The organism is Rahnella victoriana (genome assembly GCF_021276285.1).
In the GTDB taxonomy this organism is placed as follows: Bacteria; Pseudomonadota; Gammaproteobacteria; order Enterobacterales; family Enterobacteriaceae; genus Rahnella; species Rahnella victoriana.
Window position 1 is genome coordinate 2,818,576 of the sequence record NZ_CP089919.1, and the last position, 114,203, is coordinate 2,932,778.

The 114,203-nt window shown below is 54.4% G+C and carries 104 protein-coding genes, 6 tRNA genes, 1 other RNA gene, 1 pseudogene and 1 riboswitch (2 of these 113 only partly in view); of the genes and pseudogenes, 46 read left to right on the top strand and 66 right to left on the bottom strand.

Annotated elements, in window-relative coordinates:
• Positions 1-1,230 carry the 5' portion of an exodeoxyribonuclease VII large subunit gene (gene xseA / locus J9880_RS13105; protein WP_133822847.1) on the bottom strand. It extends 144 nt beyond the left edge of the window, so the window shows 1,230 of its 1,374 coding nt (coding positions 1-1,230); the start codon lies at positions 1,228-1,230; its stop codon lies off the left edge, out of view.
• 168 nt (positions 1,231-1,398) lie between these two features.
• Between xseA and guaB the strand changes: the two genes are divergently transcribed.
• On the top strand, positions 1,399-2,865 hold the full coding sequence (guaB, locus tag J9880_RS13110; RefSeq protein WP_015689478.1) for an IMP dehydrogenase: 1,467 nt from the start codon (positions 1,399-1,401) through the stop codon (positions 2,863-2,865).
• A 104-nt stretch (positions 2,866-2,969) separates the two neighbouring features.
• Positions 2,970-4,547, top strand: coding sequence for a glutamine-hydrolyzing GMP synthase (guaA, locus tag J9880_RS13115; RefSeq protein ID WP_119822665.1), 1,578 nt, complete (start codon positions 2,970-2,972; stop codon positions 4,545-4,547).
• 114 nt (positions 4,548-4,661) lie between these two features.
• Here guaA and J9880_RS13120 read toward each other — a convergent pair whose 3' ends face one another.
• Entirely contained in the window at positions 4,662-5,324 is a 663-nt protein-coding gene (locus tag J9880_RS13120; protein WP_133822848.1) for a DUF3313 domain-containing protein, read from the bottom strand.
• Positions 5,325-5,463: 139 nt separating this feature from the next.
• The gene (locus J9880_RS13125) at positions 5,464-5,898 is read right to left on the bottom strand and encodes a GNAT family N-acetyltransferase (protein WP_119822664.1); all 435 of its coding nucleotides are present in this window, start codon (positions 5,896-5,898) and stop codon (positions 5,464-5,466) included.
• A 150-nt stretch (positions 5,899-6,048) separates the two neighbouring features.
• Positions 6,049-6,150: riboswitch (TPP riboswitch) on the top strand.
• A 34-nt stretch (positions 6,151-6,184) separates the two neighbouring features.
• Here J9880_RS13125 and thiM point away from each other — a divergent pair.
• Both thiM and thiD read left to right on the top strand, forming a co-directional pair.
• Entirely contained in the window at positions 6,185-6,991 is an 807-nt protein-coding gene (thiM, locus tag J9880_RS13130; RefSeq protein WP_131692910.1) for a hydroxyethylthiazole kinase, read from the top strand.
• Positions 6,991-7,791 (top strand): bifunctional hydroxymethylpyrimidine kinase/phosphomethylpyrimidine kinase, encoded by an 801-nt coding sequence (gene thiD / locus J9880_RS13135; RefSeq protein WP_131692911.1) that lies wholly within the window; start codon positions 6,991-6,993, stop codon positions 7,789-7,791. The genes thiM and thiD overlap by 1 nt, the downstream gene beginning before the upstream one ends.
• 7 nt (positions 7,792-7,798) lie before the next feature.
• Here the strand turns inward: thiD and J9880_RS13140 are convergent, their stop codons facing one another.
• Positions 7,799-8,647: a hypothetical protein gene (locus J9880_RS13140; protein WP_119822661.1), complete on the bottom strand. Its 849-nt coding sequence runs from the start codon at positions 8,645-8,647 to the stop codon at positions 7,799-7,801.
• A gap of 246 nt (positions 8,648-8,893) precedes the next feature.
• On the opposite strand from J9880_RS13140, the gene J9880_RS13145 reads away from it, so the two are divergent.
• Positions 8,894-9,505: a hypothetical protein gene (locus tag J9880_RS13145; RefSeq protein WP_232769447.1), complete on the top strand. Its 612-nt coding sequence runs from the start codon at positions 8,894-8,896 to the stop codon at positions 9,503-9,505.
• 66 nt (positions 9,506-9,571) lie between these two features.
• Positions 9,572-9,772: a hypothetical protein gene (locus tag J9880_RS13150; RefSeq protein ID WP_095923010.1), complete on the top strand. Its 201-nt coding sequence runs from the start codon at positions 9,572-9,574 to the stop codon at positions 9,770-9,772.
• Between the two features lie 54 nt (positions 9,773-9,826).
• Here the strand turns inward: J9880_RS13150 and J9880_RS13155 are convergent, their stop codons facing one another.
• Both J9880_RS13155 and J9880_RS13160 read right to left on the bottom strand, forming a co-directional pair.
• Positions 9,827-10,513, bottom strand: a complete 687-nt coding sequence (locus tag J9880_RS13155) for a GntR family transcriptional regulator (RefSeq protein WP_131692914.1) — start codon at positions 10,511-10,513, stop codon at positions 9,827-9,829.
• A gap of 90 nt (positions 10,514-10,603) precedes the next feature.
• The gene (locus J9880_RS13160) at positions 10,604-11,440 is read right to left on the bottom strand and encodes a helix-turn-helix domain-containing protein (protein WP_119822658.1); all 837 of its coding nucleotides are present in this window, start codon (positions 11,438-11,440) and stop codon (positions 10,604-10,606) included.
• Positions 11,441-11,713: 273 nt separating this feature from the next.
• Between J9880_RS13160 and J9880_RS13165 the strand changes: the two genes are divergently transcribed.
• Both J9880_RS13165 and J9880_RS13170 read left to right on the top strand, forming a co-directional pair.
• Positions 11,714-13,123, top strand: coding sequence for an MFS transporter (locus tag J9880_RS13165; RefSeq protein WP_095923007.1), 1,410 nt, complete (start codon positions 11,714-11,716; stop codon positions 13,121-13,123).
• Positions 13,124-13,146: 23 nt separating this feature from the next.
• Positions 13,147-15,120: a glycoside hydrolase family 127 protein gene (locus J9880_RS13170; protein ID WP_232769448.1), complete on the top strand. Its 1,974-nt coding sequence runs from the start codon at positions 13,147-13,149 to the stop codon at positions 15,118-15,120.
• Between the two features lie 65 nt (positions 15,121-15,185).
• Here J9880_RS13170 and J9880_RS13175 read toward each other — a convergent pair whose 3' ends face one another.
• From J9880_RS13175 to mdtD, 10 genes are all read right to left on the bottom strand, one after another.
• A complete protein-coding gene (locus J9880_RS13175) occupies positions 15,186-16,529 on the bottom strand; it encodes an MFS transporter (RefSeq protein ID WP_232769449.1) in 1,344 nt (447 codons plus the stop codon).
• Positions 16,530-16,608: 79 nt separating this feature from the next.
• Entirely contained in the window at positions 16,609-17,898 is a 1,290-nt protein-coding gene (locus tag J9880_RS13180) for an MFS transporter (RefSeq protein WP_095923005.1), read from the bottom strand.
• Between the two features lie 122 nt (positions 17,899-18,020).
• The gene (locus tag J9880_RS13185; RefSeq protein WP_232769450.1) at positions 18,021-19,034 is read right to left on the bottom strand and encodes a Zn-dependent oxidoreductase; all 1,014 of its coding nucleotides are present in this window, start codon (positions 19,032-19,034) and stop codon (positions 18,021-18,023) included.
• 11 nt (positions 19,035-19,045) lie between these two features.
• Positions 19,046-20,260 carry a D-mannonate dehydratase ManD gene (gene manD, locus J9880_RS13190; protein ID WP_095923003.1) on the bottom strand — a complete coding sequence of 405 codons (1,215 nt, stop codon included), beginning with the start codon at positions 20,258-20,260 and terminating at the stop codon, positions 19,046-19,048.
• A 302-nt stretch (positions 20,261-20,562) separates the two neighbouring features.
• Complete coding sequence (yegS, locus tag J9880_RS13195) at positions 20,563-21,450, bottom strand: lipid kinase YegS (RefSeq protein ID WP_195817441.1); 888 nt, start codon at positions 21,448-21,450, stop codon at positions 20,563-20,565.
• Between the two features lie 370 nt (positions 21,451-21,820).
• Positions 21,821-23,206 carry a prephenate-dependent tRNA uridine(34) hydroxylase TrhP gene (gene trhP / locus J9880_RS13200; protein WP_095923001.1) on the bottom strand — a complete coding sequence of 462 codons (1,386 nt, stop codon included), beginning with the start codon at positions 23,204-23,206 and terminating at the stop codon, positions 21,821-21,823.
• Between the two features lie 185 nt (positions 23,207-23,391).
• Positions 23,392-23,739: a YegP family protein gene (locus J9880_RS13205; protein ID WP_095925193.1), complete on the bottom strand. Its 348-nt coding sequence runs from the start codon at positions 23,737-23,739 to the stop codon at positions 23,392-23,394.
• A 154-nt stretch (positions 23,740-23,893) separates the two neighbouring features.
• Entirely contained in the window at positions 23,894-24,613 is a 720-nt protein-coding gene (gene baeR / locus J9880_RS13210; RefSeq protein WP_095923000.1) for an envelope stress response regulator BaeR, read from the bottom strand.
• Positions 24,614-25,999 (bottom strand): envelope stress sensor histidine kinase BaeS, encoded by a 1,386-nt coding sequence (gene baeS / locus J9880_RS13215; RefSeq protein WP_095922999.1) that lies wholly within the window; start codon positions 25,997-25,999, stop codon positions 24,614-24,616. It abuts the gene before it with no gap.
• Complete coding sequence (gene mdtD / locus J9880_RS13220) at positions 25,996-27,471, bottom strand: multidrug transporter subunit MdtD (protein WP_095922998.1); 1,476 nt, start codon at positions 27,469-27,471, stop codon at positions 25,996-25,998. Before mdtD ends, baeS begins: the two co-directional genes overlap by 4 nt.
• Positions 27,472-27,731: 260 nt before the next feature.
• Between mdtD and J9880_RS13225 the strand changes: the two genes are divergently transcribed.
• Entirely contained in the window at positions 27,732-28,685 is a 954-nt protein-coding gene (locus J9880_RS13225; protein ID WP_095922996.1) for an aldo/keto reductase, read from the top strand.
• Between the two features lie 71 nt (positions 28,686-28,756).
• Here J9880_RS13225 and yegD read toward each other — a convergent pair whose 3' ends face one another.
• From yegD to tal, 3 genes are all read right to left on the bottom strand, one after another.
• Positions 28,757-30,109 carry a molecular chaperone gene (gene yegD / locus J9880_RS13230; RefSeq protein WP_119822653.1) on the bottom strand — a complete coding sequence of 451 codons (1,353 nt, stop codon included), beginning with the start codon at positions 30,107-30,109 and terminating at the stop codon, positions 28,757-28,759.
• Positions 30,110-30,350: 241 nt separating this feature from the next.
• The gene (gene tkt / locus J9880_RS13235; protein WP_195817439.1) at positions 30,351-32,345 is read right to left on the bottom strand and encodes a transketolase; all 1,995 of its coding nucleotides are present in this window, start codon (positions 32,343-32,345) and stop codon (positions 30,351-30,353) included.
• Between the two features lie 30 nt (positions 32,346-32,375).
• A complete protein-coding gene (gene tal, locus J9880_RS13240) occupies positions 32,376-33,326 on the bottom strand; it encodes a transaldolase (RefSeq protein ID WP_095922993.1) in 951 nt (316 codons plus the stop codon).
• A 414-nt stretch (positions 33,327-33,740) separates the two neighbouring features.
• Between tal and maeB the strand changes: the two genes are divergently transcribed.
• Positions 33,741-36,020 (top strand): NADP-dependent oxaloacetate-decarboxylating malate dehydrogenase, encoded by a 2,280-nt coding sequence (gene maeB, locus J9880_RS13245; protein WP_119822651.1) that lies wholly within the window; start codon positions 33,741-33,743, stop codon positions 36,018-36,020.
• Positions 36,021-36,063: 43 nt separating this feature from the next.
• On the opposite strand, the gene uriH is transcribed toward maeB, so the two are convergent.
• The 4 genes from uriH to amiA form a co-directional block, all read right to left on the bottom strand.
• Entirely contained in the window at positions 36,064-37,011 is a 948-nt protein-coding gene (gene uriH, locus J9880_RS13250) for a uridine-preferring nucleoside hydrolase UriH (RefSeq protein WP_232769451.1), read from the bottom strand.
• 54 nt (positions 37,012-37,065) lie between these two features.
• The gene (locus J9880_RS13255; protein ID WP_095922990.1) at positions 37,066-37,515 is read right to left on the bottom strand and encodes a YaiI/YqxD family protein; all 450 of its coding nucleotides are present in this window, start codon (positions 37,513-37,515) and stop codon (positions 37,066-37,068) included.
• A complete protein-coding gene (gene hemF / locus J9880_RS13260) occupies positions 37,515-38,498 on the bottom strand; it encodes an oxygen-dependent coproporphyrinogen oxidase (protein ID WP_095922989.1) in 984 nt (327 codons plus the stop codon). The genes J9880_RS13255 and hemF overlap by 1 nt, the downstream gene beginning before the upstream one ends.
• A 73-nt stretch (positions 38,499-38,571) precedes the next feature.
• Positions 38,572-39,456, bottom strand: coding sequence for an N-acetylmuramoyl-L-alanine amidase AmiA (gene amiA / locus J9880_RS13265; RefSeq protein ID WP_119822648.1), 885 nt, complete (start codon positions 39,454-39,456; stop codon positions 38,572-38,574).
• Between the two features lie 277 nt (positions 39,457-39,733).
• Here amiA and J9880_RS13270 point away from each other — a divergent pair, with 277 nt between their 5' ends.
• Complete coding sequence (locus J9880_RS13270) at positions 39,734-40,159, top strand: GNAT family acetyltransferase (RefSeq protein ID WP_095922987.1); 426 nt, start codon at positions 39,734-39,736, stop codon at positions 40,157-40,159.
• Between the two features lie 123 nt (positions 40,160-40,282).
• On the opposite strand, the gene J9880_RS13275 is transcribed toward J9880_RS13270, so the two are convergent.
• Positions 40,283-40,681: a YgiW/YdeI family stress tolerance OB fold protein gene (locus J9880_RS13275; RefSeq protein ID WP_232770473.1), complete on the bottom strand. Its 399-nt coding sequence runs from the start codon at positions 40,679-40,681 to the stop codon at positions 40,283-40,285.
• 203 nt (positions 40,682-40,884) lie between these two features.
• Here J9880_RS13275 and J9880_RS13280 point away from each other — a divergent pair, with 203 nt between their 5' ends.
• The 10 genes from J9880_RS13280 to J9880_RS13325 all read left to right on the top strand — a co-directional run bounded on the left by J9880_RS13280 (position 40,885) and on the right by J9880_RS13325 (position 50,209).
• Positions 40,885-41,328, top strand: a complete 444-nt coding sequence (locus tag J9880_RS13280) for a DUF2919 domain-containing protein (protein WP_095922985.1) — start codon at positions 40,885-40,887, stop codon at positions 41,326-41,328.
• Positions 41,329-41,413: 85 nt separating this feature from the next.
• The gene (locus J9880_RS13285) at positions 41,414-42,043 is read left to right on the top strand and encodes an RpoE-regulated lipoprotein (RefSeq protein WP_095922984.1); all 630 of its coding nucleotides are present in this window, start codon (positions 41,414-41,416) and stop codon (positions 42,041-42,043) included.
• A 105-nt stretch (positions 42,044-42,148) separates the two neighbouring features.
• On the top strand, positions 42,149-43,048 hold the full coding sequence (locus tag J9880_RS13290; protein WP_232769452.1) for a Dyp-type peroxidase: 900 nt from the start codon (positions 42,149-42,151) through the stop codon (positions 43,046-43,048).
• A 210-nt stretch (positions 43,049-43,258) separates the two neighbouring features.
• On the top strand, positions 43,259-44,299 hold the full coding sequence (gene cysP, locus J9880_RS13295) for a thiosulfate ABC transporter substrate-binding protein CysP (RefSeq protein WP_232769453.1): 1,041 nt from the start codon (positions 43,259-43,261) through the stop codon (positions 44,297-44,299).
• The gene (gene cysT / locus J9880_RS13300) at positions 44,299-45,129 is read left to right on the top strand and encodes a sulfate/thiosulfate ABC transporter permease CysT (RefSeq protein WP_131692926.1); all 831 of its coding nucleotides are present in this window, start codon (positions 44,299-44,301) and stop codon (positions 45,127-45,129) included. Before cysP ends, cysT begins: the two co-directional genes overlap by 1 nt.
• On the top strand, positions 45,129-46,004 hold the full coding sequence (gene cysW, locus J9880_RS13305; protein ID WP_095922981.1) for a sulfate/thiosulfate ABC transporter permease CysW: 876 nt from the start codon (positions 45,129-45,131) through the stop codon (positions 46,002-46,004). Before cysT ends, cysW begins: the two co-directional genes overlap by 1 nt.
• Positions 45,994-47,088, top strand: a complete 1,095-nt coding sequence (gene cysA / locus J9880_RS13310) for a sulfate/thiosulfate ABC transporter ATP-binding protein CysA (RefSeq protein WP_232769454.1) — start codon at positions 45,994-45,996, stop codon at positions 47,086-47,088. Before cysW ends, cysA begins: the two co-directional genes overlap by 11 nt.
• Positions 47,089-47,203: 115 nt before the next feature.
• Positions 47,204-48,088 carry a cysteine synthase CysM gene (gene cysM / locus J9880_RS13315; RefSeq protein ID WP_095922979.1) on the top strand — a complete coding sequence of 295 codons (885 nt, stop codon included), beginning with the start codon at positions 47,204-47,206 and terminating at the stop codon, positions 48,086-48,088.
• A gap of 101 nt (positions 48,089-48,189) precedes the next feature.
• Complete coding sequence (locus tag J9880_RS13320) at positions 48,190-48,873, top strand: response regulator transcription factor (protein ID WP_095922978.1); 684 nt, start codon at positions 48,190-48,192, stop codon at positions 48,871-48,873.
• Positions 48,854-50,209 carry an ATP-binding protein gene (locus J9880_RS13325; RefSeq protein WP_095922977.1) on the top strand — a complete coding sequence of 452 codons (1,356 nt, stop codon included), beginning with the start codon at positions 48,854-48,856 and terminating at the stop codon, positions 50,207-50,209. The genes J9880_RS13320 and J9880_RS13325 overlap by 20 nt, the downstream gene beginning before the upstream one ends.
• A 192-nt stretch (positions 50,210-50,401) precedes the next feature.
• On the opposite strand, the gene crr is transcribed toward J9880_RS13325, so the two are convergent.
• The 5 genes and pseudogenes from crr to cysZ form a co-directional block, all read right to left on the bottom strand.
• Positions 50,402-50,911 (bottom strand): PTS glucose transporter subunit IIA, encoded by a 510-nt coding sequence (gene crr, locus J9880_RS13330; RefSeq protein WP_095922976.1) that lies wholly within the window; start codon positions 50,909-50,911, stop codon positions 50,402-50,404.
• Positions 50,890-52,687 (bottom strand): annotated as a pseudogene (gene ptsI / locus J9880_RS13335) (phosphoenolpyruvate-protein phosphotransferase PtsI). Before ptsI ends, crr begins: the two are co-directional and overlap by 22 nt.
• Positions 52,688-52,736: 49 nt before the next feature.
• Positions 52,737-52,994: a phosphocarrier protein Hpr gene (ptsH, locus tag J9880_RS13340; RefSeq protein WP_013574433.1), complete on the bottom strand. Its 258-nt coding sequence runs from the start codon at positions 52,992-52,994 to the stop codon at positions 52,737-52,739.
• 402 nt (positions 52,995-53,396) lie between these two features.
• Positions 53,397-54,362, bottom strand: a complete 966-nt coding sequence (cysK, locus tag J9880_RS13345; protein ID WP_095922974.1) for a cysteine synthase A — start codon at positions 54,360-54,362, stop codon at positions 53,397-53,399.
• 210 nt (positions 54,363-54,572) lie between these two features.
• Complete coding sequence (gene cysZ, locus J9880_RS13350; RefSeq protein ID WP_232769455.1) at positions 54,573-55,358, bottom strand: sulfate transporter CysZ; 786 nt, start codon at positions 55,356-55,358, stop codon at positions 54,573-54,575.
• Between the two features lie 223 nt (positions 55,359-55,581).
• On the opposite strand from cysZ, the gene zipA reads away from it, so the two are divergent.
• The 3 genes from zipA to J9880_RS13365 all read left to right on the top strand — a co-directional run bounded on the left by zipA (position 55,582) and on the right by J9880_RS13365 (position 58,919).
• The gene (gene zipA, locus J9880_RS13355; protein WP_232769456.1) at positions 55,582-56,580 is read left to right on the top strand and encodes a cell division protein ZipA; all 999 of its coding nucleotides are present in this window, start codon (positions 55,582-55,584) and stop codon (positions 56,578-56,580) included.
• Between the two features lie 71 nt (positions 56,581-56,651).
• Entirely contained in the window at positions 56,652-58,673 is a 2,022-nt protein-coding gene (ligA, locus tag J9880_RS13360) for an NAD-dependent DNA ligase LigA (protein ID WP_133822868.1), read from the top strand.
• A 3-nt stretch (positions 58,674-58,676) separates the two neighbouring features.
• Positions 58,677-58,919: a DUF3820 family protein gene (locus tag J9880_RS13365; protein ID WP_232769457.1), complete on the top strand. Its 243-nt coding sequence runs from the start codon at positions 58,677-58,679 to the stop codon at positions 58,917-58,919.
• Between the two features lie 68 nt (positions 58,920-58,987).
• On the opposite strand, the gene J9880_RS13370 is transcribed toward J9880_RS13365, so the two are convergent.
• Positions 58,988-59,977 carry a bile acid:sodium symporter family protein gene (locus J9880_RS13370; RefSeq protein WP_095922969.1) on the bottom strand — a complete coding sequence of 330 codons (990 nt, stop codon included), beginning with the start codon at positions 59,975-59,977 and terminating at the stop codon, positions 58,988-58,990.
• Positions 59,978-60,075: 98 nt separating this feature from the next.
• On the opposite strand from J9880_RS13370, the gene J9880_RS13375 reads away from it, so the two are divergent.
• Positions 60,076-61,002: a LysR family transcriptional regulator gene (locus tag J9880_RS13375; RefSeq protein WP_232769458.1), complete on the top strand. Its 927-nt coding sequence runs from the start codon at positions 60,076-60,078 to the stop codon at positions 61,000-61,002.
• A 31-nt stretch (positions 61,003-61,033) separates the two neighbouring features.
• On the opposite strand, the gene J9880_RS13380 is transcribed toward J9880_RS13375, so the two are convergent.
• Positions 61,034-61,375, bottom strand: coding sequence for a FlxA-like family protein (locus J9880_RS13380; protein ID WP_095922967.1), 342 nt, complete (start codon positions 61,373-61,375; stop codon positions 61,034-61,036).
• A gap of 95 nt (positions 61,376-61,470) precedes the next feature.
• Positions 61,471-62,049, bottom strand: coding sequence for a nucleotidyltransferase family protein (locus J9880_RS13385; RefSeq protein ID WP_095922966.1), 579 nt, complete (start codon positions 62,047-62,049; stop codon positions 61,471-61,473).
• A 220-nt stretch (positions 62,050-62,269) separates the two neighbouring features.
• Between J9880_RS13385 and eat the strand changes: the two genes are divergently transcribed.
• Genes eat through eutC form a run of 3 tightly spaced genes read left to right on the top strand, consistent with a single transcriptional unit; the run spans position 62,270 to position 65,904 of the window.
• Positions 62,270-63,679, top strand: a complete 1,410-nt coding sequence (gene eat, locus J9880_RS13390; protein ID WP_095922965.1) for an ethanolamine permease — start codon at positions 62,270-62,272, stop codon at positions 63,677-63,679.
• Positions 63,680-63,700: 21 nt separating this feature from the next.
• Entirely contained in the window at positions 63,701-65,083 is a 1,383-nt protein-coding gene (locus J9880_RS13395) for an ethanolamine ammonia-lyase subunit EutB (protein WP_195817434.1), read from the top strand.
• Positions 65,084-65,094: 11 nt separating this feature from the next.
• Entirely contained in the window at positions 65,095-65,904 is an 810-nt protein-coding gene (gene eutC, locus J9880_RS13400; RefSeq protein WP_119822638.1) for an ethanolamine ammonia-lyase subunit EutC, read from the top strand.
• Between the two features lie 102 nt (positions 65,905-66,006).
• Here the strand turns inward: eutC and J9880_RS13405 are convergent.
• From J9880_RS13405 to J9880_RS13425, 5 genes are all read right to left on the bottom strand, one after another.
• A non-coding RNA gene (locus J9880_RS13405) (RtT sRNA) lies at positions 66,007-66,132 on the bottom strand.
• Between the two features lie 43 nt (positions 66,133-66,175).
• Positions 66,176-66,251 (bottom strand) — tRNA-Lys (locus tag J9880_RS13410).
• 7 nt (positions 66,252-66,258) lie between these two features.
• Positions 66,259-66,334: transfer RNA gene (locus J9880_RS13415), tRNA-Val, on the bottom strand.
• A 43-nt stretch (positions 66,335-66,377) separates the two neighbouring features.
• Positions 66,378-66,453 (bottom strand) — tRNA-Val (locus J9880_RS13420).
• Positions 66,454-66,499: 46 nt separating this feature from the next.
• Positions 66,500-66,575: transfer RNA gene (locus J9880_RS13425), tRNA-Val, on the bottom strand.
• A gap of 263 nt (positions 66,576-66,838) precedes the next feature.
• Here J9880_RS13425 and gltX point away from each other — a divergent pair.
• A complete protein-coding gene (gene gltX, locus J9880_RS13430) occupies positions 66,839-68,257 on the top strand; it encodes a glutamate--tRNA ligase (RefSeq protein ID WP_095922962.1) in 1,419 nt (472 codons plus the stop codon).
• Between the two features lie 89 nt (positions 68,258-68,346).
• On the opposite strand, the gene J9880_RS13435 is transcribed toward gltX, so the two are convergent.
• Entirely contained in the window at positions 68,347-69,138 is a 792-nt protein-coding gene (locus J9880_RS13435; RefSeq protein WP_095922961.1) for a formate/nitrite transporter family protein, read from the bottom strand.
• Between the two features lie 353 nt (positions 69,139-69,491).
• On the opposite strand from J9880_RS13435, the gene J9880_RS13440 reads away from it, so the two are divergent.
• Both J9880_RS13440 and J9880_RS13445 read left to right on the top strand, forming a co-directional pair.
• Positions 69,492-69,567, top strand: a tRNA-Ala gene (locus tag J9880_RS13440).
• A 74-nt stretch (positions 69,568-69,641) separates the two neighbouring features.
• Positions 69,642-69,717: transfer RNA gene (locus tag J9880_RS13445), tRNA-Ala, on the top strand.
• A 138-nt stretch (positions 69,718-69,855) separates the two neighbouring features.
• Here J9880_RS13445 and J9880_RS13450 read toward each other — a convergent pair.
• Complete coding sequence (locus tag J9880_RS13450; RefSeq protein WP_013574449.1) at positions 69,856-71,043, bottom strand: NupC/NupG family nucleoside CNT transporter; 1,188 nt, start codon at positions 71,041-71,043, stop codon at positions 69,856-69,858.
• Between the two features lie 416 nt (positions 71,044-71,459).
• On the opposite strand from J9880_RS13450, the gene J9880_RS13455 reads away from it, so the two are divergent.
• Positions 71,460-72,689 carry an Nramp family divalent metal transporter gene (locus J9880_RS13455; protein ID WP_095922960.1) on the top strand — a complete coding sequence of 410 codons (1,230 nt, stop codon included), beginning with the start codon at positions 71,460-71,462 and terminating at the stop codon, positions 72,687-72,689.
• A gap of 75 nt (positions 72,690-72,764) precedes the next feature.
• Here J9880_RS13455 and J9880_RS13460 read toward each other — a convergent pair whose 3' ends face one another.
• Both J9880_RS13460 and mgrA read right to left on the bottom strand, forming a co-directional pair.
• Positions 72,765-73,202, bottom strand: a complete 438-nt coding sequence (locus J9880_RS13460) for a DUF2502 domain-containing protein (protein WP_095922959.1) — start codon at positions 73,200-73,202, stop codon at positions 72,765-72,767.
• A 159-nt stretch (positions 73,203-73,361) separates the two neighbouring features.
• The gene (gene mgrA / locus J9880_RS13465; RefSeq protein WP_095922958.1) at positions 73,362-74,351 is read right to left on the bottom strand and encodes an L-glyceraldehyde 3-phosphate reductase; all 990 of its coding nucleotides are present in this window, start codon (positions 74,349-74,351) and stop codon (positions 73,362-73,364) included.
• Between the two features lie 328 nt (positions 74,352-74,679).
• Between mgrA and J9880_RS13470 the strand changes: the two genes are divergently transcribed.
• Complete coding sequence (locus J9880_RS13470) at positions 74,680-76,338, top strand: alpha-keto acid decarboxylase family protein (RefSeq protein WP_133822873.1); 1,659 nt, start codon at positions 74,680-74,682, stop codon at positions 76,336-76,338.
• Here the strand turns inward: J9880_RS13470 and J9880_RS13475 are convergent.
• Positions 76,327-77,214, bottom strand: coding sequence for a LysR family transcriptional regulator (locus tag J9880_RS13475; RefSeq protein WP_119822635.1), 888 nt, complete (start codon positions 77,212-77,214; stop codon positions 76,327-76,329). The genes J9880_RS13470 and J9880_RS13475 overlap by 12 nt on opposite strands.
• Before the next feature lie 131 nt (positions 77,215-77,345).
• Here J9880_RS13475 and J9880_RS13480 point away from each other — a divergent pair, with 131 nt between their 5' ends.
• Entirely contained in the window at positions 77,346-77,819 is a 474-nt protein-coding gene (locus J9880_RS13480; protein ID WP_232769459.1) for a multidrug/biocide efflux PACE transporter, read from the top strand.
• 70 nt (positions 77,820-77,889) lie between these two features.
• Positions 77,890-78,588 carry an aspartate/glutamate racemase family protein gene (locus J9880_RS13485; protein WP_131692936.1) on the top strand — a complete coding sequence of 233 codons (699 nt, stop codon included), beginning with the start codon at positions 77,890-77,892 and terminating at the stop codon, positions 78,586-78,588.
• Here the strand turns inward: J9880_RS13485 and J9880_RS13490 are convergent.
• Positions 78,585-79,847, bottom strand: a complete 1,263-nt coding sequence (locus J9880_RS13490) for an ion channel protein (protein WP_095922953.1) — start codon at positions 79,845-79,847, stop codon at positions 78,585-78,587. The genes J9880_RS13485 and J9880_RS13490 overlap by 4 nt on opposite strands.
• A gap of 200 nt (positions 79,848-80,047) precedes the next feature.
• Here J9880_RS13490 and glk point away from each other — a divergent pair, with 200 nt between their 5' ends.
• Positions 80,048-81,013 carry a glucokinase gene (gene glk / locus J9880_RS13495; RefSeq protein ID WP_095922952.1) on the top strand — a complete coding sequence of 322 codons (966 nt, stop codon included), beginning with the start codon at positions 80,048-80,050 and terminating at the stop codon, positions 81,011-81,013.
• Positions 81,014-81,280: 267 nt separating this feature from the next.
• Here glk and uraH read toward each other — a convergent pair whose 3' ends face one another.
• The 3 genes from uraH to J9880_RS13510 all read right to left on the bottom strand — a co-directional run bounded on the left by uraH (position 81,281) and on the right by J9880_RS13510 (position 84,480).
• On the bottom strand, positions 81,281-81,688 hold the full coding sequence (gene uraH / locus J9880_RS13500) for a hydroxyisourate hydrolase (RefSeq protein WP_095922951.1): 408 nt from the start codon (positions 81,686-81,688) through the stop codon (positions 81,281-81,283).
• Between the two features lie 238 nt (positions 81,689-81,926).
• Complete coding sequence (locus tag J9880_RS13505) at positions 81,927-82,697, bottom strand: LytR/AlgR family response regulator transcription factor (RefSeq protein ID WP_095922950.1); 771 nt, start codon at positions 82,695-82,697, stop codon at positions 81,927-81,929.
• A 64-nt stretch (positions 82,698-82,761) separates the two neighbouring features.
• Complete coding sequence (locus tag J9880_RS13510) at positions 82,762-84,480, bottom strand: sensor histidine kinase (RefSeq protein WP_232769460.1); 1,719 nt, start codon at positions 84,478-84,480, stop codon at positions 82,762-82,764.
• Positions 84,481-84,594: 114 nt separating this feature from the next.
• Here J9880_RS13510 and J9880_RS13515 point away from each other — a divergent pair, with 114 nt between their 5' ends.
• From J9880_RS13515 to J9880_RS13525, 3 genes are all read left to right on the top strand, one after another.
• Complete coding sequence (locus J9880_RS13515) at positions 84,595-85,131, top strand: GNAT family N-acetyltransferase (protein WP_232769461.1); 537 nt, start codon at positions 84,595-84,597, stop codon at positions 85,129-85,131.
• A gap of 119 nt (positions 85,132-85,250) precedes the next feature.
• Positions 85,251-86,510, top strand: a complete 1,260-nt coding sequence (alaC, locus tag J9880_RS13520) for an alanine transaminase (RefSeq protein WP_119822630.1) — start codon at positions 85,251-85,253, stop codon at positions 86,508-86,510.
• A 167-nt stretch (positions 86,511-86,677) separates the two neighbouring features.
• Positions 86,678-87,202 carry a cytochrome b gene (locus tag J9880_RS13525; protein ID WP_095922946.1) on the top strand — a complete coding sequence of 175 codons (525 nt, stop codon included), beginning with the start codon at positions 86,678-86,680 and terminating at the stop codon, positions 87,200-87,202.
• Positions 87,203-87,247: 45 nt separating this feature from the next.
• On the opposite strand, the gene J9880_RS13530 is transcribed toward J9880_RS13525, so the two are convergent.
• Positions 87,248-89,053: a DUF4153 domain-containing protein gene (locus J9880_RS13530; RefSeq protein WP_232769462.1), complete on the bottom strand. Its 1,806-nt coding sequence runs from the start codon at positions 89,051-89,053 to the stop codon at positions 87,248-87,250.
• A gap of 187 nt (positions 89,054-89,240) precedes the next feature.
• Between J9880_RS13530 and J9880_RS13535 the strand changes: the two genes are divergently transcribed.
• Positions 89,241-89,699, top strand: coding sequence for a nuclear transport factor 2 family protein (locus J9880_RS13535; RefSeq protein WP_095925191.1), 459 nt, complete (start codon positions 89,241-89,243; stop codon positions 89,697-89,699).
• A gap of 67 nt (positions 89,700-89,766) precedes the next feature.
• On the opposite strand, the gene J9880_RS13540 is transcribed toward J9880_RS13535, so the two are convergent.
• Both J9880_RS13540 and J9880_RS13545 read right to left on the bottom strand, forming a co-directional pair.
• Positions 89,767-90,960 carry an MFS transporter gene (locus J9880_RS13540; protein WP_095925190.1) on the bottom strand — a complete coding sequence of 398 codons (1,194 nt, stop codon included), beginning with the start codon at positions 90,958-90,960 and terminating at the stop codon, positions 89,767-89,769.
• Between the two features lie 186 nt (positions 90,961-91,146).
• Positions 91,147-92,283 (bottom strand): alpha/beta hydrolase, encoded by a 1,137-nt coding sequence (locus tag J9880_RS13545; RefSeq protein WP_095922944.1) that lies wholly within the window; start codon positions 92,281-92,283, stop codon positions 91,147-91,149.
• A 169-nt stretch (positions 92,284-92,452) separates the two neighbouring features.
• Here J9880_RS13545 and J9880_RS13550 point away from each other — a divergent pair, with 169 nt between their 5' ends.
• Complete coding sequence (locus tag J9880_RS13550; protein WP_095922943.1) at positions 92,453-93,337, top strand: LysR family transcriptional regulator; 885 nt, start codon at positions 92,453-92,455, stop codon at positions 93,335-93,337.
• A gap of 133 nt (positions 93,338-93,470) precedes the next feature.
• Here the strand turns inward: J9880_RS13550 and csgG are convergent, their stop codons facing one another.
• The 4 genes from csgG to csgD are packed head-to-tail and all read right to left on the bottom strand — an operon-like array spanning position 93,471 to position 95,841.
• On the bottom strand, positions 93,471-94,304 hold the full coding sequence (gene csgG / locus J9880_RS13555; RefSeq protein ID WP_095922942.1) for a curli production assembly/transport protein CsgG: 834 nt from the start codon (positions 94,302-94,304) through the stop codon (positions 93,471-93,473).
• A 33-nt stretch (positions 94,305-94,337) separates the two neighbouring features.
• Positions 94,338-94,730 carry a curli production assembly/transport protein CsgF gene (gene csgF / locus J9880_RS13560; protein WP_095925188.1) on the bottom strand — a complete coding sequence of 131 codons (393 nt, stop codon included), beginning with the start codon at positions 94,728-94,730 and terminating at the stop codon, positions 94,338-94,340.
• 60 nt (positions 94,731-94,790) lie between these two features.
• The gene (gene csgE / locus J9880_RS13565; RefSeq protein ID WP_195817427.1) at positions 94,791-95,210 is read right to left on the bottom strand and encodes a curli production assembly/transport protein CsgE; all 420 of its coding nucleotides are present in this window, start codon (positions 95,208-95,210) and stop codon (positions 94,791-94,793) included.
• Complete coding sequence (gene csgD / locus J9880_RS13570) at positions 95,191-95,841, bottom strand: biofilm master transcriptional regulator CsgD (RefSeq protein ID WP_095925187.1); 651 nt, start codon at positions 95,839-95,841, stop codon at positions 95,191-95,193. Before csgD ends, csgE begins: the two co-directional genes overlap by 20 nt.
• An 877-nt stretch (positions 95,842-96,718) precedes the next feature.
• Here csgD and J9880_RS13575 point away from each other — a divergent pair.
• From J9880_RS13575 to csgC, 3 genes are all read left to right on the top strand, one after another.
• Complete coding sequence (locus tag J9880_RS13575) at positions 96,719-97,207, top strand: curlin (RefSeq protein WP_232769463.1); 489 nt, start codon at positions 96,719-96,721, stop codon at positions 97,205-97,207.
• Positions 97,208-97,256: 49 nt separating this feature from the next.
• Positions 97,257-97,736 carry a curli major subunit CsgA gene (gene csgA / locus J9880_RS13580; protein ID WP_232769464.1) on the top strand — a complete coding sequence of 160 codons (480 nt, stop codon included), beginning with the start codon at positions 97,257-97,259 and terminating at the stop codon, positions 97,734-97,736.
• Positions 97,737-97,948: 212 nt separating this feature from the next.
• Entirely contained in the window at positions 97,949-98,278 is a 330-nt protein-coding gene (gene csgC / locus J9880_RS13585; protein ID WP_131694051.1) for a curli assembly chaperone CsgC, read from the top strand.
• Positions 98,279-98,290: 12 nt separating this feature from the next.
• On the opposite strand, the gene J9880_RS13590 is transcribed toward csgC, so the two are convergent.
• From J9880_RS13590 to hycA, 13 genes are all read right to left on the bottom strand, one after another.
• Positions 98,291-99,316 (bottom strand): HoxN/HupN/NixA family nickel/cobalt transporter, encoded by a 1,026-nt coding sequence (locus tag J9880_RS13590; RefSeq protein ID WP_232769465.1) that lies wholly within the window; start codon positions 99,314-99,316, stop codon positions 98,291-98,293.
• Positions 99,309-101,645: a carbamoyltransferase HypF gene (hypF, locus tag J9880_RS13595; protein WP_232769466.1), complete on the bottom strand. Its 2,337-nt coding sequence runs from the start codon at positions 101,643-101,645 to the stop codon at positions 99,309-99,311. The genes J9880_RS13590 and hypF overlap by 8 nt, the downstream gene beginning before the upstream one ends.
• Positions 101,646-101,902: 257 nt before the next feature.
• The gene (gene fdhF / locus J9880_RS13600; RefSeq protein ID WP_232769467.1) at positions 101,903-104,074 is read right to left on the bottom strand and encodes a formate dehydrogenase subunit alpha; all 2,172 of its coding nucleotides are present in this window, start codon (positions 104,072-104,074) and stop codon (positions 101,903-101,905) included.
• A gap of 23 nt (positions 104,075-104,097) precedes the next feature.
• Complete coding sequence (hydN, locus tag J9880_RS13605; RefSeq protein WP_095922935.1) at positions 104,098-104,643, bottom strand: electron transport protein HydN; 546 nt, start codon at positions 104,641-104,643, stop codon at positions 104,098-104,100.
• Positions 104,644-104,810: 167 nt separating this feature from the next.
• Positions 104,811-105,293 carry a hydrogenase maturation peptidase HycI gene (gene hycI, locus J9880_RS13610; protein WP_119822623.1) on the bottom strand — a complete coding sequence of 161 codons (483 nt, stop codon included), beginning with the start codon at positions 105,291-105,293 and terminating at the stop codon, positions 104,811-104,813.
• Positions 105,286-105,765: a formate hydrogenlyase maturation HycH family protein gene (locus J9880_RS13615; protein ID WP_015689508.1), complete on the bottom strand. Its 480-nt coding sequence runs from the start codon at positions 105,763-105,765 to the stop codon at positions 105,286-105,288. Before J9880_RS13615 ends, hycI begins: the two co-directional genes overlap by 8 nt.
• The gene (locus J9880_RS13620) at positions 105,765-106,562 is read right to left on the bottom strand and encodes an NADH-quinone oxidoreductase subunit B family protein (protein WP_232769468.1); all 798 of its coding nucleotides are present in this window, start codon (positions 106,560-106,562) and stop codon (positions 105,765-105,767) included. Before J9880_RS13620 ends, J9880_RS13615 begins: the two co-directional genes overlap by 1 nt.
• Positions 106,562-107,116, bottom strand: a complete 555-nt coding sequence (locus tag J9880_RS13625) for a formate hydrogenlyase complex iron-sulfur subunit (RefSeq protein WP_131694046.1) — start codon at positions 107,114-107,116, stop codon at positions 106,562-106,564. Before J9880_RS13625 ends, J9880_RS13620 begins: the two co-directional genes overlap by 1 nt.
• A gap of 15 nt (positions 107,117-107,131) precedes the next feature.
• On the bottom strand, positions 107,132-108,856 hold the full coding sequence (locus tag J9880_RS13630; RefSeq protein ID WP_232769469.1) for a hydrogenase large subunit: 1,725 nt from the start codon (positions 108,854-108,856) through the stop codon (positions 107,132-107,134).
• 44 nt (positions 108,857-108,900) lie between these two features.
• Positions 108,901-109,854 (bottom strand): respiratory chain complex I subunit 1 family protein, encoded by a 954-nt coding sequence (locus J9880_RS13635; protein WP_095922930.1) that lies wholly within the window; start codon positions 109,852-109,854, stop codon positions 108,901-108,903.
• Positions 109,855-109,864: 10 nt separating this feature from the next.
• Complete coding sequence (locus J9880_RS13640; protein WP_232769470.1) at positions 109,865-111,766, bottom strand: proton-conducting transporter transmembrane domain-containing protein; 1,902 nt, start codon at positions 111,764-111,766, stop codon at positions 109,865-109,867.
• Positions 111,766-112,374: a 4Fe-4S dicluster domain-containing protein gene (locus J9880_RS13645; RefSeq protein WP_232770474.1), complete on the bottom strand. Its 609-nt coding sequence runs from the start codon at positions 112,372-112,374 to the stop codon at positions 111,766-111,768. Before J9880_RS13645 ends, J9880_RS13640 begins: the two co-directional genes overlap by 1 nt.
• A gap of 165 nt (positions 112,375-112,539) precedes the next feature.
• Positions 112,540-113,007 carry a formate hydrogenlyase regulator HycA gene (gene hycA, locus J9880_RS13650; protein WP_095922928.1) on the bottom strand — a complete coding sequence of 156 codons (468 nt, stop codon included), beginning with the start codon at positions 113,005-113,007 and terminating at the stop codon, positions 112,540-112,542.
• 331 nt (positions 113,008-113,338) lie between these two features.
• Here hycA and hypA point away from each other — a divergent pair, with 331 nt between their 5' ends.
• Both hypA and hypB read left to right on the top strand, forming a co-directional pair.
• A complete protein-coding gene (gene hypA / locus J9880_RS13655; RefSeq protein ID WP_131694042.1) occupies positions 113,339-113,683 on the top strand; it encodes a hydrogenase maturation nickel metallochaperone HypA in 345 nt (114 codons plus the stop codon).
• A gap of 30 nt (positions 113,684-113,713) precedes the next feature.
• Positions 113,714-114,203 carry the 5' portion of a hydrogenase nickel incorporation protein HypB gene (gene hypB / locus J9880_RS13660; protein ID WP_232769471.1) on the top strand. It continues 290 nt past the right edge of the window, so 490 of the gene's 780 nt are visible here — the first part of the coding sequence; it begins with the start codon at positions 113,714-113,716; the stop codon falls past the right edge of the window.

The following is a 114,203-nucleotide window of genomic DNA, read 5'->3' on the forward strand; positions in this document are numbered from 1 at the left end:
GGTCGTCACGCTGTAGCCGCGGGCGAGTGTCGCCAGCGGGCTGACGCCTTCCAGTTGCGTACAGGCGGTGCCGAAACGCTGACGGCTTTCCGCCAGTTGTGATGACATCGCCTGTTGCAGCCGGTATTGCAGTTGCTGAACCCGTTGCTGGGCACGGTGAATGCGCGGCTGCGGCTGTTGTTGCGTCAGGCGCTGCTGCAAACGGTCGGTGCGACGCAGCATCTGGCGCAGCTGATTTTGCATCGCCTCATCCAGACGACGACGCAATTTGAACAGCGCCGTTTGCTGGCGTGCCAGACGTAAATGCGGATGCTGTTGTTGCAGGCGATGATTCAGACGGGTAAAGCGTTGCGTCAGCTGTGCGAGGTAATAATCCATCGCCATTTCGAGGCGTTGCTGCTGCGACTGGATCTGGCGCAATAATTCCAGCTGATTTCGGCTGATCAGTTCGGCAGCGGCAGACGGTGTTGGCGCGCGTAAATCCGCGACAAAATCAGCAATCGTCACATCGGTTTCGTGGCCGACGGCGCTGACAATGGGAATGCGGCTGGCAAAAATCGCCCGTGCCACCCGCTCATCGTTAAAGCTCCACAAATCTTCCAGCGAACCGCCGCCGCGCCCGACAATCAGCACATCCACTTCTTCGCGGGCGTTCGCTAACTGAATGGCACGGACAATCTGGCCCGGCGCATCTGCGCCCTGAACGGACGTCGGATAAATAATGACGGGCAACGACGGGTCACGACGCTTTAAGACATTTAACACGTCATGCAGCGCAGCACCGCTGGCGGAAGTAATCACCCCCACGCATTTAGCGGGTGAGGGCAGCGGTTGTTTAAACTGCGCATCAAACAGACCTTCGGCGGCCAGTTGTTGTTTCAGTAAATCGAATTTCTGCTGTAACAGACCGTCGCCCGCTTCCTGCATGCTTTCTGCAATCAGCTGATAATCGCCACGTGGTTCGTACAACGTAATCGTAGCGCGAACTAAAACCTGCTGGCCATTTTGCGGGCGGAACGTGGTGCGGCGGTTGGAATTGCGGAACATGGCGCATTTGACCTGCGCCCGGTCATCTTTGAGCGTGAAATACCAGTGGCCGGAGGAAGGCTGAGAGAAGTTTGAAATCTCACCGGAGAGCCAGACCTGACCCATTTCGTTTTCCAGCAACTGTCGGACCGTCTGATTGAGGCGGCTTACGGTAAAAATAGGAGGCGAAGAAGGTAGCGACATGTGATCCAGATCAAATTCAAAAACAGAGACTTAATCGAACGATACTACATGCCCGCAAAAGGTAATCAAGAAGTTTTTGAAATAGTTCTGGTCGGAATGCCTACTCACCTGTATACTCCCGCTGCAATATTTTATCTTTTCCGCATCCACCTTGGTGAGATATTGCCCATGCTACGTATCGCAAAAGAAGCACTAACGTTCGACGACGTTCTCCTTGTTCCAGCCCACTCCACAGTTCTGCCTAACACTGCCGACCTCGGTACTCAACTGACCGCTAAAATCCGTCTGAATATCCCTATGCTGTCCGCAGCGATGGATACCGTGACTGAAGCGAATCTGGCGATTGCTCTGGCGCAGGAAGGCGGCCTCGGATTCATCCACAAGAACATGTCTATTGAGCGTCAGGCGGAAGAAGTCCGTCGCGTGAAGAAGCATGAAAGCGGCGTTGTTGCTGACCCTAAAACCGTCACACCTTCAACCACTCTGCGTCAGGTCAAAGAACTCACTGAAATCAACGGTTTTGCCGGTTATCCGGTCGTGACGGAAGAAAACGAACTGGTCGGTATTATTACCGGCCGTGACGTGCGCTTCGTGACCGATCTGGAACAGCCTGTCACTGCGGTCATGACGCCGAAAGAACGTCTGGTCACCGTGAAAGAAGGCGAAGCCCGTGAAGTCGTGCTGCAGAAAATGCACGAAAAACGCGTAGAGAAAGCGCTGGTGGTTGACGCGCAATTCCATCTGCTCGGTATGATCACCGTAAAAGACTTCCAGAAAGCCGAACGTAAACCGAACGCCTGTAAAGATGAGCAGGGCAGCCTGCGCGTCGGTGCAGCGGTTGGCGCAGGTGCGGGCAACGAAGAACGTATCGATGCGCTGGTGGCTGCCGGTGTTGACGTTCTGCTGATCGACTCCTCTCACGGCCACTCCGAAGGCGTTCTGGAACGTATCCGCGCCACCCGCGCAAAATACCCGGATCTGCAAATCATTGGCGGTAACGTGGCGACTGGCGCAGGTGCTCTGGCACTGGCCAAAGCAGGCGTGAGCGCAGTGAAAGTCGGTATCGGTCCTGGTTCAATCTGTACCACCCGTATCGTGACCGGCGTAGGCGTTCCGCAAATCACTGCCGTTTCTGACGCAGTTGAAGCGCTGGAAGGCACCGGTATTCCGGTTATCGCTGACGGCGGTATCCGCTTCTCCGGTGACATCGCAAAAGCTATCGCTGCTGGCGCAAGCTGTGTGATGGTCGGCGGGATGCTGGCAGGTACTGAAGAATCGCCGGGCGAAATCGAGTTGTACCAGGGCCGTTCGTACAAATCTTACCGTGGTATGGGTTCTCTGGGCGCAATGTCCAAAGGCTCTTCTGACCGTTACTTCCAGACTGACAACGCCGCTGACAAACTGGTACCGGAAGGTATCGAAGGTCGCGTGGCGTATAAAGGCCGTCTGAAAGAGATCATCCACCAGCAAATGGGCGGTCTGCGCTCCTGTATGGGGCTGACCGGTTGTGCTACCATCGACGACCTGCGCACCAAGGCTGAGTTTGTCCGTATCAGCGGTGCAGGGATCCAGGAAAGCCACGTGCATGACGTGACGATTACCAAAGAGTCACCGAACTACCGCATGGGGTCCTGATCCTAAAGACAGCGAGCTAAAGGCTCGCTGTCTGCTTTTAAGATTGTTAGAAAATTTAACCTGTCGTTTTAACGCTTTTATTGCTTTCTGGAAAACGCCCCCTCATGAGCGAAAATATTCACAAGCACCGTATCCTGATCCTCGATTTCGGCTCCCAGTACACCCAACTTGTTGCGCGCCGCGTGCGTGAACTGGGTGTCTATTGCGAACTCTGGGCCTGGGACGTAACCGAAGCCCAAATCCGCGAATTCAACCCGAACGGGATCATCCTGTCCGGCGGCCCGGAAAGTACCACCGAGCATGACAGCCCGCGTGCACCAGATTATGTTTTCGAAGCCGGTGTTCCGGTTCTCGGCGTCTGCTACGGCATGCAAACCATGGCAATGCAGTTAGGCGGCCATGTTGAAGGTTCTAACGAGCGCGAATTTGGTTATGCGCAGGTTGAAGTGCAGACGGAAAGCGCGCTGATCCGCGACATTCAGGATGCCCTGAGCGAGAACAACAAACCGCTGCTCGACGTCTGGATGAGCCACGGTGATAAAGTGACGGCCATCCCGTCTGATTTCGTGACCGTCGCCAGCACAGATTCCTGCCCGTTTGCCATTATGGCGAACGAAGAAAAACGCTTCTACGGTGTGCAGTTCCACCCGGAAGTGACGCATACCCGTCAGGGCCTGCGTATGCTCGAACGTTTCATCATGGACATCTGCGAGTGCGAAGCATTGTGGACGCCTGCGAAAATCATCGAAGACGCTGTTGAGCGTCTGCGTGTGCAGATTGGCGACGATCACGTGATCCTCGGCCTGTCCGGTGGCGTTGACTCTTCCGTCACCGCCATGCTGCTGCACCGCGCCATTGGCGACCGTCTGACCTGCGTATTCGTCGATAACGGCCTGCTGCGCCTGAATGAAGCCGATCAGGTGCTGGAAATGTTCGGTGACCGTTTCGGTCTGAACATTGTTCACGTCGCTGCGGAAGAGCGTTTCCTGTCTGCACTGGCGGGCGTTGATGAACCCGAAGCCAAACGTAAAATCATTGGCCGCGTCTTTGTTGAAGTGTTCGATGAAGAAGCCTGCAAACAAGACGAAGTGAAATGGCTGGCGCAGGGCACTATCTACCCTGACGTGATCGAATCCGCCGCGTCTGCCACCGGCAAAGCGCACGTGATCAAATCGCACCACAACGTGGGCGGTCTGCCAAAGGAAATGAAACTGGGTCTGGTTGAGCCGCTGAAAGAGCTGTTCAAAGACGAAGTGCGTAAAATCGGTCTGGAACTCGGCCTGCCGTACGACATGCTTTACCGTCACCCGTTCCCGGGTCCAGGTCTGGGCGTTCGTGTGCTGGGCGAAGTGAAGAAAGAATACTGCGACCTGTTGCGTCGCGCCGATGCAATCTTCATCGAAGAACTGCACAAAGCCGACCTGTACAACAAAGTCAGCCAGGCATTCACCGTCTTCCTGCCAGTGCGTTCCGTTGGCGTGATGGGCGATGGCCGCAAATATGACTGGGTGGTTTCCCTGCGTGCAGTAGAAACCATCGACTTTATGACCGCGCACTGGGCGCACCTGCCGTATGATTTCCTCGGCCGCTGCTCCAACCGCATCATCAACGAAGTCGACGGCATTTCCCGCGTGGTGTATGACATCTCCGGTAAGCCACCGGCGACGATCGAGTGGGAATAAGTTTTAGCGCAAGCTGAGGCGTAAATCCTGTAAAAACGCCAGTGTGATCGCAAGATCCACTGGCGTTTTTTATGTCTGAATTTTATTGCGGAATCACTCAGAACCGCACTGTTTTTAATCGCGCGGGAACAGTTTTGTGTCGTTCGCCATGCTGTCTACCACCACTCTCAGATCATTGGCGGTGACTTTCTGGCTGTCATTGGACACCTGTTTGCCGAACCCTTTACGCACGACTTTAATCACCGGTTTACCTGTGCTGGCGTCGATCAACTCACCTTCAAAGTAGACTTCGGTATCACGGGTACGGTGGCCTGTCGCCGTTTCAGTACCGGCAATCACCAGCGCAACCGGGATGACTTCATAGAACTGCAAACCTTCTGCCGCTGTATTCACACCGGTGATAGCACCTTTGAAAATCAGGGTGCGCGGGCCAGCCACGTCGGTCAGTTGCATACGTTCGGCCAGTGCCGGTTTCATACGGCTGTTGGCGTAATCCAGAACGCCCTGCAAGGTTTCCTTGCTGATTTGTTCCGTTGGCTGAGGTTCAGGATAGAATTTGATCGGCTCATATTTGATATAGGAATAATTTGAGCGTTTGTAAGAAGGATCAATCCAGCGCAGCACAGGGTTGCCGGACCCTGTTTTCACTTCCTTAAGTCCGGAGTAATCGCCGAGGAAACCGGAGAATTTTTCAGTCTGTGTCACATGGCTGGTACAGCCGGCCAGGAACAGCGCACCGGTCACTGCAGCAACCTGCATCAGTTTTATTGTTTTCATTCGTACCCTCGAAAATTTTTAAGGAAGACAAGGTATGTATAGCACCGCTGCAAAATTTAACCTCTTCACTACAAAGAAAAATTGATATTCGTCAGGATCGCGAAAATTCAGTTCTGTGGGGTAATCATTTCGTCTTTAATTATTTTTTTGATGAATGAAACAGATAGTATTCCCCCTTCGGACTTTCCCCCGTAGAGACGATGTTCCAGCCCTTTGACAGGTAAAAGCTGACCGAATTTTCACTCTTTACTAAACATTTCAGCGAGCCCTGACGGGTGAACGTTTCTTCGGCGGCGTGTAGCAAGGCCGTGCCTGCGCCGGTTCCCTGATATTGCGGATCGATAAACAGGTTATGCAGAAAATTTTCCTGCGTGAAGATCGAGGCAAAACCCAGTAAATGCCCGTCACGTTCGGCGACCAGTATTTTTTCACCGATCACGGCACGGTCAAAATCCTCCAGTTGAAAATCGTCTTCCAGCCAGGTCCAGGTATGTTTGCGTGACGCCAGATATAAGGTACGCAAGAAAGGGCGGTCTGCTTCCTGGTAGGGACGGATGTGAAGGGATGATGGCAAAGAGAACTCCTGAGAAAGGTTTAACATCAATGTCTGTTTTCATATTTGCCTTTTGATACTGCCAGCGAACAGGGGCAAGTTCAATGGGGTCGTCAGCCGGTTTTTATCGCATTTCCTGATTGATCTTCTGGCCTGCGCCACCAATAATGTCCCCTTGACTCGGGGTGCCCGCTTGCAAAAGTCAGGGCTGAGATTTTACCCGTATTACCTGATCTGGATTATGCCAGCGTAGGGAAGTCAGGTATCTCTCCCGATACCGCCTTCTTTAGCGCCGGTGGGGAGATTTATGAATACCCGACCTACCGTATTTTCCGGCGCTGTCGCCGCCGCTTCCTTGCAACAACTCCGCCTTTCCGCGCCGCTGGTTCATTGTCTGACCAACGACGTGGTGCAATCTTTTACGGCCAATGTCCTGCTCGCACTGGGCGCTTCACCCGCGATGGTGGTGGATCCTGCCGAGGCCGCGCAGTTCAGTGCTGTCGCCGACGCGTTACTGGTGAATGTCGGCACGCTGACACGCCCTCACAGCGACGCCATGCTGGCGGCCATTCACGCAGCCCGTCAGGCCGGAAAACCCTGGGTGCTGGATCCGGTGGCGGTGGGCGGTCTGAGCTGGCGTACCGAATTCTGTCTGGAACTTATCAAACTTAACCCGGCGGCGATCCGCGGAAATGCCTCGGAAATTCGTGCTCTCAGCGGGCTGAGTGCCGCCGGGCGTGGCGTCGACAGCGGTGACGACTCGCTTTCTGCCATTCCGTCTGCACAGCAGCTGGCGCGGGAAACCGGGGCGGTAGTGGCCGTGACCGGCGAAACGGATTACGTCACGGATGGCGAACGCTGTCTGGCGGTGGCGGGCGGCCATCCGATGATGACCCGCGTGGTCGGCACCGGTTGCGCCTTATCGGCAGTTGTCGCCGCCTTTGCGTGTTTGCCGGGCGATCGCCTGAATCATGTGGCTGCGGCCTGCCGGGTGATGTCCTGCGCCGGTGAGCGGGCCTGCGCGGCGGTGAAAGGGCCGGGCAGCTTCACGGCAGCGTTTCTGGACAATCTGTATCTGATGAACGAAGGCTGGCTGAACGGGGAGGGGCAGTAATGAAACGGATCAATGCCCTGACCATTGCCGGCACCGATCCCAGCGGAGGCGCGGGGATCCAGGCAGATTTAAAAACCTTCTCGGCGCTGGGCGCTTACGGCACCAGTGTCATCACCGCACTGGTGGCGCAAAACACCCGTGGCGTGCAGTCGGTTTATCACATCGAACCGGATTTCGTTGCCGCGCAGCTGGATTCCGTGCTGAGTGACGTCCGCATCGACAGCACGAAAATCGGCATGCTGGCGAACAGCCAGATCGTGGAGGCGGTGGCGGAGCGGCTCAGATATTACCGGCCCGCTTTTGTGGTGCTGGATACCGTCATGCTGGCGAAAAGCGGCGATCCGTTGCTGTTGCCGGAAGCCGTCGATGCTGTACGCCGTTTGCTGATCCCGCAGGTGTCGATCATTACGCCGAATCTGCCGGAGGCCGCCGCATTGCTGGAGTGTAGCGTGGCAGCCAGTGAAACCGAGATGCGCGAGCAGGGGGAGGCGTTGCTGGCGATGGGATGTGACGCGGTGCTGATGAAAGGCGGTCATCTGAGTGATGAGGAAAGCCCTGACTGGCTGTTTACCGCCGGTTCCCGCGAGCGTTTTACAGCGCCACGCGTCAACACCCGCCATACGCACGGCACAGGATGTACGCTTTCTGCGGCACTGGCCGCCTTGCGCCCGCGCCACAACAACTGGGCAGATACGCTGCGCGAGGCGAAAGCGTATTTACAGCAGGCGTTGATGCAGGCGGATTCACTGGAAGTCGGCCACGGCATCGGGCCGGTGCATCATTTCCACCGCTGGTGGTAAACAGATATCAGGCGCGGCGCAATGTCTCGCCAAGCACCTGTTCAGCCTGACGGAATTTCACCAACGCCTGCTGCAAATGCACGGCATCGAACGGGTTAAGCGGATAGAATTTTGCGTCTTTGCGCGGTCTGAGCATGACGCGGATTTTATTCGCCGAAACCCGTTCAAACAGGTAACTGGCAATATCGTCATTCTCTTCATCTTTCCATGACAGCAGCACTGAAGCATGTTCACCGCTACGGCGTCCGATAAACTGATCGTGTGTCCACAGACCTTCACATTCACCGTCTTTTTGCAGTTTCTTGCCGCTGAACCACGGTGATTCAGACAGCGTCCACAACGCCTGCGGTGAGATTTCCTCATGCACCTGACGCCACAGAGGACGGTTGTTGTCCATTTGCCAGCAGGCCATGCCCAGATAATCATTCAGTTCACGCCAGTCATTTTCCAGCGTGTCGCGAAGTTCAGGATCCTGAATATGCATGAACTGTTGCAGGCCGGTCGGTTGTTCGCCCAGCTTGTTATAGGCGATCACCGTCATCGTGCGGGGCTTGCGGCGGAAAGTGACCCACAGCAGCACTTTAGGAATACGAAAGGTAATGGCCTGCACGGTCAGTTTGTAGCGGTTGCCGCGTGACATCACCAGCCCGCTGGAGGTGCCGCGTTTGTCCTGATAATTTCTCACCAGCACCACGCTGTTCTGACCCATCCAGCCTGTGAGGTAATGTTCCTTTTCGCTTTCCGCCACATCCAGATCACGGGCGATCTGACTGATTTTTTCCTCATCGAGCTGGGAAAGGGACAGTGACTGTTCTGCGCTGTAGTAGCTTTTTTTCAGGAGGGTTGCGGCTGGCATAGAAAGTATCCACGATATTGATGTGGTTTACAGCTTACACTAAGTTGTCATACAGATTTCAGGGGTAACCCGCAAAATTTGAACCGCGTCGCAAACTGCCTGCGTGGCCGGTTTTTCGCTTACGGATATTTTCTCTGTTGAAATTTTACGAGACGTCTCGACAAAAATAGCTTTGGTGATTGTGATTACGGGCGGTCATATTATTCTTGCAGGATTGATTTTCACACTGCGGGAATATAATAAAAGATGACGTTACATGAAAAGGTTGTTGCCGAGACGATGACAACAATGAATGCGGCTTTTGTACAGTTAAACGTCCCGCTTATTATAAGGCGTATTCGCCGGAGTGATATTATCTGGCAACAACGCCGTGCGAGACGTAATTTACGGCAACCCGAAAAACATCTTCTTAACTGGAAATGGCTATTTAAGCAATACAGGAAAAACCAGCCACGGGAATCCGGTATGGAACAAACGGCTTATGTGTTTTGCCTCAACAATCCTCATCAGGAGCGCGCTGCGTTCCTGATGGAATCCTGCACGCCACCGACGGGGCCGCTTGAAATCAATGCCCTGGAAAATTTCTATCGTAAGACTGCCGGTCATCCGTTAAAAAGAAAAATGCTATATTACAGCCTCTGCGTCACCGTTATTTATGCCGATACTCTTAATGATTTTAAAATCTTAAATAAAGAAGATGCGAGATTTTTAATTAAAGATGTTGTCAATGATGATGTGATGAGGTTTTATATATCTTCAGCACCATTATCACGAGTTCCTGGAAAAATGGAATGTGAATCTACTTACCATCTGTTACGTGAATATATGACGTCAGGTGTATTAGGACGAGGGCTTTGACGAGTCAGGTCACCTTCAAATTGAGTGAGTATTCTGGTTATACAACTTACCTATCAGGAGCAATATATGAAGTCCAATAAGAAAAACATGGATCATTTAACGCCGCGACAAAAAGAACTCGTCGAACTCATCGTCGGTTTTCTAAGGTACTGTGATCAAAAAGACGCAGGTAAGGAAGATGTTGAGGGTTTTGAGGGTGGCGGTGTTTTGATTGGTCCTCCTGAAGCCTTTTATCGCCCGTCGAAGGAATGGAACAAACTGCCCTGAATCCCGCTTTCTTCCCGCGTTTAACGACAACTTCTGAACGCGGGAAGTACTCACTCATTCGTTATCAAACCAGTCACTGTTTTGTTCAGCGATCGGGGTGATGGTGGAGATCATTTCCTGTAGATGAACGCGGATCGCTTTTTCAGCGGCGTCGGGGTCATGAGCTTTCAGCCCGTCAAAAATCGCATAATGCTGCGCAATCAGATTTTCCGGAGGAGACACTTTACTGAGTGTTAAGAAGCGTACGCGATCCATTGTCGCCTTGATGTGCTCGACGGTTTCCCATGCCAGACGGCAGTCAATGATCTGTGTAATGGTGCGGTGGAAGTCATCATCGAGCAGCAGGAATTCCTGCGTTTGCTGACTTCTTGCCGCCAGCGTCTGACGTTCCAGGTTATGTTCCAGCAACGCCAGATCTTTGTCCGTGACCACCATTGCTGCGCGACGCACCACTGCCGTTTCGACCGCTTCACGAATGAAACGACCGTCAGCCACCCGCTTGGACGAGATTTTCATGACATAGGTGCCGCGCTGCGGTAAAACCTGAACCAGACCGGCTTCGGCCAGTTTGATAAAGGCTTCGCGAACCGGCTGGCGGGACACGTTGAAGCGCGTGGAAATCTCTTTCTCCGACAGGAATGCGCCCGGTGCGATTGCACAGGTGACGATGTCCTGACGCAAGGTACGGTAAATCTGCTGATTAACCGGCACGTTATTGAGAAATTCAAAGGCGTCTGTCATGGGCAAAAGTTGTCTTTAAAGTCGGGAGAGCCCAATACTACCATGAGTTTTCTGATGATTATGAGATTGTTAGCGCAAGGCTATCTCAAATTATTGAGAGTTAATGTGCTCGCGGCAATAAAGCTTTTTATAAGCGGCGGGCGTGATGCCCAGCAGTTTGCGAAATACCCGGCGAAAATAGGCAACATCATTAAACCCGGTCAGCCTTGCTACGTCCGCCACATTCCCGGTATTGGCCAGCAACAGTTTCTCTGCTGCCGACACCCGCTGTTTATGCAGGGCATCGGTCAGCGTCATCTGAAAAGTCAGACGGAAAACGCGGCCAAGATAATCGGCATTACAGTGAAGCCGTTCCGCCAGCTCAGATGCGCCAAGCGGCAGATGAAACTGTGTGGTAATCAGCTGACGGGCTTTGTACGCCAGCGCCACGCCGGGGCCGCCAGGTTCAACATTTTCCGGCCAGGCGCGCGCGACCTCCTTTAACAGCAACATCAGGAACAGTTCCAGCGAACTTCCGCCACGTTCCTGTTCATATAAAAATAATCTGAACAGGGTTAACAGGGTTTCGCTGTCCCTGACTTTACAATGCTGTGGAATATTTAACTGTATTGAGGGACTATTTAGCTGTGATGTTAATATTGCCGCTTCTTTCACAATATCGAAGTGCAGCCAGTAAAATTTCAGCTCAGCATCAAATGTCGTCACCCCTTTATGTTCCCTGCCGGGAAATAGCAATAAACTTTCCCCTTCATGTAAATCAAAACGCGTATTTTCTTCCTGTAAGGAGAGTGTGCCGCGAACGACATAAATGAGTTCATGGGAACTGAGTCTCCGGGTCGGATGTGTACCCATTCCGCGCGAAATAAACAGGCCGCCATTTTGCACCTTGACCGGGTGGCTGACAGAAAAGGTAAGCGTTTCAGACATTTTTAGGCGCTCATCAGGCAGATTTAGCCTGACAGTAGCACAACGCTAAGGGGCTGCCAGCGGGGTGGCAAGAGGTTATGATCTGCTTCACAGATTCTGAACGTGAGTCGGAATTGTCCCGTTTAACTACTTTATCCTCCTCTTGTTGGCGTGTTGTCCCTATGCCAGATTTACGGCGTACCTTATTTAATGTCCGGGCTGATATGAATAAACAGCCTTATTTATCGTGTTCCTGTTGCTTATAAATAACGATATAAAAGCGAGGAAAAAACAATGCCAACAGATTCTGTGAATACCGGTTCCGCGCCGGTAAGTGGCGAGGGTGGAATAATTTCGGCGAATGCAAAACTTTCGGTCAGTGAGAAAATTGGTTACGGATTAGGGGATGCCGGAGGCACCATTATTACCTGTCTGATCACCAGTTTTCTGACCTTCTTTTATACCGATGTGTTCGGGCTGACGCCGGCCATTGTCGGCACATTATTTATTTCCCTGCGGGTGATTGATGCGATTTCCGATCCGCTGATGGGGATCCTCGCCGACCGAACGCAAAGCCGCTGGGGGCGTTTTCGTCCGTGGCAGTTGTGGATTGCGCTGCCGATTGGCGTGGTGGGCTTTCTGACCTTCACCGTGCCCGGCCTGAGCGGCGATGCCAAAATCGCCTACGCCTTTTTCACCTATTTCCTGCTTTCCGTGTCGTATACCGCCATTAACGTGCCGTACTGCGCATTGATCAACACCATGACCACCGATCACCGTGAGGTCATTTCCTGTCAGTCGTGGCGTTTTGTTTTGTGCGGCGTCGCCGGTTTTATGGTGTCAGTCGGATTACCGTGGCTGGTACAGGTGCTGGGTAAAGGCAATGCGGCGGCAGGTTATCAGCAGGGCGTTGGCCTGCTGTGTGCGGTGGCTGTCGTGATGTTTCTGTGGTGCTTCTTCGCGGTGCGTGAGCGTTTGCCGCTGGCGCTGCTCGGCCAGTTCAGCATTAAGGAACATATCCGCGGGATGCTGAAGAATGACCAGTTGTTGCTGGTATTGCTGATGTCTTTCCTGCTGATCAATGTGTTCAACCTGCGCGGTGGCGGCTACATGTATTTCATCACCTATGTACTGAAAGGCGGCGCGGGTTATGCCTCGATGTTCTTCGGTATGGTGACGCTGGCATCCATTCTCGGCGCGGTGATTGTCAATCAGCTGACCAAATTCATCGACAGCGTGCGGCTGTACATGATCACTAATCTGGTACTGGCGGTGTTTTCCCTGCTGCTGTGGTTTGTGCCGGTCGGTGAACAATGGCAGACACTGTGGCTCGGCATCATCTTTGTGCATTGCGTGATCCTCGGTTTCACATTGCCGCTGCATTTTTCCCTCATGGCGTTCGCCGACGATTACGGACACTGGAAAAACGGTATCCGCTCCTCCGGCATGAATTTCGCCTTCAACCTGTTCTTTATCAAACTGGCCTGGGCATCCAGCGCCGGGATCATCAGCCTGGTCTTCATTCTGGTCTCCTATCAGGCCGGTGCTGAGCATCAGACAGCGGCATCGCTCGGCGGGATCACCCTGCTCGAAACCCTGCTACCGGCGGCGATGCATTTGCTGCTGGCCGGTACGCTGCTGTTCTGCAAGCTCGACAATACATTACTGACGCGGATGTCCCGCGATTTAGCAGCGAAAATTTAAATTACTGTTTTACAGGAGGTTGTATGTCGTTTTCTCCGGTTGATTCCTTAGAAGTCCCGTTGCAAAAAGTGAATGTTTCCGATGCGTTCTGGCTGGAATACCAGCGGCTGGTGAAAGAGGTGGTGGTGCCTTATCAGTGGAAGGCCCTGAATGATGACGTTGCAGACGCTGAACCGAGCCATGCGATTGAAAACTTCCGTATCGCCGCCGGACAAAGCGACGGCGAATTTTACGGGATGGTATTTCAGGACAGTGATGTGGCGAAATGGCTGGAGGCGGTCGGTTATTTGCTGGCAAAAACGCCGGATCCGGCGCTGGAAGAGACCGCCGATCAGGTGATCGAACTGGTCGGTGCGGTGCAGCAACCCGATGGGTATCTGAATACCTATTTCACGGTAAAAGAGCCGCAACAGCGCTGGACCAATCTGGCGGAATGCCATGAGCTTTACTGCGCCGGGCACCTGATCGAAGCCGGTGTGGCCTATGCACAGGCGACCGGAAAAACCCGTTTGCTGGAGATTGTCTGCAAACTGGCTGATCATATTGCGCAGGTGTTCGGGCCGGGTGAACAGCAACTGCATGGTTATCCCGGTCACCCGGAAATTGAACTGGCACTGATGCGGTTGTATGAACAAACCGCCGAAACACGTTACCTCGAACTGACCCGCTATTTTGTTGAGCAACGAGGGGCACAACCGCATTTCTACGATATCGAGTATGAAAAGCGTGGCAAGACTTCGCACTGGAATACCTACGGTCCGGCGTGGATGGTGAAAGATAAAGCCTACAGTCAGGCGCATGTGCCGGTGGCCTTGCAGACAACGGCCATCGGTCACGCAGTGCGTTTTGTCTATCTTTATGCCGGTGTCGCACATCTGGCGCGGCTGAGTCAGGATCAGGAAAAACGCGAGGTGTGTCAGCGGTTGTGGGAAAACATGACCCAGCGGCAGATGTACATCACCGGCTCTATCGGATCGCAAAGCAGCGGGGAAGCCTTCTCTTCCGATTATGATTTGCCGAATGACACGGCCTACACCGAAACCTGTGCCTCCATCGGTCTGATGATGTTTGCCAACCGCATGTTGCAGATGGATCCTGACAGCCGCTATGCCGATGTGATGGAACGCGCGCTCTACAACACCGTACTGGCTGGCATGGCGCTCGACGGCAAGCATTTCTTCTATGTGAATCCGCTGGAAGTGCATCCGAAAAGCATTCCGTTCAACCACATTTATGACCACGTCAAACCGGTGCGTCAGCGTTGGTTCGGCTGTGCCTGTTGCCCGCCGAACATTGCACGTTTGCTGGCGTCACTCGGCCATTACATTTACACCCAGCGTCCGGATGGCGTGGATATCAATCTGTATATCGGCAGCGATGTTGAGGCGACAATTGGCGGCAAAGCGTTGCGCCTGAAACAATCCGGCGGCTATCCATGGGCGGAACAGGTGCTGATTGAAGTGGATACCGATCAGCCGCTGGAAGCCACGCTGGCACTGCGTTTACCGGACTGGTGCGCCAGCCCGCAGGTCACTCTCAATGGCAATCCGCTGGAACTGACCAGCCTGACGCAGCGCGGATATCTGCGTCTGACGCAGGCGTGGCAGAAAGGTGACCGCATTGAATTGACGTTCCCGATGCCGGTGATGCGGGTGAAAGGCAACCCCTTGCTGCGCCATGTCGCCGGAAAAGTCGCGATACAGCGCGGTCCGCTGGTGTATTGCCTCGAACAGGCAGACAACGGCAGCGAACTGCATAACGTTCGCCTGCTGCAGGATGCGCCATTCCGTCTGATTTCCGGCAGCGGATTGTTCGCCGGTAAGACGCTGCTGCAAACGCAGGGTAAGCGGAGTACATCCGTGCAGGCCAGCCAGCAGCCGTTGTACCGCTACAATCCGCCAGCGGAAGAGGTGGTGCCGCAAACCCTGACTTTTGTGCCGTACTTTACCTGGGCGAACAGGGGAGAAGGAGAGATGCGGGTTTGGGTCGATGAATAATCTCGGGTTTTAGTGAGGATGTGAGCCCTAAACAACCCGGCCAGATAGCCGGGTTGTTTAGGGAGTTACTGTTTCCAGCTGTGGTATTCGTCTTCTCGTCTGCTCGGAGCCGTTTCCGGCAGCAGTGCCAGGCCAATGACGGAAACAATGCCCAGTACGATCATGTAGATCGCCAGACCATGATAATCGCCTCCGGTCATTTGCAGGATTTTTACCGCAACCAGCCCGAGGATCCCGCTGCCGATGAGTGATCCGATTTGCCAGATTAATGCGATGCCGCTGCATCGGATCCGCGTCGGGAAAAGTTCAGGAAAAAACGATGCCTGAGGGGCGTAACACATACTATGGCCGAACGTCAGCGCCAGTATCATGGCGATTTGCGTTATCCAGAATGTATCCAGTTTGAGTGCCAGAAAGAAGGGAATTATCCCGACAGCCAGCAGCACCGCACCAGCCATGTATACCGGTTTGCGGCCAATCCTGTCGGAAAGTTTACCCATCAGCGGGATAGAGAAAATCTCGAGGATCACCGCGACTATCATGGTTTGTAGCAGAACACTTTCACTCAGTTGATTGGCTTTGCCGAACGCCAGCACAATGACGGTGAACATCGCGAAGGCGCACGCTTCAATCAGCTTGGCGCATACCCCTTTGATGATGATCCCCGGATACAATTTGATGACTTCCACCACCGGACGGGACTCCACGGCTTTGGTTTTGCGGATTTCAGCAAACACGGGCGATTCATCAATCCGTAAGCGGATAAACAATCCGACGATCACCAGCAACAAACTCAGCAGGAAAGGAATACGCCAGCCCCAGTCGAGCATTTGTGCGGACGAAAGTTGTGACGTCAGTAATGCAAATAACGCAGAAGGCAAAAGGAAACCCAGCGGTGCGCCAATCTGAACCCAGCTGGCAAAGAAGCCGCGACGCTCCGGCGGGGAATATTCTGCAGTCATCAGCACGGCACCTGCCTGTTCTCCCCCTACGCCGAATCCTTGCAACACACGGATCAGAATAAGTAAAACGGGTGCCCAGAAGCCGATTTTTTCATAAGTCGGCAGCAGGCCAATACAAAACGTCCCCAGGCCGACAATCAGGATGGTGATCACCAGCGCTTTTTTGCGTCCAACCTTGTCGCCAATATGGCCAAAAACAATCCCACCTAAAGGACGGGCAAGAAAGCCGACAGCATAGGTGGCGAAAGCGGCAAGTGTGCTGATCAGCGGGTCATGGCTCGGGAAAAACAGTTGTCCGAAAAACAGCACCGCCGCCGTGCCATAGGCAAAGAAATCGTAATACTCAGCGGCGGTACCGATGGCTGATGCGCCAGCGACACGTCTTAATAATCCACGTTGTTCTTTTTTGGATGCGGCAGAAAGGTTCCGGGTAGAAATCTGTGACATGGTGAAAGGCTCCGCGATAACGGCAACAAGAGTGAAAATACCGCTCCACAAGTCAGGAACAGTATCTTCATCCAGAACATCAGTTATGAGAAAGCGTGGTGGCAGGCGTATGTTTCGGGGGTTTAATCACGAAGAACACCAGAATGGCACCCAATGCGGCGACGCCGCCCGCGAGAATAAAGGCGCTGTCGAAACGACCGGTATTTTGGACAATGAAGCCGGTGACCACCGGGCCGATGATGCCCGAGACGCTGCCGACCAGATGAATGAATCCGCTGGTGCCGCCGACGCGGGATTTATGCACCACGTCCTGAATAATGGCCCAGTAAATGGCCCCGGTGGTATACAGGAAGAAAATAGACACCGACATCAGAATAACCGCCGGAACTACGCTGGTGACCACACCGGCCAAGGCGACACAAATGGCGGCGGCTAACAGGCTGACCACTAATATAATTTTTCGCGACAGCAATAAACGGCCGGTAATATTGAAAATCTTATCGGAAATATAACCACCGAGTGCCAGGCCGACGAAACCGACAATCCACGGAATAACCGTCGTCAGGCTCATCTCTTTAATATTCAGACCATGTGCCTGCACCAGATAAGCCGGGAACCAGCTGAGGAAGAAGAATAAAATATAGTTGTAGCAGAAGAAGGCGAAAGCCGTCACCAGGATAATCGGCTGACGTAAATAATAGCCCAGACCGTGCGCTGCCTGCGCCAGATCTTCTTCTTCACTGATGTTTTCATTCTTCATCTGATCCACTAAACGTAATTCTTCCGGCGAGACACGTTTACTCTTCAGCGGATTATCTGCCACGGTGAAGAACCAGACGGCCATCCAGACAATCCCGATAGCGGCAATCACCATAAAGGCCGGACGCCAGCCAAAGGAAATCGCCAGATACCCGACAATCGGCCCGGCGACCGCACCGCCAAGGGGGGAACCGGCGCTCAGCAAGCCCATCGCAGTGGCCGCCTGTTTCTTCGGGAACCAGCCGTTGATCATCTTATTGGCCGAGGCGCAAATCGGGCCTTCGGCCATGCCGAATAATACCCGCAGGATCAGCATGGAATAAAAGCCGGTGGCGATGGCCGTCATGCCGCAAAATACTGACCATAAGCCGACGGCTAATCCCATGACCAGCGTCGGGCCGAATTTATCGACGGCCAGACCACCGATAAAGTTAAAGATCGCATAACCAAAGAAGAAGCTGCCAAATATCATGCCGAATTGTTCGGGATTAATGGTCAGTTCTTTTTCAATCATCGGAACAGTAATCGACAGCGCAACGCGGTCGAGGTAATTGATCATGTAAACCAGAAACAGCAGGAATACGATGATCCAGCGTAGGTTCTTAAACATAGATGAGTGCTCCACTTGTGGTGTCGTTTTAATAGTGTTGCGTTTTTATAGGTAGAATATGAGGTACGGCAGACGGGGAGATATTTGGAATCTTCCCGTCTTCTTTCAAAAATAACGATTCATCAGAATGTCAGTAAAACCTTGCAGCAGGAACGCTGATCTTTCTCAAACAGCGTTAACGCCGCTTCGACTTCGCTGGCGGGCATCCAGTGCGTCACCAGCTTTTCAGGTGCGATTTTCCCTTGTTCCATCCACTCAATCACCTGCGGGAACCGGTGGCTGTTGAGACGTGAAGAAAACAGTGAAATCTCTTTGCTGGTAATGCTTTGCTGCGTTACCTGGCTGGGTTCCCCCGAGAAACCCATCATACCAATCCGGGCTGCCGGTGAGGCCAGCAGAATGGCTTCCTGCAAAATTGCCGGATGGCAGGCGGCATCCACGATAAGCGTCGGACGCACGCCTTCTGCGGCCAGTTCATCCGCCACGCTGCGTTCGCTGTTGTTGATGATCCAGTCCGCGCCGCTGGCCTGTGCCATCTGCAACCGCTCGTCAATACGATCGGCGACAATCACTTTCTGTACGCCATACACGCCTTTCAGCACCTGAATCACCGTCAGCCCCATCGGGCCTGCGCCGTAAATCAGCGCGGTATCCTGCGGCGTCGGCTGAAGAAACGCCGTGATATTGGCGGCGATAGTAAAGGGTTCGACCATACTGGCGAGTTTGTCCGGTATCGCCGCAGGCACCACATAAGCGTTTGTCGCGGGCGCACAGGCATAATCGCTGAAACCGCCGTCACGGTGGACGCCGATCACCTGCAGTTCGGCGCAGACATTCGGCCGGCCAATCGAACACGGATAACAATGTCCGCAGCTGACCACCGGATCGACAACAACCCGCTCGCCAATCCTGCTGGCATTTACGCCTTCGCCGACGCTGTCGATGTGGCCGAAGAACTCATGGCCGATCACCCGCGGATATTTCGCAAACGGATTGTGGCCGTGATAGATATGAACATCTGAACCGCAGATGCCCGCATGACTCACCCGAACTCGTACCTCGCCGGCGGCAGGTTCCGGCAAAGCACGTTGCTCGATGACTAACTTTCCGGGTTCTTGTATTACAACGCTGTTCATGTTTCGCTCCCTTACCAGTTCCACAACGTACCGTCGTCCAGACGGGCCACCGGCAGATAGGCCGGTTCGTACGGATATTTCGCCGCCAGCTTTTCGTCGAACTCAATGCCCAGCCCCGGTTTTTCACCCGGATGCATGTAGCCGTTGTCGAACGTCCAGTTATGCGGAAAGACTTCCAGCATCTGCTCGGAATAACCCATGTATTCCTGCACGCCGAAGTTTGGCACCCACAGATCGAAGTGCAGGGCGGCGGCCATACAAACGGGTGAAAGGTCGGAAGGGCCGTGAGAGCCGGTGCGCACCTGATACAGCGAGGCGAAATCTGCAATCCGGCGCATGCCGGTGATGCCGCCTGCATGGGTGATCGTGGTGCGGATGTAATCGATCAGCTGTTCTTCAATCAGCTGTTTGCAATCCCAGATGCTGTTGAACACTTCGCCGACCGCAATTGGCGTTACCGTATGCTGGCGGATCAAACGGAAGCATTCCTGATTTTCCGCCGGAGTCGGATCCTCCATCCAGAACAGGCGATATTCTTCGATACTTTTGCCAAAACGCGCGGCTTCGATTGGCGTCAGGCGATGGTGCATGTCGTGCAGCAGGTGTTCATCAAAACCGAATTTATTGCGCACGGCTTCAAACAGTTTTGGCGTGAAATCGAGGTATTTTTCGGTCGACCATAACTGCTCTTCCGGCCAGTTACCTTTCGTCGCCGGTTCGTAAGCCAGGCCTTTGCCTTTCGCCATGCCGTAGGTGGTTTTCATGCCCGGAACCCCGCATTGCGCGCGGATCGCCTTGAAGCCCAGTTCTTTGTGTCTGGCGTAATCGTCCAGCACTTCGTCAATGGAATGGCCGGTGGTGTGACAGTACACCATGACGCCGGTACGGGATGCGCCGCCGAGCAATTGATAAAGCGGCATATTGGCGGCTTTGGCTTTGATGTCCCACAGCGCCGTGTCTACCGCCGAAATCGCAGACATCGTGACCGGGCCACGACGCCAGTACGCGCCTTTGTAGAAAAACTGCCAGATGTCTTCAATCTGATGTGCATCGCGGCCGATCAATTGCGGGCAGACATGATCTTTCAGGTATGACGCGACCGGCAATTCGCGGCCATTCAGCGTGGCATCACCAATGCCGGTCAGCCCGCTGTCGGTGGTGATTTTCAACGTGACAAAGTTGCGCCCCGGGCAAGTAACAAACACTTCAGCATTCACGATTTTCATCGGTTACGACCTTCTGCAGTAAAAGTAAGATGCATTTTCTTTGGTTATAAATACGCCATATGCCAACTACCATACAAGTATGCTTATCGTTTTTTGCCGGAGAAGATCACACTTTGTTGCGGGAAAGTGAACGTGGAAGGAAGAAATTAAGAGAGTAATAATGGGCAGAAGGTATCAATAAAAAGCCTCCGTAAGAGGAGGCTGCGGGAATTATACCGTTTTCTGATAATTTCCGATGAGTGTGAAACAAATCTCCGCAGAGGGATCACAGTACCGGGAATGAACGATAAGGCGGATGAATATCAGCCGAGCAGTTCGCAGTGCGGCGGTAAACGGCACTGAATCGCATCCGGCAACACTTCGATACGGAAATGTGTGCCGGTCAGCGGTTCGCCATCAAGGTTGAAGGTCATGTCGTGCGGCGCGGTAATTTCCAGCCACGGCAGACTGGCAGAAACGATATTTTTGTTTTCTTCGTTATTGATCAGACTGCGCAGGAAAGAGGGCAACAACTCTTCTGACGTCAGAAGACGCAACTGTAGCAGGCCATCGTTAATCAGGGCATCGGGGCAAATTTGTTGTCCGCCACCTGCCTGGCGGCCATTACCGATACCGATCACCAGCGCGTCACCTTCCCAGCTGAAATCCGGCCCGGTGATCTCGCAGCGGTCGGCTTTAAGCGTATCGAGGCGCAAAAGTCCGTGAATAAAATACGAAACGCCGCCCAGCGCGGCTTTCAGTTTTTCCGGCGTTTCCGTGGTGATACGCGTGCCAAAGCCGCCGGTCGCCATGTTGATGAAGAAATGCTGGTCGTTGACGCGCGCCAGATCGATATCAACCGCTTTGCCTTTTACCGCCAGCTGTAATGCCTGTTCAGGCACCGGAGGAATATTGCAGGCGGTGGCGAAATCATTAGCCGTCCCCAGCGGAACAATCCCCAGTACCGGCTTGATGCCGGGAAGTTGCGCCAGCGCACCGGCCACTTCGTTGATGGTGCCGTCGCCGCCCCCGGCGATCACGGTTTCACAGCCCAGTTCGACGGCTTCAGCAACGTATCGCGCGGCATCGCCATGTTCCCAGGTGACCCGCACACTCAGCGCCACGCCTTCGGCGCGCAGCGCGCTCACCGCTTCACGCAGTTCTTCGATGGCTGCGCCTTTTCCATTCAAAATCAGCAGTGCTGTGGTCATGTACGCTCCTTTTATCTATACATATCTACCATAGATGAAAAGTCCCATATTTGGCTATCAGATTAATCAGCGAATGATTTATTCATACGGAAAATAATTTCACTTAAATTAATTCAATATTTCGTTTATTTTTTGACGCGGTTTTTTATTAATACAGATAATCATTATCGTTATTAACAAACCGAAAGAAGAGGGTGTTAGCAGGCTGAAAACTAAAAGAAAAGCCAGCTCAAGGGAGATTGAGCTGGCCAAGGAGGTGGTTCCTAGTGTAGTCCGGTGCTTTATTTTGCATTCGAAGTAAATTGCGAATGCATATTAACCAGCCCCACCAGAAATAGATGTGATCGGCTCCTTATTTTCGAATAAATCCTTATTTCGCGTGCGGATCACGGGTGTCAGTATTTTCCAGATTACGCAACAAAATGGCGAACTCCAGGCTGACATCTTCCGGCAACGCGACATACACGATGTGCCCGTTGCCCGGTGCGACATCCACCGGCTGCCCTTTTTTATTGCGCAGGGCCTCCAGTTTGAACTGGACGTTGCCCTGTGGCGTCATCATTTCCACGCTGTCGCCGACGCTGAATTTATTCTTCACATCGATTTCAGCCCAGCCATCCACGCGGTTGCCGGTGAATTCACCGACAAACTGCTGGCGGTCGCTGACGGAGAAACCGTATTCGTAGTTTTGCTGCGCGTCATGGGTATGGCGGCGCAGGAAACCTTCGGTATAACCACGGTGTGCCAGCCCTTCCAGCGTGGAGAGCAGCGTCGGGTCAAAAGGCTTTCCGGCGACGGCGTCATCAATGGCGCGGCGGTAAACCTGCGCGGTGCGGGCGCAATAATAGAAGGATTTGGTACGGCCTTCGATTTTCAGTGAGTGCACGCCCATTTTCGTCAACGTTTCGACATGCTGAATGGCGCGCAGATCTTTGGAATTCATAATATAGGTGCCATGTTCGTCTTCAAAGGCACTCATGTATTCACCCGGACGCATCGCTTCTTCCAGCATAAAGACTTTGTCCGTCGGCTGGCCGATGCCTAATGTTGGCTCCGGCGCGTCAACCTGCTGAACGGGGATCGGCTCGTGCTGATGCACAATATTGCCGACAGCGTCTTCTTTACCTTCCTGAACTTTATATTCCCAGCGACAGGCGTTGGTACAGGTGCCCTGATTCGGGTCACGTTTATTGATGTAGCCGGAAAGCAGACAGCGGCCGGAATACGCCATGCACAGCGCACCGTGGACGAAGATCTCGATCTCCATATCCGGCACCTGAGCGCGGATCTCGGCGATCTCTTCCAGCGACAGTTCACGCGATAAAATCACCCGCGTCAGCCCCATTTGTTTCCAGAATTTCACCGTCGCCCAGTTAACGGCGTTAGCCTGCACCGACAGATGAATATCCATCTGCGGGAAGGCTTCACGCACCATCATGATCAGCCCCGGATCGGACATGATCAGGGCATCCGGCCCCATGTCGATCACGGGCTGTAAATCACGGATAAAGGTTTTCAGTTTGGCGTTGTGCGGCGCGATATTCACCACCACGTAGAATTTTTTACCTAAGGCATGGGCCTCGTTGATGCCGGTTTCCAGATTCTGGTGGTTAAATTCGTTATTACGTACGCGCAGGCTGTAGCGCGGCTGACCGGCATACACGGCATCGGCGCCATAGGCGAACGCATAACGCATATTTTTCAGGGAGCCGGCAGGGGAGAGCAGTTCCGGAACAAAAGAATCGCGGGTAAACATAGTCAATCTCAGTCTGATCACAGGTCAGGGCCGTCCCGGATGCGGGGCGACGAAAGGTCAGAATTGTAACGTCTGAGTTGACTGAAAGCAGCCGGTTTGTGTGGGTATTTGAGGTTTTAGCGGGTCAGATCAATTTTTGTATCCTGAGGCTGCAAACGGAAATATGCAGCCCCGGGATAAAGGGATCAGGCAATCTGCTGGGTAAGATCGCGGATCTCCGGGCTTAACCCGTTTTTGATGACGGACTGCACCCCTTTCTTAGCCGCGCTCAGCGTGGTGTACATCTCGCTGACGCCAATGACCTGATGGTTTTTTGCTTTCAAGACGAAATAAAACTGCCCGTCTTTTGAGGGCTTAACTTCATACTGCGATTCTTCGGCTGCATTGTTTTGTACCGATAAGATGCCGTTTTCAGCGGATGCTTTGCTGGCATACATTTCGCTGGTGAGAATAATCTCTCCATTACCGGCTTTAAGGATAAAGTGATATTGCCCGTTCCTCGCCTTAGTCAGATCGTAGTGACCATTAGCCATAAAGGTAATCTCCATAAGAGGGGTTATTTTCCAGAGATAAGTGTAGTTAATGGAAACTTTTTCGCGGCGATAGCGGAAATTTAAGGTATGAAATGTGAACTGGCCGACAGACTTTCAGCAACTTTACAAAACTCAATTGCCGGCCAGAATAACGTTAAACCAGATGGCAGGGTTCGGCTTCCCAGCGGTAGCCGACGCCATAGACGGCGCGGATAAAAGCTTTTTCGCCATCGAGGGATTCGAGTTTGCGGCGCAGATTTTTGATGTGGCTGTCGATGGTGCGGTCCGTCACCACGCGGTAATCATCATAGAGATTATTGAGCAGCACCTCGCGGGTGAAAACGTAGCCCGGTTTCACCGACAGGGTTTTCAGCAGGCGGAATTCCGCTGGCGTCAGCTCAAGCTCATGCCCCTGGAAGGTGGCGCGAAAGCGGGCTTCATCAATGTGCAGACCGGTTTCTTTTGCCACATGTTCATCGGGACGTACGCAACGGCGCAGGATCACTTTGACGCGCGCCACCACTTCCCGCGGGCTGTAAGGTTTGCAGATGTAATCATCGGCACCGATTTCCAGCCCGAGCAGACGGTCAATTTCTTCCGTTTTGGCGGTCACCATCATGACCGGCACATCGGAGAACTGGCGGATGTCGCGGCAGATCGATAAACCGCTGCTGCCCGGCAGCATCAGATCCAGCAGGATCAGCGCCGGAGGCTGGGTTTTCACCAGCGTAATCACATCGTGACCGTCGGGCAGCCATTGCGTGGCATAGCCCGCCGCTTCGAGATAGTCGATCAGCAACTGGGCGAGTTTCGGTTCGTCTTCCACGATCAGAATTTTCAACGGCGCAGGGCCGGACAGTACAGAGTCGTTCATTCAGTTTCTCGGGCCATGTGGAACAGAAAGTGGCAGGACGATCGTAATACGAACGCCCCCGGCGGGGGAGTGGCTGGCGCTAATCTGCCCGCCGTGCGCTTCAACGATATTCTGGCAAATCGCCAGACCTAAACCGGAACCGCCGCTGGCGCGGTTGCGCGAGCCTTCGGTGCGGTAGAAGCGTTCGAAAATTCGGATCAGCTGTTCATCGCTGATGCCCGGCGCGCTGTCCTGAAAAATCAGATGCAGCGATTTGTCGCGGATTTCGCCCAGAATTTCCAGGCCACCGTTCGGGTCAGTATAGCGCAGACTGTTTTCCAGCAGATTATTGAAAAGTTGCGACAACCGCTGCGGATCACCAAATACGTCTGCTTTTTCAGGCAACTGGCTGGTGAGCGTGAGCTGTTTACTGTGGAAGCGATCCCGTGAACCGGCTTCCGCCAGCTGGACAAGATGCACCACATCGGTGTCCACCTTGCGATAGGCCAGCGCACCCGCATCCGACAGCGAAAGCTGATGCAGGTCGTCCACCAGTTTGGTCAGAATCGCCACTTCAGATTGCAGAGACTCCAGCGAACCGACACTCATTTTGCGCACGCCGTCCTGCATGGCTTCCAGCTCACCGCGCAACACCGCCAGCGGCGTGCGCAGTTCATGGGAAATATCCGCCATAAACGCCCGGCGCATTTGCTCGTTTTTTTCCAGCGTCATCGCCAGCTGGTTGAAATCCTGCGCCAGTTTTCCCAGCTCATCTTCACTGTCGACTTTTACCCGGGTGCTGAAATCTCCGGCAGCCAGCTGATGGGTACCGTTCACCAGACGCTTAACCGGCGCGAGCATTCCCCGTGAGAGCACCCAGGTGACGGCGGCGGCCAGTAACGCGGTGAAAGCGACAATAATCCAGCTGGTCTGGCTTTGCTGGCGTTCGAAATTGATATCGGCATTGCGCGTCAGACGTTCGGCGGGAGTGGAGATCACCGAGCCTATCATCACGCCGTCAACGGTCATCACCCGACGCGGGCCTTGCAGATCGGGCGGTACCGGCTGGTCATAGCCGCCGATGCGGCGATCATGGCTGTCGAGGATCCAGAACTTTGTCCGCCAGCCTTGCGGCGGCATTTTCTCGCTGCTGGTCTGGTCAAACGAACGCATCAGCTGATAGATCAGCCGGTCATTTTTTTCCAGAAAATCCCAGCTGCCGTGTTGTTTGTACTGCTCCTGCAGGGTGTCGGCCAGCAAGGCAACGCGCTGTTCGTTACTCTGACGGATGTAGTCGATAAAGCCCCGTTCGAAGCTCATCCGCACGCCCCAGTTCATGGTGATTAACACCAGCGCGCAGGTACAAAAGATGGCCATAAACAGCTTGGCGGTAATACCAGGTTTCATGATTTTCTCATCGGGTCGGGAGAACCGGCCGCAGCACGACGACGGTCAATAAGGGCATTTTTTTGGGCGTCAGGCGGTACTTTGGAGAATACCCAGGCAGGCAGGGCAATCACCAGCGCCATCGACATGTAGCAATAGAGGAAAGCGGTATGCATGATACTGCTGTCCGGTGTGATCGCCTGCTGATGGGCAAACAGCCCGATCAGCAAACCGGCGACACTCACGCCGAGGCTCATCGATAACTGCATGATCATCGACAGCAAACTGTTGCCGCTGCTGGCAAGACGCGGCGGTAAATCCTTCAGCGTCAGCGTATTCATTGAAGAGAAGCGCAGTGAATTCACCATCCCCTGGAAAAACAGCACGATCGGGATCATCCACACGGCACCGTAAATGGCGACTACCGGGAAAATCAGCGTAATCAGTGCCAGCAGCAGGGTGGCGCTGACCAGCGCCTTGCGGTAGCCGAGCTGATTCACCAGCCGGACGACCACGCGCTTCATCCCCATACTGCCCAGCACCATCGGGATCATCATCAGTCCGGCGTGGAAGGGAGTAAAACCCATGCCGAGTTGCAGGAAGACCGGCGTCATAAAAGGTAACATGCCACTGCCGATACGCCCCAGCAGGCTGCCGATCAGCCCGATCTTAAACGTCGGGGTGTGGAACAGGCGCAGGGAAAACAGCGCCGACAGATTACCGCGCGCGTGCATCCAGTAAACACCCAGCGCGCCGCCACCGACCGCCACCAGCAATACGATTTCCAGCGGCGTCAGCCCCATACTGCGGCTGCCTTCCAGCGCCAGCGTCAGTGTGGCCATACACACAGCAAGCATCACAAACCCGCTGATATCAAAGCGGCGGGTCTGCATTTTATAGTTCGGCATGATCATTAACGTGGCGATACAACCGGCCAGCCCGACAGGCAGGTTGATGAGGAAAATCCAGTGCCAGCTGGCGTATTGCACCAGAAAACCGCCCAGCGCCGGGCCGAGTAACGGACCGACCTGACCGGGCAAGGTCACCATGGTCATCGCCGCCATGTATTCGCTGCGCGGAACGATTTTCAGCACCGTCAGCCGCCCGACCGGCACCATCATCGCCCCGCCAATCCCCTGAACAATGCGTGACAACACCAGCTCGCGCAGGCTTTCCGACTGTGCGCACAGCAGGGAGCCGAGGGTGAACAGCACGATGGCTGAAAAGAACACCCACTTCACCCCGACTTTATCCGCCAGCCAGCCGCTGGCGGGCAACATCACCGCGACCGTCAGCACGTAAGCGACAATCACCGAATGCATATGCAGCGGGTTTTCACCGAGGCTGCGGGCCATGGAGGGAAGCGCGGTATTGACGATGGTGGTGTCGAGAGCCTGCATAAAAAAGCCGAAGGCGACGATCCACAACTGCCAGCGCACCGAAGGCGGCAGCGGCGTGGAGGGCGGTAAGGTGTCAGTATTTTCAGATTTCATGAGTCATCGCATCAGCACAATCATTGTCGCGGCATTTCAGGAAGAAATTCACCTGCAGACCGGCTCACAGTGTAGCCAGAATGTTTCAACAGAAAATGGAGGAAATAAGGAGAGTCTTTCCCATTTTTTGACAATTCTTCTGACAATAAAGAATAGCGTTCAGCCTGACATTTTATATCAAAATGCTAAGGTTGACCTTTGACCATAAACCGTTCGCACGCAAACTAAGTGTAATCTGACCTTATGAAAGGGAGAGAATGATGAGCAAAAGAGAACTGGGTCGTTCAGGTATTCAGGTGCCGTTGTTAACCTTCGGTGGCAATGTGTTTGGCTGGACGGTGGATCAGGCCGCCTCGTTTAACCTGCTGGATGCCTTACTGGATCACAAACTGAATTTTATCGACACGGCAGATGTGTACTCGAGCTGGGTTGAAGGCAACAAAGGCGGAGAATCCGAAACCATCATCGGCAACTGGCTGAAAAAAACCGGTAAGCGTGACCAGGTCATTCTTGCCACCAAAGTCGGTAAGCCGATGGGGGAAGGCAAAGTCGGGCTGTCGCCCCGCTATATCAGAGAAGCCGTCGAAGCGTCACTGAAACGCCTGCAAACGGATTATATCGATTTGTATCAGTCACATGATGACGATGCCGATACGCCACTGGCTGAAACCATGGCGGCATTCGATGCGTTGATTAAAGAAGGCAAGGTGCGTGCCGTCGGCGCGTCAAACTACAGCGCACCGCGTCTGGCCGAAGCGTTGAAAGTCAGTCAGGAAAACGGGCTGGCGCGTTATGAAACCCTGCAACCGCAATACAATCTTTATGACCGCAAAGTGTATGAAGAGGCACTGGAGAAAGTGGTGCTCGATAACGGCTTAGGCGTGATCAACTTCTACGGGCTGGCCGCCGGATTCCTGACCGGCAAATACCGCACCAAAGCCGATGCCGCTAAGAGCAAACGCGGGGAAAACGTGGTTGCACGCTGTCTGAACGAACGCGGTCTTAAAGTGCTGGCTGGGTTGGATCAGGTGGCTGAGAAGCACGGCGCGCAACCCGGGCAGGTGGCGCTGGCCTGGCAGATTGCCCGTCCGGGCATTACCTCGCCGATCGTCAGTGCGACCTCCCTGCAACAGCTGAATGAACTGGCGCAGGCCGCGACCCTGAAACTGGATGACGCGGATATCAAAACGTTAAATGACGCCAGCGCCTGGTAAATCCGGTTCTGAGATATAAAAAAAACCGCCTTCAGTCTCAGGCGGTTTTCGTTTTTCTGCACCGTGACATCTTAACGGAACAGCGTTTGTGCCCAGCGCGCCAGACCGGCGGTGACGGAGCCAAAATCATTGCCCCCGACCAGCGGGATCCCCGGCAATTGTGCCTGCAAAGCCGCACGCAGCAGTGGCGAACGTGCGCTGCCACCCGTCAGATAAATGACGTCCGGTTTAATGTCGCTGCTGGCCAGTGCCAGACTGACCTGTTCCTGAATTCGTTCCAGCGGCTGAGAAATTGCTTCACTCAGTTGCTGCTGGCTGATGGTTTCGGCCAGACCGGATTCAATGAAGTCCATCGCCGCCGTCACGCTTTCACGTTCAGAAAGCGCAATCTTACTTTCTTCTGCCGCGCGGACCAGACGGTAGCTCAGACGCTGTTGATGCACTTTCAGCAGGCGTTTGATTAGATCCGGTTGCGCCGCATCGCGGATTAAATCACGCAACATGCGGCCATTCGCCACGCTGTAGAAATCCAGCTGCGCCGGTACGTCATTGGTTGCTACCGCATTCCAGTAAGGCAGCGCCGGGATGGCGATCCCTTTTTGGGTTTCGCTGCCCATCCCAAACTGGGGGGTGAGCTGTTTGAAGGCGGTCATGATATCCAGATCGTTACCGCCGACGCGGCAACCACTGTGGCCGAGCAGGCTGCTCTGACGCTCTGCTTTATCGCGCCATTGCGGACCCATCAGCAGCACCGAGCAGTCGGTGGTTCCACCGCCGATATCCACCACCAGCACGGTTTTCTCTTCCGTCAGCGTGGCTTCGAAATCCAGACCTGCCGCAACCGGCTCAAACTGGAAAGCGATATCGCGGAAACCTGCACGTTCAGCCGCACGCTGCAAAATACCCTGTGCCTGCGCATTCGCGTCTTCCCCGCCCATGCCCTGAAAGTTTATCGGGCGACCGATAACCGTCTGCTCAATGCTTTCCTGCAGGACGGATTCAGCCTGACGCCTGATGTGGTACATCATCGCGCAGACCAGATCTTCAAACAGGGCAATTTGCTGTGGTTTCAGGCCATTTGCGCCCAGGAAGGATTTCGGCGAGCGAACAAAGTACACCTCTTCCGGATCTTCCATGTAGGTCGCCAGCGCCTGCAAACCGAAGTTCACGCTGTTGGCATTAACCGGAATATCTTCCTCACGGTTAAAGCTGATACTGCGGCGCAGCAGCGCCAGATTTTCATCACTGCCCGTCGGAACCTGTCCGTGACGGTTCAGCCATTCGCTGACCGCTTCACGTGTCGGTGCACAAAGCATGGAGGGTAAGTAAGGATCGTTATTTTCGAGCGCCAGAAGATGAGCGTTATTATCACGCATCACCGCCACGGAGCAGTTCGCTGTACCGTAGTCAAATCCAATAAACATCATTGTTCCCCATGCCAAAGAAGGGACGGGACTTTACCGGAGAGACGCAGATTGAGCAAGATGAAAACCGGGGTTTTCCTGATGGCGTAAAGCAGTATTTTGTTCCTGTGTTTGCTGTGAAACTCACCCCTTCGCAGGGGTGAGAGCAGATCGAGTATTTACTTCTCCCCCTGCGAAGGGGGAGGCGGGGAGGGGGTTTTAAAGACCACTCCTTTACTTCACTTCTTTAATTTCACTTCTTTTACTTCAATAGCGCCTGCGCTTTCGCGACCACATTATCCGCTGTAAAACCGAACTCCCTGAACAGTTGCTCTGCGGGTGCAGATTCCCCGAAGGAGGTCATGCCGACAATGGCTCCGTTAAGGCCGACGTATTTGTACCAGTAATCGGCGATACCGGCCTCAACGGCGACACGCGCGGTCACGGCTTTTGGCAGCACGGCTTCACGGTATGCCGCATCCTGCTGATCGAAGACATCGGTAGACGGCATGGACACCACGCGCACTTTGGTGCCAGCAGCGGCCAGTTTATCTGCGGCCTCTACGGTAATGCCGACTTCCGAACCGGTGGCAATCAGGATCACCTCCGGCGTGCCGTCAGAATCTTTCAGCACATAACCGCCGCGCGCCACGTTTGCCAGTTGCTCAGGCGTACGCGGCTGCTGGGTTAAATTCTGACGCGAGAAGATCAGGGCAGAAGGGCCGTCAGTTCGCTCAATGGCATATTTCCACGCCACCGCTGATTCCACCTGATCACCCGGCCGCCAGGTGTTCATGTTTGGCGTCACGCGCAGGCTGGCCATTTGTTCCACCGGCTGATGCGTCGGGCCGTCTTCACCCAGACCGATGGAGTCGTGGGTATAGACGAACACGTTGCGGATTTTCATCAGTGCGGCCAGACGTACGGCGTTACGGGCATATTCGACGAACATCAGGAAGGTCGCGGAATATGGCAGGAAACCGCCATGCAGGGCGATACCGTTGGTGATGGCCGTCATGCCGAATTCACGTACGCCGTAGTGGATGTAGTTACCGGCCTGATCGTCCCCGATCGATTTCGAGCCAGACCACATGGTCAGGTTACTAGGCGCAAGGTCAGCGGAGCCGCCAAGGAATTCCGGCAGGATTTTACCAAAGGACTCCAGTGTATTTTGCGAGGCTTTACGGCTGGCAATATTGGCCGGTTTTGCCTGCAATTCTTCGATGTATTTCTGCGCTTCGCTTTGCCAGTTAGCAGGCAGTTCGCCACTCACACGACGATCAAATTCGGCGGCCAGTTGCGGATAGGCTTTGGCATAGGCGGCAAACTTGTCGTTCCAGGCTTTCTCTTTCGCTTTACCGGCTTCTTTGGCATCCCATTGGGCGTAAATATCCTGCGGTATTTCAAACGGAGGATAGTTCCAGCCAATGTGTTTGCGGGTGGCAGCGACTTCATCGTCACCCAGCGCAGCGCCATGCGCGCCGTGGGTACCGGCTTTGTTCGGTGAGCCGAACGCGATCACGGTTTTGCACAGCAACAGCGACGGTTTGTCTTTCACGTTGCGGGCTTCTTCGATGGCGGCTTTTACGGCGTCAGGATCATGACCGTCAATGCCACGGATCACATGCCAGTGGTAGGCTTCAAAGCGTTTGGCGGTGTCATCGGTGAACCAGCCTTCCACATGGCCGTCGATGGAGATCCCGTTGTCATCATAAAACGCAATCAGCTTGCCGAGTTTCATGGTGCCCGCGAGTGAACAGGCTTCGTGTGAGATGCCTTCCATCATGCAGCCATCACCGAGGAAAGCGTAGGTGTAGTGGTTCACGATATCGTGATTTTCACGGTTAAACTGAGCCGCCAGCGTGCGCTCGGCAATCGCGAAGCCCACGGCGTTAGCGATCCCCTGACCCAGCGGGCCGGTGGTGGTTTCAACGCCCGGCGTATAGCCGAATTCCGGGTGTCCCGGCGTTTTGGAATGCAGCTGGCGGAAATTCTCCAGCTCTTTCATTGGCAGGTCGTAACCGGTTAAATGCAGCAGGCTGTATTGCAGCATCGAGCCGTGTCCGTTGGACATCAGGAAGCGGTCACGATCGGCCCATTTCGGGTTGGTCGGGTTGTGATTCATATAATCACGCCACAGCACTTCAGCAATGTCAGCCATGCCCATCGGGGCGCCGGGGTGGCCGGAATTCGCTTTCTGAACGGCGTCCATGCTCAGGGCGCGGATCGCATTCGCTAGTTCTTTACGAGAAGGCATATTCACTCCATCTGGTTATTCAATACAAAACTACAGTTGTGCTGACAGCACATCTTCGAGTTTTTTCTGGTCGGTGGCGAACTGGCGAATACCTTCTGCGAGTTTATCCACGGCCATCGCATCCTGATGATGTTCCCAGAGGAATTCTGCCTGTGTCAGTGGTGCGGGTTTTTTGCCACCCTTATCCGATGGCTGCAATTTACGTTCAACCGGTGCGTCACTGGCTTTAAGTTCTTCCAGCAGGTTGGGTGAAAGGGTCAGGCGATCACAACCGGCCAGTGCCAGAACCTGTTCCACCTTGCGGAAACTGGCGCCCATGATGACCGTCTCGTAGCCGTGAGATTTGTAGTAATCGTAGATAGTACGGACAGATTTCACGCCCGGATCTTGTTCCACGTCGTAGGCGGCATTCGGTTCTTTGGCTTTGTACCAGTCATAGATACGGCCAACGAACGGGGAAATCAGGTAGACACCGGCTTCGGCGCAGGCGCGTGCCTGGGCAAAGGAGAACAGCAAGGTCAGGTTACAGTTGATGCCTTCTTTTTCCAGTGCTTCAGCGGCTTTGATGCCTTCCCATGTGGAGGCCAGCTTGATGAGAATGCGTGATTTGTCGATACCCTGATCCTGATACAAGCCAATCAGTTTGCGGGCTTTTTCGATACACAATTCGCGGTCAAACGACAGGCGGGCATCGACTTCTGTCGAGATGCGCCCCGGTACGCTTTTCAGGATTTCCACACCGATATTCACGGCCAGCTTGTCTGTGGCATTGACCACCTGAGTCTCTTTGCTGCCGCCCTGCTTACGGGCATAGTCCAGCGCGTCTTTAATCAGGTTTTGGTATTGCGGCAGGTCGGCTGCTTTGAGGATCAGCGAAGGATTGGTGGTCGCATCCTGAGGCTCGAAATGACGGATAGATTCAATGTCACCGCTGTCGGCAACGACGGTGGTGATTTTTTTTAGTGCGTCTAACTGGTTCATCTCTTAGCTCCTTGGCAAGAAAAAACGATACAGCAATAAGGTCGTCCGACTCTCTTTCGTAGGGCTCCTACCCTGCATCATTCGGTTAACAAACTGAATGCGCTTTTTCTGATTACTGCAATGGGTCTCAACAATGACGGCCCCTGTTGCCCCACAAACTGAGCGTCTGACGGGTAAAGCGCAAGGCCAAACTTTAAGCTTAGTTGATTTTTACGAGACGTCTTCCACGAATGAAAAGTAATCAATGTAACGGCGAAATTTTGGTCGTTATCCGCCTCTGGCCGTGGCAGGGTTATCTATACTGGTCAGCGGGAAAAGCCGATGGTGAGATTTCCCCGTGCCCTGTTGTCCCTACAAATGTCCCTACAAAAAGTTGTCTCTACAAAAAATAAGAAACAAGAAAAGGATCCTGCAATGGACGAACAACTCAAACAAAGTGCGCTTGATTTTCACGAGTTTCCGGTGCCCGGAAAAATACAGGTTTCGCCGACCAAACCCCTTGCCACGCAACGTGATCTGGCTTTGGCCTATTCGCCGGGCGTGGCCGCCCCTTGCCTGGAAATCGCCAAAGATCCGCTGGCGGCTTACAAGTACACCGCTCGCGGCAATCTGGTGGCGGTGATTTCCAACGGGACCGCCGTTCTCGGGCTGGGCAATATCGGTGCGCTGGCCGGTAAACCGGTGATGGAAGGCAAGGGCGTATTGTTCAAGAAATTCGCCGGTATCGACGTATTTGATATCGAAGTTGATGAGAACGATCCCGATAAGCTGATCGACGTGATCGCCGCGCTGGAACCGACATTCGGCGGTATCAACCTCGAAGACATCAAAGCGCCGGAGTGTTTTTACATCGAGAAAAAGCTGCGGGAACGGATGAAGATCCCGGTATTTCATGACGATCAGCACGGCACGGCCATTATTTGTACCGCAGCGGTGCTTAACGGATTGCGTGTGGTCGGGAAAAACATTTCAGATGTGCGGCTGGTGGTGTCAGGTGCCGGGGCTTCCGCTATTGCCTGCCTGAATCTGCTGGTGGCGCTGGGGCTGAAACGCCACAACATCACGGCCTGTGATTCCCGTGGCGTGATTTATCAGGGCCGCGAAGAGAACATGGCCGAAACCAAAGCGGCTTACGCCATTGCAGATAACGGTCAGCGCACGCTTGGCGATGCGATCCCGGAGGCGGACATTTTCCTCGGCTGTTCCGGCCCCGGCGTTCTGACGCAGGATATGGTGAAAACCATGGCGAAGGATCCGCTGATCCTGGCGCTGGCCAATCCTGAGCCGGAGATTTTACCGCCGCTGGCAAAAGCCGTACGGCCTGATGCCATTATCTGCACCGGCCGTTCGGATTATCCGAATCAGGTCAACAACGTCCTGTGCTTCCCGTTCATTTTTCGCGGGGCGCTGGATGTCGGCGCGACCACCATCAATGAAGAAATGAAACTGGCCTGCGTTCATGCCATCGCAGATCTGGCGATGGCGGAGCAAAGCGATGTGGTGGCTTCTGCTTATGGTGAAGAAGAGTTGTCTTTCGGACCGGAATACATCATTCCCAAGCCTTTTGATCCGCGCCTGATTGTGAAAATTGCGCCAGCGGTGGCGAAAGCGGCGATGGATTCTGGGGTCGCCATGCGCCCGATTGACGATCTGGACGCGTATACCGAAAAACTCACCGAGTTTGTCTACAAAACCAACCTGTTTATGAAGCCGATTTTCTCGCAGGCGAAGAAAGACGCCAAACGGGTGGTGATGGCGGAAGGGGAAGAAGAGCGCGTCCTGCATGCCACGCAGGAGCTGATTTCTCTCGGTCTGGCAAAACCGATTCTGGTCGGCAGGCCGAGCGTGATTGCCATGCGCATTAAGAAACTGGGTCTGCAACTGGAGGCGGGACGGGATTTCGAAGTGGTCAATAACGAATCCGACCCGCGTTTTAATGAATACTGGCGCGAATATTATCAGCTGATGAAACGGCGCGGTGTCTCGCAGGAGCAGGCGCGGCGGGCGGTGATCGGCAATCCGACGCTGATTTCCGCTATTATGCTGTTACGCGGCGAAGCGGATGCGATGATCTGCGGAACGGTCGGCACTTATCATGAGCACTATGACATCGTCGAAAAGGTGTTTGGTTTCCGCCGGGGTACGCATGTTGCCGGGGCGATGAATGCCCTGTTGCTGCCAAGTGGTAATACGTTTATTGCGGATACTTACGTCAATGATGACCCGACACCTGAGCAACTGACGGAAATCACGCTGATGGCGGCAGAAACGGTGAGACGATTTGGCATTGAGCCGAAAGTGGCGCTGCTGTCCCATTCCAGTTTCGGCACCTCCGACAGCCCGGCCGCGCTGAAAATGCGCCGTACGCTGCAACTGATTAATGAGCGTGATCCTGATCTGGAAATCGACGGTGAGATGCATGGTGACGCGGCACTGGTCGAAAGCATCCGTCAGGACATCATGCCGGACAGTCCGCTGAAAGGGTCGGCGAATATCCTGATCATGCCGAACATGGAATCGGCGCGCATCAGTTACAACCTGCTGCGGGTTTCCTGTTCAGAAGGGGTAACGGTGGGGCCGGTGCTGATGGGCGTTTCAAAACCGGTGCATATTCTCACGCCGATCGCCTCGGTCAGGAGGATTGTGAATATGGTGGCGTTAGCCGTGGTGGAAGCGCAAACCGAGCCGCTATAAATCAGCAAGGGCGCCGCAACAGACGCCCTTTAAAAAGAGTTACTCAGTATTTCACTTCGCCGATACGTTCCAGCGCATCGACGATCAGATCCCAGAAACGCTGATGATCGAGTTTTACCGCCACTTGCGTATGGCAATCCGGCGGCGGCGGGGCGCGGAAATCCGCGACGGTCATGCCGAGGGTTAAGGTGCCGGTCAGTTCGATATCCACCGGGACTTTTTGCACGGTCATGACATTCGGATCAATCACGTAAGCCACCGCGCACGGATCATGAACAGGCGGTGAATCAAAGCCCTGCCGGTCTTTGTAGCTCATACCAAAGAAATCGAGCAGCTCGCCGACAAATTTCGCAGGCTGTGTCCCCACGGCGGCGATGCGCGCGGCGACGTCCGGTGTAGCCAGTGCCTGATGGGTTAAATCCAGTCCGACCATGGTCAGCGGCCATTTTTCGTTGAACACGATATGGGCGGCTTCCGGGTCAATCTTGATGTTGAACTCGGCGACTGCGCTCCAGTTCCCCACATGATAACCGCCGCCCATCAGCACCACTTCTTTCACCCGTTCCGCAATGCGCGGTTCTTTGCGCACGGCCATGGCGATGTTGGTCAGCCCGCCGGTGGGCACCAGAGTGATGGTTTTCGGCGGATGAGACATGATCAGATCAATGATCAGGTCGATCGCATGAACAGGTTCAAGTGTGATGGCCGCTTCCGGCAATACCGGGCCGTCCAGACCGGACTCGCCGTGGATCTCGTCCGCCACTTCAATCTGACGCACCAGCGGACGCGTTGCCCCCGCCGCAAACGGCACACCGGTCAGGTTAATCACACGAGCAACGGCAAGTGCGTTGCGGGTGACTTTCTCCAGCGTCTGATTGCCAACCACCGTCGTGACGGCCAGCAGTTCGATATCGGGGTTACCGTGCGCCAGTAACATCGCGATAGCATCGTCGTGCCCCGGATCGCAATCAAGGATGATCTTTTTGACCATTTCTTATTCCTTTAATTAATGTAGTGGTACTTCGGTTTCGACAGCCAGACTGGATTATTTTTTGGCTTGTTGCAGCCACTTATCCAGTTCATTGGCAAATTGCTGGCGGTCGCGCTGATTAAGCGCAGGCGGCCCGCCGGTCTGCACGCCGCTGGCGCGCATGGTGTCCATAAAATCACGCATGTTCAGGCGTTCTTTGATGGTTTCCGTGGTGTAACGCTCGCCGCGCGGGTTCAGCGCCACGCCGCCTTTCTCAATGACTTCGGCGGCCAGCGGGATATCGGCGGTGATCACCAGATCGCCCGGTTCGGTGCGTTTCACAATTTCGTTATCGGCGACGTCAAAACCCGCTTCGACCCGCAGGGTGCGCAGATATTTTGACGGCGGCGTACGGATGATCTGGTTGGCTACCAGCGTCACCATCATGCCGGTGCGTTCGGCGGCACGGAACAGCACTTCTTTGATGACGTTCGGACATGCATCCGCATCAACCCAGATTTGCATCAGTTTGGCGCTCCGTTTTCAGATAAGCCATTTTCAGCCAGCCAGTCGCGTACCGGCAGAAAATCGCGGTACAGCGCGGCTTCCGGGCTGCCTTCTTCCGGCTGGTAACCGTATTCCCAGCGCACCAGGGGTGGCATCGACATTAAAATGGATTCCGTGCGACCGCCGGTTTGCAGGCCAAACAACGTGCCGCGATCCCACACCAGATTGAATTCAACGTAGCGGCCACGGCGGTAGAGCTGGAACTGGCGCTCACGTTCGCCCCACGGCAGTGTTTTGCGTTTTTCCACCACCGGCAGATAGGCGTCAGTAAAGCCGTTACCGACCGCCTGCATAAAGTTAAAGCAGGTGTCGAAATCCGGTGAATTCAGGTCATCAAAGAATAAGCCGCCGATCCCGCGTGCTTCGTTGCGGTGTTTGATAAAGAAGTAATCGTCGCACCATTTTTTGTATTTCGGATAGACATCGTCGCCGAACGGCTGGCAAAGCTGTTGTGCAGTGAGGTGCCAGTGGCGGGCGTCTTCTTCAAAACCGTAATAAGGCGTGAGATCGAAACCGCCGCCAAACCACCAGACCGGTGCTTCGCCGGGTTTTTCCGCAATGAAAAAGCGCACGTTGGCATGGCTGGTCGGCACATAGGGGTTCAGCGGATGAATAACCAGGGAGACGCCCATCGCCTGAAAGCTGCGTCCCGCCAGTTCGGGGCGATGCGCGGTGGCGGAAGCGGGCAGGGTGGCACCGGAAACGTGGGAGAAATTCACCCCGGCCTGTTCAAACACCGCGCCATTCGTCAGAACCCGGCTTTGACCGCCGCCGCCTTCCTCGCGCACCCATTGATCTTCAGCGAACTGGCCTTTGCCATCGGCGGCCGCCAGTTTCTGGCAAATGTGCTCCTGAAGTTTAAGCAGGAAGGTTTTGACTTGCTGGATGTCGGGAATGGATTGGCTCACGGGCAAACTCGCAGACGTTGACTGAAAGGACATTCAGCGCCGTGCGGGCGCTGAATGAGAAAAAAGTGGTCATCAGTATAGCGTGATTTGCTGTCAGTTTGGCAGCTCAGTGGGGTTTACGCTCGTTGGCGTCGAAATAGCTGAAGAAATTCACAATACCCTGTGAAATGGCCTGCGCAATTTCGCGGCGGAATGCCGTGGTGCTCAGTAACTGTTCTTCCTGATGGTTGGTGATAAAGGACGTTTCCACCAGAATCGACGGAATTGATGGCGATTTCAGTACGGCAAAGGCCGCCTGTTCGGTTTGCTGACTGTGAAGATGGTGGATCGGGCGGATCCTGTCGAGCACATGGTGACCCAGCGTCAGACTGTTTTTAATGGTGTCGGTCTGTACCAGATCAAACAGGACTTGCTGGAGATAATTGTTGTCTTCTTTGGCATATTTCGCACCCGCGACCAGATCGGCATCGTTTTCTTTTTTCGACATGTAACGCGCCATGGCGCTGCTGGCTCCCCGGTTGGAGAGCGCGAAAACCGACGCGCCGGAGGCTGTCGGGCTGGTGTAACCATCGGCATGAATCGAGACGAACAGATCGGCCTGATGCTGATGCGCCAGCTCAACACGCTGATAAAGCGGAATAAAGTGATCCGAATCACGGGTCAGTTTGACCTCAATATGGCTTTGTTCGCCCAGAAATTCCCGCACATAGTTGGCGATTTCCAGCACCACATGTTTTTCTTCCGAGCCTTCATGGCCGACAGCACCGGAATCTATACCGCCGTGGCCGGGGTCGATCATCACCAGTTTTTTTGCGCCCGGTGGTTTAGGGGCGGGGGCGGATTTGGTGATGTGCTCCTGCTGTGCGGCGCTGGCAGAACGTGAACCGAAAGCGGCAATGGCTAATCCAAGCCCGGACAGTAACAACTGGCGACGGGTGGCGGCGGCAGGGAGAGGCTGGAAATGCAGAAATTTATTCAGGGGGTTTAACATCAGTCCGTTACCGTCAGAAAAAATGCAGAATGCCCTATGTTATAGAGTATCTTTTTTATAGTTTCGATCTGAGAACTATTACTTTTTATGAATATTGTGTCGTGAATGAATCTGCCACCGAATAAATCTCCGTCTGCGGAGAGGCGGCCTGTTGTTTTATGTGAAGATTTTATCGCTGAAAACGGTTCATAAAGTACACAATCTGTGATTTTGATGTTGCGTATCAATCAGATCACGCGATAATCAGATAAACCCCTACTAACAGCGGCGAACAGTGATGGAAATTCGCGTATACCGTCAAGAAGATTTCGAAGAAGTACTGACCTTATGGGAACGTTGCGACCTGCTGCGTCCGTGGAATGATCCTGAGCTGGATATTGAACGTAAAATTAACCACAGCCCCGAGTTTTTCCTGGTGGCGGAAGTGGGCGGTGAAGTGGTGGCGACGCTGATGGGCGGCTACGACGGTCATCGCGGATCAGCCAATTATCTGGGTGTACATCCTGATTATCGCGGCCGTGGCATTGCCAATGCGCTGGTAAACCGTCTGGAGAAGAAGTTAATCGCCCGCGGTTGCCCGAAAATGAATTTAATGGTGCGTGCTGAAAACGATGCGGTAGTCAGCATGTATGAAAAACTGGGTTATGAGATTTCGGATACTTTGCTGCTCGGTAAACGACTGATCGAAGATCAGGAATACTGATATACCTGTGTCCTTCAGGTTGCAGATGCGTGGGCTACGCGCACCTGCCCGAATCACTTACTTAGGTAAGCTCATATAAAAAAGCCCCGGCAGGAGTGATCCGCCGGGGCTTCGTTTTCTGCGTTACTTGATCAGTTTTACGCTTTTGACATCCACTTCCACAGAGTTCCAGTCTTTATCGACTTTACCTTCAATGCGGATTTTGTCTTTCGGCGACACGTTCTGTCCCTGCCAGCGTTTGCCATCAATTTCGACATTGAGGGTGCCGGTGTTGTCGCGGAAAATGTATTTATCATGGTCGATGCGCTGATCGATGAACCCTTCCAGCATCACCCACTGATCATCCTTCATGGCTTGCGTGTCTTTCACCGTGCTCAGCGCCGTGGTGCCGGTGAAACCGCCCTGCGCGGCAGGCTGGGTTTGCGTTTCCTGCGCCGACGGGCCGTTAAAGCCACCGGTCTGCTGAGCAAACGCGGTTGCGGAACAAAGTGCAATGAGGGTTGCCAGCGTGATCTTCTTCATCATAATAGTCGTCCTTAAGTTAATGTTTCCAGAGCACCGGCAACTATGACATCGTTCAGGATGTGTTGCCGTGTTAGAAACCATTAAAGCAGACTGTTCTTAACAGTTTCTTAAGCGCCTGCCCGACAGACGTCGATTTATGTCGGGTATGTCCCTGAGCGAGGGTTAACTTTCACCTTATTTGCAGGAACGTTGTTCTTTTTATGAACCCGGATGATTATAACGACCACGGTATGTTGCGGTTGCCGCTGTGGTTCTGGACGATTTTGATTTTGCAGGCGCGGACCTGGATATTGTTTGTGATGGTCGGTGCGTCACGTCAGCAGGGCAGTGATCTGCTGGCGTTGTTTTATCCCGAATCGCAGAATTTCTGGTCCGGTATGTTGCTCGGTTTGCCCCCCGCGCTGGTGTTTTTGCTCAGCGGACGCCGTCATCTGTGGCCACGGGTCTGGCAGGCCGGTTACTGGCTGTTGCTGGCCGGTATGTTCATCACCTTTGCCTTGCAGGCGCTGGGTTTGTGGCAAAGTACCGACAGTATTTCAGGTGTGGACATTGTGCTGGCGTTGCTGGATGCCGCCGCGCTGGCTTACTGGTTAATGAGCCGTCGTCTGCGCGCCTGTTTTGATGCCGCGCGCCGTCTGGTCTGAAGCATATTCCATTTGGGGCTGAACTTTCTTACTGAGTAAGTACTCGAACTGGCGCTAAACAATAATGATTCAAGGAGTGTACCGAATGACTGTTCGCCTGCGGGTTCGCCCGCTGTTACTGGCGCTGCCGCTGATCCTGACCGGCTGTTCGTCGATGTCACATATGTCATGGCCAGACGTCTCCTGGTCAGCGATGAATCCGCTTAACTGGTTTGGCAGCAGTGCGACGGTCAGCGATAAAGGAGTCGGTGGGATCACCGCCAGCACGCCGCTGACGGAAACCGCGATCACTGACGCGCTCGACGGCGACTATACCCTGCGCAGTGGTATGTCGATGAGCAACGGCAAAATGCTCAGCTTCTTCCAGGCGATGGATGGCAAAGAGGTGAAAATGTCGATCAGCGGCGAGCCGAAAGGCACGGTGCAGCGCGTTGACGTGGTGGATCCGAAAGTCGAAAGCGAGTGGGGCGTCAAAATCGGTACGCCGTTCAGCGATCTCTACAGCAAGGCTTTTGATGTGTGCGTGAAGGGTGAAGGTGATGACGCCGAAAGCGTCGAGTGTAAAGCGCCGCAAAGTGCTCACGTGACCTATGTGTTCAGCGGTATCTGGCATGGCCCGGATTCGCTGATGCCTTCGGATGATGCCCTGAAAGACTGGAAGGTCAGCAAAATTATCTGGCGCGCCAATCCGGCACAGGCCGCTGCCGCGCAATAAAACGGTTTTCTCCGCTTAAAAAGCCCTCAATGCCTTGCCTTCGCGCAAGGCATTTTTATTGACATCCGGTATGATGACGCCGGTCAAATTAACGAGGATGAGAAGATGACTCAGGTTCAGAGCGGCATTTTACCCGAACATTGCCGTTTCGCGATTTACATTGAAGCGAAAGCTCAGGGTGACCTGGATGCGCTCCGGCAGGGCTGCCGTGCATTTGTGGCCGTACTGGAAGACATGCAGAAAAAATTTCCCACCGAACATCTTGGTGCGGTCGTGGCCTTTGGCAACGATGTGTGGCGTGATTTATCCGGCAACCAGGGCGCGGATGAACTGAAATCTTTCGTGCCGCTGGGCAAAGGTCTGGCGCCCGCGACGCAGCGCGATATGTTGCTGCACATTCAGTCCCTGCGTCATGACGTGAACTTTGCGCTGGCCCAGGCGGCACTGAAAGCCTTCGGCAGTGCGATCACCGTCGAGGAAGAAACCCACGGTTTCCGTGCGCTGGAAGAACGTGATCTGAGCGGCTTTGTCGATGGCACTGAAAACCCGAAAGCGGAAGCCCGCGCGCAGGTAGCGATTATTCCTGAAGGCAGCGTCGATGCTGGCGGCAGTTATGTGATGGTGCAACGCTGGAAACATAATCTGGTGCAATGGGAACGCTTCTCCGTGCAGCAGCAGGAAGAGGTGATCGGCCGTACCAAAGACACCGACGAAGAACTGGATTCAGAAACCCGTCCGGCGACGTCACACGTCAGCCGCGTGGATCTGAAAGAGGACGGCAAGGGCCTGAAAATCCTGCGTCAGAGCCTGCCTTATGGCACTGCCAGCGGTGAGCACGGATTGTATTTCATCAGCTATTGCGCCCGTTTGTGGAACATTGAGAAACAGCTGCTGAGCATGTTTGGCGATCTCGATGGTAAACGTGATGCCATGCTGCGCTTCACCCGTCCGGTAACCGGCAGCTATTATTTCGCGCCGTCCCTGACCCGCCTTCTCGCACTCTAAGTTCTCTCAGCGCGTTCCCCGTGGGCGCGCTGTTTCTTTCCTTCCTGTTATTTTCCCCTGCGGTTGTTAATGCCTTATAGCTTTTCATGCTTGAAAATCACCAAATGGTATATAAAACCGTTACAGCCTGACCCTCAGTTATAAATACACTGTGTGATATTGAGCGATTCATATTCGTGTCGCAAATCGATTCATCACCTAAGGCTGAGCATGAAAACAGAAACGGGGTTTGCTAAAACGTGGTTTACAGGCAACGTGCTGAAAGGTTCGGTGGCGGCACTCTTGCTGGCCAGCGTAGCCGCGTCGGCGACTGAATTGCTCAACAGCTCTTATGATGTCTCCCGTGAACTGTTTTCTGCCCTGAATCCGCCTTTCCAGAAACAATGGGCGGAGCAAAATAACGGCGACAAACTGGATATCAAACAGTCCCATGCCGGTTCGTCCAAGCAGGCGCTGGCGATTTTGCAGGGTCTTAAAGCCGATGTGGTCACTTACAATCAGGTGACGGATGTGCAGATTTTGCATGACCGCGGCAATCTGATCCCGGCCGACTGGCAAACACGTCTGCCGAACAACAGTTCGCCATTCTATTCCACCATGGCGTTTCTGGTGCGCAAGGGCAATCCAAAGAATATCCACAGCTGGGACGATTTAGCGCGTCCGGGCGTGAGTCTCGTGTTCCCGAATCCTAAAACCTCCGGCAATGGCCGTTATACCTATCTCGCGGCCTGGGGTGCGTTCAATCTGGAAGACAATAAAAACCAGACGCAGACCCGCGAGAAGATGGCGAGCTTCCTGAAAAACGTGCAGGTCTTTGATACCGGCGGCCGTGGCGCCACCACCACATTTGTCGAACGCGGGCTGGGCGATGTGCTGATCAGCTTTGAATCCGAAGTGAACAATATCCGCAAACAATACGGCGATGATAAATACGAAGTGATTGTCCCGAAGGTGGACATTCTGGCGGAATTCCCGGTCGCCTGGGTGGATAAAAATGTCGAGAAAAATGGCACTGAGAAAGCCGCGAAAGCGTATCTGAATTATTTGTGGAGCCCGCAGGCGCAGAAAATCATCACCAGTTTTAATTACCGCGTGTATGACAAAACGGCGATGGCGGCGGCGAAAGGGCAATTCCCGGACACCAGACTGTTCAAGGTTGAAGAACAGTTCGGAAGCTGGCCACAAGTGATGGAAACCCATTTCAGTACCGGCGGTGAGCTGGACAAACTGTTAGAGCAAGGTCACCAGTAATGTTGTTGTCGAGCAAACGCGTTTTACCCGGATTCACCCTGAGCCTCGGCAGCAGTTTGCTGTTCGTGTGCCTTGTCCTGTTGCTGCCGCTGAGCGCGCTGGTGATGCAGTTGTCGCAAATGACCCTGTCGCAATACTGGGATGTCATCACCAACGGTCAGGTGGTGGCGGCCTATAAAGTGACGCTGCTGGCAGCGGGCGTGGCGAGTCTTTTTAACTGTTTCTTCGGCATGCTGATGGCGTGGATCCTCACCCGTTACGAGTTTCCGGGCAAAAGCCTGATCGACGGGCTGATGGATTTGCCGTTTGCCCTGCCAACCGCCGTCGCCGGTTTAACGCTGGCCGGATTATTTTCTACCACCGGTTTTTACGGCCAGTGGCTGGCGCATTTTGATATCAAAGTGGCCTACACCTGGCTCGGTATTGCGGTGGCGATGGCGTTTACCAGCATCCCGTTCGTGGTGCGCACCGTGCAGCCGGTGCTGGAAGAGTTAGGCCCGGAATATGAAGAAGCGGCTGAAACCCTCGGCGCCTCGCGCTGGCAGAGTTTCCGTCGCGTGGTATTGCCGGAGGTGATGCCTTCGCTGCTGGCGGGCACCGCGTTGTCCTTCACCCGCAGTCTCGGGGAGTTCGGGGCGGTCATTTTCATCGCCGGGAACATTGCGTGGAAAACCGAAGTCACCTCGCTGATGATTTTCATCCGCTTGCAGGAATTTGATTACCCGGCGGCCAGCGCCATTGCTTCCGTGATCCTCGCGGCATCGCTGCTGCTGCTGTTTGCGATTAACACCTTACAGAGCCGTTATGGCCGTCGTCTGGGAGGCCAGTAATGTCTGATATTCCGGCTTTTGCAGGGGAAAAACGCCAGCGTATTGACTGGGTGAAATGGTCGCTGATTGGCACCGGTGTGCTGATCTGCGTGCTGCTGCTGGTGATCCCGATGATCAGCATTTTTGTGCTGGCATTTTCTGATGGCATTGCGGCGGTGTGGAAGAACCTGTCGGACTCCGACATGTTGCACTCCATCTGGCTGACCGTGCTGATGGCGCTGATCACCGTGCCGGTTAACCTGATTTTCGGCACGCTGCTGGCCTGGCTGGTGGCGCGCTTTAATTTTCCGGGACGTCAGCTGTTACTGACGCTGATCGACATTCCGTTCGCGGTGTCACCGGTGGTCGCCGGTCTGCTTTATCTGCTGTTTTACGGCACTAACGGCCCGATTGGCGGCTGGCTGGATGCCCACAACATTCAGTTTATGTTCGCCTGGCCGGGCATGGTGATGGTGACGGTATTTGTCACCTGTCCGTTTGTTATCCGTGAGCTGGTGCCGGTGATGCTCAGTCAGGGCAGCCATGAAGATGAAGCGGCGGTCTTACTCGGCGCCTCCGGCTGGCAGATGTTCCGCCGCGTGACTCTGCCGAACATCCGCTGGGCATTGCTGTACGGCGTGGTGCTGACCAATGCCCGCGCGATCGGTGAATTTGGCGCGGTGTCCGTGGTATCCGGTTCTATTCGCGGCGAAACGTACACGCTGCCTTTACAAGTTGAATTACTGCATCAGGACTACAACACCGCTGGCGCGTTTACTGCCGCAGCGCTGTTAACCCTGATGGCAATTGTCACACTGTTTCTGAAAAGCGGCCTGCAATGGCGTCTGAAGCGCCACAACGACCGTCTTGAGCGGGAGGAAAGTCATGAGCATTGAAATTAACGGTATCAACAAATATTTTGGCCGCACCAAGGTGCTCAATGATATCTCGCTCGATATTGCTTCCGGGGAGATGGTGGCGTTGCTCGGGCCTTCCGGTTCCGGTAAAACCACGCTGCTGCGTATTATCGCCGGGCTGGAAAATCAGAGCGCGGGGCATTTGAGTTTTCACGGCAAAGACGTGACGCGTCTGCACGCCCGCGATCGTCAGGTCGGCTTTGTGTTCCAGCATTATGCGCTGTTCCGTCATATGACCGTGTTCGACAATATTGCCTTCGGTCTGACGGTTCTGCCGCGCCGCGAGCGTCCGGACGCCGGGGCCATCAAACAGAAAGTCACTAAATTGCTGGAGATGGTGCAGTTAGCCCATCTGGCAAACCGTTATCCGGCACAGCTTTCCGGCGGTCAGAAACAGCGTGTGGCGCTGGCCCGTGCGCTGGCGGTCGAGCCGCAAATTCTGCTGCTGGATGAACCCTTCGGCGCGCTGGATGCCCAGGTGCGTAAAGAGCTGCGCCGCTGGCTGCGTCAGTTGCATGAAGAACTGAAATTCACCAGCGTATTCGTGACCCACGATCAGGAAGAAGCCATGGAAGTCGCCGACCGCGTGGTGGTGATGAGTCAGGGCAATATCGAACAGGTTGGCGCACCGGAAGAAATCTGGCGTGAACCGGCGACCCGTTTCGTGCTGGAATTCATGGGTGAAGTGAATAAAATCGGCGGCGAAATTCGTGGCTCGCAGTTGTATGTCGGCGCGCATCACTGGCCGCTGGAAAACCCGCCGCTGCATCAGGGCGCGGTCGACTTGTTCCTGCGTCCGTGGGAAATGGAAATCACCGCGCAAAGCACGGAGCGTTGTCCGTTACCGGTGAAAGTGCTGGAAGTCAGCCCGCGCGGTCACTTCTGGCAGCTTATCGTGCAGGCTGAGGGCTGGCATGATGAACCGCTTTCCGTGGTACTGTCAGAAACGCACGGCAACGGCGCACCTCAGCGCGGCGATCGTTTTTACGTCGGCGGGCTGAATGGTCGTCTGTATGCCGGTGATCAACCGCTACAACCCGTTGCGTTAGCGAAGAGCGCCTGATATTTTTTAATCAGAATGTGTCTCAGGGCGGTCATCAGGCCGCCCTTTTTATCGCCTGATATCTGTTTATGTATTTTTTATCAGTCAATATATCCTTTTAATATAAGGCAAGCCCGTGAGTACGCTTGAACATTACATCGGTAATACCCCTCTGGTGAGATTACAGCGCCTGACTCAGGATCTGGACAGCGAGATTTGGGTCAAACTGGAAGGCAATAATCCCGCCGGATCGGTAAAAGATCGTGCCGCACTGTTTATGATTGAGCAGGCAGAAAAGCGCGGTGAAATTCGCCCGGGTGATACGCTGATCGAGGCCACCAGCGGCAATACCGGTATTGCGCTGGCGATGATTGCCGCGCTGAAAGGCTACAAGCTGAAATTGCTGATGCCGGAAAATATGAGCCTTGAGCGTCAGGCGTCGATGCGCGCGTACGGCGCGGAGCTGTTACTGGTCAGCCGGGCACAGGGAATGGAAGGCGCGCGCGATCTGGCGCTGGACATGGAAAAGCAGGGGCAGGGGAAAGTGCTGGATCAGTTTAATAATCCCGATAATCCGCTCGCTCACTTCACCACCACCGGCCCCGAAATCTGGCAACAAACGCACGGGCGCATTACGCATTTTGTCTCCAGCATGGGCACCACCGGCACGATCACCGGTGTCAGCCGTTTTCTGCGCAGCCAGCACGCCGGGGTTAAAATCGTCGGGCTGCAACCTTCAGAAGGCAGCAGCATTCCGGGTATACGCCGCTGGCCGGTGGAATATCTGCCGGGGATTTTCAATCCTGAACTGGTTGATGAAGTGATGGATATGGGCCAGAAAGAAGCAGAAGACACCATGCGCGCACTGGCGCGGACAGAAGGTATCTTCTGTGGCGTGAGTTCCGGCGGAGCCGTGGCAGGGGCGTTACGCGTTGCCAGAAGCCATCCGGGCAGCGTGGTGGTGGCGATCATCTGCGATCGCGGAGACCGTTACTTATCCACTGGCGTTTTTAATGTTTAATTCTATATTCAGCTGTTGAATGTAAAATTAGAGTAAAAGCGGCTGCGAAGGGCAGGCTTAGTGGTAAAAATGACCAAAATTTTAGCCAGGCGGAAATAAGAATGAAAATTTTGTTAGTCGATGACGATCTTGAGTTAGGCACCATGCTCAGCGAATACCTGATCGCAGAAGGCTTTGACGCCTCTCTGGTGCTGACCGGCAGAGCCGGTGTGGAAGGCGCGATGTCTGGCGAATACACGGCGATGATCCTCGATATTATGCTGCCGGACATGAGCGGCATTGATGTTCTGCGTCAGGTGCGTAAAAACAGCCGTCTGCCGATCATTATGCTGACGGCGAAGGGCGACAATATCGACCGCGTGATTGGCCTGGAAATGGGGGCGGACGATTACATGCCGAAACCCTGTTATCCGCGTGAACTGGTGGCCCGTCTGCGTGCCGTGCTGCGCCGTGTGGAGGAACAGCAGGAATCGCATTCTGACTCTTCCTCAGTGATCTATGGCGACCTGACGCTGAATCCGGCGACCCGCAGCAGCGAATGGCGCGGTGTGCCTTTCGATCTGACGGCCTCTGAATTCAATCTGCTGGAGTTACTGCTGCGTTCACCGGAACGTGTGGTTTCAAAAGATGAGTTGTCGGAAAAAGGTCTGGGGCGTCCGCGTGAAGCCTATGACCGCAGTATTGATGTGCACATCAGTAACATCCGTCAGAAACTGGGGTCACTGGAAGGTGGCGATATTCTGACTATTGAAACGGTGCGCAGCATTGGCTATAGAATCCGCTAAACGACTGCGCGGAAGGCTGTTCTGGAAAATCCTGCTGGGATTCTGGTTTACCTTCGTGGCGATCACTCAGGGGCTCTGGGTGGTTTTCGCCTTTTATAATCCGCATGAACCGCCGGAAAGCGGCATTGCCCGCCGGTTTGTGAAACTGCAAATTACCTCTGCCGTCTCAACATTGCATTCGGGTGGCTTGCCTGCTCTCAACGCCATGATGGCCGACTGGCCAGCGGATGACCGGCAATTCTTCTCGGTATCGCCTTCCTTGCTGCCCGCCAAAGGCAACAGTATGCAGGATCTGGAACCCGGTAAAATTCCCCATGAAGTGGTGGAGTTTGTTCAGGGGCCGGACGGGCAGGGCTATCGTCTGCGCTATGACGTGAAAGGGCTGATGGAAGAATACCGGCCACGGAAACGTCGCGAACTGCTGAATATGCCACCGCCGCTGTTATGGCTGGGCGGGCTTGGCGGATTGCTGTTCAGCGCCGTGCTGGCCTGGAACCTGACGCGACCTATGCTGCAAATGCGTAAAGCTTTCGGACGTGTGGCGCAGGGCGATCTCTCTGTACGGTTGTATAGCAGCATGGGGAAACGTCACGACGAGTTGTCAGAAGTGGCGCGTGATTTCGACTCCATGGCCGAACGCTTACAGGTGCTGGTAAAAGCGCGCGAGGAGTTGCTGCACGACGTTTCGCATGAATTGCGTTCGCCGCTGGCACGCCTGCAACTGGCGATCGGACTGGCGCGGCAAAATCCGTCTAATGTCGATACCTCGCTGAGCCGTATTGAGCATGAAGCGGGGCGTCTGGATAAGATGATCGGCGAATTGCTGGCATTGTCGCGCACTGAAAACAGCGAAATTCCCGATGAGGAATATTTCGATCTCTACGGGCTGGTGGAAGCGGTGGTGAACGATGCCCGCTACGAAGCACAATTGCCGGGCGTTGAGATTGCCATGAACCCTGAATCACCGGATGAAACGGATTACACCGTGAAAGGCAATGCAGAACTGATGCGACGAGCCGTGGATAACGTGGTACGCAATGCGCTGCGTTTTTCTGCCCGCGGTCAGACCATCACTGTATCGCTGGCGCAGGTCGAGCAATATTTGCAGATTGAAGTGGCCGATCAGGGGCCGGGTGTGGAAGAAGATAAGCTGTCGAGTATCTTTGACCCGTTCGTGCGCGTGAAATCGCCACTGTCAGGCAAAGGCTACGGTCTGGGGCTGGCAATCACCCGCAAAGTGATGGTGGCGCATGAGGGGAAAGTGGATGCCCGTAATGCGCAGCCACATGGACTGATCATCAGCCTTCAAGTTCCTCACTGGAAATCCGCTTCATAATTCGAGCCGCAGATGCGTTGGCTACTCTCAGCCACCCGAATCACTTACTTCGTGTAAGCTCATCGGGATGGCTTCGTTTGCCGCCTTACTGCGACTCGAATTATTTTGCAGATTGCTGTTTTTACAGGCAATAAAAAACGGCGCTGATAAGGCGCCGTTTTTAACTTCTTGCTTTACATCTCGCTGAGCGAATTACTTCTTGATGCGGATGATTGGGGTTTCGCCCACAGTCACGCTACCCGTCAGTTTAATCAGCTCTTTGATCTCGTCCATGTTAGAGATGACAACCGGAGTCAGGGTAGACTTCGCTTTCTCTTCCAGCAGAGCCAGATCAAACTCGATAACCAAATCGCCTTTCTTAACACGTTGACCTTCTTCAGCGATGCGTTTGAAGCCTTCGCCTTTCAGTTCAACGGTGTCGATACCGAAGTGCACGAACAACTCGATGCCACTGTCGGATTCGATTGAGAAAGCATGGTTAGTTTCGAAGATTTTACCGATAGTACCATCAACCGGCGCAACCATTTTGTTGCCAGATGGTTTGATAGCAATACCGTCACCTACGATTTTCTCAGCGAAAACTACGTCAGGCACATCTTCAATGTTGACAATCTCACCAGAGATCGGCGCTACGATTTCAATAGTGCCAACGTCTTTTTTATCATCAGAAACCAATGATTTCAGTTTATCGAACAAACCCATGATCTTCTCCTAAGCATTAATTTGGGCAGCTTTACCAGCATCGCGCAATTAGCAGAGTGTTTTTTCTTCAATGAACTTGTTAACCAGGTTCATCAACTCTTGCGCCGTAGGTTGGGCCAGGGCCTGATCTGCCAGCGCTTTCACATCTTCGAAGTTTGTATTGCGAATAATTTTCTTGATGCGTGGGATAGAGATAGCGCTCATGCTGAACTCATCTAACCCCATGCCCAATAGAAGAAGTGTAGCACGTTCGTCACCGGCTAGCTCGCCGCACATCCCTGTCCATTTACCGGCAGCATGAGATGCGTCAATAACTTGCTTAATTAAACCAAGTACTGACGGAGACATTGGGTTGTACAGATGAGAAATCAGCTCGTTACCGCGATCCACTGCCAAAGTATACTGGGTAAGATCGTTTGTACCAATACTGAAGAAATCGACTTCTTTTGCCAGATGATGAGCAATCACTGCGGCAGCCGGTGTTTCCACCATTACGCCGACTTCGATGGTTTCATCGAACGCCTGACCTTTCTCGCGCAGCTGCGCTTTCAGCATTTCCAGTTCTGCTTTCAGTTCACGCACTTCTTCAACAGAAATGATCATCGGGAACATGATGCGCAGTTTACCGAACGCAGAAGCACGCAGAATGCCTTTCAGCTGGTCGTGAAGAATTTCTTTACGGTCCAGACAGATACGGATTGCACGCCAGCCCAGGAACGGGTTCTCTTCTTTTGGCAGGTTCATGTACGGCAGATCTTTATCACCGCCGATGTCCATGGTACGCACGATAACCGCCTGTGAACCCATCGCTTCAGCAACGGCTTTATACGCCTGGAATTGCTCTTCTTCGGTAGGCAGGCTGTCACGGTCCATGAACAGGAATTCTGTACGATACAGGCCGACACCTTCAGCGCCATTGCGCTCTGCACCGGCGACATCGCGCACGGTACCGATGTTGGCACAGACTTCAACCTGATGACCGTCCAGCGTGATCGCCGGCAGATCTTTCAATTTGGTCAGTTCGTCTTTTTCGGAAATGTACTGGTTCTGAACGGCTTTCAGCTCGTCAATAACGTCTGCTGTCGGGTTGACATAGATTTTATTGTTTACGGCGTCGAGGATCAGATAGTCATCATTTTTGACTTGTTTGGTCACGTCGCTGGTACCTACGATTGCAGGTAATTCCAGGGAACGCGCCATGATTGAGGTGTGAGAAGTACGGCCACCCAAATCAGTGATGAAGCCCAGAACCTTGTTCAGGTTCAGCTGTGCGGTTTCTGACGGGGTCAGATCGGTTGCCACCAGGATAACTTCGTCCTGAATGGAACTCAGATCAACGATGGTCATGTCGAGAATGTTGCGCAGCAGGCGTTTACCGATGTCACGCACGTCAGCCGCACGTTCTTTCAGGTATTCGTCATCAAGCTCTTCCAGGGCTTTCGCCTGGCCTTCAATGACAGAGAAAGCAGCAGCGTCAGCAGAAGCATGCTCGTCTTTGATGAGGGCTATGATTTCCTGTTCAAGCTCTTCGTCTTCCAACAACATGATGTGGCCTTCGAAGATGGCTTCTTTCTCTTCACCGAAGGTCTCACCGGCTTTGGTCTTGATCACTTCCAGCTGGGCAGAGGCTTTCGCACGGCCCGTCAGGAAACGCTCAACTTCCTGATCAACCTGATCAGGAGAGATTTTTTTCCGGTTGATGACAATTTCATCTTCTTTCAACAGAAGTGCTTTGCCGAAAGCGATACCGGGAGATACTAAAATGCCTGAAATCATAACCCTACCTTTCTCTTGACTGGTTTAAACTATATAAGAGCGGCTGTTGTTACTCGAGCTCTGCCATCAGTTTTACCAAGTGTTCAACGGCTTTCTGCTCGTCTTCACCTTCAGCTGAGAGGGTCACAACGGTGCCCTGAGTCAGGCCCAGAGTTTGCAGTTTGAACAGGCTTTTAGCGCTGGCGCTTTTACCGTTTGATGTCACGGTGATGTCAGACGCGAAACCTTTCGCTTCTTTCACGAACTGTGCAGCAGGGCGAGTGTGCAGACCATTAGGAGCGGTAATAGTAACTTCTTGCTGGAACATTGTTGTTTCCCCAACTTATTAAAGTAATGTTGTGGAGCTAAAGTTTAGCTTATGGCCTTCACTTTAGCCTGTAGAGATTAGCGCCTGACTATGGTTCAGGGGCAGGTTCTGATGCAACAGAAAAGAGAAAATAACGCACTCAGCGATAAAACTCTTTGCCCTGGATCCAGGCTTTTCTGTTATTCCTCCATTATGCCGTCTTTTTCCCTCATGTAACAAATCGGTAAATCGATTCAGCGGGAAGGCATCATGGAAGCGATTAATTTCGAGCATCGAAATAATTGTCCGGTTAAATACTAAACCTGGCGGGTAAAATCAATGACGGAGTGGTATAAACTTTGACGCAGGCCACAAAAAAGCACCCCTTGAGGTGCTTTTTTAGCCGCTTTTAAGGATGTGGCATTATTGTTGCAATTCTTTCTCGGTGAACAAATCGGCAAACAATGCGGTACTCAGATAGCGTTCGCCAGATGATGGCAGGATAACCACGATCGTTTTATCAGCAAATTCCGGTTCTTTGGATAATTTTACTGCCGCTTCGACGGCTGCACCGGAAGAAATCCCCGCCAGAATGCCTTCTTCTTCCATCAGGCGACGTGCCATCTGGATAGATTCGTCATTGGTGATCAGCGTGACACGATCCAGCAGTTCCAGATCCAGGTTGCCCGGAATAAAACCGGCACCGATACCCTGAATTTTGTGCGGGCCGGGTTTCACTTCTTCGCCGTTCAGCGTCTGGGTGATAACGGGTGAATCTGTTGGCTCCACGGCCACCAGCGTGACGCTGCTTTTTTTGCTTTTCAGATAACGGCCGGTCCCGGTGATCGTCCCGCCGGTGCCCACGCCCGCAATCAGCACATCCACTGCGCCATCGGTATCTTCCCAGATTTCCGGGCCGGTGGTTTGTTCGTGGATGGCCGGGTTGGCCGGATTGCTGAACTGCTGAAGAATAAGATAACGCTGCGGATCGCTGGCCTGGATTTCTTCAGCTTTGGCAATCGCCCCTTTCATGCCTTTCGCGCCTTCGGTCAGCACCAGATTGGCACCGAGGGCTTTCAGCAACTTGCGGCGTTCCACACTCATGGTTTCCGGCATGGTCAGCGTCAGTTTGTAACCGCGCGCGGCCGCGACGTAAGCCAGTGCGATACCGGTGTTGCCGCTGGTTGGTTCAACCAGTTCGATATCTTTGGTCAGAATGCCTTTCTTTTCAGCATCCCAAATCATGTTGGCACCGATACGGCATTTCACGCTGAAGCTCGGGTTACGTGACTCGACCTTAGCCAGAATACGACCATTACCGATACGGTTCAGGCGAACCAGTGGCGTATGGCCAATTGTTAATGAATTGTCTTCATAGATCTTGCTCATAACCCGTCCTTTAACTGTATGAAATATTCACGGTGTGAAGCTTTCAACACTATGAAATTAGTGGGAATCAGGAAAGCATACGCGAACCGCTTTCCCAGTGAAGTAAGGTTTTGGTATTTGGTATATCGATACGTTATTAAGAAATAAGTTTGGGGAAGAAAAGTCAAGCATAGCAGGCAGCCGCCCGCAGGCGGCTGTGAGAAAAACGCATTATTGTCGGGTGGAATTCACGTCGATATTGTTTTTAACGTAAACATGGCGATAGCGGTCACACCACATGGCGGTCGCGCCGCACACCGCCACTGGCAGGATCACCAGATTCAGCACCGGTATCATGGTGAACAGGCTGACCAGTGAGCCAAACTGCATATTGTCGATTTTGTTGCTACCGAGCGAACGGCGCATGTCCGCAAAACTCACTTTGTGGTTATCAAACGGATAGTCACAGTACTGAATCACCACCATCCAGGCGCTGAAGAAGAACCACAGTACCGGGGCGACGGTCTGGCCGATCACCGGAATAAAATAGAGCGCGAACAGCAGCAGGGCGCGCGGCAGGTAATACGCCAGCTTCTGCCATTCACGTTTCATGATGCGGGGCAGATCTTTCATGATGTCCCAGATACCGGTGTCGGGCAGCGTTTTGCCTGTCAGGCGTGCTTCGAGTTGTTCGGCGAGCAACCCGCTGAACGGCGCGGCAATCCAGTTGGCAAGGGTGCTGAAGAAATAGCTGAACACCAGCACCACAGACAGCACCGCCACCGGCCAGATCAGATAATCCAGCCAGCTCAGCCATGTTGGCACCTTGCTCATCATGGCCGGGATCCATTCTCCCAGTTTGCTAAACAGCCACCAGAACGCGCCGCCCATCAGCAGCACATTCACGGCCAGCGGTAAAATCACAAAACGTCGTATCCCGGGTAAGGAAATGAGCGTCCAGCCCTGTTTGAAATAATGCACGCCGTTTACTTGTCTGGCGCTTTGCGATGAGGTCATAAACGAAATTTTCTCTCTGAGTTGAATGACATGGGCTATCATATCGGTATGATTTTCCACTGGCTAGCAGTGGATTGGCTGAAAAAACAGCAAAAAAAGGTGCAACTGCCCTATTTATTAGCAGAAAGTAGAGTCCAGACTTGCACTTATCTACGTGGGCAAATAGAGTTAATATTGTGAATGTTTGCCGTGGTGGCAATGTATTAGAACAACAGAGATAGCAATGATGCAGGATTTGCGTCTGATATTAATCGTTGTTGGCGCGATCGCCATAATAGCGTTGTTGTTACACGGTTTGTGGACCAGCCGTAAAGAACGCTCTTCGCTGTTTCGCGATCGTCCAGCTAAACGTGTGAAAAAAGAACGGGAACAATCTCCGTCCGAAGATTTTGTCGATGGAGTGGGGGAAGTGCGCGTGCGTCCTGCTTATCCTCAGGATGAACCGACTTTAGGTCAGTATGATGAGCCAGAACAGACTGCACCGCCACGTCAGCCGCAGGTTTCCCCTGCGCAGCCAGCGCCAGCACCTGTTGCTCGTCCTCAACAACCGCCTCAGCCACAGCAACATGCTGTGCAGGACGATCCGTTGCTGAGTGGTTATTCAGCCGCTGAACCCGTCACTGCACCGCGTCGCGAACCTGTCGCTGATTTTGCGCCTCAGGAATATACCCCTGACGCTAAACAGCAGGCACCGGTACCGCCGCAGGAAATTCATGCGGATGCGGCACCGGCTGCGAAAGCAGAGCCTCAGGCCGCGCCTTTTGCGCCTGCAGAAGAATCCCCGGCTGAGAAAGCGAAACTGAAAGAGACGGTTCTGGTGCTGCACGTTGCAGCGCATCAGGGCGGCATCATCGGCGGTGAAGTGTTGCTTAACAGCGTGCTTCAGGCTGGTTTCCAGTTTGGTGCCATGAATATTTTCCATCGTCACGTCAGCCCTGCGGGCAGTGGTCCGGTGTTGTTCAGTCTGGCAAATATGGTCAAACCGGGTTCTTTCGACCCTGACACTATGTCTGACTTTTCCACGCCAGGCGTTACGTTGTTTATGATGGTGCCTTGCTACGGCGATGCGCATCAGAACTTCAAACTGCTGTTGCAGTCTGCCCAGCGTATTGCCGATGATGTCGGTGCGATGGTGCTTGACGATGAGCGTCGTATGATTACGCCGCAGAAGCTCGAAACGTACAAAGCGCGGATCCGCGAGGTCCTCGAGGCGAACGCCTGAGTCAGGCGTTCGTGAAACACCCATTCCCCTAACCCCCGCTTGCCGGGGGTTTTTTATCTCCACGGTGAGTCATGGCCACTATCGAACAACAGATCAATCAATTACGCACTCAGTTGCGCCATCACGAATACCAGTATCATGTTCTGGATGCACCGGAAGTGCCGGATGCGGAGTATGACCGCTTAATGCGTGAGTTGCGTGAGCTGGAAGCTGCGCACCCTGAACTGATTACTGCGGATTCTCCGACGCAACGCGTGGGCGCAGCACCGCTTTCTGCCTTTGAACAGGTCAAACATCAGGTACCGATGTTGTCGCTCGACAACGTGTTTGATGAAGAAAGCTACCTGGCGTTTTATAAGCGCGTGCAGGATCGCCTGAAAACGGCTGAGCCTCTGACATTCTGTTGCGAGCTGAAACTTGATGGTCTGGCGGTAAGCCTGCTGTATGAGAATGGCGAACTGGTGCAGGCAGCCACGCGTGGCGATGGCACCACCGGCGAGAACATTACCGCCAACGTACGGACAATCCGCGCCATTCCCCTGCGCCTGCATGGCGACAATATCCCTGCCCGTCTTGAGGTGCGTGGAGAAGTCTTTATGCCACAGCCGGGCTTTGAGGCGATGAATGACGAAGCGCGCCGCACCGGCGGGAAAGTGTTTGCCAACCCGCGTAATGCCGCCGCCGGTTCGTTGCGCCAGCTCGATCCGCGCATTACCGCCAAACGTCCGCTGACCTTTTTCTGCTACGGCGTGGGTCTGCTGGAAGGCGGTGAACTGCCACGCAGCCATATTGCCCGTCTGCAACAGTTTAAGGCCTGGGGTTTACCGGTCAGTGACCGCGTCCGTCTGTGTACCGGCAGCGATGAAGTGCTGGCATTTTATCGTCAGGTTGAAGCTGACCGCCCGTCGCTGGGTTTTGATATCGATGGCGTGGTGGTGAAAATTGACTCGCTGGATATTCAGGAAACGCTGGGTTTTGTCGCCCGTGCGCCGCGCTGGGCGACGGCATTTAAATTCCCGGCACAGGAGCAGATCACGCTGGTGAAAGATGTCGAGTTTCAGGTCGGACGTACCGGTGCTATCACGCCGGTTGCCCGTCTGGAGCCGGTGCTGGTCGCAGGCGTGATGGTCAGTAACGCGACGCTGCATAATGCGGATGAGATTGAGCGTCTTGGCCTGCGTATCGGCGATACCGTGATTGTCCGCCGTGCCGGTGACGTGATCCCGCAGGTTGTCGGTGTGGTGCTGGATGAACGTCCGGAAGATGCCCGCGAAGTGGTGTTCCCGACGCATTGCCCTGTCTGTCACTCTGATGTCGAACGTGTCGAAGGCGAGGCCGTGGCGCGATGTACGGCGGGTCTGATTTGTGGCGCACAGCGCAAAGAGGCGCTGAAGCATTTTGTTTCCCGACGCGCGCTGGACGTTGACGGCATGGGCGACAAAATCATCGATCAGCTGGTCGACAAAGAATATGTCAAAACGCCGGCTGACCTGTTCCGTCTGACTGCAGGCAAGCTCACCGGTCTGGATCGCATGGGGCCGAAATCGGCACAAAACGTGGTGAATGCGCTGGAAAAAGCCAAAGAAACCACGCTGGCGCGATTCCTGTACGCTTTAGGTATTCGTGAAGTGGGCGAAGCGACGGCGGCAAATCTCGCGGCTCATTACGGTTCAGTGGATGCACTGAGAGCGGCGGATATCGAATCACTGAAAACTGTGCAGGACGTCGGGGAAGTGGTCGCCAGACACGTGGTGAATTTCCTGTCGGAAGAACATAACCAGCAGGTGATTGACGAGCTGTTAAGCCCGGAAATCAACATTCACTGGCCGGAAGTGCAGGTCATAGTTCCGGAAGAAATCGACAGTCCGTTTGCCGGTAAAACCGTGGTACTGACCGGATCGCTGTCGATCCTGTCCCGCGACGAAGCCAAAGATCGTCTGACGGCGCTGGGCGCGAAAGTCTCCGGCAGCGTGTCGAAGAAAACTGATCTGGTGATTGCCGGTGAAGCGGCGGGTTCCAAGCTGGCGAAAGCGCAGGAACTGGGCATTGAGGTGATCGACGAAGCGGAAATGATCCGTCTGCTGGGTGAATAAACGATGGAAAAAGAAGATCTGTTCCAGATAGCCAATACGGTGATGCCGTTCGGTAAATATGCCGGACGCGTGCTGATCGACCTGCCGGAGGAATATTTGCTGTGGTTTGCCCGCAAGGACGAATTCCCGCAGGGAAAACTCGGTGAGCTGATGCAGCTGACGCTGACGATCAAAAGCGAAGGATTGCAGAGCCTGATCAACCCGCTGCGCCGCAACGGGCCGGGTCTGGGCGGCACTGACGAATAAAAATTTTCTTTTTCATAAAACAAAGGCGCTGAACGCAGCGCCTTTTTTCTGCCTGTTATTCGCCCGCATTATTCCGTGACTGGCGTCTGTTTCAGCGCCGCTTCCTGCTGCTTTTTCTGGTAACGTTTCGCCAGTACCGCACAGGTCATCAGCTGCACCTGATGGAAAATCATCAGCGGCAGCACCATCATGCCGATCGCGCTGACCGGGAACAGAATATTTGCCATCGGAATACCATTCGCCAGACTTTTCTTCGAGCCGCAGAACACGATGGTGATTTCATCGGGTTTGCTGAAGCCCATCCAGCGCGCCATATAGGTGTTGATCACCAGAATAAACGCCAGCAGCACCAGGCTGAACACCACGATAAACAGCAATGAGCCGATGCCCACCTGATGCCAGATCCCTTGTGTGACCGCTTCGCTGAACGCGGAATAGACCACCAGAAGAATCGACGTCTGGTCGGTTTTGCCGATCATTTTACGGTGACGTTCTACAAAGCCACCAATCAGCGGACGCAGCAAATGCCCGGCGACAAACGGCACCAGCAGTTGCAATACAATGTGCCAGACCTGTTCTAACCCGTTCCCCGTTTCGCCCTGCACATGCATCAGCACGCTGACCAGCAACGGCGACACAAAAATCCCCAGCAGACTGGACGCGGAAGCACTGCACACCGCTGCCGCCACATTGCCGCCCGCCAGTGAGGTGAAGGCAATGGCCGACTGCACGGTGGCAGGCAAAATACACAGATAAACAAATCCGCTGTAAATCTGCGGGCTGACATCCACCGGATGCCACCACTGGAACAGCAGGCCGAGGATCGGGAATAAAATGAAGGTGCTGAACATCACCCACAGGTGCAGTCGCCAGTTATTGCTGCCCTGAAAAATGGCTTCGCGCGACAGTTTTGCGCCATGCATGAAAAACAGCAGGCCGATGGCGAAAATGGTCAGATTATTGAAAAAAGCGACAAACATGCCGCTGGCCGGGAAAAAGGTCGCCAACAGGACGGTGGCGATCAGGGTCAGGGTGAAACGATCGGGTAAAAAGCGCATAGCAGGTCTCGGAAATGTTGTTCGGGAATGCGGCTATTTTGTGCCTTTGCGATACAATTAAAAAATTGATTTATTTAATCCATTAATGCAGAAAATTCATGAATTATTCTCTCCGTCAGCTTCGTGTATTTGTCGCCGTTTCCCGCTTCGGCAGCTTCAGCCGCGCCGGTGAAGCGATAGGGTTAAGCCAGTCGGCCATCAGCCACAGCCTGAAAGAGCTGGAGGCCGAAATGGGCGTGCGGTTGCTGGACAGAACCACGCGTGAAGTGGCGCTCACCGACGCCGGTTTACGGCTGGCAAACCGGGTCGAACCGCTGCTTGATGAGCTTCACGCCATGCTGCTCGATACCCGCAGTTTCGGGACGCAGCACAATGGCCGCGTACGTATCGCCTCCAGCCAGACCATATCCGCGCAACTGATGCCGCAATGTATCGCCAGCGGCGAGCTGCAGTATCCGGATATCCGTATTCTTCTGCGTGATCAGGCCCAGCAACTTGTGCTGAACAGTGTGAGAAATGCGGAAGTGGATTTCGGCATTGTGATTGATCCCGGTGAAAACACCGATCTCGATTGCGAGCCGATTTTGCATGAGCCTTTCTTGCTGCTGTGCCGCGAAGATCATCCGCTGGCGACGCGGCCGGTGGTGGAATGGCAGGCGCTTAATGGTCAGAAACTGGTGCTGCAGGATTATGCCTCCGGCAGCCGGATGCTGATCGACGGCGCGCTGAAAGCGCAGAAAGTGAAAGCGGAAATCGCGCAGGAGATCGGCCATCCGGCCACGTTATTTCCGATGGTGGAAGCGGGAATTGGCATCAGCGTTTTACCGGCGCTGGCGTTGCCGATGCCGGAAGGCAGTCGTCTGGTGATCCGCAATCTGACGCCGGAAATCAACCGTGTGCTGATGCTGGCGAAAAGGAAAAACCGCTCGTTGTCCCCGGCGGCACAGGCTATCTGGCAGGTGGTGAAAGAGCAGGCGGCACAACTGAGCGAGAAACGCAGCCAGCAGGGGATGTTCACTTACTGAATCCGTGCTGGCTGTTCCCTGCATTTAAAAATCAGACGTAGATATCGATCGCGTTGGTTTCAGACGGCTTGTTGACGCCTTCTTCTTTCTTCATTTCAGCGGCGGCTTCTTGCTTTTGCTGCTGCTGAAGGGCTTTCTGTGCCTGTTGTTGCTCGATTTGTGCAATCTGCTGTTGCAGCAATTCGATTTGCTGTTGCAGCATTTCCTGCTGTTCCTGCACGTCTTCAGAGCTGCCGCCGGAACTGCTCAGGTTTTTTACCTGCTCGGTCAGTTTTGCGATCTGTTTGGTCAGCTGTGCGATCTGACTGGAGCTGCCTGAATCACTGGTGGACGCCGAGCTCAGTGAGCTGCTGGTGGCGCTGATAGTAGTCATAAAGCCTCACTTAGTAAGAATCAAATTTTGCACGTAAGCGTGCTCAACAGGTATCGGCGGTGACAGGCGAAGGCTTTACCTGCTTTTCGTATTCCTTACAGAGTTAACGCATTCTTTTCGGTCTTCGCTTTTATTTGCAGTTTCGGCCACAACGTCAGCCAGCCCTTACGGCTGACGCGCTCTGCAAACACCGCCGGAATCGCATGACGGGGGTTTGGCGTGAGGGTGAAGGTAAACAGGGCGTCCAGCCCCAGCGGCGCATTCAGTTCAATCTGTCCGTCGGCATTAAGCCGCGCCCCGATGGCGGTTTCCACTTCCACCCAGTAGCTCATGGCCTGGGCGCTGGAGGTATAAGGTGCATGTCCGTGACGTTCGTGCATCCGGGCCTGATTTTTTACCGACCACGGCAGATCGGGGGAGGTCGCCAGCAGACGCCGCTCATAGTCTTCATCGGCCTGAACGGAAAAATCCTGAGGATTAAAATACACCACGTCGATGTCGTTAAGCGGCGTCACCTGCGTATACCCGTGCAGCCGGTCCCACACCAGATTGCGCACAAATCCCGCCGCCAGCCACGCATCATTCAATCCCAGTTCGCGGACTGCGGTCAGCGCGCGCCAGTGCAGCGGTTCGTCTCTGAGCCAGGTGATAATCTGTTGTTCCTGCTTATTCATCTGATTTTTCCTTTTCGGCGACGCAAGATAGTAACGCCATTTTGTGACCTTTTTGCAACGCACTGTTTCGGGCAAGCGGCTGTCGGGCAACGCGCCAAAATGAAGCAGGCCGCCTGCCAGAACCTCTGCAGCCCGCGCCGGGAGCGGGTTTATTAAGTGGTACAGCCTTTGCAACAGCCTCCATGACATTATTGCATTATCACCGGGCAGGGGATCTTCTATGCAAAATACTAAAGTGACACCCGTATTAAAACGAACACTGGGAAGCTTTAAACTCTGGGGCATCGCCGTCGGGCTGGTGATTTCCGGCGAATATTTTGGCTGGAGTTACGGCTGGGCGCAGGCAGGTACACTGGGCTTTCTGATCACCGCACTGGTGATCGCCGCCATGTACTGCGCGTTTATTTTCAGTTTCACCGAGCTCACCACCTCCATTCCGCACGCGGGCGGGCCTTTTGCCTATGCTTATCGCGCCTTCGGGCCGACAGGGGGATTCGTCGCCGGTTTTGCCACCCTGGTGGAATTTGTTTTCGCGCCGCCGGCCATAGCCATGGCGATTGGCGCGTACCTTAATGTGCAGTTTCCGTCGATTGAACCGAAATGGGTGGCCGTCGGCGCCTATCTGGTCTTTATGGTGCTCAATATTCTGGGCGTCAGCATCGCCGCTACCTTTGAACTGCTGGTCACGCTGCTGGCGATTTTCGAATTGCTGGTCTTTATGGGCGTGGTGGCACCGGGCTTTGAGATGTCGAACTTTGTTCACGGCGGCTGGGCGGGCAGCGACAGCTTCAGTCCGGCGGCATTCTCCGGCATTTTTGCCGCCATTCCGTTTGCCATCTGGTTCTTTCTGGCGATTGAAGGTGCATCAATGGCGGCTGAAGAAGCCAAAGATCCGCAGCGTACCATTCCGAAAGCCTTTATCGGCGGCATTCTGACCCTGACCGTTCTGGCGCTGGGCGTGATGCTGTTTGCCGGTGGCGTGGGCGACTGGACCAAATTGTCGAACATCAATGATCCGTTACCGCAGGCGATGAAACTGATTGTCGGCAGTGACAGCGGCTGGCTGCATATGCTGGTCTGGCTCGGGCTGTTTGGCCTGATCGCGTCGTTCCACGGCATTATCATGGGGTATTCCCGCCAGATTTTTGCGCTGGCGCGTGCGGGGTATCTGCCGAAAACGCTGGCCAGCGTCAATGCCCGTTTCCAGACCCCGCACCTGGGGATTATCGCCGGCGGCGTGGTCGGGATCGCTGCCATTTTCTCTGATTCGCTGATCGTGATTGGCGGTATGCCGCTGACCGCCAATATTGTCACCATGTCCGTGTTTGGTGCCATTGTGATGTATATCATTTCGATGGCCGCGCTGTTCAAACTGCGCCGCAGCGAACCCAATCTGATCCGCCCGTTCCGTGCGCCACTCTATCCTTTTGCTCCCGCACTGGCGCTGGTGCTGGCAGTCGTCTGTCTGATCGCTATGATTTACTACAACACCTTACTGTTTCTGATCTTCGCCGCCATGATGCTGCTGGCTTACGCCTGGTTCCGCATCACGCATCAGGCCCGTACTGATGCCGCAGAAGATCCGCAATTACGTGGTCTGCGACCGGTGCCTGCAAAAAGTGGCAAGTAATCCGGCGCGTTAAGGAGTGTTATGTTTCAGACGACATTACGTCACCGACGTTATCAGTTTAAGGATTTGCGCGAACTGATGGCAAAGGCGTCGCCCGCACGATCGGGCGACTATCTGGCCGAAGTGGCTGCCGCCAGCGCAGAGGAGCGTATGGCGGCAAAAATGGCGCTGGCCGATGTGCCGCTCAAAACCTTTCTGCAACAGTTGCTGGTGCCGTATGAAAAGGATGAAGTCACGCGGCTGATTGTCGATACCCATGATGTCGCGGCGTTTGCCGCGATTTCGCATCTGACCGTCGGGGATTTTCGTGACTGGCTGCTGAGTGAAAAAACCGACAGCGATACCCTGGCGGCAGTCGCCCGGGGCATCACGCCGGAAATGGCCGCCGCTGTCAGCAAACTGATGCGTAATCAGGATCTGATCCTGGTCGCCAAAAAATGCCGGGTGATCACCCGGTTCCGCAACACCATCGGGCTGCCGGGGCACATGAGTGTGCGCCTGCAACCGAATCATCCCACTGACAATTTGCAGGGCATTGCCGCCAGTATGCTCGACGGCTTGCTGTATGGCTCCGGCGACGCGGTGATCGGCATTAATCCCGCCAGCGACAGCTTACCGTTGCTGGAAAATCTCAATTACATGCTCGACGACATCATTACACGATTTGAAATCCCCACGCAGTCCTGCGTGCTGACGCATGTCACCAACACCATCAAACTGGTGGAACGCGGCGCGCCGGTCGATCTGGTGTTTCAGTCGATTGCCGGAACCGAAGCGGCGAACAGCGGTTTTGGTATCAACCTGGCGCTGCTGGCGGAAGCACAACAGGCGGCACTCAGCCTGAAACGCGGCACGCTCGGCGATAACGTAATGTATTTCGAAACCGGGCAGGGCAGTTGTTTATCCGCGAATGCGCACTTTGGTGTGGATCAGCAAACCTGCGAAGCGCGGGCGTACGCCATTGCGCGGCATTTTTCGCCGCTGCTGATCAACACCGTGGTCGGCTTTATCGGCCCGGAATACCTGTATGACGGCAAGCAAATCATCCGCGCCGGACTGGAGGACCATTTCTGCGGCAAACTGCTGGGCGTGCCGCTGGGTTGCGATGTGTGTTACACCAACCACGCCGAAGCCGATCAGGATGATATGGATACGTTGCTGACACTGCTTGGCACCGCCGGGCTGACATTCCTGATTGGCGTACCGGGCGCGGATGACATCATGCTCAATTATCAGAGCACGTCTTTCCATGACGCGTTGTACATCCGCGAATTACTCGGGCTGAAACACGCGCCGGAATTTGCCGTCTGGCTGGAGAAAATGAAAATTATTGATCCGCAGGGCGCCTTGCAGGATGCCCGTGCGTCGCATCCGTTACTGCGTCAGTTGCCGCAATTAAACTGAGGTCTGCGTTGATGAATAAAGAAAAAGGGCAGGGACTGTCGCCGCTGGTGCACAACAACCCGTGGGAAACGCTGCGTCAGTTTACCGCCGCGCGTATCGCGCTGGGGCGTACCGGATCCAGTTTACCGACGGAAGAGTTATTACGCTTCGGTCTGGCGCATGCTCAGGCGCGGGATGCGGTGCATCAGCCTTTCGACAGCCAGACGCTGGAGCCTGAACTTTTTGCGCTGGGGCTGGAAACGCTGACCGTGGCCAGTGCCGCGCCGGACAGAGCGACCTATCTGTGCCGCCCGGATCTCGGACGTAAGCTGTCGGAGAGCAGCCGTCAGGCATTGCAACGTCTGGCACCGGAGCCTGCCGATGTGGTACTGGTGATTGCCGACGGTTTGTCATCGAAAGCGGTACACCGGCAGGCGGTACCGCTGATTGCGGCGTTGTTGCCGTATCTGCGCACGCTGGAGCTGAACATCGGGCCGGTGGTGCTGGCGCATCAGTCGCGGGTCGCGCTGGGCGATGACATCGCGCAGGTAATGAAAGCCAAAGCGGTAGCGATTTTGATCGGCGAACGCCCCGGCTTGTCGTCTCCCGACAGTTTAGGGATTTACATGACCTGGGGGCCGCACACCAAAAGGCTGGAATCAGAACGAAATTGTATTTCGAATGTGCGTCCGGAAGGGCTTAACTATCCTCAGGCGGCGTTTAAGCTGGCGTGGCTGCTCGAACAATCTTTCCAGCGGAAATTATCGGGGGTGAATCTGAAGGATGAAAGCGATAACCCGGCGCTGCACAATAAAGTCGTGCCGATGTTTAAACTGGAGTAGAGGAGGGGGAAAGTAAGAACCAGCAGCTGGTTCGCCTCCATCACGGTTTTTCTTCGGAGTACAGATGCGAAAAAAGCGCCTATAAGGCGCTTCTTTCTGAATTGGTGGGCCGTGCTGGATTGATTCGGCCTCCGGCCTCACCCTGCGGGCAACGCTGACGCGTTGTCGTCTCGCTGCGCTCGGCTCGAACCAGCGGCTGGTTCGCCTCCATCACGGTTTTTCTTCGGAGTACAGATGCGAAAAAAGCGCCTAAAGGCGCTTTTCTCTGAATTGGTGGGCCGTGCTGGATTCGAACCAGCGACCAATTGATTAAAAGTCAACTGCTCTACCAACTGAGCTAACGGCCCGCAGAAGTGGTGGGCGATGACGGGCTCGAACCGCCGACCCCCTCCGTGTAAAGGAGATGCTCTACCAACTGAGCTAATCGCCCACTTCTGGGTACTTCCCCATGTAAGAAGAAACGTGCTGAGAAATGGTGGGCGATGACGGGCTCGAACCGCCGACCCCCTCCGTGTAAAGGAGATGCTCTACCAACTGAGCTAATCGCCCATTTCTCACTTCTTCCTACTTATCACAACGCGGCACTCTTAAAGAGTGGTGGGCGATGACGGGCTCGAACCGCCGACCCCCTCCGTGTAAAGGAGATGCTCTACCAACTGAGCTAATCGCCCCCGTCGTGATGGAGTCGCATTATAGGGATACTTGAAATTACGTCAACGCTTTTTAAAAACAAAAATGATCGTTCGGCTTATTTTTAGTCAACCTGACGCGTTTCTCGCCCGCGTAGCCGATTCTTTACGCATTCATGGCCTTAAACAATGCCTGTACCACGGGTTGTGCGTTGAGGAATCAGGGCAGAGTGGTAGAATGTCAGCCACTTTTTGTTAATTGATAGCAGCGTTTATTGGCGTTGCGTGATTAAGGTTGCACCCAGATGAAAATCAAAACCCGTTTTGCCCCAAGCCCGACCGGCTATCTGCACGTCGGTGGCGCCCGTACCGCGCTCTATTCCTGGCTCTTTGCCCGCAACCTTGGCGGTGAGTTTGTGCTGCGTATCGAAGATACCGATCTCGAGCGTTCCACTCAGGCAGCAATCGACGCGATTATGGATGGCATGAACTGGCTGAATCTGGACTGGGATGAAGGCCCGTATTTCCAGACCAAACGTTTTGACCGTTATAACGCAGTTATTGATGAGATGCTGGAAAACGGCACCGCGTATAAATGCTATTGCTCTAAAGAGCGTCTGGAAGCCCTGCGTGAACAACAAATGGCGAATAACGAGAAGCCTCGTTATGACGGCCGTTGCCGCGACAGCCATGAACATCACGCGGCAGATGAGCCATGTGTGGTGCGTTTCCGTAACCCGCAGGAAGGTTCGGTTATTTTTGACGACCAGATCCGCGGCCCGATCGAATTCAGCAATGACGAGCTCGATGATCTGATCATCCGCCGTACTGACGGTTCACCGACCTATAACTTCTGTGTCGTGGTCGATGACTGGGATATGGAAATCACCCACGTGATCCGTGGTGAAGACCATATCAACAACACCCCGCGTCAGATTAACATCCTGAAGGCTCTGGGCGCGCCTGTACCGGTTTATGCGCACGTTTCTATGATTCTGGGTGATGACGGTAAAAAACTGTCCAAACGCCACGGTGCGGTCGGCGTGATGCAATACCGTGATGACGGTTACCTGCCGGAAGCGCTGCTGAACTATCTGGTGCGTCTGGGCTGGTCTCATGGCGATCAGGAAATTTTCAGCCGCGACGAAATGAAAGCGCTGTTCTCACTGGAAAACGTCAGCAAATCCGCCAGTGCGTTTAACACTGAAAAACTGCAATGGCTGAACCATCACTACATTAATACGATGGATCCGCAGTATGTGGCGACACACCTTCTGTGGCATGTGGAGCAGGCGGGTATCGAAACCCGTAACGGTCCGCAGCTGTTTGAAATCGTGACCCTGCTGGGCGAGCGTTGCAAAACCCTGAAAGAAATGGCGGAGTCCTGCCGTTACTTCTACGAAGACTTTGCAGAGTTTGATGCCGATGCCGCGAAGAAACACTTACGTCCGGTTGCGCGTCAGCCGCTGGAAGTGGTGCGTGCGAAACTGGCTGCCATCACTGACTGGACCGCTGAGAACATTCACCACGCCATTCAGGGCACGGCGGATGAGCTGGAAGTGGGGATGGGTAAAGTCGGCATGCCACTGCGTGTTGCCGTGACCGGTGCAGGCCAGTCTCCGGGCGTTGACGTGACCGTTCACGCTATCGGCCAGCGTCGTGTGCTGGCGCGTATCGATATGGCATTAGCCTTTATTGCTGAGCGCGAAACACAAGCCCAGTAATCACAACGGCTTGCCATAAAAAAAGCCAGCGCGGGAAACCGGCTGGCTTTTTTACTTTCTGCAAAACGTCAGGGTGAAAAACGGCTTAATTAACGTTGTTCAGTAGCAGGGGTTTCAACGGTCGGGCGGTAAGCCAGGAAGTACATCAGGCCAACGAAGCCTGCGCCACCGACGGCATTACCGAGGAATACGGCCACGAAGTTAGGCAGGTATTCAGACCAGCTCAGCGCACCGGCAAAGATCGCCGCAGGCACGATGAACATATTGGCGACCACGTGCTGGAAGCCGATTGCCACGAACGCCATGACCGGGAACCACATGCCGATCACTTTGCCGCCGACTTCTTTACTGGCGAAGGCCAGCCAGATCGCCAGACACACCAGCCAGTTACAGCCGATACCGGAAATAAACGCATGCATGAAGTCTGCGTTCACTTTCGCGGTGGCGGTTGCCACGGTTTTACTCAGGAAGGCGCCTTCTGTCAGCCCCAGAACATGGCCGAAGAAATAGGCCACGGCCAGACTGCCCAGCAGGTTAGCGAGAGTGACCCAGAACCAGTTACGCAATACTGAGTACAAACTGATCTGACGCGCAAACCAGGCGATAGGTAAGGTCATCATGTTACCGGTCAGCAGTTCTCCCCCTGCTAAAACGGTCAGAATGATGCCTACCGGGAAGACTGCGGCGCCCAGCAAGTTACTGAATGAACCCCAGGATGCAGGTAACGTCCCTATTACATGCAGATCCAGAAGGAACCCGGTGGCAATGAATGCGCCAGCCAGGAAGCCCAAAATTAACAAATTCAACACGGTGGCGCGGCTTTTATTAACGCCCGCTGTGACGGCGATGGATGCGATTTCTTTAGGTGAATACAAGGACATGGGAGTGCTCGAAAGTAGTGAGTTATGATTATAGCGCGAGCAGTCTATTCTGAGATTTATCTCAAAACAAGACGATTTTCATAGTCTGCTAACATTCCATTAATCATTCAGACATAGATGTTAAGGAAATGCGTAGGCAGATCAGAAAGCTAGGTAAAATGCGGCCTGGCGGGCAAATTGTAAAACAAAGCGTCTGTCTGAAAATTTCCCTGAAGGCAGGGGATTTTTTCCTGTGAAATGGGGGATTTGGCGGCTTTTTCAGCGCTTGAATTGATAAACGGATTTAGCCGTTGACAGGGGTAGCGACGTTTCATATTATGCGCCCCGTTCACCCGTTTTTGCGGGCATGAATTGGGGGTATAGCTCAGCTGGGAGAGCGCTTGCATGGCATGCAAGAGGTCAGCGGTTCGATCCCGCTTATCTCCACCAACTTCCTTTCCAGAGTAAGTTGGCTGTTTCCTTACCAGAGGAAACAAAAGCAGTAAATGTGTACGACCTCGTGTGGGGGTATAGCTCAGCTGGGAGAGCGCTTGCATGGCATGCAAGAGGTCAGCGGTTCGATCCCGCTTATCTCCACCAAATATTAAAGAAACCCGCTTCGGCGGGTTTTTTGCTTTCTGCGTTCCGGTGATTTCATCACGTTTTGTTTAACCCTGAATTACCGACATAAAAAAACCCGCCGAAGCGGGTTTCTCTGTCTTTCAGTCGTTTGCTAACTTACGCCAGTACCAGCCCCGCGATAGAAGCAGACAACACGCTGACCAGCGTTGAGCCGTACAGCAGTTTCAGGCCGAAGCGGGAAACCACGTTGCCCTGATGCTCGTTCAGGCCCTTGATCGCGCCGGCAACGATACCGATGGAAGAGAAGTTCGCGAAAGACACCAGGAACACGGACAGGATGCCCACGCCGCGTGGTGACAGTTCGGTCGCGACTTTCTGCAGATCCAACATCGCAACAAATTCATTGGAAACCAGTTTGGTTGCCATGATGCTGCCTACCTGCAAGGCTTCGTGACTTGGTACGCCCATCATCCATGCAAATGGATAGAAGACATAACCCAGCACGCCCTGGAAGGTGATACCGAATACCACGTCGAACAACGCATTCAGGCAGGAAATCAGTGCGATGAAACCAATCAACATGGCTGCAACGATGATAGCCACTTTGAAACCGGCCAGGATGTATTCACCCAGCATTTCAAAGAAGCTCTGACCCTGATGCGTGTTACCGATTTGCAGGTCTTCTTCTGAATCAACTTTATAAGGGTTGATCAACGACAGTACGATGAAGGTACTGAACATGTTGAGCACCAGCGCAGCAACAACAAAGCGCGGTTCCAGCATGGTCATGTACGCACCCACAATCGACATAGACACGGTCGACATGGCGGTGGCTGCCATGGTGTACATACGTTTTTCAGACATTTTGCTCAGAATATCTTTATACGCGATAAAGTTTTCTGACTGACCCAAAATCAGGGAGCTGATGGCGTTGAAAGATTCCAGTTTTCCCATGCCATTGATTTTCGACAGTACCGTACCAATGATACGGATGACGAAAGGCAGAACACGAATGTGCTGTAAAATACCAATCAGTGCGGAAATAAACACGATCGGACACAAGACCTTCAAGAAGAAGAACGCTAATCCTTTATCGCTCATGCCTCCAAATACGAAGCCGGTCCCTTCCGCAGCGAATCCTAATAATTTCTCAAACAAGTCTGAGAAGCCTTTCACAAAACCTAAACCAACAGAGGAGTTCAGGAAGAAATAGGCTAACAAGACTTCGATGACCAACAGCTGAACGATGAAACGTAAACGGATATTTTTCCGGTCACGGCTCACCAGTAAAGCGAGTGCAGCGACAACGGCCAACGCTAATACAAAGTGCAATATTCGGGACATGGGTGCTCCAAATTAGAGGCAGGCTATATTTCGACGGACATTTTATGTAACGCGTACATTTAAAACGTGAAGTCGATTGCAAATATAGAAATTACAGACACGAATTGCAACAAATCGCGGCTCATCACACAAAAAATCAAGATGTTAATAAAACTAAGCACAATTAGCATTCCTGTGCTAGTTTTATCATGTGCCGTAATGCGTTCTGAATCTGGCCCGTTAATGTCTGTTTTAGGAAAGTGCCCTGCGTCTGGCTTTCTGAAGTCGGGTGAGCGAATCACCTCTCAGTTATTACCTTCTCGCTTACCGCTGCTGCCTATCAGAGTAATTACTCAGATCATTCTAAATGCACTTGATAATCATTATCAATTAGATATGATTGATGTAAGCGTAATAATTGTAAGGGTAAACTAACTATGCTGAACAGCCGGGCCGAATCCTCAGGCCGCGCGTCCAGAAAGATGAAGCTTTCACTGATGGGACCGGCCTTTATTGCCGCCATCGGTTATATCGATCCGGGCAACTTTGCGACTAACATTCAGGCCGGTGCCTCCTATGGCTATCAGTTGCTGTGGGTGGTGGTGTGGGCCAACGTCATGGCGATGTTGATCCAGCTACTGTCTGCCAAGCTCGGTATTGCCACCGGTAAAAACCTGGCTGAACATATCCGCGACCGTTTTCCGCGCCCGGCCGTCTGGGCCTACTGGGTGCAGGCGGAAATCATCGCGATGGCGACCGATCTCGCTGAGTTTATTGGCGCGGCGATCGGCTTCAAATTGCTTCTCGGGGTCTCGCTGCTGCAAGGCGCGGTGCTCACCGGGATTGCCACCTTTATTATCCTCGGGCTGCAAAAGCGCGGACAAAAGCCGCTGGAACTGGTGATCGCCGGTTTACTGCTGTTTGTCGCGGCGGCTTATATTGTCGAACTGTTTTTCTCGCAGCCAAGCATGCTGGCGCTGGGCAAAGGGATGTTGATCCCTGCGCTGCCTACCGCCGATTCAGTGTATCTGGCGGCCGGGGTTCTCGGCGCGACCATCATGCCGCACGTCATTTACCTGCACTCTTCGCTGACCCAGCGGGGCGGGAAGGCGTCGAAAGAGCAACGTTATTCTGCCACTAAACTGGATGTGGGCATTGCCATGACCATTGCCGGTTTCGTGAATCTGGCGATGATGGCGACGGCTGCGGCGGCGTTCCATTTCAGCGGACACAGCGGCATCAGCGAGCTGGATGAAGCCTATCTGACCCTGCAACCGTTACTCGGCCACGCGGCTGCGACCACTTTTGGTCTGAGTCTGGTGGCGGCGGGGCTATCGTCGACAGTGGTTGGCACGCTGGCCGGTCAGGTGGTGATGCAGGGCTTTGTGAAATTCTACATTCCGCTGTGGGTCCGCCGTACGGTGACCATGATGCCTTCCTTTATTGTGATCCTGATGGGGCTGGATGCCACGCGCATTCTGGTGATGAGTCAGGTGTTGCTGAGCTTCGGCATCGCCCTGGCATTGCTGCCGCTGCTGGCCTTCACAGGTAACCGCAGCCTGATGGGCGATATGGTGAATACCAAAACCGTTCAGTGGGCAGGGCGCATCATCGTGCTGATTGTCGTCAGCCTTAACCTTTATCTGTTGCTCGGCATGCTGAAATAGCGTCCGGATACACGTCAGGCAATAAAAAACGGGACAGCGCAAACTGTCCCGTTTTTGTTTCTGTTATTCCGTCTTTCAGTGGCGATGATCGCCGTGACCGCCACGGTGATCGTCGTGGCCGCGTCCTTTGTCGTGTCCGTGACCGCGATCCGGCCCGTGTCCGCGCCCGTGGTCATAATGCGGACGCCCGTGGTCGCCATGATAATAATGCGGCGGTGGCATCGGACGGCGTGGCGGATGGCGTTCATTCCACCAGCCATGGTCGCGCCAGCGATAACCATCCCAGTAATAGCCGCGCGGGCTGCGTGCGCCGTAATGATGGCCGCGGTAGCCGTTCCACCAGCTCGGGTTACGCCAGTCATAACCGTCCCAGTAATAACCGCGGTTATCCCGGTCACCGATATTGATAGAAAGGCCCGGCGTATTAAGGCTGAAGCTGCTGGCCTGCACGGCAGGCGCCGCCGCAGGGAGCAGGGCAAAGAACAATGTTGCGAACAGTACAGGCTTTAACATGAGTGGCCCCAGATTCCTTATAATTTATGCTGACAGTTATAAGGGGAAGAAGGGGGTTGTACTATTGCTTACAATCCTGTTTTGAATGATTTACGCGCCTTAACGGAAAGCTTACACAGTCTCCACAAAGGCGCGTTTTTTATACCGCAGGGTAACCGCTTACACTAAAATACCTTCAATTGACGCCAGTTCCTCCGCGCTGAAATGACGGTTAGCGACCATGCCCACGGCGTCATCAATCTGGCTGGTTTTACTGGCTCCGATCAGCACGGACGTCACGCGGTCGCCGCGCAATACCCAGGCCAGCGCCATCTGTGACAGCTTCTGACCGCGCGCCTGCGCAATCTCATTCAGCTTACGCACTTTCGCCAGTTTTTCTTCCGTCAGCTGGTCAGCGGTCAGGAATTTACTGCCGCTGGCCGCACGGGAATCTTCCGGAATACCCGCCAGATAACGATCCGTCAGCACGCCGCCCGCCAGCGGTGAGAAGGCAATCGAACCGACGCCATTATCCGCCAGCGTATCCAGCAGATCTGCTTCGACCCAGCGTTCGAACATGGAGTATTTCGGCTGATGGATCAGGCAGGGTGTGCCGAGCTGTTGCAAAATCTCGAACGCTTTCCGCGCACGTTCTGCCGGATAGTTCGACAGCCCGACGTACAGCGCTTTGCCCTGGCGCACAATCAGATCCAGCGCTGCCATGGTTTCTTCCAGTGGCGTGTCAGGATCAGGACGGTGATGATAGAAAATATCCACGTAATCCAGACCCATGCGTTTCAGGCTCTGATTCAGGCTGGCGACCAGATATTTTTTCGAGCCCCAGTCTCCGTAAGGGCCGTCCCACATGGTGTAACCGGCCTTGGAGGAGATGATCAGTTCATCGCGGTAAGGCAATAAATCTTCCTGCAGGATGCGGCCGAAATGCTGTTCCGCTGAACCCGGAGGCGGGCCGTAATTGTTGGCTAAATCGAAGTGAGTGATCCCGTGGTCGAAAGCATGGCGGATCAGTTTACGGCCATTATCAAAATGGGCGTTATCGCCGAAGTTATGCCACAGGCCAAGGGAAACGGCGGGCAGTTTCAGGCCGCTCTGACCACAGCGACGGTATTCCATATTCTCATAACGCGTTGGACTGGCTTGATACACCATGTGAGTCCTTATAATAATTTCAGAAGTGAACAGAAGGTTAACAATGTCATAAAAAAACGAATTTAGTGTATGCGCTTTCACAAGCATTTCCAGCTATTCAGATCACATCCGGAACAATCCTTAAGCTTATGGCGATTGATAACCGTGACTATTCTTCCTGCGTATTACCTTTACTACTCACTGTTCTTCCCTGCGTTAATGCAGTGCAGGGCTGTAACTCTGCGTTTCCATCACCTGTTTCGGATAATAAATACCTTAATTCCCGAAGTAGAGTAATACTTCAGTTAGTGGGATTAACTGTTTACTTTATTTTTAACAGAGGATCGTTATGGATAATGAATATACCGTAGGTGACTATCTCTTAGACCGCTTGTCATTCAGCGGTATCTCCGAGTTGTTTGGCGTGCCGGGCGACTACAATCTCAAATTCCTCGACAGTGTGATGAATCATCAGCAAATCACCTGGATCGGCTGCACCAATGAACTGAATGCTGCTTATGGCGCTGACGGCTATGCGCGCACGAAAGGCATTGCGGCATTATTGACGACCTTTGGTGTCGGCGAATTAAGTGCGCTGAACGGCATAGCAGGCAGTTATGCCGAATATGTCCCGGTGGTGCATATCGTCGGCGCGCCGCCGCTTTCGGCACAGCGCAAAGGCGAGTTGCTGCATCACACGCTGGGCGACGGCGACTTCAGCCATTTCATGCGCATGTCACAGCCGGTCAGCGTGGCGCAGGCGACACTGACGCCGGAAAACGCCCTCGCCGAAATTGACCGCGTCATTGAAGAGGTGATGTACCACTCGCGTCCCGGTTATCTGCTGTTACCCAGTGATGTCGCCGCGCTGCCGGTCAGCACCAGAGCGCATGCCTTGCCTGCCCGCCAGCCGCCGTTCTCGCCTTCCTCTCTTGAAGCTTTTGTGGCTGCCGCCGAAAACCTGCTGCGCGACGCAACGCGTGTTTCCGTGCTGGCGGATTTTCTGGCCGACCGGTTCAGGGTAAAAGACGCGCTGGAACAATGGATGGAAGCGGTACCGCTGGCGCATGCCACCCTGCTGATGGGTAAAGGCTTGTTCAACGAACAGCAGGCGCATTTTGCCGGGACTTACTCGGGCGCAGCCAGCGCAGCGTCGACCAGAGAGGCGATTGAAGGGGCGGATGTGGTGATAACCGTCGGGGTGAAATTCACCGACACCATTACCGCCGGTTTTACCCAGCAGCTTCCCGCCGGGAAATGCATCGACCTGCAGCCGTTTTTTGCCCGCGTGGGCGATCAGATTTTCCACCAGTTGCCGATGGAGAAAACCGTCAGCGTGCTGCATCGCCTGACTGCTGAACTGGCTTCCGGCCGGGTACCCTACAGGGTGAAACGCAACACCCTGCCGTTATCGCATGATCAACTGCTGGGACAGTACGCCTTCTGGCAGCAAATTCAGGATTTCCTGCAACCGGGCGATGTGCTGGTCGCCGAACAGGGCACGGCCTGTTTCGGGGCAGCGGCGCTGAATCTGCCGCAGGATTGTCAGTTTGTCGTACAGCCGCTCTGGGGATCGATCGGGTTTACGTTGCCTGCCGCCTTCGGGGTACAGATTGCCGTGCCGGATCGCCGCGTGGTGCTGCTGATCGGCGACGGCTCCGCACAGCTGACATTACAGGGGCTGGGTGCTGCGATCCGCTACGGTCTGCCACCGATTATTTTTGTGATCAATAACGACGGCTATACCGTTGAACGGGCGATCCACGGCGAAACCCAGCGCTATAACGACATTGCGCAGTGGAACTGGACGCAATTCCCGGCGGCGTTTGGCGGCAAGGAAGTGTTCAGCGCGCGGGCGGATTCCCCGCAGGGGCTGAAAGAGGCGATTGAAAAGGCCACCGCACAACGTCAGATGGCCTGGATAGAAGTGGTTTTGCCGAAGATGGATATTCCCGAGCTGCTCAGTTCCGTCACCAAATCGCTGGCGAAACGAAACTCAGGGCAATAAACCGGTTTCCGGTGACGGCGGGTCAAGCAGCTGGTCGAGGAACCAGCACCCCGCCGGACCCGGCTGATTATTTTTACTCCACACCGCATCCACCGAAATCTGCTTCGGCCAGCCGCGCAACGGCAGGCTGACCAGTATGTCATGGCCGAATTGCTGCACCAGCCAGTGCGGCAGCGTCGCCCAGCCAAACCCCTGTTCCGCCATTTCCAGCAACATCAGATAACTGGGCGCAGACCAGATCTGCCCCAACGCCCGTGGCATCTCGCGGCGGCTGTAAGGTTGCAGGCAAAGCTGGCGGAAGGTGTGTAACTGCTCCGGTTGCAGATTGCTGATGTTCGCCAGCGGATGCTCACGGCTGCAAAATACCGACATATCAGTTTGTTCGGGCAGCCGCGCCACGCCAATATCCGGCGGATAATGATCCTGCACTTCCACCAGGCCGATATGCGCGCGGCCGGACTGCAACAGGTCAATCACATCCTGATCTTCGGCGATCTGGCATTCGAATTCGATATCCGGATAACGTTGCTCAAAACGGCGCAGCAACGCCTCGTGGTGGGTCGGCTGATACGTATCGGAGAGCACGAACGTCAGACGGGTTTCCACCTGCGTGGAGAGCCGCACCGCCAGTTCATCGAGCCGTTCGCTGGCGGCCAGAATCGCCTGAACGTGGCTCAGCACGCGCTGCCCGGCAGGCGTCAGCACCGGCTGGCGGCTCTGGCGGTCAAACAACGTCACGCCTAAATCCACTTCCAGATTGGCGATGGCGGTGCTGACGGTGGACTGACTTTTGCGCAGCTTGCGCGCAGCGGCGGAAAACGACCCCGCATCGGCGGCTTCGACAAAGGCCATCAGGGCTTCGGGGGAATAGCGCATGTTAAGATCCTCAGACTTCAATCCATCTATTTTATCGATACTTTCTATCTTTTACCTATCTCATTTAGTGATGATAATGCCCGCCTGTGACAAACGTCACCTTTCACTTTTCAGGAATCAGGCAGGTTTTTATGTCTAAGCAAACCCGGAACAGCACTCAGAAAACATTCGGCGAACGCGTCTTTCATGCGGTAGGTTTTGAAACGATCGCCGTACTGATTTCAGCACCGGCAGCGGCATGGATGCTGAACAAACCGGTCTGGGAGATGGGCGCGCTGGCGATCATGCTCTCCACCACGGCGATGGTCTGGAACATTATCTACAACAGCCTGTTTGACAAATTCTGGCCGGTTTCCCGCGTGGTGCGGACGTTTAAAATCCGCGTGGCGCACGCACTGGGCTTCGAAGGAGGCTTTATCCTCATCGGCCTGCCGATTGCGGCACTCTGGCTGGGTATCAGCCTGCCGGACGCCTTTATGCTGGAAATTGGCTTCTTCCTGTTCTTCCTGCCGTATACCGTGGCGTACAACTGGGTGTATGACACCTTGCGTCATCGCTGGATGAACCGCCGTATGGCGGCCAGGGATTGCCCGTCCGGTCACTAATTAATTCTGCACGCGGCCGTGTTGTTGGGTATAACGGAAGCGTTTATTCAGAAAAACACAGGGTGTGCAGATGAAAACCTTAGGGCTGATTGGCGGCATGAGCTGGGAATCCACCGTGCCGTATTACCGCATGATCAACGAACACGTGAAACAGCAACTGGGCGGATTGCATTCGGCCAAACTGTTCCTCTATAGCGTTGATTTTTATGAGATCGAAAAGCTGCAAATGGCGGGCGACTGGCAGCAGGCCGGTGAAATCCTCGGCAATGCGGCGAATTCACTGGCGCGGGCGGGCGCGGACGTGATTGTGGTGTGCACCAACACCATGCATAAAGTGGCGGACGATATTGAGCGTATCGGCGGCCTGCCGTTGCTGCATATCGCCGATGCGACGGCAGAAAAAATCACCGGCCAGGGGCTGCGTAAAATCGGTCTGCTCGGCACACGTTTCACCATGGAACAGGATTTCTATCGCGGCCGTCTGCAGGAGAAACATCAGATTGATGTGGTGACGCCGGATGACGCCGACCGCGCGATTGTGCACCGCATTATTTACGACGAGCTGTGTCTGGGGATCATCAGAGACGCGTCACGCGACGAATATCGCCGGATCATTGGCACGCTGGAAGCGCAGGGCGTGGAAGGCATTATTCTGGGCTGTACCGAAATTACCCTGCTGGTGGGCGCAGAAGATGCGAAAGTGCCGGTCTTCGACACCACCGCCATTCATGCGCTGGCGGCGGCGGAATTTGCATTAACGCAGGATTAATCCTCTTCCGGATCCTGACGGACAAGCCGCTGTTTTGCGACCTGCATCAGCGGCTTACCGGCCAGCATTAACCACGCGGGCAGCATCACGATGCACAGCAGCGGCAATAATTTCAGCCCCGGCACCACGGCCGCAGCCATAAACAAACTGAGCCAGCCGTCGCGTGTGACCACCAGCACCATGCCCATCACCGCGCAGGAAACGGTCACCGCCGCCGGGACATCCGGCGCGTACTGATGCAGCATCAGACCGAGCGACACGCCGACAAACACCGCCGGGAAAATACGCCCGCCGCGAAAACCACAGGCTGCCGCCACCACTAACGCGCCGAGCTTGGTCAGGGTGATCGCCAGCAGCGGTCCCATGGCGAACAGCTGATTGGAATGCGCCAGTTCCTTCATTTCATCCAGCCCTTTAAACAGGGTGATTTCCCCACCTGTCAGCGCCAGCAAACCCAGCACAAAGCCGCCAATCCCCAGCCGCAGCATCGGGTTATGGATGCTGTTAAACAGCCGGTGAACATGCGGGAACAGCCAGACGGCAATCATCCCCAGCGCGATGGCAATCAGCACCACCACCGAGCCGCTGAAAATATCCATCAGGCTGGACGTGTCATAGGACGGAATGCTGAGCGAAAAATCCGGCTGGAAGAACTGATCAGTAGTAATGGCACCCGCGCCTGCCGCGAGCAGGGGGGCAAACAGACGATCCCATAACTGCACGTCTTTATTGGTGCCGAGGGTTTGTGAAAAAATCAGCGCCGCCGCCACCGGCGTACCGAACAACGCGCCGATAGTGCCAGCCGCCGCCAGAATCACCCAGTCCGTCGTGGGCACCGCCGGCAGCAGGCGGGATCCTATCGCCGCCACCAGCGCAATATTAATCACCGTAATCGGATGTTCCGGCCCGAGGCTGACCCCGCCTGCCAGCCCGAGCATCAGCGCCAGCGCCAGCCCCGGTAACGCATTGATGGCCACTGGCGCGCCAATCAGCGATTCCGTGGCAGGATCCGGTCCGGCGTGGCCTGGCATATACTTAATGACAGCGCCTACGGCGACACCGGTCAGCGTCAGCATAAACAGCGTCCAGCTGGCAGATTGCGTATCGACATGGAAAACGTCCGGGATGTGCTCCCAGAGAAGATTTTGCAGCGCACCGGAAAGCATCATGATCGTGACCAGAATCAGACTCGACATCACCCCGATAAGAATAGCGGGCAGGGCGAAAGCCAGCATGACTCTGGCGCGGGGATGAAACATGCAAGAATTCCTTATCGTTATACTTACGAATAGCTTAGATGATTCTTGTTGCGTGCCACCGACATTATTTTGCGCGACGCGCCGCATAAATGTGCGTTGGTTCAAAACTGCATTGCAGCGTATAGCAATTACCGCTATTTTGCCCACACGAATTTGGCGCGGGTGCGCACTATAACGAATTTACTTTTGCGGAGAATAACATGACCAAATACTCCCTGGTGGGCGATGTTGGCGGCACCAACTGCCGTCTGGCGCTATGCGCGCTGGAAAGCGGCGAGATTTCTCAGTCTAAGACTTTTTCCGGGCTGGATTACGACAGCCTTGAAGCGGTCGTTCGTGAATACCTCGCGCAGCAGCATCAGGATGTTGAGGATGCATGTATTGCCATTGCCTGCCCGATCACCGGCGACTGGGTGGCGATGACCAACCACACCTGGGCGTTTTCCATTGCCGAAATGAAGAAAAACCTCGGCCTGCAACATCTGGAAGTGATTAACGATTTCACTGCGGTATCGATGGCTATCCCGATGCTGAAAGAAGAAGATTTGTTGCAGTTCGGCGGCAAGAAAGCACAGGACGGCAAACCGGCGGTGATTTACGGCGCGGGTACCGGTCTGGGGGTGGCGCACTTAATCCATGCCAATAAGCAATGGATGAGCCTGCCGGGTGAAGGCGGTCATGTGGATTTCGCGCCAAACAGCGAAGAAGAAGACATCATTCTCGAGCAACTGCGTACCGAAATGGGCCACGTCTCCGCCGAGCGCATTCTCTCCGGTCCGGGGCTGGTGAATCTCTACCGTGCCATTGTGAAATCCGATAACCGCGAGCCGGAAAACTTCAAACCGAAAGATGTGACCGAACTGGCGCTGGCAGACGAAAACCTCGATTGCCGCCGCGCACTGTCACTGTTTTGCGTCATCATGGGCCGTTTCGGTGGCAATCTGGCGCTGAACATGGGCACCTTCGGCGGCGTCTATATCGCAGGCGGTATCGTTCCGCGTTTCCTCGAATTCTTCAAAGCCTCAGGCTTCCGCGCCGCGTTTGAAGACAAAGGGCGTTTTAAAGATTACCTGATGGATATTCCGGTATTCCTGATCACCCACGATCAGCCGGGATTACTCGGTGCAGGGGCTTACTTACGTCAGTCGATTGGTATGACAATCTAAAACTGCCCCTGAGAAGGTAACGCGATCGGCTCCCTCCCCTGCGAAGGGGAGGACTGGGGTGGGGTATTAAGTTCAAAAACAATAAGTTGAAGTAGGCTTTAGCAAGGTGTTAGCCCTTAAAACCCCCTCCCGACCTCCCCCTTCGCAGGGGGAGGAGCAATAAAACCCGCCCGAGATTTAGTATGGGAGGAGCAAGGAACCTCACCCGAGATTTAGCATGAAGCCGCACTCAGGTTCATCTTGCCCATCATGATTTCTTTTCTGACTTTAATTCCCGCGATAAGTCGAGAAACCGTAAGGGCTGACAAGCAGAGGGATGTGATAGTGAGGCACTGAGCCATCGGCTTTAAAAATAACCGGGATTTCCGGGAAAAATGAAGCGGTATGATGTTTTTCAAACCATTCGCCGGTTTTAAACGTTACCCGATAATTACCTTTCTCCATCACACTTTCATTGGGATACAGCGCCGGAATTCGTCCCTGCTCATTGGTCACTCCACTGCTCAGCTGCACCCATTTGTTACCTTCCTGCTTCTCAAGCGATACGCTTACCCCCTGTGATGGCAGTCCGTTTTGCAGGTTCAGAACGTGGACGCTAAGAGGGTTTGCTGCAAAGGCAGAGGTCAGACACAGCGCATTGATAATACCGGCGAGTAATAATTTCTTTTTAAACATATGTTCGTCCTTTTGAACTCAATGTTATTTGTTAATAACGCAGAATATTTGGCAGAGGTATATTTAGGTTTTTCTCATCACAGACATGAGAAAGTGCAAAATATCCTCTGTCCTGACGAAACAAAGTCTACTTATTACTGGCTAACCTGAGGATGACGGGTTAATGACATTTTTGTAATAATTCAGAGTCGGACGCCAAAAGATAACGCCCTCCGCCTCAAAACCCGTCAGCCCCACATCAAAACCGCATTAACTGTCTGAATTCCTTCACCTTGCTCCTGCTCACCGGCACTTCAAAATCCAGATCACTTAAGCGCAAAATATAGGTGTTATTAAACCACGGCACGATCTCGCGGATTTTCGACAGATTCACGCAATATGACCGGTGACAGCGAAAAAAATGCTCTTCCGGCAGGCGGTTGCATAATTCGGTGATATTCATCGGCATGGTGAATTCTTCTTTGCGGGTGTAGACCTGCGTGACTTTTTCCTGCGCGGCGGCGTAATAAATATCGTTGATGTCGGTGACGATTATCCGCTCATCTTTGATCAGATTGATGCTGTGACTGACGCGCGGTGTATTGCCCGCGACGGGCGTGATGCCTTCCTGTTTATCGCCCGGCTCCTTCACCGCCAGCTCTTTATCGCGACGAAAATGCATCTCCAGCTTTTGCAGCATGGTGACGATACGTGACTCGTGATAAGGCTTGAGAATGTAATCAAACGCCTCGATTTCAAAGGCTTCGGCGGCGTGTTCCTTATATGCCGTGATGAACACGATATACGGCTTATGCGCGAACTTACTGATGTTCTGCGCCAGTAAGACGCCATCAAGGGAAGGGATGCTGATATCGAGAAAAATCGCGTCCACTTCATGCGATTGCAGGTATTTGAGCACGTCCAGCCCGTCATCAAAGACAGCGTCGATGGTGATGCTGCTGTGCGTATTGATCAGATAACTCAGCTCTTCCTGAGCCGGTACTTCATCTTCGACGATAATTGCTTTCACTGAATTATCTCCCTGGTGCGATGGCCCGAAAGGCGGGCGGGTAAATCAAAAGGCGTTCTGCGGGTCAGGCGATTTTGCTCTCAGGGGCTTGTGTGACCTTCGCAGGCGCATGGGTAATCACAAACGAAATATCGGTGCCCGGCTCAAGACGGCGGATCGTCAGACCCTGGCCGTACAACAGCGAGACACGGTGGTGCACATTCAGCAGGCCGATTTTATTGCCCGGCATTTCATTGCGCGCCACGCGGTCAATGGTTTCCTGATTAATGCCGTGGCCGGTGTCTTTCACGGAAACCTTAATGCCTTCGGCCTGATGTTTCACCGAAATCGCCACCACGCCTTTGCCGCTGCATTTCTGGATGCCGTGCACGATGGCGTTTTCCACCAGCGGCTGGATCAGCAGGCTGGGGATTTTCACCGAAATATCATCATCAATGTCATAAATCACCGTCAGTTTGCTGCCAAACCGCGCCTGTTCGATGGCGATATAATCCTGTACCTGATGCAGCTCTTTGCGCAGATCAATCAGCTCGTCATTCAGTTCCAGGTTATAACGCAGATAACGGGAAAGGTTGATGATCAGCTGGCGCGCCACGTCAGGACGTACGCGGATTGAGGATGAAATGGCATTCAGCGCGTTAAACAGAAAATGCGGGTTTATCTTGCTCTGCAATGCCCGCATCTCGGCTTTGTTGGCCATCTCGCGCAACTGTTCCGTGCGCGACACTTCCATCTGCGTCGACATAATCTGCGACAGCCCGATCGCCATCACTTTCAGCGAATAGGTGATGCGGTGCGGGTCGCAATAATAAATTTTCAGCGAGCCGGTCACTTCGCCTTTTTCCCACAGCGGGATGATGATCAGCGAGTGGATCTGCGGCGTGCGGTGCATTTCGTCATTGTTTTTGACGGTGATCTGGCCGCTTTCCAGCGTGGCTTTGGTGATGTCGCTGAGGGTTTCATGGCCGATATTGTATTCTTCCGCGCCCACACCGACGTACGCCAGAATGTTTTTGGTGTCGGTAATGGCTACTGCATCGGCGTCGATATCCTCGCGGATAATCCGGCAAATGCTGGCCAGAGAGTCGGCGTTAATATTACGGCCCTCGATATTACGGAAATAGGGCAGCGTTTTATTGGCGATATCCAGTGCCAGCCGTGCCTGCCGGGCGGCGATCACCTCTTTTTCATCCTCGACACTTTGTACCAGCAGCACGATCAGACCGATGGAACTCGCCCCCAGGATCAGCGGGGCGGCGATATTCATCACGATATCCAGCCCGAGCGAAAACGGCCGCGCCATCAGCAAAATCAGGATCATGGTCAGCGTTTCACACAACATCCCGGCGATAATGCCGACTTTCCAGTGCAGCGTTTTTTTGACTTTTTTATTGATGTAGCCGGAGAGGAAACCTGCGGTAATACTGGTGATCAGACAGGGGATAGAGGTCGGCCCGTGAATGTCGATCAGGAAACGGTGGGTGCCTGAAATCACGCCGGTAATGATGCCGACCCACGGCCCGAACAGGATGCCGCCGGACATGATGGCGATGGTGCGCACGTTAATCAGCGACCCTTCGACGTTGATCCCGGACAGCGTACCGAAAATGGCGAACAGCGAGAAAATGGCGGTGACCGCCGTCAGTTCCAGCGGCGTGTGGGTCTCATTTTCTTTGTGCAGCAGTTTACGGAACAGCGGGGTCCGCGTGAGGAAAAACAGACAGATGAGCATCAGCGCCGCGCGGTCAAAGACCGCCAGCAGCATGTCGAACATGTGAGGCATGGCAGATTTAACTCTTTGCGCGCCGTAAAGATAAGCGTGCCAAATGGATTCAGCCGTTATTATATGTAAAAGGTCAGACTTTCACCATCGGCACACACAGGAGAGCCAACCGAGATGATTTCGTTATCCACGCCGCGGCTGATTATGCAGCCCATCCAGGCTGACGACTGGGCATTTTTCTTGCGGTTGTATCAGACGCCGGAGGTGATGCGTTTTATCGGCGATATCGAGATGCCCGCTCAGGTTCATACCCGTTTTGAACAGCGGCTGGGCAACTGGGACCGCTATTGCGACTTTTGGTTATGCCTGCTGATCCGCGAAAAAGAGACCGGCGCCGCCGTGGGGCTGACCGGATTCTTCCCGGACTGGCGGCCTTATAAACAGGGCGAAGTGGGGTTTATTCTCGCGCCCGAGCATCAGCGCAAAGGCTATGCGGTGGAATCCCTGCGCGAAGTGCTGAACTTTGCGTTTGACCACTGCGGCTTTCACCGTTTGCAGGCTAACGTGCTGGAAGGCAACGAGGCGTCGCGCCGCGTGCTGGAAAAGTGCGGGTTTCAGATGGAAGGCCGGTTGCGGGACAGCTACCGCATTGGCGATGAGTGGAAAAACGACTGGCTGCTCGGACTGCTGGCGACCGATCCGCGCCCGTAGAAAAAAAAGAGTGCTCACTCTCTCGACAGTGCTTTTCCCCTGCGTTATGTTCGTTGAAGGCCGTTCCGCGGCCAGCGTCGCTCGGACGGTCCGGGCGCTTACGTATCCCAGAGGAAATTATGGCTGATTCCAGTTCACCCCGTCGTTTTTCACGTATTGATCGTCTTCCCCCTTATGTTTTCAACATTACTGCTGAGCTGAAAATGGCCGCCCGTCATCGTGGCGAAGACATTATCGATTTCAGCATGGGTAACCCTGACGGCCCGACACCGCCACACATTGTGGAAAAACTGGTGCAGGTGGCGCAGCGTGAAGACACTCACGGTTACTCGACCTCACGCGGTATTCCGCGTCTGCGTCGCGCGATTTCCCGCTGGTATGCCGATCGTTATCAGGTGGATATCGACCCTGAAAGCGAAGCTATCGTCACCATCGGTTCGAAAGAAGGGCTGGCACACCTGATGCTGGCGACCCTCGACCACGGCGATACCGTGCTGGTGCCTAACCCAAGTTATCCGATCCACATTTATGGCGCGGTGATTGCCGGTGCGCAGGTGCGTTCCGTGCCGCTGGCCGAAGGGGTGGATTTCTTTGCTGAGCTGGAAAAAGCCATTCGCGAAACCATTCCGCGTCCGAAAATGATGATCCTCGGCTTCCCGTCCAACCCGACGGCACAATGCGTGGAACTGGATTTCTTCGAGCGCGTGGTGGCACTGGCCAAACAATATAACGTGCTGGTGATCCACGATCTGGCCTACGCCGATATTGTTTATGACGGCTGGAAAGCCCCGTCGATCATGCAGGTGCCGGGTGCAAAAGACATCGCAGTGGAATTCTTCACGCTGTCGAAAAGTTACAACATGGCGGGCTGGCGTATCGGCTTTATGGTCGGTAACCCGGAGCTGGTCAGCGCGCTGGCGCGCATCAAAAGTTATCACGATTACGGCACCTTCACGCCGTTGCAGGTGGCGGCGATTGCCGCGCTGGAAGGCGATCAGCAATGCGTGAAAGACATTGCCGAGCAATATCGTCAGCGCCGCAACGTGCTGGTGCGCGGTCTGCATGAGGCGGGCTGGATGGTGGAAAATCCGAAAGCTTCGATGTACGTCTGGGCTAAAATTCCGCCAGCTTATGCGCATTTAGGTTCGCTGGAATTTGCCAAACGCCTGCTGGCCGACGCCAAAGTGTGTGTGTCGCCGGGCATTGGTTTCGGTGATTACGGCGATACGCACGTGCGTTTCGCGCTGATCGAAAACCAGGACAGGATCCGTCAGGCCGTGCGTGGCATTAAAGCGATGTTCCGCGCCGACGGCTTGCTGCCACCGAAAAAAACGGCAGGCGAACCGCCGGTGGAACAGGATCCGGCCAGCCTCGCGTAATACGCCGTCAGACAACCAGACCGGGCACACGCCCGGTTTTTTTATAACATTAATTTAACTTCTTTACTTTCGCGGCCGCATTTATCCACAAAGTCTGCGCATTTCCTTCCTATACTCAGGGCAATATTCCTGTTTTTTCACGCAATTCTCCGGCCAGGGCATCACTCATGAAAACCCGTTATTCGCTGTCCCAGATCAGCCTGCACTGGGCGACGCTGCTGATGATTATTCTGACCTACACGGCGATGCTGACCCGCGATTATTTTCCGGAAGACAATCAGCCGCTGGTGCGTCTGCTGCATTTTAATTTCGGGATTTGCGTCTGGCTGCTGATGTTTGTGCGGGTGTATCTGCGCACCCGCCATACCACACCGGTTATCACGCCGCCGCTGCCGCGCTGGCAGATTGCTGCCTCGCACGCGGTGCATGGCGTGTTGTATCTGCTGTTTTTGTCATTGCCGGTGCTGGGCGTGCTGACGCTGGAATTCGGCGGGCGGGACTGGTATCTGTTCGGCTGGCACGTGCCGCAGTTTGTCACCCCCGATCCGGCGGTGCGCCGTACGGTGAGAACTGCCCATGAATTTCTGGCGAGCTGCGGGTATTACCTGATTGGCCTGCATGCGCTGGCGGCGATTTATCATCATTACGTGCGTAAAGATGACACCTTATTGCGCATGACGCCGGGAAAGTAAGGCGGGAATTCACCGGCAGAACGCCTGCCGGTGAAAGTTGAGAGATTATTCTTCGCTGAGATTGTAATGGATCACGCGACGTTTGCCGTTGATCTGGATATCCGCCCATTTGCGCGGCACCGGCTTCACCTCGCCATTGCGCAGGGCGGCGTTCAGCGCCGGTTTCTCCTTATCGTCATAGAGATAAAGTTCACCCGCCTGCGCCCATTTTGCGTCATGCCGGACATAAATACGGCAGTTCGCCGACGCGCTATCTAACGTATTACATAAGAAAATTTCTTTCTGTTTATCGCCGTTCAGATCCAGCGTATTGACGATACACGCGCCGTGCAGGCTGAGACAGTCGCGCAGCGTGTTGGTGTATTGCTCAAGCTGCGGCAGGGTGTTCCACCAGCCGTCATCCGGCGACGTGGCACCTTTCGCCAGCACTATCATCTTTTTGGCGTCTTCCACCCGATAACTCTTGGTCAGTGCGGCGGAGTCTTTATCGCTGTACGCCCCCCAGCGGGATGTCTGGCTGATCATGTTTTTCAGTATCACCAGCAGCCGGGGATCGCCGGTAAAGGCCGGATGCTGTTGCAGTTTCACCAGCGCCTCGTTGCCACGGCGTCCGGTGTCAAAACGCAGCATCTTCAGATCGACATCCTTCGCCAGCGTTTTGCCGCTGTCGAGGCGCGCGATCTGACTGTTCACACTGATCCGGTACGGATCGAGCAGCGGGCTGTTGGCCGCGATCAACAGAATGACCACCAGCAGCGACAACGGCTTATTGAACTGGGTAATTCGTGGCAGCCAGTCGGGGCGCTTATCGATCACCGAGAAGCTGTAGCAAAGCGCGGCGACCAGCGTGACGATGATAACCAGCCCGGCCCACAGACGTTGTGGCGTCCAGCCGTACTGCGACACGCGCAGGCCGGTGGCATACAGCGCCAGCGCGGCATACACCGGCAGCAGCAGAATTGCCGCATTGACCAGCAGACGGATCGCCCGCGGATACGGCTTTTCAGCGTGATCGGTTTCGCGCACCACGTTAACCAGCAGCAAAATGCTCAGCGCCATGGTGGTCAGCAAACTGGCCGCAGACCAGGCTTGCGACAGCACCGTCAGGCCGGTGAACGGCAGAGCGAACAGGAAAATCAGCGCCACAAATGCCACCAGCGGCAGCAGACCTTTGAGAATAAAACGGATCACATTGCGGGTGGTATTCATCAATGCCGGTTGCGTCCGGCAGGTGATGATACTGATGCCCAGCAGCACGCCGTACACCAGATTCATAAACAGCGGCGTATCGAAAAACAGCTCGTGGAAATATTCAATGCCGATCACCCGGAACAGCGCGGCACACAACGCCATCACGCCGATGGCCAGCAGCATCATCAGAAGTGTCAGCAAGGCGCACAGCGTATTCTGGCTGTAACAGGCGGAAAGATTGGCGTAACGGTAACGGCTTTCCGCAGGGAACGCCTGCACCTGTAGCCACGGCAGCACAAAAAAGACCAGCAACACCAGCGACAGGTTAAACGGCATCATCACCGAATCGGTCGTCGTCCCGCTGATATTGCTTTTCGCCCAGGCTGCCATCCCGGCCAGCAGCAGGGTGAGAAGCGCCATTCCGCCCCAGAACCGGCGATCATTGAGATGCGTGACAGACAACGAAATCAGCACCGGTAATGTTAATGCCATAGTCTGGCCGTAAATATTGTGGGAGAAACTGGCGAACCCCACCGGCGCGAGATCGGAAAAGAAGTAATGCAGCAGGAGCCCCTGGAGCAGGCAAATCGCAAAGATTACCCAACGTGCGGGAACGGGCAGGTGCGGCATGGCGCGACCCGCTCTGTTGAACTGAGACATCCGTGACTCTCCAAAAATGTAAGAGGACATGTTGTTAAAAACTCATGCCAGTGTAGTGGGTTCCGGCCTCCGGTGCAGAAAACTCTTCATCAGCGCGGTGTCCGTGTGATGTGAGCGTCTCCCATAACTGGCAAAATCAGCGGCAGTCACTAGGCTTAGTGATCAGATGGAGAAAGTCGAGGTGAAAATGGCAGAACACGAACTGAAAGAAAAACGCATTGAAATTGTTAAGAATTTCTACGCCAAACTGGATCAGGCTGACGCGTCATTACTGGATCTTTTTGCCGAAGATGTGGTGCTGTTTTTTCCGAAATTTGGCACCGCGCAGGGCAAGACTTCATTAGGAGAACTCGGTAAACGTTTTGCGCTCGAAATCGACAAAATCCAGCACATTCAGGATGCATTTCAGTTTCTGAGTGACGGAGATGTCATTGTACTGGAAGGGCAGATGCGCGGCGTGATGCAAAACGGCGACCGCTGGCCGACATCGGAAGCCGGCAGCCATCATTTCTGTAGCGTCTTTGTCTTTGACGATCTGCTGATCAAGCGGGTGAGCATTTATCTCGATCCTGACTTTAATCTCGAGGATAAAAAGCGGGTGAACAATTACCGTCAGGTGGTGAAAACGGAGGAAAACAAAACCTGAGGTTGCCGGAAAAAAAGAAGGGAAGCGGCGTCAACCCGCCACTTCCCTTCGCCAGTCACTTTCCTCTTTAACGAGGCGTGTGGTCCTGACGTGATGTGTAAAAGGTCAGTCCTGCAGCACTGAAGAGCAACATGACACTCAGCCCGAAAGCGCTCTGCCAGCCAAGGTTATCAAACATAATGCCTCCGGCTGTCGAACCCAACGCAATGGAAAGCTGGACGACGGCGACCATAAGTCCACCTCCTGCCTCGGCATTCTCCGGCAGCGTACGCGCGACCCATGTCCACCATCCGGTTGGAGCCGCTGTTGCAAGCATTCCCCAAACCCCCAAAAGCAGCGTAACAAACCAAACGTTATGTGCGGTTAGCATTAACGTCCCGGCGAGGGTAGCCATAAGAAAAGGGATGGCAACCAGCGTCTGGTAAAACCTTGCGTTCAGGAATGTGGCGACGATCAGCGTGCCAGCAAAACCCGCTACACCTATGGTGAGCAGAATCAGGGATAAGCCGGATGTATTGACCCGGGTGATGGTCTCCAGAAACGGGCGTACATAGGTAAATAACGCAAACTGCCCCATAAAAAATAATCCACAAGCCAGCATGCCAGTTGACACTACAGGGCGACGTAACAATCGAAAAACCCTGCCGCGTGTCTGATGTCCTTTGTTACCCGCCATGTCAGGCAGGCTAAACCATTGCCAGATGAAGGCAACTGTCGCAACAGGAACCAGGCACAAGAAGGCTCCGCGCCAGCCGATGGTTGCGCCAAGATAGCTGCCAAGCGGCGCCGCTACGACAGTCGCAAGTGCATTACCGCCATTAAAAATGGCCAACGCCCGGCCTACCTTGTGTGAAGGTACAAGGCGAATGGCCGTTGCTGCAGACATTGACCAGAATCCACCGATAGCAATACCAATCAGGGCGCGCCCTGACATATAAATCAGATAGTTTGGGGCCAGTGCAATGATGATCCCCGATATTGCCATCAGTACCGTCATCCCCAGCAAAAGATATTTACGGTTCACATTACCGGCAATGTTTGAAATGGTCAGACTGGTCAGGACCGCCAGAGCACCTGAGATAGCGATTCCCAGTCCGGCCTGCCCCTGCGTTACGTGTAAATCCCTGGCTATAGGTGTCAGCAGGCTGACCGGCAAAAATTCCGATGCAACCAGTACAAAAACGCACAAGGTCATGGCAAAAATTCCACTCCAGTGTGCGTGCACTTTATCATGTGGTGTTTTAAGGCTCAGTGTGGACATATTGTCAGCATCTCTACATATCATCCCGACCTGCTCAGGCAAACCAGTGAAGGCCGTTGTTCATGGAATAACGATTAAAAAAGGGAGGAAAAGAAGTGTTCTCTGTGGCAGCTGGCGGGGCTGAGGTCAGAATTAAAGCCACCTGTCTGGTACAGGCAGCTTTTTAAATGTTTATATCTTAATGAATTATTTTAAGCTGGTTTTGAAAAACTGCTCAAACCTGGCGAAAGGTATTTTACCGGCGACGTTGTCGTATAAATCAACATGATTGGCGCCCGGCACAATCACCAGTTCTTTCTCTTTACTGCCAACCGCTTTAAATGCATCTTCTGCAAAATAGCGCGAATGCGCATTTTCACCCGTAACGATCAGCGCAGGGATGGTGATTTCATTTGCATAGCTAAGCAGAGGCATATTCATAAACGATAAGGGGGTAGTCGCAGTCCATGCGCCAGTAGAGTTAACTGAGCGCGCATGGTAACCGCGCGGCATACGATAATAATCAAAGAATTCTTTCAGTATCGGGTTGGGATCCGCCGGTAAAGTTTCCGGTAAAATACGTTCAGAAGTACTGACCTTGCCGTGCTGATCAACATAAATATCATGGCCTGCATGGGCGGGAGTCCCGTTTTCTGCATCCTTCCAGCGTTGCTCGTTCAGATACTGCAATACGGCACGCCGATCGGCGGTTGAATACCGGTCTTTTCCGTCTCCAACGCCATGCCCCATTGCCCGGCTCATGTCGTACATAACGCTGGTCGCCACCGCTTTAACACGTGTATCCATTGCTGCTGCATTCAGCGCCATCCCGCCCCAGCCGCAGATGCCCAGCAGACCGATGCGGTTGCGATCCACCTCTTTTTGTAATCCAAGGAAATCTACCGCAGCACTGAAGTCCTCGGTATTGATATCCGGAGAGGCAACATTGCGCGGATAGCCGCCGCTTTCACCGGTATAAGAGGGATCGAATGCCAATGTCACGAACCCTTTTTCCGCCAGTGTTTGGGCATACAAACCGCTGGATTGCTCTTTGACCGCACCAAAGGGGCCACTTAATGCAATAGCAGCAAGTTTGCTGTCTCCACGTTTTTTAGGAATGTACAGATCACCGACCAGCGTAATTCCGTAACGGTTCTGGAATGTCACCTTCCGGTGATCAACTTTATTGCTCTCAGCAAAGGTTTTGTCCCATTTTTCTACCATCGAGACTGGGGCATTCGGGTTGATTGTATCCGCGTGACTCATTGTTGTGACTCCACTTAATGTCGTAAATAGCAGCATTGCAGGTATCGCGGCTGTCAGTTTTCTGGCGAAAACATTCATAAAAAAGTCCCCTGAAAAACGATGTGTAGGTACAGGCCTCATACGGACAACACTGCAGTGTCTGGTATCGATAGGGGGTATTATAGTCAGCATAAATAGTGCTGATTAGTAGGCGATCACTGCTAGAATTAATACCAAATTGTTATATATAGACGGCAAGGACACAGTGATGGCAAAACGGGAAAACTATAATGAGCTTTATCTGTTTATGCAGGTCGTGCGCGAAGGCAGTTTCACTGCTGCGGCGCACCGGCTTGGACTTGCGCAATCGGGGGTCAGTCGTTCTGTTCGCGAACTTGAGGAGAGGTTGGGTGTACAGCTTCTGGTTCGTACCACGCGCAGGTTATCGCTGACACAGGCTGGTGAGCAACTTTACCAGACGACAGAGTCTGGATTTGATGCGTTAAATACGGGGCTTGCCACACTCGCACATTATCGCCAGACCCCTTCCGGCACGGTTCGTATCAATGCCAGCCAGCATGCTATTGATAAAGTACTTCTGCCCAGGCTCGCGATATTTAAACAACGTTACCCGGACATCAGGCTGGAGCTGATCAGTGAAAGCCGGTTCGTCGACATTATTGCCCAGAGGTTCGATGCTGGCATACGCCTTGGACCCGAAGTAGGAAACGGCATGATAGCGGTACGCATTACACCCGATATGGAGATGGCTGTTGTTGCCACATCCGAACATTTTCGTCGTTACGGGTTTCCACAAACCCCGGCTGATTTAGTGGCACATCCCTGTATTGCCTATCAGTTTGCCGATGGCAGTTTGTACGCCTGGGAACTCAATCAGGATGAGAAAAAAGTGACGCACCAGCCGCAGGGGCAGTGGGTTTTTTCTGATAGCTATATGGAAGCAGAAGCCGCCAGGCTAGGTCTGGGGCTGGCTTATGTTCCTGAGGAGCTGGTTTGTGATGATTTAGAAAGTGGGAAACTTATCAGAGTATTGCCGCGTTACAGCCAACGTCTGGAAGGTTCATACCTCTATTATCCTCATCGCAATGTGTCACCCGCGTTGAGAATAGTGATCGATGCACTAAAAATCTGAAGATTGATTATGCCGCTAGCCTCTGAACTCCGGCATGATAAGTTGAGTCATATCTGCTTCTGACCAGGAGCAGCCTCATCGACAGGGTCTGGCAGGGACAGCACTATAAAAAGAGCGTTGTCCCTGCCTCTCATCAGGATTCGGCAGGGACAACACTGTTTTTGTAGCGTTGCAGGATCGGCGAGTTGATCTCCGACGGGTTCTGCAACTGCCACAGGTTACGTTCGATGCCATCATTCACCAGATAAATCACTCCGGATTCAATCGCCGACATCAGACACAACATCACAGGCTCATTGGTGGTGTAGCCCAGCTCGCCTTCCAGCAAACGCTGGTAGTCGATAAAGCGGAACACCCCGGCCTGCACTTCATAGGACAAAATCGTCTTGCTGGTATTCACAGACGACAGCACTTCCCCGGTATTGACGTCGACAGCACGCAGGTTCACGGCTATCTGGTCCAACTGGTATTGCGTACTGGCACCGATACCGAAGTAACGCGCCCCCACGCCGCCCGATTTCACATTACTTTCATAGCCAATGATCGAGCCTTCAATCAGGATATTTGCCGCCACCAGTGAAGAAAGCGGCCGCTGATTATTGATGGCCACGCTGCCATTCTCCTGCGCAGCACGGATGATTTTGCGTTCGTTCAGCAGGTTTTGCAGCCCCTGACGTTCCAGCGGAATAAACCACTTCGAATCTTTCAGGGCGGAAACCAGCATCGCCGTGGCGCTTTGCGGCACCGCCGTCGAGAAGTTACTGGCCGGGTACGGTTTAAACTGGCCCGTCTCGTCCTGGATGTTATAGACCGACACAAAAATCCTGCCCTGCGGCGAAGGCAGATGGGTCAGATCGCTATAGCTGGGCGCACGGGGTAATAAGGTCGGTCTTGCGGCTTCTTTCGGTGCTGCTGTGAGGCACCCGCTCAACACAAAAACTGCGATGAGAACTAAATAGCTGCGCATAATGTCGTTCCTGTTTTTTATTTGTCGTCGGAATCAGTTGGTCGTGGCAGACAAACCCTGAACCTGAATAGTGGAAACTTTGCCGGTTTTGCGGTCGGTGACGTTCATCACCAGTTGCCCGTCGGTATTCTGGATATCCACGATAAAGTCCTGTGTCACCAGCCGTCCCGGTTTCCCCTGATTGATGTTGCCCATCAGACTGCCCAGCAGCTGCGACTGAATCGACGCCGTGAAATTATCCAGCGCGGAGGTACTGGTCGTGCCGAAATCATAGGCGTCGGGATCTTTATAAGAGTTCTGCGCCTGAGCCTCGTTAAGCAGGAATGCGCCATTATTCGGGTTGCCGCCGAAATTCGGGTTGATGAACTGGTAAACCATGTTGCCGCCCCAGGAAACCGGGGACGCCGTCAGTAACGCCAGCAGCATGACTGAACGCGGAGCTGAGACTGGAATATTCACGATGCTCTCCTTAGAAGAGGCTGTGCATTAAAATTCGTCATGGGCAAGATCCCCGGTACCAAGTAACGCTTTGTCTAACTGCCGCCGTGATAACGCCTCGGTGACCCCGGCAATGGCGGTATCGACGTCCTTATCAAAATTGCGACGGTTCGGAAAAAGCAGGGTCTGATATAAGGTGTCCTGACCTATTTTTATGGTGATCCAACTGCCCCAGCGGGCGCTGGGTCTTTCTGAAATCGTGATGGTTTCCGGGTAGTTCTCTTCCCATTTAGCGGTAAAACCCCGGTAAAAATCGTGGCCTACCGACGTCACCGTGCGGTCGGTGATTAACCCGGGATCCCTTATATCCGCCGCCTGAACATGCAGGCAGGTGGCGCACAGCAGCGCCAGCCAGAGCCAGAAGCCCTTGATGCATATCGTCATGATGTCAGCGCTTGAGATTGTCATTAGCCCAGGACGCCGCCTGGGTGCGGTTTTTAACCGAGATTTTCCTAAATAAATTATAGAGATGCGTCTTCACGGTGTTCTCGCTGATAAACAGCAACCGTGCGATTTCCGTGTTTGAGGCACCCACACGTAACTTATTGAGGATCTCTTTTTCGCGATGGGTCAGGCCGGTATCTTCTGAATGCAGATGGCGGAAGGCACCGGACTGATTGATCAGGTAGCTGGCGAAGCCCTGTGAGAAATAGCACTCACCGCGGATCACGCTGCGGATGCCTTCCACCAGATGTTCTTCATCGGTGGAAAGATAAAACACCGCGCTGATCCCCGGCCAGGTTTCTATTTCCCGAAAATGATAATTATCAGGGGTGTTTAATAATAATAACTTCACGCTGTCGTGATAACGGGTAATAGCGGATTGCCATAACTCAATAGTCCGGCGATCGGCTTCCATCATATCGAAGAGAATTAATGTCTGATGAAGATATTGATCCTCCAGTGATTTATGGATGTTATGAAGTCGGGTATTGACACAAAGTTGCTGTTTTAATTGCTGCAATAAAGCGCTGGCCTGTAATGATGGTTTAGTCACTAATAAAAGAATATTATTATTGATTGCTGCTTCATTACTCATAATGAAACCCTGCCCTGATTTTTTATAGCCACAGTCTGCCATTGCCTGATAATAGAAAAGGCAGGAAATAGACCGTGATTTTATTTTGCTAAATCTATAGCTGTATGTTCGCTGTGCATATCTGAAAATAGCAAATAAACGCAGCATGAGGCACATAATATTTTCAGGTGGCTTATGTGCGGTACAGACTCAATTTAGCTTTTGGCTTCCCTTACGCAAGGCTTATTTATGTTTCAAAATGTAACTCAAAATGTATAAAGTTTTCCTTATGTATTGAGTAAAACTCAATACGCCCCTCTTAAACAGAACTTAAGTAACGGCTTTACACTATCTTAACGTTTAGCCTTGTTAAAACTGCACATTTGAACAATACCGGTGCTTAATAATTCTGATGAAACACCAGCCGGCTTCATGCTTCGTCTTTAATAACGCAAATCAGTACCGGTTTAATTATTGATTTCACTTAGGTGAGCATGCTCGCTGGCCCTTTTATGCAGGGTTAAAAGGCGTAATAACACCAGGGAATGGTGGTTTCAGGGCACTGTTAAGGGATGGAAATGTGCGGGAGATCTCTTTTACCCCTGATTTATATTTCACAGGGAATTAAGAATAGTTGCATTTGTGTGATTATTAACGCCTGCCGCGTCGTTAACTTTAGGATAAATGCCATGGGGTCTATTAGCCCTGCTGACCTTTTACTGTCACCCGGTGGTCACAATGTATGATAAAAGGCTTCTCATACTTTTTGCTGAAGCCGGAAATTAAAATACGACGTGCGGGTGAGTTCCTTATTTTTCGTAAACTCCATAATCAATTCGTCAACAGCAATAACCCGGTGAGCCAATAACCAGTTACCGGCGATATACAGGGTGACGAAATGAAAAAGACTTTATTGACCCTGGCGTTACTTTCAGTCTCCTGGGTCGTTCACGCTCAGCAGTTTGATATGGCTTATCCGGAGATAGGAACGGGTAATCCGGAGCAAGTGTTTGCTGGCGCGAGAAGTTCATCAGGGAATTCATCAATGATTTATCAAAACGGGAACAGCAATCTGGCCGCGAATCATCAGACGGGTTATGGCAATTCCAGCGTTATCCGTCAGTCAGGGTCAGAAAATACCGCGGTGATCAATCAGCGAGGTAATGGAAATAACGCGGATATATCCCAAAGCGGCAGCGATAACTTTGCTTATATATCGCAGCGCGGCGGTGGGGATGCATCCATCACGCAACAAAATTTTGGTAATACCGCTTACATTCTGCAAAAAGGCCGGAGTGTGACCGAGATTCGCCAGAATGGTACGAACCAGACCAGCGGCGTCGTACAAAACTCGTCAGGAATGGCGATTAGAGTGACACAGCATTAATAAACATACGTTCTTATGACATCCGATATTAAACCAATGGGGTAGCATCATGAAACTTTGGAAAATTGTGGCAGTCTCCGCTTTAGTCGTCAGTGGCAGTGCGTTTGCAGGTTACGGTGGTAATGGCGGTGGCGGTGGTGGCGATCATACGCCGACGCCTCCGGTATCCACAGTGCCGACATTCACAGCGACTCAGTGGAATTCTGAAATTCAGATTTACCAACAGGGGACATCAAACCTGGCGAATGCCACTCAGGCAGGCGCGCAAAAATCGCTGACCTCCATCGGTCAGGATGGGTACAGAAATACCGCGAGCACCAATCAGACCGGCGACGGCAGTCTGGTGAGCGTTTCTCAGAAGGGTGACTTCAACAATGCTAACGTTGCACAAACTGCAAACGGCAGCAAAGTGCTGGTTTCCCAAAATGGTTCTGGCAACTATGCTCAGGCTTCGCAAGGGGCTAACGGTGCTCTGACCAATATTGTTCAGTCTGGTACCGGCAACCTCGCGTACGCTTCACAAAACTGATTCAGCTCCCTCCCCTGCGAAGGGGAGGGTTGGGGTGGGGTATTAATCGCAACGTCGAATTTGATGTTGCCTGCGAAACCCCCTCCCGACCTCCCCCTTCGCAGGGGGAGGAGCAAAAAACAGGTTTAGCTTCTGCCATGAGTCATGGCAAAAGCTTCTCAGAACAGGGCACTAGCCCTGTTTTTTTTCGACCAAACCGGAGCATAAACGTTATGCATTTACTCCTGATTGCCGCCGTGATGTCTAACCAGCTCTGGTTCGATACACACAACGATGCGCAAACTTATGTGATTACCCCGATGGTCAGTCTCACTAAAGCCTGCGCCTGTCAGGTGGCGGTTTCTGTGTCACAGCAGGGCGCGGCGGGGAGCAGCACCAGCCGCCAGAGCCACAATATGAATCTTTCCGCCAACCAGCCGCAGCCTCTGGGACAGATGCGTTTTGCCGTCCAGCCCGGCGGAAAAACACAAATACTGATCACTGTGACCGATGGCGACAAACTGCGGCTGGAAAAACAGCTCACCCTGCCGAACGACGCCTGACAGCAGGCCGCGTTACACCGCCAGATTGTCATAGCCTTTGCGACGATAATGGATCGCAGAGCAGGCCCAGAACACCACGAAAATCGCCACGGCGGCGTACCCGACGCTGCCCATATTCTCATTCAGACGTCCGACAACTGCCCACAGGCCGCCCTGTAAATTCAGCTTATCCGCCATCAGTCCGAGTACTTCCAGCCCGCCGATAAACAGGGCGATCACCACACTGGTGGCCGTAATGGTCATATTGTAATAGAGCTTGCGCACCGGTTTATCGAACGCCCAGCCGTAGGCGCCGACCATAACAAAATTATCCAGCGAATCAATCAGTGCCATGCCGCTGGCAAACAGCGCCGGAAACACCAGAATGCTCCACACCGACATGCCGGAAGAGGCACCGGCAGCGGAAATCCCCAGCAGGCCGATTTCCGTGGCGGTATCAAAACCCAGCCCGAACAGAAAACCCACCAGATACATTTGCCAGCTTTTATTGACCATATTGAAGGCAAAGCTGAATAACCGGCTCATGACCCCGCCTTGTACTGCGTGCTGTTCTTCTTTGTCGCTGAATGTGTGGCCTTGTTTTACTTTCTGAAAACGGCGATACACGTCGCGCAGGATCAACGCATTCAGTAACGCCATCATCAGCAAAAACAGCGCCGAGACCAGGGTGCCGATCGTGCTGCCGTACTCATGCAGCCAGCCAATTTTATTACCAAACACCAGTGAAGTGGCGGCGATAGCCACGCAGGCCAGCACCACAATGCTCGAATGTCCGAGGGAGAAAAACGCCCCAACAGCCACCGGGCGCTGCCCCTGCTGCATCAGCTTACGGGTGACGTTATCAATGGCCGCAATATGATCCGCATCGACGGCATGACGCAACCCGTAACCGTAAGCCAGCAACGCCGCCGCCACCAGCGCAGCATTGTGGCGGAACACCACCAGTGCCCAGCCCCAGGCCAGTAAATTGACAGCCACCAGTCCGGTTAACAGCCAGAAGGCGCGGCGGTGAGTATGGAAAAATTCGCGGTTAATCATGACGATCCTTTTCTGCATTATTTGAATGGAGCACGGAAGGGGAACTCTGAAGGCGGGCGCAGGCAATCACCGCCTGACCCAGCGCCAGCCCGCCGTCACCGGCCGGAACCGCCAGCGGCATCAGAACGCGGAGGGGCGCTAAATAGTGGTGTAAAAGCTGGCGCAGCAGACGGTTATGCAACACGCCGCCGCCCAGTGCGACGGTGCGGGTGCCGGTTCTCACCGCGTGATAGCGGGCGAGGGCGGCAAAGCCCTGCGCAAGGGCATCATGAAAAGCAAAAGCCCGTGCGGCGGGCGCGGCCTGCCAGCCAAGCCATTGCTGCCAGAAGGTGGCGAGATCCAACAGGGTGCCCGCAGGCGTGTGGCGCAAAGGCAGCGACACCGGATGTGAGATGCCCTGCGCGTGATGCGCCAGCGCCTCCAGACGGCAGGCGGCTTCCCCTTCCCAGCTGAGGTGCGCGGGGGCGCAGCCGAGTGCGGCGGCAACCGCATCAAACAAACGCCCGCAGGAGGACGCCAGCGGTGCATTGATTCCGGCGGCGATGGCTTTTGACAACGGCTGCCACGGGTGTGAAAACAGAACCTGTGCCTCAGGCCGCAACTGCCAGTCCGGCACGAATGCCTGCCATTGCGCCAGTAAATTGCGCCATGGCTCGCGCGCGGCACGATCACCGCCCGGCAGCGCAACGGCAGGCAATCCCCCCAAATGTTCACAATGAAGATAATCCACCTGCAAACATTCGCCGCCCCACAGCGCGCCGGTTTTATCCTCAGCAATGCCATAACCCAGTCCGTCCAGCGCCAGCCCGATCACTTTGCTGCCATCCAGCGGCCAGCGGTGTTCGGCCAGACAGGCGGCGATATGGGCATGATGATGAAGGACATCCACTACCCGTATGCCGGGGCGTTCAGCCCCTTCATGACTGACATAACCGGGATGCGCATCCCGCGCCACCGCTACCGGCGTACAGTCATAAAGCTGCAGGAAATGGTGAATCGCCTGCCGCTGTTGTCCGGCGATATCGCTGCGGGTCAAAGAGCCAAAATGGGCGCTGAGAATGGCCTCGCCACCCCGCACCAGACAGAAGGTATTTTTGAGATCGCCGCCCAGCGCCAGAAGGGGCGGCTGGCTATCGAAACCCGCCGGAAGGGGCAGGGCATCGGGTACGTAACCGCGCGCACGGCGCAGCACTTCGGTGCCCTGAGGCGTCAGGCGCACCAGCGAATCATCGGCGCGCTGAACGATATCGCGGTTATGCAAAAGCCACAGATCGGCGATACCGCTGAGCTGCGTCAGCGCGGCTTCGTTGGTCAGCGCGGGGGCGCATCCGGCGGCATTCCCGGAGGTCATCACCAGCGGCACCCCGCACGCCTGCATCAGCAAATGATGCAGCGGGGTAAACGGCAGCATCACCCCGACTTCATCCAGCTCAGGCGCAACGGACGGACAGAGCGGTGACATCGCGCTTTTGCTGACCAGCACAATCGGCGCAGCGGGGGACGCCAGCAGTTCCCGCAGCGCAAACTGCGGGCTGTCATCACTGCATTGCGCCAGCCAGCCGGTATCCGGCAGCATCACCGCCAGCGGTTTTGACGGCCGTTGTTTGCGTTCACGCAGACGCATCACGGCGTTCTGCTGCGTGGCGTCACAGGCCAGATGAAAACCGCCCAGCCCTTTGACAGCAATGATTTTCCCCGCGCGTAATGCGGCGACGGCGCATGCCAGCGCGGCATCATCCTGCGCCTGTGTTTTGCCATCGCAGAATGTCGCACTGAGCCGGGGGCCGCAGTGCGGGCAGGCGACAGGTTGCGCGTGAAAACGCCGGTCGGCCGGATTCTGATATTCCTGCTGACATTGCGGGCACAGCGGGAATTCCGCCATGCTGGTGGACGGCCGGTCATACGGCATGGCGCGGATCAGCGTAAAGCGCGGGCCGCAATGGGTGCAGTTCGTAAAGGCATAGCCGAAGCGCCGGTCACCCGCACGGGTGATGTCTTTCAGGCATTCGGGGCAGGTCGCCGCATCGGGCACCACCTGGGTGTCCATCTGGCTGTGACGGCTGTCAGTGATGGTGAAATGCTGAGGCGACGCTCGCCAGTCGAAAGGGGTAAAACGGATGCTGTCGATGCGCGCCAGCGGCGGGCAATCGCGCTGTAACTGTTCGATAAAGGCTTCAATGTCTACCGGTTTAAGGAGCCTGATTTCCACACCCGCGCTGTCGTTGCACACTTCGCCGCGAAGCCGCAACCGGTCAGCCAGTTGCCAGACAAAAGGCCGGAAACCGACGCCCTGGACTTTGCCGCTGATGCGGATGAGTAAACCAGACATAAAAAACCTTTTAAAAACGTTTAAGAAGAGGGCTGCGAAAAGAGGGTTTTGCTGCCTCCCCAGCGAAGGGGAGGGTTGGGGTGGGGTATTAATGGCAACTCCGGATCTGGTGTTGCCTGCTAAACCCCCTCCCAGCCTCCCCCTTCGCAGGGGGAGGAGCTAAGAACCACCCCTTTAGTGAGGCGCTTAAAAGCTAAATCTCCCCCTTCGCAGGGGGAGGAGCTAAGAACCCACCCCTTTGGTGAGGCGCTTAAAAGCTAAATCTCAACCACCGGGATCACATCTTCAACGGCGCTGCGCAGGCGCGTTTTCATGTCGCTGTAGCTTTGCTGGGCATAGTTTTCGGCCCAGCGTTGATCGGCGATTTGTTCGACTTTCACTGCGCAGTATTTGGTTTCCGGCGTTTTGGAAATCGGATCGAGGTTGTCCTGTGTCAGTTCATTACAGGCACCAATCCACCACTGATAGGTCATGTACACCGCACCGAGGTTAATACGCTCGTTGTAGTTGGCGCGGGAAATGACCTTACCGCGACGCGACGCCACCCAGACCAGTTGCTGATCGCGAATGCCCAGCGCCTGTGCATCCACCGGATTCATCTGCACAAAGCCCGGTTCATCAGCCAGCGTTTGCAGGGCGGCGCAGTTACCGGTCATCGAACGGCAGGAGTAGTGACCGACTTCGCGCACGGTGCACAGCACCAGCGGATAATCGCCGTCCGGCACTTCCGCCGGTGCGCGCCACGGTGCGGCGAACAACTGGCCTTTGCCGGTCGGGGTATCGAAATGATTGTCGGCGTACAGGTATTGTGTCCCCGGACTTTCCAGCGTGGTGCAGGGCCACTGCACATGTCCCAGTTCGCCCATTTTTTCGTAGGTCGCACCGTAGAACAGCGGGCACAGGTTGCGCATTTCGTCCCAGATTTCCTGGTTATCGCGGTAATGCATCGGATAACCCATCTCGGTCGCCAGCAGGCTGATGATGTCCCAGTCGCGCTTGACGTTGTATTTCGGTTCGATGGCTTTCTCGAAACGCTGGAAGCCGCGATCCGCGCAGGAGAACACGCCGCCGTGCTCGCCCCATGACGTTGCCGGTAAAATCACGTCCGCCTGTTCAGCGGTTTTGGTCATGAAGATGTCCTGCACCACCACGAATTCCAGTGCCTCGAACCCTTTGCGTACCAGCCCTAAATCGGCTTCGGTCTGCAACGGATCTTCGCCCATGATGTAATAGGCTTTCACCTTGCCTTCCATCGCCAGATGCGGGATTTCAGTGATGCGGTGACCGATTTTGTCGTCCATCTGGTTGACATCAATGCCCCAGGCATCGGCGAATTTCGCCCGCACTTTCGGATCGGTGACGGACTGGTAACCCGGGAATTCATTCGGCAGCACACCCATGTCGCAGGCACCCTGCACGTTATTCTGACCACGCACCGGGCCGACGCCGACGTTGGCGCGGCCAAGGTTACCGGTCAGCAATGCCAGACCCGCCAGACCTTTCACCACGTCCACCGCCTGACCAAACTGCGTGACGCCCATGCCCCACATAATGGTGGCGGAAGGTGCCGCCGCGTAAGTGCGCATGGCCTGACGGATTTGCTGTGCGGACACGCCGGTCTGCTCAGCCACGGCTTCCGGTGAGTAATCCGCGACATTTTTGCGGTATTCCTCAAAGCCTTCGGTGTATTTCGCCACATAGTCGTGGTCATACAGATTTTCTTCGATCAGCACATGGGCGAAAGCATTCACCAGTGCCATGTTGCAGCCGTTTTTGATTTGCAGATGCTGATCGGCAATACGCGCTGTTTCGATGCGGCGCGGATCGCAGACGATAATCTGTGCGCCTTTTTCTTTGGCTTTGATCACCCGACGAGCGACGATCGGATGGGAATCGGCGCAGTTATAGCCGATCACCAGCAGGCATTTTGAGTTCTCGATATCGCCGATGGAATTACTCATCGCGCCGTTACCGAGCGTGGCCTGTAAACCGGCGACCGACGGGCCGTGACACACGCGGGCGCAGCAGTCGACGTTGTTGGTGCCGATCACCGCACGGGCAAATTTCTGCATCACGTAGTTGGTTTCATTGCCGGTACCACGGGAAGAACCGGTGGTCATGATGGCGCGCGGGCCGTGTTTTTGTTTGATCTCTTTCAGGCGCTGCGCGGTGTAGCGGATAGCTTCATCCCAGCTGACCGCTTCGAATTTTCCGCCTTTCTGACGGCGGATCATCGGTTGCGTCAGGCGCGGGGTCAGCAGTTTGGTGTCATTGAGAAAATCCCAGCCGTAGTAACCTTTCAGGCATAACTCGCCCTGATTGGTCACCCCGTTCGCAGCTTCTGCGCGGATGATTTTTCCGTTATCCACAACCAGATTCAATTTACATCCGGCCCCGCAATACGGGCAGACAGTGGTGACTTTTTTCATGGTATTACTTCCTCTATCCGGGGTTAAAACAGCAGCGGGGAGGTGCTGTCGAGCGCAGCGCGGCGGCGTTTTTCTGCGTTCATTTCCTGTAACTGGTTACGGTCGATGGCATACAGCGCCTTGGTCGGGCAGATTTCCATACAGGCCGGGCCTTCTGCGCGGGCATGGCACAAATCGCATTTATGCGCTTCGGCTTTGTCGGAGGTGGCGGTCATGGCCGCGCCGTTCTGGCGGAAAATGGGTTTTGTCACCACTTCCATCGCACCGTACGGACAGGCAACAACGCAGGTTTTGCAACCGATGCAGCGTTCCTGCATGACCTGCACGTGATCGCCGGTACGGGCAATCGCGCCGTTCGGGCAAACATTGGCGCAGGGCGCATCTTCACACTGGCGGCACATCACCGGCGTGCTGAGATTGACGCCTTTGATCACATGCAGACGTGGCGCGAAAGTGGCGGCGTTAAGCAGCGAGATATCCTGCGAATCGCTGTGCGCCATCACACAGGCAATTTCACAGGTACGGCAGCCGATGCATTTTTTGGGGTCGGCAATGATGAACCGGTTCATGATGATTTAATCCCTAAGTCATTGGTTTCAGATACTGGCTATACATAAAGCGTGCCAGTTTCTGTTTTTAATTTTTCAGCATTAAATTCAGGTGGTTAGTGATGGCTGGTGCGCCGATGACGACATTTTTTACTGACGTCATGTCTGTTTCGTCACCGCATCGACAGTTATGTCGACGGGCTGAAAGGGGCGATCCCCAGGCCGGTTTCCAGAGCCGGTAACCGCTGATGAAGGCGGTTAACGGCCTGTTCCACGGCGGCACTCATCGGGTAATAGAACGCGACGACATCGGGCTGAATGCCGACAAAGGTGATCTGCGGGATATCCTCGCGCAGTTGCTGAATAAGGAAGGTCAGCGGCAGATTGTGGGTGGTCATCATGAACATGTCGGCGATGTCATTTTCGTCGATGATGCGCATTTCACCGGGTGCCAGCCCCATGTCGGTGGCGTCCACAATCACCAGATGCTGCGGGCGCTGCTCGCGCAAAAAGCCGATGTCGTTTTCAGGTGCGGCACCGCCGTCCACCACCGTCCAGCCGGACAGCGGCTGTTCAGCGCAGAGTTCGGCCAGACGCGGACCGGCACCGTCATCGCCCATCATGCTGTTGCCGACGCATAACAGGGCGTAGCGGGAAGAGGTATCAGGCATCGTATCTCCTGACCATCAGGTACATGGCGGGGTCGTTTTCAATCTGAGTCAGCAGGGCGATAAGCTGGTCGCTCCAGCCCCGTTGTTCTTCACTCATGTCCGGACGGGCATCGCGCAGCGCCAGCGCCAGCAAATGGGTGTGGCTGCTGTCGATGTTGATCTCGCCGAAACGCTGCACACCGGCCAGTTTGCGATGTGCTTCGCTGTTTTCCGGCAGACAGTTAATCCAGTGCAGATAGCCGTCGAGCGGGCATTCGAGGCGGGATTGCAGGCAGTCGATCACCCCGAGGTGATGGCCGATCGCCAGGCTGTAATACACCACTTCCTGCACTTTTTGCGAACTGCGTTTCTGCGCGCTTTTTTCATCGACAAACTTGCTGCTCAGTGAATAAAAAATCACTTTGTTTTTGTCCGGCTGATGGCCTGAATAAGGCTGATGCCGCGCGTAACGCTGGTCATTGACGGATGTCATCACAGGCGCACCTCGCCACGCAGCACCTGCTGATAAATGTGCTGCAGGTTGCCGATAATCTCGTTGAGCCGCAGATCGCCTTGCTCCGCCAGATAGTCTGACACCCGCTGTTCCACCGGCTGTAAACCGGGCGCGGCCACCATATCCATAAAGGTGTCAGCAATCTGGCGGCCATAGCGGTAACCGGCCATGCGGCGCGCTTCGCGATCGAGCAATACGCGCAACGGCTGCGGCAGCTCAGGGTGCAATAACGCCGCCGGTTCGCCAGCGGCTTCGTCGTGTTGCTGGCCTTTGATTTTCTGATCCAGCAAACCCAGCGCCATCGCGAAGCCGTAAATGGTGGCGGCCGGTGTCGGCGGACAGCCCGGAATATACACATCTACCGGCACAATTTTGTCGGTGCCGCCCCAGACGCAATACAGGTCGTGGAAGATGCCGCCGCTGTTGCCGCAGGCTCCGTAGGAAATGCAGATTTTCGGATCCGGTGCAGAATCCCAGGCGCGCAGTGCCGGCATACGCATGGCGCGGGTCACGGCACCGGTGAACAGCAGAATGTCCGCATGGCGCGGCGACGGCACCACTTTAATGCCGAAACGTTCGGCATCGAACAGCGGCGAAATGGCGGCGAAAATCTCAATTTCACAGCCGTTACAGCCGCCGCAGTCGACGCGGTAAACATAGGCGGAGCGGCGGATGCTGTGGAGCAGGGTGGATTTCAGGCTGGCAATGCTTTCATCCAGCGTGACGGGCACCGGCAGGCCATTTTCATCACGCGGAGCAATCAGGTTATGGCTCATCAGCGAACCTCCGTGGTCATATGGCGGCCAATATCGATGCGGTCGCTGGAAGAAAGACCGTGCATTTTTTTGCACGTCGGACAGGTTTCGTATTGCTGGCGACGGTCGGCAATCTGCCGGTCACTCAGCGCGGCGCTTTCCTGTAACAGACTGAGGGCGAAGTCGATTTCCTTTTGCACGGCATAAGGTTTGCCACATTCGCGGCAGTGGCAGACGGGGAAATCTGCCGTTTCATACAGGTCTTCTTTGCGCCACACCGCCAGTTCGAATTCCTGCGACAGTGTAATGGCCGCCGTCGGGCACACTTCCTCGCAGCGGGCGCAGAAAATGCAGCGCCCTAAAAACAGTTGCCAGCGGATCGTTCCACCGTCTTCTGCCGTGGTCATGGTCAGCGCGTTGGACGGGCAGGCATTGGCGCAGGCACCGCAGGCAATGCATTGCTGTGCGGTGTACTGCGGTTTGCCGCGAAAATTCGGTGCCAGATCCAGCGGCTTAAACGGATACGCCACGGTTGCGGTGCCGGTTTTCAGCACTTTTTTAATCAGTTTCAGCATGATTGAAGCGGCTCCTTAAAGCGGCGAGTTTTTGCGTTCGATGCCGTAACGTTCGATCTCTTTGTAAGGCACCACGATGGACGTTTTCTTACGCACATCGACGACCGTCATGCGGTCGGTGCAGGAGTAACAAGGATCGAGACTGCCGATGATCAGCGGCGCATCGGAGACCGTATTGCCGCGCAGCATGTAGCGCAGGGTCGGCCAGTTGGCGTAGGTCGCCGCGCGGCAACGCCAGCGGAACAGCTTCTGGTTGTCGCCGGTCATGCTCCAGTGAATGTCGTCACCGCGTGGCGCTTCGGCAAAGCCGAGGGCGAAACGGTGCGGAATATAGTTGAAGCCTTCCACCGCCAGCGGACCGCCCGGCAGACTTTGCAGGCCAAACTCAATCATATTCAGGGCGTTAAACACTTCGTGGATGCGCACTTTCAGGCGGGAATAGACGTCGTTACCGGTTTCGCTGCACAGCTCAAACGGCAGTTTGGCGTAACCGGCATACGGGTGATCCTGACGCATATCGCGGCGGTGACCGCTGCCGCGCACCATCGGGCCGACGTTACTGAAATCGCGCGCCACCTGCGGATCCAGAATGCCGACGCCGACGCTGCGCTGTTCGGTATTTGGCGTGCTGAGCAGAATATCCACCAGTTCGTTGAGATCACGGCGCATGCTGCCCGTCAGCGCAATGGTGGCGATCATGTCGTCTTTCAGAATGTCGCGACGGATGCCGCCGATCAGGTTCATGCCGTAGGTTTTACGCGCACCGGTCAGGATTTCCGCCATCTTCATGGACTGCTCGCGGATGCGGAAAAACTGCATAAAGCCGGAGTCAAAGCCGACAAAGTGACAGGCCAGCCCGAGATTCAGCAGGTGGCTGTGCAGGCGTTCCACTTCCAGCAAAATGGAGCGGATCATCTGGGCACGTTCCGGCACCACAATGCCCATCGCGTTTTCGACCGACGAGGTATAGGCCACGCTGTGCGTAAAGCCGCAGATGCCGCAAACGCGGTCCGACAGGAACGTCACTTCGTTATAGCCCATGCGGGTTTCTGCCAGTTTTTCCATGCCACGGTGCACGTAAAACAGGCGGTAATCGGCATCGATAATGTCTTCGCCGTCAACGAAAAGACGAAAGTGCCCGGGTTCGTCAGATGTGACGTGCAGCGGGCCAATCGGCACAATTTTGCTGCCTTCTTTGGCCTCGGAAATAAACGGATAGGTTTCCTGGTCAGTGGTCGGGGCCGGGCGCTGACGATAATCCATCGCGTCTTTGCGCAGCGGATACAAATCGTCCGGCCAGTCATCCGGCAATACCAGACGGCGTTCGTCCGGCAAGCCGACCGGGCGCAAACCGTACATATCACGCACTTCGCGTTCGCCCCAGACCGCCGCCGGAACGCGCGGTGTCACGGACGGAAATTCCAGTGAAACGGGATCCACTTCGGCACGCACCGTGATCCAGCATTTCACGCCTTTTTCCATCGACAGCACGTAATACAGCGCGTAATTGCCGCACAGCGTCCGTTCGTCGTTTCCGAACAACACGGAGAGCCAGCCGCCCTGCTGGTAGTACAGCCATTCCACCACTTCCGGCAGCCAGTTCAGCCTGATGGTGACCGTCGCCTGGGTGTCGGTCTGCCATTCGCTGCCTAAAATTGCCGACGGAAACTGCGCCGCCAGCGCGGCCAGATACTGTTTGCCGACCGGGTTTTGATTTAATGCGGTATTCAACTCACTCATTACAAAGCCTCTTCCCGCCGCAGCGGGACAAGAAAAATGTCAGGTCAGCCTGCGACCAGCCAGGAAACCAGCGCCAGAAACGCCAGCCCGAACCCCGCCCATGTCGTGCGGGAGGTTTTAAGAAAGCGCAAACGGGCGACGCTGTTCTCGATCAGCGCGACCACAAATACCGCGATCAGCAGTTTCACCAGACACAGCACCACGGCGGTCAGCAGCGTCAGCGGCGTGATGTGCTCTGCCAGTCCGAACGGGAAAAACAGGCCGAGGAACAGTTGCAACACCACCAGTTGTTTCAGGCTGATGCCGATTTTCAGCACGCCCAGCGCCGCGCCGGAATATTCGGTCAGCGGGCCTTCCTGCAATTCCTGCTCCGCTTCCGCCATATCAAACGGCAGCTTGCCCATTTCGATATAGGTGGCGAACGCACAGGCCAGACCGGCCAGAATCAGGGTTAAAGAAGACGCGGACGGCCAGTGCAGCACACGGGCGGCAATCGCGCCGAGCGAAGTGGAACCTGCCACCAGCGCGGCAATCCACAGCCCGAGCAACAGGATCGGCTCGACTAATACACCGAGCACCGCTTCACGGCTGGCACCGATGCCGGTAAAGGTGCTGCCGGTATCCAGCCCGGCGATGGCAAACACAAAGCGCACCACCGCGAACAGATAAATCACGGTGATCAGATCGCCTGCGGCACCCAGCGGCGACGCCAGCGTGACCACCGGCAGGGCGGTGGCGATCACCAGCAAGCCGCCGGTCAGCAGATAAGGCATGCTGCGAAAGGCCGCACCGGCGGCGGCAGGGGCGACACTCTGGCGGGTCAGCAGCTTGGCGATATCACGGTATTCCTGTAATACGCCCGGCCCCTGACGGTTGTGCATCCGTGCACGCATCACGCGACTGAAACCGGCAAACAGCGGGGCGATCGCCAGCAACAGCACCGCCTGAATCAGCGCCAGCGGCCACAGTGAACCGGCAAGCAGGTAGGGAAAATTCATAGTCAGTTCCTCAGGCAAAAGCCACGACCAGCAACACGGCCAGTTCGATGAATGCCAGACGACGGCAGAAGGCACCCGTCCAGCCCCGATGCAGCGCGCCGACCATGGAAGACGGCGTGACGCGCTGACGCAGGCGGTAAAGCGGGGCAAACATCACGCGCAGCGGTTGCGCGAAGCCGGTTGCGGTCACCACCATGTCAGCGGAATGCGCGTAACCGCAGGCCCACGCATCACCGCGCGAACGGTTCGGCAGACGTTTTCCGCGCAACACGGCGGCGATGATCCACGGCAGCAACGGCATACCCAGCAGCAGGATCGCCACCATCGGCGCAGACACGGCGGACGTGGTGGAGAACACCACGCCATGCTGTGCGACCTGCAAGACAGGCGCGTTCAGCACCGAGGCGGCCACGGCGGAAAAATGCGGAATAATCCACGGCGAGGCGACACCGCAACCCACACACAGCAGGGCGAGCAGCACGCCGCTGAGCGTCATGGCAAGGGGCGCGGGAGTGGCTTCCGCCGCCTGACTGCGCGGTGAGCCAAGGAAGGTGACGCCAAAGACTTTGGCGATACACATCAGCGCCAGCGCCCCGGTCAGTGCCAGACCGACCGCCAGCAAAGGCCCGAGCAGGCGGGCGATAAACAGCGGACTGGCGCTCAGCTGGAACAGCGACTGATACAGCAACCATTCGCTGGCGAAACCGTTAAGCGGCGGCAGCGCGGCCATCGACATCAGGGCAATCAGCAGGGTGAATGCCGTCCACGGCATCAGACGGGCGATCCCGCCGAGTTTTTCCATATCTTTAATGCCGGTCTGCATTTCGATTTCACCGGCACCAAGGAACAGCGCGGTTTTAAACAGGCCGTGGTTGAACAGGTGGAATAATCCGGCCAGCAGGGCGAGGGACGCCAGCACCGGTAGATTCAGTGCCACACCGGCCATCGCCCCGCCGACACCCAGCAGAATGATCCCGACGTTTTCCAGCGTGTGATAGGCCAGCAGGCGGCGGATATCGTGTTCCATCAGGGCGTACAAACCGCCAATAAACGCGGTCAGGATCGCCAGCAGCAATACCATCAGGCCCCACCAGAGTGGCGGTGCGCCGAGCAGATCCAGACCGACTTTTACGATGCCAAGAATGCCGATTTTCATCAGCGCGGAAGAGAACAGCGCAGCGGCGTGGGCTGGCGCGCTGGAGTGCGACTGCGGCACCCAGGCATGCAGCGGGATTATCCCGGCGTACAGCCCGAAACCGGCCAGCGCCAGCAGGAAGGAAACCGATTTAATGCCCGGCGTGAAGGCCGTATGACGCAGGACGTCGAAACTCACACTGCCGCTGGTGTGATGCAGCAGGGCGAACGCCAGGATCAGACACAGCGTGCCGAGGCGGCCGGATAAAAACTGATTCAGTCCGGCGCGGCGGCTTTTCACATCGTCAGTCTGGACGATCAGGAAATACGCGCAGAGCGCCGCCATTTCCATCATCAGGATCAGTTCAACCGCAGTGGCGGAAATCGCCGCAGCGGTCAGTGCCGCCAGCAACAGATTGCAGAGCAAACCGGTGCGGGCGCGCTGACGCTGACGGGCATGGGCCAGCCATGCGCAGGCGTAGAGACTGCTGAACAACGCGGTCACTGACATCGCCAGTAACAGCAGCGCATTCAGCGGGCTTAGCTCTGCGGTGTAAGGCACCACCGGCAATGTCAGCGTGACGGACGTCCCGCTGATCAGCACCTGCACCGCAGCCACGATGACGGCCGCCGAAGCCACCATACCGCCGGTGCCGGAAATCAGGCCACTGATCCTGGCGGCGGCGGCCAGCAATCCGCCAGCAATGCCGCTGAGTAACCAGACCAGCAGGGCCAGCGCCAGTAATGACGCCGGTTCTAACGTGAACAGTGCCGTCATTATTTGGCCTCCGTATCGGGTGTGGTAAAGGATGTCAGCCCGGCCGGAAATACGTTCATCGCATTCAGGCGTTTTTGCTGACTGGCGGATTCAGACAGGCTGGCGGTGATAAGCCGGATTGCCTGGGTCGGGCAGGTTTTGATGCATGCCGGGCCGTCCGGGCTGAAGCTGCATAAATCGCATTTCACCGCCACCGCGCGAAGACCGGGCACGCAATCAAGGAACGGGCTGACCGCACGGGGCGGGTGCGGGGCGGGGAGGGCTTTGGATGTATTGCAGTCGCGGGGAATATCCAGCGGTGTGCTGCCGGAAAACGTGATGGCGCCGAACGGACAGGCGAGTCCGCACAGTTTGCAACTGACGCACAGGCTTTCATTCAGTTGAATCGCGTCATTCTCACGGGTAATGGCATTGACCGGACAGACCTGCGCGCACGGGGCATCTTCGCACTGGTGGCACATCACCGGTGCGGAATCCAGACGGTTACGCATCACCTGCAAACGGGGGGCAGACTGTAAGCCGTGCAACTGGTGTTCCTGTGAACAACTGGCCATACAGGTATTGCAGCCGATACACAGTTTGGGGTCGGCTATCACATATTGATTCATGGAGGCAGTGCGACGCATGAAATCTCCTCGCTGTTTCGTCAAAGGTGACGAAATCGGCACTTAAATTGACATTTCGACATTTATGTCGGAATTAATCCCAGTAAAAAAACGGCAATGAGAAAATATTTACGCTCTGCCGGTGCTTAATATATTTCTGAATGTGAATCAGACGCGGCTGAGTAATTTTTCGAGTTGCGCGTGAACGGGCTGATTGTTTTGCAGTGAATCAAAAATGCATTGGTAAATAGCGGAAATCTTATTGAGATAATGCTCCAGCACGGCGTTTTTATCTTTGATATCCACGCTGCCGTCTACCTTGCCTTCTTCAGTCAGACGGGCGTGAGCAAAAGGCTGGAAATCCTCGTCATCACTGACCTGCGCCATGTTCAGGCTGTAGACAATATCCTGACTGTAGAAGTCTTCACTCAGTTGAATACTGACCGCAAAATGGTTAAACAGCGTGAAGCGGATATCCTGATCTTCACCGCAGCTGAATTCATGATTTATCTTTTTATTTGAATGCGTTATCGCCTGAGTCAGACTGTTCTGGTAAGTCCGCCATTGCGATTTCAGATGGCTGTTTTTGCTGGCGATATAGTCTGCTTTGGTAGTCAGTTCGCTGAGAGTGCTCATGTGCATTATCCGTTGTTGATTGATATGTCGGGTGACGATGAAAAGTCGACGCATATGGCTCTGTTGGCATAAAGCATGCCAATTCCACAGATTATTTTTTAAATGCTGTTAAATGAATGAGTTACTTGTTTCAGAGCCAGAAAACCTCCCGGCCATGAAAATGCCATGACATGTCGATGACACCTTATTTCGACACTAATGACGGACTGTGCAGGTTAATTCCGTCACGCCGTTTTATCGTGGGGATAATACGTGTCGAAAAATTCTGGCACTGTTATTGCAACGGCGAGGGAAAAGGTCTCTTTATTGTTCTCCTGAGGGAGGGGAAATAATGCACGAGATTACGATGTGCCAGAATGCCGTGGAAATAATGCAGCAGTTCGGGCAGCAAAATAATGCGCGAAAAATTACGGCGGTATGGATGGAAATTGGCGCGTTTTCCTGCGTCGAACCCGATGCCGTGCAATTTTGTTTTGAACTTGCCTGTCGTGAAACGCTGGCGGAAGGGTGCGAATTACACCTGATCACCCCACAGGCCGAAAGCTGGTGTCACACCTGTCAGCAACACATCACCTTACTCAGCCCCGGCGTTCTGCTGTGTCCGCACTGTGGCGGGCATGATTTGCGCGTGGTGGCCGATGACGGCATGACGATTAAACGTATTGAAATCGAATAACGGGCCTCCGTTTTGCCCGGGGAGAAAACTATGTGCAGTACCTGCGGATGTGCCAGTGGCGAACTTCGTATTGAAGGCGTCAGCAACGAGCACACTCATCATCATTCTCACGATCATTCCCATGATCACAGCCACTCTCACGGCCTGCCGTTTGCGCCGCGCCGTCTGGTGGATATCGAAATGGACGTGCTGGCGAAGAACAACCATATCGCCGCGCATAACCGCGAGCATTTTGCTGCGGCGGGCATTCTGGCGCTGAATCTGGTGTCCAGCCCCGGTTCCGGCAAAACCACCTTGCTGACTCACACCCTGACCCGGCTGGCACCCTATTTCGACTGCGCGGTGATCGAAGGTGACCAGCAAACCACCCGTGATGCTGACCGGATCCGCGCCACCGGCGTACCGGCGATTCAGGTTAACACCGGTAAAGGCTGCCATCTGGATGCGCAGATGGTTCACGATGCGCTGCATCAGTTGTCGCCGAACAACAACAGCCTGCTGTTTATCGAGAATGTCGGCA

What these genes read in the sequence shown, in the direction of transcription:
- J9880_RS13590 (WP_232769465.1), bottom strand. Translation starts at nt 99,316, where the DNA reads ATGATTAACCGCGAATTTTTCCATACTCACCGCCGCGCCTTCTGGCTG.
- baeS (WP_095922999.1), bottom strand. Translation starts at nt 25,999, where the DNA reads ATGAAACCTGGTATTACCGCCAAGCTGTTTATGGCCATCTTTTGTACC.
- amiA (WP_119822648.1), bottom strand. Translation starts at nt 39,456, where the DNA reads ATGTTAAACCCCCTGAATAAATTTCTGCATTTCCAGCCTCTCCCTGCC.
- maeB (WP_119822651.1), top strand. Translation starts at nt 33,741, where the DNA reads ATGGACGAACAACTCAAACAAAGTGCGCTTGATTTTCACGAGTTTCCG.
- csgA (WP_232769464.1), top strand. Translation starts at nt 97,257, where the DNA reads ATGAAACTTTGGAAAATTGTGGCAGTCTCCGCTTTAGTCGTCAGTGGC.
- hemF (WP_095922989.1), bottom strand. Translation starts at nt 38,498, where the DNA reads ATGTCCTTTCAGTCAACGTCTGCGAGTTTGCCCGTGAGCCAATCCATT.
- J9880_RS13225 (WP_095922996.1), top strand. Translation starts at nt 27,732, where the DNA reads ATGAGCAAAAGAGAACTGGGTCGTTCAGGTATTCAGGTGCCGTTGTTA.
- cysA (WP_232769454.1), top strand. Translation starts at nt 45,994, where the DNA reads ATGAGCATTGAAATTAACGGTATCAACAAATATTTTGGCCGCACCAAG.
- yegS (WP_195817441.1), bottom strand. Translation starts at nt 21,450, where the DNA reads ATGACCACAGCACTGCTGATTTTGAATGGAAAAGGCGCAGCCATCGAA.
- mdtD (WP_095922998.1), bottom strand. Translation starts at nt 27,471, where the DNA reads ATGAAATCTGAAAATACTGACACCTTACCGCCCTCCACGCCGCTGCCG.
- csgG (WP_095922942.1), bottom strand. Translation starts at nt 94,304, where the DNA reads ATGCGCAGCTATTTAGTTCTCATCGCAGTTTTTGTGTTGAGCGGGTGC.
- trhP (WP_095923001.1), bottom strand. Translation starts at nt 23,206, where the DNA reads ATGTTTACCCGCGATTCTTTTGTTCCGGAACTGCTCTCCCCTGCCGGC.
- eat (WP_095922965.1), top strand. Translation starts at nt 62,270, where the DNA reads ATGCAAAATACTAAAGTGACACCCGTATTAAAACGAACACTGGGAAGC.
- J9880_RS13640 (WP_232769470.1), bottom strand. Translation starts at nt 111,766, where the DNA reads ATGACGGCACTGTTCACGTTAGAACCGGCGTCATTACTGGCGCTGGCC.
- J9880_RS13490 (WP_095922953.1), bottom strand. Translation starts at nt 79,847, where the DNA reads ATGTTTCATCCCCGCGCCAGAGTCATGCTGGCTTTCGCCCTGCCCGCT.
- hypA (WP_131694042.1), top strand. Translation starts at nt 113,339, where the DNA reads ATGCACGAGATTACGATGTGCCAGAATGCCGTGGAAATAATGCAGCAG.
- J9880_RS13525 (WP_095922946.1), top strand. Translation starts at nt 86,678, where the DNA reads ATGAAAACCCGTTATTCGCTGTCCCAGATCAGCCTGCACTGGGCGACG.
- guaB (WP_015689478.1), top strand. Translation starts at nt 1,399, where the DNA reads ATGCTACGTATCGCAAAAGAAGCACTAACGTTCGACGACGTTCTCCTT.
- J9880_RS13510 (WP_232769460.1), bottom strand. Translation starts at nt 84,480, where the DNA reads ATGCCTCACATGTTCGACATGCTGCTGGCGGTCTTTGACCGCGCGGCG.
- J9880_RS13485 (WP_131692936.1), top strand. Translation starts at nt 77,890, where the DNA reads ATGAAAACCTTAGGGCTGATTGGCGGCATGAGCTGGGAATCCACCGTG.
- J9880_RS13290 (WP_232769452.1), top strand. Translation starts at nt 42,149, where the DNA reads ATGACTCAGGTTCAGAGCGGCATTTTACCCGAACATTGCCGTTTCGCG.
- J9880_RS13270 (WP_095922987.1), top strand. Translation starts at nt 39,734, where the DNA reads ATGGAAATTCGCGTATACCGTCAAGAAGATTTCGAAGAAGTACTGACC.
- J9880_RS13575 (WP_232769463.1), top strand. Translation starts at nt 96,719, where the DNA reads ATGAAAAAGACTTTATTGACCCTGGCGTTACTTTCAGTCTCCTGGGTC.
- J9880_RS13450 (WP_013574449.1), bottom strand. Translation starts at nt 71,043, where the DNA reads ATGTCCCGAATATTGCACTTTGTATTAGCGTTGGCCGTTGTCGCTGCA.
- baeR (WP_095923000.1), bottom strand. Translation starts at nt 24,613, where the DNA reads ATGAACGACTCTGTACTGTCCGGCCCTGCGCCGTTGAAAATTCTGATC.
- fdhF (WP_232769467.1), bottom strand. Translation starts at nt 104,074, where the DNA reads ATGAAAAAAGTCACCACTGTCTGCCCGTATTGCGGGGCCGGATGTAAA.
- ptsH (WP_013574433.1), bottom strand. Translation starts at nt 52,994, where the DNA reads ATGTTCCAGCAAGAAGTTACTATTACCGCTCCTAATGGTCTGCACACT.
- J9880_RS13170 (WP_232769448.1), top strand. Translation starts at nt 13,147, where the DNA reads ATGTCGTTTTCTCCGGTTGATTCCTTAGAAGTCCCGTTGCAAAAAGTG.
- J9880_RS13385 (WP_095922966.1), bottom strand. Translation starts at nt 62,049, where the DNA reads ATGAATAAGCAGGAACAACAGATTATCACCTGGCTCAGAGACGAACCG.
- csgD (WP_095925187.1), bottom strand. Translation starts at nt 95,841, where the DNA reads ATGAGTAATGAAGCAGCAATCAATAATAATATTCTTTTATTAGTGACT.
- J9880_RS13435 (WP_095922961.1), bottom strand. Translation starts at nt 69,138, where the DNA reads ATGTCCTTGTATTCACCTAAAGAAATCGCATCCATCGCCGTCACAGCG.
- zipA (WP_232769456.1), top strand. Translation starts at nt 55,582, where the DNA reads ATGATGCAGGATTTGCGTCTGATATTAATCGTTGTTGGCGCGATCGCC.
- J9880_RS13615 (WP_015689508.1), bottom strand. Translation starts at nt 105,765, where the DNA reads ATGACATCCGTCAATGACCAGCGTTACGCGCGGCATCAGCCTTATTCA.
- J9880_RS13470 (WP_133822873.1), top strand. Translation starts at nt 74,680, where the DNA reads ATGGATAATGAATATACCGTAGGTGACTATCTCTTAGACCGCTTGTCA.
- J9880_RS13515 (WP_232769461.1), top strand. Translation starts at nt 84,595, where the DNA reads ATGATTTCGTTATCCACGCCGCGGCTGATTATGCAGCCCATCCAGGCT.
- thiM (WP_131692910.1), top strand. Translation starts at nt 6,185, where the DNA reads ATGAATACCCGACCTACCGTATTTTCCGGCGCTGTCGCCGCCGCTTCC.
- J9880_RS13165 (WP_095923007.1), top strand. Translation starts at nt 11,714, where the DNA reads ATGCCAACAGATTCTGTGAATACCGGTTCCGCGCCGGTAAGTGGCGAG.
- cysT (WP_131692926.1), top strand. Translation starts at nt 44,299, where the DNA reads ATGTTGTTGTCGAGCAAACGCGTTTTACCCGGATTCACCCTGAGCCTC.
- J9880_RS13620 (WP_232769468.1), bottom strand. Translation starts at nt 106,562, where the DNA reads ATGAGCCATAACCTGATTGCTCCGCGTGATGAAAATGGCCTGCCGGTG.
- hydN (WP_095922935.1), bottom strand. Translation starts at nt 104,643, where the DNA reads ATGAACCGGTTCATCATTGCCGACCCCAAAAAATGCATCGGCTGCCGT.
- manD (WP_095923003.1), bottom strand. Translation starts at nt 20,260, where the DNA reads ATGAAAATCGTGAATGCTGAAGTGTTTGTTACTTGCCCGGGGCGCAAC.
- J9880_RS13480 (WP_232769459.1), top strand. Translation starts at nt 77,346, where the DNA reads ATGTCTAAGCAAACCCGGAACAGCACTCAGAAAACATTCGGCGAACGC.
- tal (WP_095922993.1), bottom strand. Translation starts at nt 33,326, where the DNA reads ATGAACCAGTTAGACGCACTAAAAAAAATCACCACCGTCGTTGCCGAC.
- J9880_RS13145 (WP_232769447.1), top strand. Translation starts at nt 8,894, where the DNA reads ATGACGTTACATGAAAAGGTTGTTGCCGAGACGATGACAACAATGAAT.
- J9880_RS13530 (WP_232769462.1), bottom strand. Translation starts at nt 89,053, where the DNA reads ATGTCTCAGTTCAACAGAGCGGGTCGCGCCATGCCGCACCTGCCCGTT.
- J9880_RS13370 (WP_095922969.1), bottom strand. Translation starts at nt 59,977, where the DNA reads ATGCGCTTTTTACCCGATCGTTTCACCCTGACCCTGATCGCCACCGTC.
- J9880_RS13625 (WP_131694046.1), bottom strand. Translation starts at nt 107,116, where the DNA reads ATGCTGAAACTGATTAAAAAAGTGCTGAAAACCGGCACCGCAACCGTG.
- J9880_RS13455 (WP_095922960.1), top strand. Translation starts at nt 71,460, where the DNA reads ATGCTGAACAGCCGGGCCGAATCCTCAGGCCGCGCGTCCAGAAAGATG.
- J9880_RS13540 (WP_095925190.1), bottom strand. Translation starts at nt 90,960, where the DNA reads ATGTCCACACTGAGCCTTAAAACACCACATGATAAAGTGCACGCACAC.
- hypF (WP_232769466.1), bottom strand. Translation starts at nt 101,645, where the DNA reads ATGTCTGGTTTACTCATCCGCATCAGCGGCAAAGTCCAGGGCGTCGGT.
- J9880_RS13635 (WP_095922930.1), bottom strand. Translation starts at nt 109,854, where the DNA reads ATGAATTTTCCCTACCTGCTTGCCGGTTCACTGTGGCCGCTGGCGCTG.
- J9880_RS13275 (WP_232770473.1), bottom strand. Translation starts at nt 40,681, where the DNA reads ATGAAGAAGATCACGCTGGCAACCCTCATTGCACTTTGTTCCGCAACC.
- uraH (WP_095922951.1), bottom strand. Translation starts at nt 81,688, where the DNA reads ATGTTTAAAAAGAAATTATTACTCGCCGGTATTATCAATGCGCTGTGT.
- csgE (WP_195817427.1), bottom strand. Translation starts at nt 95,210, where the DNA reads ATGACAATCTCAAGCGCTGACATCATGACGATATGCATCAAGGGCTTC.
- J9880_RS13320 (WP_095922978.1), top strand. Translation starts at nt 48,190, where the DNA reads ATGAAAATTTTGTTAGTCGATGACGATCTTGAGTTAGGCACCATGCTC.
- guaA (WP_119822665.1), top strand. Translation starts at nt 2,970, where the DNA reads ATGAGCGAAAATATTCACAAGCACCGTATCCTGATCCTCGATTTCGGC.
- J9880_RS13550 (WP_095922943.1), top strand. Translation starts at nt 92,453, where the DNA reads ATGGCAAAACGGGAAAACTATAATGAGCTTTATCTGTTTATGCAGGTC.
- cysW (WP_095922981.1), top strand. Translation starts at nt 45,129, where the DNA reads ATGTCTGATATTCCGGCTTTTGCAGGGGAAAAACGCCAGCGTATTGAC.
- J9880_RS13535 (WP_095925191.1), top strand. Translation starts at nt 89,241, where the DNA reads ATGGCAGAACACGAACTGAAAGAAAAACGCATTGAAATTGTTAAGAAT.
- csgF (WP_095925188.1), bottom strand. Translation starts at nt 94,730, where the DNA reads ATGCTGCTGGCGTTACTGACGGCGTCCCCGGTTTCCTGGGGCGGCAAC.
- yegD (WP_119822653.1), bottom strand. Translation starts at nt 30,109, where the DNA reads ATGTTTATTGGATTTGACTACGGTACAGCGAACTGCTCCGTGGCGGTG.
- J9880_RS13280 (WP_095922985.1), top strand. Translation starts at nt 40,885, where the DNA reads ATGAACCCGGATGATTATAACGACCACGGTATGTTGCGGTTGCCGCTG.
- alaC (WP_119822630.1), top strand. Translation starts at nt 85,251, where the DNA reads ATGGCTGATTCCAGTTCACCCCGTCGTTTTTCACGTATTGATCGTCTT.
- J9880_RS13205 (WP_095925193.1), bottom strand. Translation starts at nt 23,739, where the DNA reads ATGGCTAATGGTCACTACGATCTGACTAAGGCGAGGAACGGGCAATAT.
- J9880_RS13375 (WP_232769458.1), top strand. Translation starts at nt 60,076, where the DNA reads ATGAATTATTCTCTCCGTCAGCTTCGTGTATTTGTCGCCGTTTCCCGC.
- tkt (WP_195817439.1), bottom strand. Translation starts at nt 32,345, where the DNA reads ATGCCTTCTCGTAAAGAACTAGCGAATGCGATCCGCGCCCTGAGCATG.
- uriH (WP_232769451.1), bottom strand. Translation starts at nt 37,011, where the DNA reads ATGGTCAAAAAGATCATCCTTGATTGCGATCCGGGGCACGACGATGCT.
- J9880_RS13475 (WP_119822635.1), bottom strand. Translation starts at nt 77,214, where the DNA reads ATGCGCTATTCCCCCGAAGCCCTGATGGCCTTTGTCGAAGCCGCCGAT.
- eutC (WP_119822638.1), top strand. Translation starts at nt 65,095, where the DNA reads ATGAATAAAGAAAAAGGGCAGGGACTGTCGCCGCTGGTGCACAACAAC.
- cysK (WP_095922974.1), bottom strand. Translation starts at nt 54,362, where the DNA reads ATGAGCAAGATCTATGAAGACAATTCATTAACAATTGGCCATACGCCA.
- J9880_RS13155 (WP_131692914.1), bottom strand. Translation starts at nt 10,513, where the DNA reads ATGACAGACGCCTTTGAATTTCTCAATAACGTGCCGGTTAATCAGCAG.
- thiD (WP_131692911.1), top strand. Translation starts at nt 6,991, where the DNA reads ATGAAACGGATCAATGCCCTGACCATTGCCGGCACCGATCCCAGCGGA.
- J9880_RS13380 (WP_095922967.1), bottom strand. Translation starts at nt 61,375, where the DNA reads ATGACTACTATCAGCGCCACCAGCAGCTCACTGAGCTCGGCGTCCACC.
- crr (WP_095922976.1), bottom strand. Translation starts at nt 50,911, where the DNA reads ATGGGTTTGTTCGATAAACTGAAATCATTGGTTTCTGATGATAAAAAA.
- J9880_RS13645 (WP_232770474.1), bottom strand. Translation starts at nt 112,374, where the DNA reads ATGAATCAATATGTGATAGCCGACCCCAAACTGTGTATCGGCTGCAAT.
- J9880_RS13120 (WP_133822848.1), bottom strand. Translation starts at nt 5,324, where the DNA reads ATGAAAACAATAAAACTGATGCAGGTTGCTGCAGTGACCGGTGCGCTG.
- mgrA (WP_095922958.1), bottom strand. Translation starts at nt 74,351, where the DNA reads ATGGTGTATCAAGCCAGTCCAACGCGTTATGAGAATATGGAATACCGT.
- J9880_RS13285 (WP_095922984.1), top strand. Translation starts at nt 41,414, where the DNA reads ATGACTGTTCGCCTGCGGGTTCGCCCGCTGTTACTGGCGCTGCCGCTG.
- J9880_RS13545 (WP_095922944.1), bottom strand. Translation starts at nt 92,283, where the DNA reads ATGAATGTTTTCGCCAGAAAACTGACAGCCGCGATACCTGCAATGCTG.
- hycA (WP_095922928.1), bottom strand. Translation starts at nt 113,007, where the DNA reads ATGAGCACTCTCAGCGAACTGACTACCAAAGCAGACTATATCGCCAGC.
- hycI (WP_119822623.1), bottom strand. Translation starts at nt 105,293, where the DNA reads ATGCCTGATACCTCTTCCCGCTACGCCCTGTTATGCGTCGGCAACAGC.
- ligA (WP_133822868.1), top strand. Translation starts at nt 56,652, where the DNA reads ATGGCCACTATCGAACAACAGATCAATCAATTACGCACTCAGTTGCGC.
- J9880_RS13365 (WP_232769457.1), top strand. Translation starts at nt 58,677, where the DNA reads ATGGAAAAAGAAGATCTGTTCCAGATAGCCAATACGGTGATGCCGTTC.
- J9880_RS13160 (WP_119822658.1), bottom strand. Translation starts at nt 11,440, where the DNA reads ATGTCTGAAACGCTTACCTTTTCTGTCAGCCACCCGGTCAAGGTGCAA.
- csgC (WP_131694051.1), top strand. Translation starts at nt 97,949, where the DNA reads ATGCATTTACTCCTGATTGCCGCCGTGATGTCTAACCAGCTCTGGTTC.
- J9880_RS13180 (WP_095923005.1), bottom strand. Translation starts at nt 17,898, where the DNA reads ATGTTTAAGAACCTACGCTGGATCATCGTATTCCTGCTGTTTCTGGTT.
- J9880_RS13150 (WP_095923010.1), top strand. Translation starts at nt 9,572, where the DNA reads ATGAAGTCCAATAAGAAAAACATGGATCATTTAACGCCGCGACAAAAA.
- cysP (WP_232769453.1), top strand. Translation starts at nt 43,259, where the DNA reads ATGAAAACAGAAACGGGGTTTGCTAAAACGTGGTTTACAGGCAACGTG.
- J9880_RS13175 (WP_232769449.1), bottom strand. Translation starts at nt 16,529, where the DNA reads ATGTCACAGATTTCTACCCGGAACCTTTCTGCCGCATCCAAAAAAGAA.
- gltX (WP_095922962.1), top strand. Translation starts at nt 66,839, where the DNA reads ATGAAAATCAAAACCCGTTTTGCCCCAAGCCCGACCGGCTATCTGCAC.
- J9880_RS13460 (WP_095922959.1), bottom strand. Translation starts at nt 73,202, where the DNA reads ATGTTAAAGCCTGTACTGTTCGCAACATTGTTCTTTGCCCTGCTCCCT.
- J9880_RS13140 (WP_119822661.1), bottom strand. Translation starts at nt 8,647, where the DNA reads ATGCCAGCCGCAACCCTCCTGAAAAAAAGCTACTACAGCGCAGAACAG.
- J9880_RS13630 (WP_232769469.1), bottom strand. Translation starts at nt 108,856, where the DNA reads ATGAGTGAGTTGAATACCGCATTAAATCAAAACCCGGTCGGCAAACAG.
- J9880_RS13185 (WP_232769450.1), bottom strand. Translation starts at nt 19,034, where the DNA reads ATGAACAGCGTTGTAATACAAGAACCCGGAAAGTTAGTCATCGAGCAA.
- J9880_RS13395 (WP_195817434.1), top strand. Translation starts at nt 63,701, where the DNA reads ATGTTTCAGACGACATTACGTCACCGACGTTATCAGTTTAAGGATTTG.
- glk (WP_095922952.1), top strand. Translation starts at nt 80,048, where the DNA reads ATGACCAAATACTCCCTGGTGGGCGATGTTGGCGGCACCAACTGCCGT.
- J9880_RS13255 (WP_095922990.1), bottom strand. Translation starts at nt 37,515, where the DNA reads ATGCAAATCTGGGTTGATGCGGATGCATGTCCGAACGTCATCAAAGAA.
- cysZ (WP_232769455.1), bottom strand. Translation starts at nt 55,358, where the DNA reads ATGACCTCATCGCAAAGCGCCAGACAAGTAAACGGCGTGCATTATTTC.